Source organism: Micromonospora sp. C81, from assembly GCF_018070425.1.
Classification (GTDB): domain Bacteria; phylum Actinomycetota; class Actinomycetes; order Mycobacteriales; family Micromonosporaceae; genus Micromonospora; species Micromonospora zamorensis.
Window position 1 is genome coordinate 1 of sequence record NZ_JAGPXS010000004.1, and the last position, 114297, is coordinate 114297.

100 protein-coding genes, 4 tRNA genes and 2 pseudogenes (1 of these 106 only partly in view) are annotated in these 114297 nt (G+C 71.3%); 60 read left to right on the top strand and 46 right to left on the bottom strand.

Annotated features, from left to right (window positions below; genetic code table 11):
• Nucleotides 1-131: pseudogene (locus KBX46_RS32440) on the top strand (dTDP-glucose 4,6-dehydratase); the annotation flags it as partial.
• Nucleotides 132-206: 75 nt separating this feature from the next.
• Here KBX46_RS32440 and KBX46_RS08775 read toward each other — a convergent pair.
• Both KBX46_RS08775 and KBX46_RS08780 read right to left on the bottom strand, forming a co-directional pair.
• Nucleotides 207-1583 carry a sugar transferase gene (locus KBX46_RS08775; RefSeq protein WP_247667224.1) on the bottom strand — a complete coding sequence of 459 codons (1377 nt, stop codon included), beginning with the start codon at nt 1581-1583 and terminating at the stop codon, nt 207-209.
• A gap of 272 nt (nt 1584-1855) precedes the next feature.
• Entirely contained in the window at nt 1856-2767 is a 912-nt protein-coding gene (locus KBX46_RS08780; RefSeq protein WP_374223645.1) for an LCP family protein, read from the bottom strand.
• A gap of 275 nt (nt 2768-3042) precedes the next feature.
• On the opposite strand from KBX46_RS08780, the gene KBX46_RS08785 reads away from it, so the two are divergent.
• The 3 genes from KBX46_RS08785 to KBX46_RS08795 all read left to right on the top strand — a co-directional run bounded on the left by KBX46_RS08785 (nt 3043) and on the right by KBX46_RS08795 (nt 5801).
• Entirely contained in the window at nt 3043-3876 is an 834-nt protein-coding gene (locus tag KBX46_RS08785) for a class I SAM-dependent methyltransferase (RefSeq protein ID WP_210792054.1), read from the top strand.
• A 4-nt stretch (nt 3877-3880) separates the two neighbouring features.
• Complete coding sequence (locus tag KBX46_RS08790) at nt 3881-4699, top strand: MOSC domain-containing protein (protein ID WP_210792055.1); 819 nt, start codon at nt 3881-3883, stop codon at nt 4697-4699.
• A 112-nt stretch (nt 4700-4811) separates the two neighbouring features.
• Complete coding sequence (locus KBX46_RS08795; RefSeq protein WP_210792056.1) at nt 4812-5801, top strand: expansin EXLX1 family cellulose-binding protein; 990 nt, start codon at nt 4812-4814, stop codon at nt 5799-5801.
• A gap of 4 nt (nt 5802-5805) precedes the next feature.
• On the opposite strand, the gene KBX46_RS08800 is transcribed toward KBX46_RS08795, so the two are convergent.
• From KBX46_RS08800 to bcp, 4 genes are all read right to left on the bottom strand, one after another.
• The gene (locus KBX46_RS08800) at nt 5806-6333 is read right to left on the bottom strand and encodes a GNAT family N-acetyltransferase (RefSeq protein ID WP_210792057.1); all 528 of its coding nucleotides are present in this window, start codon (nt 6331-6333) and stop codon (nt 5806-5808) included.
• Between the two features lie 92 nt (nt 6334-6425).
• Nucleotides 6426-6508 (bottom strand) — tRNA-Leu (locus KBX46_RS08805).
• Nucleotides 6494-7420, bottom strand: a complete 927-nt coding sequence (locus KBX46_RS08810; protein WP_210792058.1) for an HNH endonuclease — start codon at nt 7418-7420, stop codon at nt 6494-6496. The genes KBX46_RS08805 and KBX46_RS08810 overlap by 15 nt, the downstream gene beginning before the upstream one ends.
• Before the next feature lie 30 nt (nt 7421-7450).
• Nucleotides 7451-7927, bottom strand: a complete 477-nt coding sequence (gene bcp / locus KBX46_RS08815) for a thioredoxin-dependent thiol peroxidase (RefSeq protein WP_088946464.1) — start codon at nt 7925-7927, stop codon at nt 7451-7453.
• A gap of 326 nt (nt 7928-8253) precedes the next feature.
• On the opposite strand from bcp, the gene KBX46_RS08820 reads away from it, so the two are divergent.
• From KBX46_RS08820 to KBX46_RS08835, 4 genes are read left to right on the top strand one after another with little or no spacing between them, the layout of a single operon-like run.
• Nucleotides 8254-8979, top strand: coding sequence for an energy-coupling factor ABC transporter permease (locus KBX46_RS08820; protein WP_099850968.1), 726 nt, complete (start codon nt 8254-8256; stop codon nt 8977-8979).
• Nucleotides 8976-9431: a PDGLE domain-containing protein gene (locus KBX46_RS08825; protein WP_247667226.1), complete on the top strand. Its 456-nt coding sequence runs from the start codon at nt 8976-8978 to the stop codon at nt 9429-9431. The genes KBX46_RS08820 and KBX46_RS08825 overlap by 4 nt, the downstream gene beginning before the upstream one ends.
• Nucleotides 9432-9446: 15 nt before the next feature.
• Nucleotides 9447-10217, top strand: coding sequence for a cobalt ECF transporter T component CbiQ (gene cbiQ, locus KBX46_RS08830; RefSeq protein ID WP_210792059.1), 771 nt, complete (start codon nt 9447-9449; stop codon nt 10215-10217).
• Entirely contained in the window at nt 10214-10972 is a 759-nt protein-coding gene (locus KBX46_RS08835) for an energy-coupling factor ABC transporter ATP-binding protein (RefSeq protein ID WP_099850971.1), read from the top strand. Before cbiQ ends, KBX46_RS08835 begins: the two co-directional genes overlap by 4 nt.
• On the opposite strand, the gene KBX46_RS08840 is transcribed toward KBX46_RS08835, so the two are convergent.
• Genes KBX46_RS08840 through KBX46_RS08855 form a run of 4 tightly spaced genes read right to left on the bottom strand, consistent with a single transcriptional unit; the run spans nt 10956 to nt 13921 of the window.
• On the bottom strand, nt 10956-12068 hold the full coding sequence (locus tag KBX46_RS08840) for a hypothetical protein (protein WP_210792060.1): 1113 nt from the start codon (nt 12066-12068) through the stop codon (nt 10956-10958). The two genes, KBX46_RS08835 and KBX46_RS08840, sit on opposite strands and share 17 nt — an antisense overlap.
• Nucleotides 12065-12781: a thioredoxin domain-containing protein gene (locus KBX46_RS08845; RefSeq protein WP_210792061.1), complete on the bottom strand. Its 717-nt coding sequence runs from the start codon at nt 12779-12781 to the stop codon at nt 12065-12067. Before KBX46_RS08845 ends, KBX46_RS08840 begins: the two co-directional genes overlap by 4 nt.
• A complete protein-coding gene (locus KBX46_RS08850; protein WP_210792062.1) occupies nt 12774-13298 on the bottom strand; it encodes a MauE/DoxX family redox-associated membrane protein in 525 nt (174 codons plus the stop codon). The genes KBX46_RS08845 and KBX46_RS08850 overlap by 8 nt, the downstream gene beginning before the upstream one ends.
• Nucleotides 13299-13330: 32 nt before the next feature.
• Nucleotides 13331-13921, bottom strand: a complete 591-nt coding sequence (locus KBX46_RS08855) for a sigma-70 family RNA polymerase sigma factor (protein WP_210792063.1) — start codon at nt 13919-13921, stop codon at nt 13331-13333.
• A gap of 202 nt (nt 13922-14123) precedes the next feature.
• On the opposite strand from KBX46_RS08855, the gene KBX46_RS08860 reads away from it, so the two are divergent.
• The 3 genes from KBX46_RS08860 (at nt 14124) to KBX46_RS33270 (ending at nt 17709) form a co-directional block, all read left to right on the top strand.
• Nucleotides 14124-15788 carry a copper resistance CopC/CopD family protein gene (locus tag KBX46_RS08860; RefSeq protein ID WP_088946471.1) on the top strand — a complete coding sequence of 555 codons (1665 nt, stop codon included), beginning with the start codon at nt 14124-14126 and terminating at the stop codon, nt 15786-15788.
• A 17-nt stretch (nt 15789-15805) separates the two neighbouring features.
• Nucleotides 15806-16549, top strand: coding sequence for a YcnI family protein (locus KBX46_RS08865; RefSeq protein WP_210792064.1), 744 nt, complete (start codon nt 15806-15808; stop codon nt 16547-16549).
• Between the two features lie 149 nt (nt 16550-16698).
• Entirely contained in the window at nt 16699-17709 is a 1011-nt protein-coding gene (locus KBX46_RS33270; RefSeq protein ID WP_210792368.1) for a hypothetical protein, read from the top strand.
• Between the two features lie 161 nt (nt 17710-17870).
• Here the strand turns inward: KBX46_RS33270 and KBX46_RS08875 are convergent, their stop codons facing one another.
• Nucleotides 17871-19160 (bottom strand): glycosyltransferase 87 family protein, encoded by a 1290-nt coding sequence (locus KBX46_RS08875; RefSeq protein WP_210792065.1) that lies wholly within the window; start codon nt 19158-19160, stop codon nt 17871-17873.
• Nucleotides 19161-19232: 72 nt separating this feature from the next.
• Between KBX46_RS08875 and orn the strand changes: the two genes are divergently transcribed.
• Both orn and KBX46_RS08885 read left to right on the top strand, forming a co-directional pair.
• Nucleotides 19233-19823, top strand: coding sequence for an oligoribonuclease (gene orn, locus KBX46_RS08880; RefSeq protein WP_088946475.1), 591 nt, complete (start codon nt 19233-19235; stop codon nt 19821-19823).
• A gap of 112 nt (nt 19824-19935) precedes the next feature.
• Nucleotides 19936-20008, top strand: a tRNA-His gene (locus KBX46_RS08885).
• Between the two features lie 118 nt (nt 20009-20126).
• On the opposite strand, the gene KBX46_RS08890 is transcribed toward KBX46_RS08885, so the two are convergent.
• Together KBX46_RS08890 and KBX46_RS08895 are read right to left on the bottom strand one after the other, a co-directional pair.
• Complete coding sequence (locus tag KBX46_RS08890) at nt 20127-21416, bottom strand: Ig-like domain-containing protein (protein ID WP_210792066.1); 1290 nt, start codon at nt 21414-21416, stop codon at nt 20127-20129.
• Nucleotides 21417-21666: 250 nt separating this feature from the next.
• Complete coding sequence (locus KBX46_RS08895) at nt 21667-22938, bottom strand: Ig-like domain-containing protein (RefSeq protein ID WP_210792067.1); 1272 nt, start codon at nt 22936-22938, stop codon at nt 21667-21669.
• Nucleotides 22939-23126: 188 nt separating this feature from the next.
• Between KBX46_RS08895 and KBX46_RS08900 the strand changes: the two genes are divergently transcribed.
• Nucleotides 23127-23202: transfer RNA gene (locus KBX46_RS08900), tRNA-Lys, on the top strand.
• Between the two features lie 84 nt (nt 23203-23286).
• Here KBX46_RS08900 and KBX46_RS08905 read toward each other — a convergent pair.
• A complete protein-coding gene (locus tag KBX46_RS08905; RefSeq protein WP_210792068.1) occupies nt 23287-24135 on the bottom strand; it encodes a LysR family transcriptional regulator in 849 nt (282 codons plus the stop codon).
• 103 nt (nt 24136-24238) lie between these two features.
• On the opposite strand from KBX46_RS08905, the gene KBX46_RS08910 reads away from it, so the two are divergent.
• Nucleotides 24239-24970, top strand: a complete 732-nt coding sequence (locus KBX46_RS08910; RefSeq protein WP_210792069.1) for an SDR family oxidoreductase — start codon at nt 24239-24241, stop codon at nt 24968-24970.
• A 90-nt stretch (nt 24971-25060) separates the two neighbouring features.
• On the opposite strand, the gene KBX46_RS08915 is transcribed toward KBX46_RS08910, so the two are convergent.
• A complete protein-coding gene (locus KBX46_RS08915) occupies nt 25061-26659 on the bottom strand; it encodes a sigma-70 family RNA polymerase sigma factor (RefSeq protein WP_210792070.1) in 1599 nt (532 codons plus the stop codon).
• Between the two features lie 209 nt (nt 26660-26868).
• On the opposite strand from KBX46_RS08915, the gene KBX46_RS08920 reads away from it, so the two are divergent.
• Together KBX46_RS08920 and KBX46_RS08925 are read left to right on the top strand one after the other, a co-directional pair.
• Complete coding sequence (locus KBX46_RS08920) at nt 26869-27177, top strand: hypothetical protein (RefSeq protein ID WP_210792071.1); 309 nt, start codon at nt 26869-26871, stop codon at nt 27175-27177.
• The gene (locus KBX46_RS08925) at nt 27177-29840 is read left to right on the top strand and encodes a DUF4132 domain-containing protein (RefSeq protein WP_210792072.1); all 2664 of its coding nucleotides are present in this window, start codon (nt 27177-27179) and stop codon (nt 29838-29840) included. The genes KBX46_RS08920 and KBX46_RS08925 overlap by 1 nt, the downstream gene beginning before the upstream one ends.
• Before the next feature lie 3 nt (nt 29841-29843).
• On the opposite strand, the gene KBX46_RS08930 is transcribed toward KBX46_RS08925, so the two are convergent.
• Nucleotides 29844-31505 carry a Na+/H+ antiporter gene (locus tag KBX46_RS08930; RefSeq protein WP_210792370.1) on the bottom strand — a complete coding sequence of 554 codons (1662 nt, stop codon included), beginning with the start codon at nt 31503-31505 and terminating at the stop codon, nt 29844-29846.
• A 250-nt stretch (nt 31506-31755) separates the two neighbouring features.
• Here KBX46_RS08930 and KBX46_RS08935 point away from each other — a divergent pair, with 250 nt between their 5' ends.
• The 6 genes and pseudogenes from KBX46_RS08935 to KBX46_RS08960 all read left to right on the top strand — a co-directional run bounded on the left by KBX46_RS08935 (nt 31756) and on the right by KBX46_RS08960 (nt 38058).
• Nucleotides 31756-34836, top strand: coding sequence for a VWD domain-containing protein (locus tag KBX46_RS08935; RefSeq protein ID WP_210792073.1), 3081 nt, complete (start codon nt 31756-31758; stop codon nt 34834-34836).
• 65 nt (nt 34837-34901) lie between these two features.
• A tRNA-Lys gene (locus KBX46_RS08940) sits at nt 34902-34977 on the top strand.
• Between the two features lie 203 nt (nt 34978-35180).
• Nucleotides 35181-35843, top strand: coding sequence for a pentapeptide repeat-containing protein (locus KBX46_RS08945; RefSeq protein ID WP_210792074.1), 663 nt, complete (start codon nt 35181-35183; stop codon nt 35841-35843).
• Nucleotides 35844-35858: 15 nt separating this feature from the next.
• Nucleotides 35859-35984: pseudogene (locus tag KBX46_RS08950) on the top strand (kinase); the annotation flags it as partial.
• A gap of 120 nt (nt 35985-36104) precedes the next feature.
• Entirely contained in the window at nt 36105-37475 is a 1371-nt protein-coding gene (locus KBX46_RS08955; protein ID WP_210792075.1) for a serine hydrolase, read from the top strand.
• A 13-nt stretch (nt 37476-37488) separates the two neighbouring features.
• On the top strand, nt 37489-38058 hold the full coding sequence (locus KBX46_RS08960) for a kinase (RefSeq protein ID WP_210792076.1): 570 nt from the start codon (nt 37489-37491) through the stop codon (nt 38056-38058).
• 72 nt (nt 38059-38130) lie between these two features.
• Here the strand turns inward: KBX46_RS08960 and KBX46_RS08965 are convergent, their stop codons facing one another.
• Nucleotides 38131-41199 (bottom strand): efflux RND transporter permease subunit, encoded by a 3069-nt coding sequence (locus KBX46_RS08965; protein ID WP_210792077.1) that lies wholly within the window; start codon nt 41197-41199, stop codon nt 38131-38133.
• Nucleotides 41200-41554: 355 nt separating this feature from the next.
• On the opposite strand from KBX46_RS08965, the gene KBX46_RS08970 reads away from it, so the two are divergent.
• The 4 genes from KBX46_RS08970 to KBX46_RS08985 all read left to right on the top strand — a co-directional run bounded on the left by KBX46_RS08970 (nt 41555) and on the right by KBX46_RS08985 (nt 49314).
• A complete protein-coding gene (locus KBX46_RS08970) occupies nt 41555-44539 on the top strand; it encodes a glycoside hydrolase family 3 protein (protein ID WP_210792078.1) in 2985 nt (994 codons plus the stop codon).
• A gap of 363 nt (nt 44540-44902) precedes the next feature.
• Complete coding sequence (locus KBX46_RS08975) at nt 44903-47605, top strand: RICIN domain-containing protein (RefSeq protein ID WP_210792079.1); 2703 nt, start codon at nt 44903-44905, stop codon at nt 47603-47605.
• A gap of 130 nt (nt 47606-47735) precedes the next feature.
• Nucleotides 47736-48032, top strand: coding sequence for a DUF6582 domain-containing protein (locus KBX46_RS08980; RefSeq protein WP_088946488.1), 297 nt, complete (start codon nt 47736-47738; stop codon nt 48030-48032).
• A gap of 64 nt (nt 48033-48096) precedes the next feature.
• The gene (locus KBX46_RS08985; RefSeq protein ID WP_210792080.1) at nt 48097-49314 is read left to right on the top strand and encodes an aromatic acid exporter family protein; all 1218 of its coding nucleotides are present in this window, start codon (nt 48097-48099) and stop codon (nt 49312-49314) included.
• Nucleotides 49315-49365: 51 nt separating this feature from the next.
• Here the strand turns inward: KBX46_RS08985 and KBX46_RS08990 are convergent, their stop codons facing one another.
• Nucleotides 49366-49791, bottom strand: coding sequence for a VOC family protein (locus tag KBX46_RS08990; RefSeq protein WP_088946490.1), 426 nt, complete (start codon nt 49789-49791; stop codon nt 49366-49368).
• Between the two features lie 157 nt (nt 49792-49948).
• Here KBX46_RS08990 and KBX46_RS08995 point away from each other — a divergent pair, with 157 nt between their 5' ends.
• Nucleotides 49949-51784 carry a glycoside hydrolase family 15 protein gene (locus KBX46_RS08995; protein ID WP_210792081.1) on the top strand — a complete coding sequence of 612 codons (1836 nt, stop codon included), beginning with the start codon at nt 49949-49951 and terminating at the stop codon, nt 51782-51784.
• Between the two features lie 9 nt (nt 51785-51793).
• Here the strand turns inward: KBX46_RS08995 and KBX46_RS09000 are convergent, their stop codons facing one another.
• A complete protein-coding gene (locus KBX46_RS09000) occupies nt 51794-52609 on the bottom strand; it encodes a DUF72 domain-containing protein (RefSeq protein WP_210792372.1) in 816 nt (271 codons plus the stop codon).
• Between the two features lie 117 nt (nt 52610-52726).
• Between KBX46_RS09000 and KBX46_RS09005 the strand changes: the two genes are divergently transcribed.
• The 3 genes from KBX46_RS09005 to KBX46_RS09015 all read left to right on the top strand — a co-directional run bounded on the left by KBX46_RS09005 (nt 52727) and on the right by KBX46_RS09015 (nt 55421).
• Complete coding sequence (locus tag KBX46_RS09005; RefSeq protein WP_210792082.1) at nt 52727-53758, top strand: glycosyltransferase; 1032 nt, start codon at nt 52727-52729, stop codon at nt 53756-53758.
• Nucleotides 53759-53808: 50 nt separating this feature from the next.
• Complete coding sequence (locus KBX46_RS09010; RefSeq protein WP_210792083.1) at nt 53809-54558, top strand: Clp protease N-terminal domain-containing protein; 750 nt, start codon at nt 53809-53811, stop codon at nt 54556-54558.
• Between the two features lie 401 nt (nt 54559-54959).
• Entirely contained in the window at nt 54960-55421 is a 462-nt protein-coding gene (locus KBX46_RS09015; protein WP_210792084.1) for a hypothetical protein, read from the top strand.
• Between the two features lie 10 nt (nt 55422-55431).
• Here KBX46_RS09015 and KBX46_RS09020 read toward each other — a convergent pair whose 3' ends face one another.
• Complete coding sequence (locus tag KBX46_RS09020) at nt 55432-55950, bottom strand: hypothetical protein (RefSeq protein ID WP_088946497.1); 519 nt, start codon at nt 55948-55950, stop codon at nt 55432-55434.
• 133 nt (nt 55951-56083) lie between these two features.
• Entirely contained in the window at nt 56084-56278 is a 195-nt protein-coding gene (locus KBX46_RS09025) for a DNA repair protein (RefSeq protein ID WP_210792085.1), read from the bottom strand.
• A gap of 171 nt (nt 56279-56449) precedes the next feature.
• On the opposite strand from KBX46_RS09025, the gene KBX46_RS09030 reads away from it, so the two are divergent.
• Nucleotides 56450-57112, top strand: coding sequence for a GNAT family N-acetyltransferase (locus tag KBX46_RS09030; RefSeq protein WP_099857085.1), 663 nt, complete (start codon nt 56450-56452; stop codon nt 57110-57112).
• 220 nt (nt 57113-57332) lie between these two features.
• Here the strand turns inward: KBX46_RS09030 and KBX46_RS09035 are convergent, their stop codons facing one another.
• The 4 genes from KBX46_RS09035 to KBX46_RS09050 form a co-directional block, all read right to left on the bottom strand.
• Nucleotides 57333-58031 carry a TetR family transcriptional regulator gene (locus KBX46_RS09035; protein WP_210792086.1) on the bottom strand — a complete coding sequence of 233 codons (699 nt, stop codon included), beginning with the start codon at nt 58029-58031 and terminating at the stop codon, nt 57333-57335.
• Complete coding sequence (locus KBX46_RS09040) at nt 57994-58488, bottom strand: thiol-disulfide oxidoreductase DCC family protein (RefSeq protein WP_210792087.1); 495 nt, start codon at nt 58486-58488, stop codon at nt 57994-57996. The genes KBX46_RS09035 and KBX46_RS09040 overlap by 38 nt, the downstream gene beginning before the upstream one ends.
• Nucleotides 58485-59084 carry a hypothetical protein gene (locus KBX46_RS09045; protein ID WP_247667227.1) on the bottom strand — a complete coding sequence of 200 codons (600 nt, stop codon included), beginning with the start codon at nt 59082-59084 and terminating at the stop codon, nt 58485-58487. Before KBX46_RS09045 ends, KBX46_RS09040 begins: the two co-directional genes overlap by 4 nt.
• Before the next feature lie 134 nt (nt 59085-59218).
• Nucleotides 59219-60673, bottom strand: coding sequence for a glycoside hydrolase family 3 N-terminal domain-containing protein (locus tag KBX46_RS09050; RefSeq protein ID WP_210792088.1), 1455 nt, complete (start codon nt 60671-60673; stop codon nt 59219-59221).
• A 168-nt stretch (nt 60674-60841) separates the two neighbouring features.
• On the opposite strand from KBX46_RS09050, the gene KBX46_RS09055 reads away from it, so the two are divergent.
• Nucleotides 60842-62017, top strand: a complete 1176-nt coding sequence (locus tag KBX46_RS09055; protein ID WP_210792089.1) for an ROK family transcriptional regulator — start codon at nt 60842-60844, stop codon at nt 62015-62017.
• 121 nt (nt 62018-62138) lie between these two features.
• Here KBX46_RS09055 and KBX46_RS09060 read toward each other — a convergent pair whose 3' ends face one another.
• Nucleotides 62139-63152 carry an ABC transporter permease subunit gene (locus KBX46_RS09060; RefSeq protein ID WP_210792090.1) on the bottom strand — a complete coding sequence of 338 codons (1014 nt, stop codon included), beginning with the start codon at nt 63150-63152 and terminating at the stop codon, nt 62139-62141.
• On the bottom strand, nt 63149-64150 hold the full coding sequence (locus tag KBX46_RS09065) for an ABC transporter ATP-binding protein (protein ID WP_210792091.1): 1002 nt from the start codon (nt 64148-64150) through the stop codon (nt 63149-63151). The genes KBX46_RS09060 and KBX46_RS09065 overlap by 4 nt, the downstream gene beginning before the upstream one ends.
• A gap of 119 nt (nt 64151-64269) precedes the next feature.
• Here KBX46_RS09065 and KBX46_RS09070 point away from each other — a divergent pair, with 119 nt between their 5' ends.
• Both KBX46_RS09070 and KBX46_RS09075 read left to right on the top strand, forming a co-directional pair.
• Nucleotides 64270-65121: an ABC transporter ATP-binding protein gene (locus KBX46_RS09070; RefSeq protein ID WP_210792092.1), complete on the top strand. Its 852-nt coding sequence runs from the start codon at nt 64270-64272 to the stop codon at nt 65119-65121.
• Nucleotides 65122-65145: 24 nt separating this feature from the next.
• Nucleotides 65146-66042, top strand: coding sequence for a ribokinase (locus tag KBX46_RS09075; protein WP_210792093.1), 897 nt, complete (start codon nt 65146-65148; stop codon nt 66040-66042).
• 10 nt (nt 66043-66052) lie between these two features.
• Here KBX46_RS09075 and ftrA read toward each other — a convergent pair whose 3' ends face one another.
• Nucleotides 66053-67078, bottom strand: a complete 1026-nt coding sequence (gene ftrA, locus KBX46_RS09080; RefSeq protein ID WP_088951503.1) for a transcriptional regulator FtrA — start codon at nt 67076-67078, stop codon at nt 66053-66055.
• 76 nt (nt 67079-67154) lie between these two features.
• Here ftrA and KBX46_RS09085 point away from each other — a divergent pair, with 76 nt between their 5' ends.
• A complete protein-coding gene (locus KBX46_RS09085) occupies nt 67155-67613 on the top strand; it encodes a rhodanese-like domain-containing protein (protein ID WP_210792094.1) in 459 nt (152 codons plus the stop codon).
• Nucleotides 67614-67638: 25 nt separating this feature from the next.
• Here the strand turns inward: KBX46_RS09085 and KBX46_RS09090 are convergent, their stop codons facing one another.
• Nucleotides 67639-68367, bottom strand: a complete 729-nt coding sequence (locus KBX46_RS09090; protein WP_210792095.1) for a hypothetical protein — start codon at nt 68365-68367, stop codon at nt 67639-67641.
• A gap of 90 nt (nt 68368-68457) precedes the next feature.
• On the opposite strand from KBX46_RS09090, the gene KBX46_RS09095 reads away from it, so the two are divergent.
• A complete protein-coding gene (locus tag KBX46_RS09095; protein WP_210792096.1) occupies nt 68458-70056 on the top strand; it encodes a dienelactone hydrolase family protein in 1599 nt (532 codons plus the stop codon).
• A 32-nt stretch (nt 70057-70088) separates the two neighbouring features.
• Here the strand turns inward: KBX46_RS09095 and KBX46_RS09100 are convergent, their stop codons facing one another.
• Both KBX46_RS09100 and KBX46_RS09105 read right to left on the bottom strand, forming a co-directional pair.
• Nucleotides 70089-70457, bottom strand: coding sequence for a hypothetical protein (locus tag KBX46_RS09100; RefSeq protein ID WP_210792097.1), 369 nt, complete (start codon nt 70455-70457; stop codon nt 70089-70091).
• Nucleotides 70457-70936: a DUF6232 family protein gene (locus KBX46_RS09105; protein WP_210792098.1), complete on the bottom strand. Its 480-nt coding sequence runs from the start codon at nt 70934-70936 to the stop codon at nt 70457-70459. The genes KBX46_RS09100 and KBX46_RS09105 overlap by 1 nt, the downstream gene beginning before the upstream one ends.
• A gap of 74 nt (nt 70937-71010) precedes the next feature.
• On the opposite strand from KBX46_RS09105, the gene KBX46_RS09110 reads away from it, so the two are divergent.
• A complete protein-coding gene (locus tag KBX46_RS09110; RefSeq protein WP_210792099.1) occupies nt 71011-71412 on the top strand; it encodes a nuclear transport factor 2 family protein in 402 nt (133 codons plus the stop codon).
• 11 nt (nt 71413-71423) lie between these two features.
• Here KBX46_RS09110 and KBX46_RS09115 read toward each other — a convergent pair whose 3' ends face one another.
• Entirely contained in the window at nt 71424-71903 is a 480-nt protein-coding gene (locus KBX46_RS09115) for a DUF6232 family protein (RefSeq protein WP_088946511.1), read from the bottom strand.
• A 98-nt stretch (nt 71904-72001) separates the two neighbouring features.
• Between KBX46_RS09115 and KBX46_RS09120 the strand changes: the two genes are divergently transcribed.
• Both KBX46_RS09120 and KBX46_RS09125 read left to right on the top strand, forming a co-directional pair.
• Nucleotides 72002-72775, top strand: coding sequence for an enoyl-CoA hydratase/isomerase family protein (locus tag KBX46_RS09120; protein WP_088946512.1), 774 nt, complete (start codon nt 72002-72004; stop codon nt 72773-72775).
• A gap of 117 nt (nt 72776-72892) precedes the next feature.
• Nucleotides 72893-74515, top strand: coding sequence for an acetolactate synthase (locus KBX46_RS09125; protein ID WP_210792100.1), 1623 nt, complete (start codon nt 72893-72895; stop codon nt 74513-74515).
• A 48-nt stretch (nt 74516-74563) separates the two neighbouring features.
• Here the strand turns inward: KBX46_RS09125 and KBX46_RS09130 are convergent, their stop codons facing one another.
• The 3 genes from KBX46_RS09130 to KBX46_RS09140 are packed head-to-tail and all read right to left on the bottom strand — an operon-like array spanning nt 74564 to nt 75702.
• Complete coding sequence (locus tag KBX46_RS09130) at nt 74564-74980, bottom strand: PLD nuclease N-terminal domain-containing protein (RefSeq protein WP_210792101.1); 417 nt, start codon at nt 74978-74980, stop codon at nt 74564-74566.
• A 27-nt stretch (nt 74981-75007) separates the two neighbouring features.
• Nucleotides 75008-75313 (bottom strand): DUF202 domain-containing protein, encoded by a 306-nt coding sequence (locus KBX46_RS09135; protein ID WP_210792102.1) that lies wholly within the window; start codon nt 75311-75313, stop codon nt 75008-75010.
• A complete protein-coding gene (locus tag KBX46_RS09140; RefSeq protein WP_210792103.1) occupies nt 75310-75702 on the bottom strand; it encodes a YidH family protein in 393 nt (130 codons plus the stop codon). The genes KBX46_RS09135 and KBX46_RS09140 overlap by 4 nt, the downstream gene beginning before the upstream one ends.
• Before the next feature lie 41 nt (nt 75703-75743).
• On the opposite strand from KBX46_RS09140, the gene KBX46_RS09145 reads away from it, so the two are divergent.
• The 4 genes from KBX46_RS09145 (at nt 75744) to KBX46_RS09160 (ending at nt 78893) form a co-directional block, all read left to right on the top strand.
• On the top strand, nt 75744-76541 hold the full coding sequence (locus tag KBX46_RS09145) for a GNAT family N-acetyltransferase (RefSeq protein WP_210792104.1): 798 nt from the start codon (nt 75744-75746) through the stop codon (nt 76539-76541).
• Between the two features lie 2 nt (nt 76542-76543).
• Nucleotides 76544-76951, top strand: coding sequence for a hypothetical protein (locus KBX46_RS09150; protein WP_210792105.1), 408 nt, complete (start codon nt 76544-76546; stop codon nt 76949-76951).
• A gap of 187 nt (nt 76952-77138) precedes the next feature.
• Nucleotides 77139-77918 (top strand): electron transfer flavoprotein subunit beta/FixA family protein, encoded by a 780-nt coding sequence (locus tag KBX46_RS09155; RefSeq protein ID WP_088946518.1) that lies wholly within the window; start codon nt 77139-77141, stop codon nt 77916-77918.
• 15 nt (nt 77919-77933) lie between these two features.
• Nucleotides 77934-78893 (top strand): electron transfer flavoprotein subunit alpha/FixB family protein, encoded by a 960-nt coding sequence (locus KBX46_RS09160; protein ID WP_088946519.1) that lies wholly within the window; start codon nt 77934-77936, stop codon nt 78891-78893.
• A 96-nt stretch (nt 78894-78989) separates the two neighbouring features.
• Here KBX46_RS09160 and KBX46_RS09165 read toward each other — a convergent pair whose 3' ends face one another.
• Together KBX46_RS09165 and KBX46_RS09170 are read right to left on the bottom strand one after the other, a co-directional pair.
• Entirely contained in the window at nt 78990-79871 is an 882-nt protein-coding gene (locus KBX46_RS09165; RefSeq protein ID WP_210792106.1) for an anti-sigma factor, read from the bottom strand.
• The gene (locus tag KBX46_RS09170; protein ID WP_210792107.1) at nt 79825-80427 is read right to left on the bottom strand and encodes an RNA polymerase sigma factor; all 603 of its coding nucleotides are present in this window, start codon (nt 80425-80427) and stop codon (nt 79825-79827) included. The genes KBX46_RS09165 and KBX46_RS09170 overlap by 47 nt, the downstream gene beginning before the upstream one ends.
• A 230-nt stretch (nt 80428-80657) precedes the next feature.
• On the opposite strand from KBX46_RS09170, the gene KBX46_RS09175 reads away from it, so the two are divergent.
• The 7 genes from KBX46_RS09175 to KBX46_RS09205 all read left to right on the top strand — a co-directional run bounded on the left by KBX46_RS09175 (nt 80658) and on the right by KBX46_RS09205 (nt 87042).
• Nucleotides 80658-81488, top strand: a complete 831-nt coding sequence (locus KBX46_RS09175) for a DUF4397 domain-containing protein (RefSeq protein WP_088946522.1) — start codon at nt 80658-80660, stop codon at nt 81486-81488.
• Nucleotides 81485-82138, top strand: a complete 654-nt coding sequence (locus KBX46_RS09180; RefSeq protein ID WP_088946523.1) for a class F sortase — start codon at nt 81485-81487, stop codon at nt 82136-82138. The genes KBX46_RS09175 and KBX46_RS09180 overlap by 4 nt, the downstream gene beginning before the upstream one ends.
• Before the next feature lie 101 nt (nt 82139-82239).
• Complete coding sequence (locus KBX46_RS09185) at nt 82240-83415, top strand: cysteine desulfurase family protein (protein ID WP_210792108.1); 1176 nt, start codon at nt 82240-82242, stop codon at nt 83413-83415.
• Between the two features lie 68 nt (nt 83416-83483).
• Nucleotides 83484-84557, top strand: a complete 1074-nt coding sequence (gene mnmA / locus KBX46_RS09190) for a tRNA 2-thiouridine(34) synthase MnmA (RefSeq protein ID WP_210792109.1) — start codon at nt 83484-83486, stop codon at nt 84555-84557.
• Nucleotides 84558-84594: 37 nt separating this feature from the next.
• The gene (locus KBX46_RS09195) at nt 84595-85599 is read left to right on the top strand and encodes a methionine synthase (protein WP_210792110.1); all 1005 of its coding nucleotides are present in this window, start codon (nt 84595-84597) and stop codon (nt 85597-85599) included.
• 36 nt (nt 85600-85635) lie between these two features.
• Nucleotides 85636-86001, top strand: a complete 366-nt coding sequence (locus KBX46_RS09200) for a VOC family protein (RefSeq protein ID WP_210792111.1) — start codon at nt 85636-85638, stop codon at nt 85999-86001.
• A gap of 30 nt (nt 86002-86031) precedes the next feature.
• Nucleotides 86032-87042: an ADP-ribosylglycohydrolase family protein gene (locus KBX46_RS09205; RefSeq protein WP_210792112.1), complete on the top strand. Its 1011-nt coding sequence runs from the start codon at nt 86032-86034 to the stop codon at nt 87040-87042.
• Nucleotides 87043-87195: 153 nt separating this feature from the next.
• On the opposite strand, the gene KBX46_RS09210 is transcribed toward KBX46_RS09205, so the two are convergent.
• Nucleotides 87196-87759, bottom strand: coding sequence for a type II toxin-antitoxin system PemK/MazF family toxin (locus KBX46_RS09210; protein ID WP_231927239.1), 564 nt, complete (start codon nt 87757-87759; stop codon nt 87196-87198).
• A gap of 148 nt (nt 87760-87907) precedes the next feature.
• Between KBX46_RS09210 and ligA the strand changes: the two genes are divergently transcribed.
• The 4 genes from ligA to gatA all read left to right on the top strand — a co-directional run bounded on the left by ligA (nt 87908) and on the right by gatA (nt 94799).
• Entirely contained in the window at nt 87908-90043 is a 2136-nt protein-coding gene (gene ligA, locus KBX46_RS09215; protein WP_210792113.1) for an NAD-dependent DNA ligase LigA, read from the top strand.
• A 158-nt stretch (nt 90044-90201) separates the two neighbouring features.
• Nucleotides 90202-92784 carry a bifunctional diguanylate cyclase/phosphodiesterase gene (locus KBX46_RS09220; RefSeq protein ID WP_210792114.1) on the top strand — a complete coding sequence of 861 codons (2583 nt, stop codon included), beginning with the start codon at nt 90202-90204 and terminating at the stop codon, nt 92782-92784.
• 157 nt (nt 92785-92941) lie between these two features.
• Nucleotides 92942-93247 carry an Asp-tRNA(Asn)/Glu-tRNA(Gln) amidotransferase subunit GatC gene (gene gatC, locus KBX46_RS09225; protein WP_099851058.1) on the top strand — a complete coding sequence of 102 codons (306 nt, stop codon included), beginning with the start codon at nt 92942-92944 and terminating at the stop codon, nt 93245-93247.
• 76 nt (nt 93248-93323) lie between these two features.
• Nucleotides 93324-94799: an Asp-tRNA(Asn)/Glu-tRNA(Gln) amidotransferase subunit GatA gene (gene gatA / locus KBX46_RS09230; protein WP_088946530.1), complete on the top strand. Its 1476-nt coding sequence runs from the start codon at nt 93324-93326 to the stop codon at nt 94797-94799.
• Between the two features lie 39 nt (nt 94800-94838).
• On the opposite strand, the gene KBX46_RS09235 is transcribed toward gatA, so the two are convergent.
• Nucleotides 94839-95444 carry a hypothetical protein gene (locus tag KBX46_RS09235; RefSeq protein WP_210792115.1) on the bottom strand — a complete coding sequence of 202 codons (606 nt, stop codon included), beginning with the start codon at nt 95442-95444 and terminating at the stop codon, nt 94839-94841.
• Between the two features lie 121 nt (nt 95445-95565).
• On the opposite strand from KBX46_RS09235, the gene gatB reads away from it, so the two are divergent.
• The gene (gene gatB / locus KBX46_RS09240) at nt 95566-97065 is read left to right on the top strand and encodes an Asp-tRNA(Asn)/Glu-tRNA(Gln) amidotransferase subunit GatB (RefSeq protein ID WP_099851064.1); all 1500 of its coding nucleotides are present in this window, start codon (nt 95566-95568) and stop codon (nt 97063-97065) included.
• An 85-nt stretch (nt 97066-97150) separates the two neighbouring features.
• Nucleotides 97151-99508 carry a pyruvate dehydrogenase gene (locus KBX46_RS09245; protein ID WP_210792116.1) on the top strand — a complete coding sequence of 786 codons (2358 nt, stop codon included), beginning with the start codon at nt 97151-97153 and terminating at the stop codon, nt 99506-99508.
• 312 nt (nt 99509-99820) lie between these two features.
• On the opposite strand, the gene KBX46_RS09250 is transcribed toward KBX46_RS09245, so the two are convergent.
• The 3 genes from KBX46_RS09250 to KBX46_RS09260 all read right to left on the bottom strand — a co-directional run bounded on the left by KBX46_RS09250 (nt 99821) and on the right by KBX46_RS09260 (nt 104530).
• A complete protein-coding gene (locus KBX46_RS09250; protein WP_210792117.1) occupies nt 99821-101386 on the bottom strand; it encodes a metallophosphoesterase in 1566 nt (521 codons plus the stop codon).
• Between the two features lie 61 nt (nt 101387-101447).
• A complete protein-coding gene (locus tag KBX46_RS09255) occupies nt 101448-102620 on the bottom strand; it encodes a sorbosone dehydrogenase family protein (RefSeq protein WP_210792118.1) in 1173 nt (390 codons plus the stop codon).
• Nucleotides 102621-102712: 92 nt separating this feature from the next.
• The gene (locus KBX46_RS09260; RefSeq protein ID WP_210792119.1) at nt 102713-104530 is read right to left on the bottom strand and encodes a GAF domain-containing SpoIIE family protein phosphatase; all 1818 of its coding nucleotides are present in this window, start codon (nt 104528-104530) and stop codon (nt 102713-102715) included.
• 186 nt (nt 104531-104716) lie between these two features.
• Between KBX46_RS09260 and KBX46_RS09265 the strand changes: the two genes are divergently transcribed.
• Complete coding sequence (locus KBX46_RS09265; RefSeq protein WP_210792120.1) at nt 104717-105643, top strand: 2-hydroxyacid dehydrogenase; 927 nt, start codon at nt 104717-104719, stop codon at nt 105641-105643.
• Here the strand turns inward: KBX46_RS09265 and KBX46_RS09270 are convergent.
• Nucleotides 105637-106029 carry a PH domain-containing protein gene (locus KBX46_RS09270; RefSeq protein ID WP_210792121.1) on the bottom strand — a complete coding sequence of 131 codons (393 nt, stop codon included), beginning with the start codon at nt 106027-106029 and terminating at the stop codon, nt 105637-105639. The two genes, KBX46_RS09265 and KBX46_RS09270, sit on opposite strands and share 7 nt — an antisense overlap.
• A 218-nt stretch (nt 106030-106247) precedes the next feature.
• On the opposite strand from KBX46_RS09270, the gene KBX46_RS09275 reads away from it, so the two are divergent.
• Nucleotides 106248-108638: a GGDEF domain-containing phosphodiesterase gene (locus KBX46_RS09275; RefSeq protein ID WP_308159434.1), complete on the top strand. Its 2391-nt coding sequence runs from the start codon at nt 106248-106250 to the stop codon at nt 108636-108638.
• A 20-nt stretch (nt 108639-108658) separates the two neighbouring features.
• Here KBX46_RS09275 and KBX46_RS09280 read toward each other — a convergent pair whose 3' ends face one another.
• Nucleotides 108659-109678, bottom strand: coding sequence for a LacI family DNA-binding transcriptional regulator (locus KBX46_RS09280; protein WP_099851075.1), 1020 nt, complete (start codon nt 109676-109678; stop codon nt 108659-108661).
• A gap of 119 nt (nt 109679-109797) precedes the next feature.
• On the opposite strand from KBX46_RS09280, the gene KBX46_RS09285 reads away from it, so the two are divergent.
• Complete coding sequence (locus KBX46_RS09285; protein ID WP_210792123.1) at nt 109798-112251, top strand: glycoside hydrolase family 2 protein; 2454 nt, start codon at nt 109798-109800, stop codon at nt 112249-112251.
• A 146-nt stretch (nt 112252-112397) separates the two neighbouring features.
• On the opposite strand, the gene KBX46_RS09290 is transcribed toward KBX46_RS09285, so the two are convergent.
• Nucleotides 112398-113240, bottom strand: coding sequence for a hypothetical protein (locus KBX46_RS09290; protein ID WP_210792124.1), 843 nt, complete (start codon nt 113238-113240; stop codon nt 112398-112400).
• 164 nt (nt 113241-113404) lie between these two features.
• Nucleotides 113405-114297: the 3' end of a dihydroxy-acid dehydratase gene (ilvD, locus tag KBX46_RS09295; protein ID WP_210792125.1), read on the bottom strand. 955 nt of this gene lie beyond the right edge of the window; 893 of the gene's 1848 nt are visible here — the last part of the coding sequence; its start codon lies off the right edge, out of view; its stop codon occupies nt 113405-113407.

Here is a 114297-nt window from a genome sequence, read left to right on the forward strand (position 1 = left end):
TCACCAAGATCAGCGAAGAACTCGGCTACACCCCCAGCATCACCCTCGACCACGGCCTCGCCGACACCGTCGCCTGGTACCGCGACAACCGCACCTGGTGGGAACCCCTCAAGACCACACCCACCGCGTGATCTGACAGCGCCGCGGGTGGTGGCGCCGACGGTTCTGGAAACGTCGGTGCCATCACCCGCGGTTTTCGCGTCCGGTCAGCGGCCTCCGCCGCGGAAGACCTCCGAGACCGTACGGAGCACGACCTTGACGTCCAACCACAGCGACCAGTTCTCGATGTAGTAGTTGTCGAACCGCGCCCGGTCGGAGATCGGGGTGTCGCCCCGCAGGCCACTGACCTGAGCGAGCCCGGTGAGCCCGACGGGGACGCGGTGGCGTGCCGCATAGTTCGGGTACTCGGCCGAGAACTTCTCGACGAAGTACGGCCGCTCCGGCCGTGGCCCGACCACGCTCATGTCGCCGCGCAGGATGTTCCACAGCTGAGGCAGCTCGTCCAGCGACGTCCGGCGCATGAACCGGCCAATCGGGCCGACCCGGTTGTCGTGCGCGATGGACCAGTTGGTCTGGGACTCCTGCTCGTTCACGGGACGCATCGACCGGAACTTGATGACCTTGAACGGCTTGCCGTACCGGCCGATCCGCTCCTGGTAGAAGAAGATGCCCCGGCCACCATCGATGAACGTGGCGATGGTGCAGAGCAGCAGCACCGGGCTCAGCAGGAGGAGAGCGATCCCCGCAAACAGCATGTCGGACGCCCGCTTGATGGCCCACCGCGGGCCGCTCAGCGAGATGTCGCCGATCTTGACGATCGGGAACGCGCCGATGTGGTCGGGGTAGCCGCTCTGGGAGCGGGATCCCCACAGCCGGGGCACGGCCCACAGATCGCAGCGCGAGCTGCGCGGCTGGAGCAGAGTTTCCATGAGGGCCGACTCGTGGCAGTCCGGGTCGGCGATGATCAGGACCTCGCACTCCGACAGCCGGACGAGGTGTTCGAGGTCCGTCAGTGTCCCACTCAGGGTAAGCACGCCGTTGTCCTGCCGTGACGGAGCGTCAACGCAGCCCACGAAGCGCAGTCCGTACTGCGGATAACGGCGCAGCAGCCGTGCGAGTTCGATACCGATCGGGCCGCCCCCGACGATGATCGCGTTGTGCTCCGCCCACCGACGCTTGCGGGACAGGACGGTGAACGCCCTGCTGGCCGCGCGCCCGAGGATCACGAACAACGCGGACAGCGCGACGCCCCGCATGAAACCGCCGACGTACGCCACCGAGGCGTGCCGCTCGGCCGCGATGATGGCCACGACCGAGCCAGCGGCCAGCAGCCGCCCACAGAGACTCGGCAGTTCGTCGAGGATGCTCACGTGCCGGCGCGGCCGGTAGAGGCCGCCGGCAGCGAAGAGGGTCAGCGTCAGGACGGCATTGGCGATGGTCCCGCGCCAGTAGCTCTGGCTCAGCAGCAGCGGCGCGAGCAACGCCACCAGGTCGACGGGCGCGACCATCATCCACGCTCGCAGCCATCGGGTCCGCGACGACGTGCGGGACCTGGCGTACGGCAGGACGGCGGTGGTGCTCAACCCGGCTATTTCAGGCGGAGCCTCCGCCTGTGGCTCCGGCTCTCTCGACTGCGGGACAGGTGGGGCGCCGCCACCGTAGAGGCGGCCCCCGTCGCCCGGCACGTCGAGTCGTCCGCCGTACGGCGGTTTGGGCGGATGGCTGGTCGCAGACTGGCCTGACACTTGTGGACCTCCCCGTGAAAGCCCTCGGTCACGTGTCCCGACCAGAAGGGCGACCGAACTCTACGATCGGCCGAGGTGCGCCACCATGGCCGGCAAGTCAGTTCCTGCTCCTACTTTGCGGCGGACAGGATCTCCGGAACGTTGTCGTTGCGGACCGCTCCGAAGACCTTCGCGGCCTTCTCCTTGTCGACCAGAACCACGCTTTCGGTGCCCATCATCCCGGTGCCCTTGGTGGGGCAGGTGAGGAACGTCAGGTTGCCACTGCGCAGATCGCGCATCTGGGAGGCGAGGTCAAGCAGGTTCATGGCCTTGTCCACGGCAACCGCGTCCGCCGTCGCCTTGACAAAGGAGTTCAGCTTGGCCGGGTTGGCGAGCGTTCCGCCGGATGCAGCCTTGTCCAGAATCGCCTTGATGACCTGCTGCTGGTGCCGGATCCGCGCGAAGTCGCCGTCGGCGAAGGCGTGCCGCTCGCGTGCGTAGTCAAGCGCGGCCGCTCCGTCCATCTTCTGCTGACCAGCCTTGAACGTCCGGCTACCGTTCAGCGCGTACAGGGTGGTGAAACCCTTCTCCACGTCCACGTTGATGCCGCCCAGTGCGTCGACGATTTCCTTGAAGCCTCCGAAGTCGACGATCGCCACGTGGTCGACGCGCACTCCGGTGAACTTCTCCACCGTCTGCACCATCAACGGAACACCACCCCACGCGAACGATGCGTTGATCTTCGCGTCCTTGCCGCCCCGACCCGTTGACGACTTCGGCACGCTGACCCAGCTGTCCCGGGGGATCGAGATGAGTTGGGCGCTGGAGCGGTCCTTCGGGAGGTGAGCCAGGATGATCGTGTCGGTGCGGGAGCCGGCCTCGCTCTCCGGGTCGCGCGAGTCACTGCCGAGAATCATGATGTTCATGGCGCCCTTGGCGTTCTCACCCACCTGCGGACGCTCGGCCTCCGGCACACCGTCGAAGGCGTCGACCCGCTCGATGCCAGAGTTGATCGAACGGAAGTAGAGGCCTCCGGCGATCATCCCGCCGCCGCCGAGCAGTGCCAGGATCACGAAGGTGATCAAAGCGACCTTCTGCCACCGCGGGCGCTTGGTGCGCGCCTGCTTGGTCGGCTCCGATGGTTGCTGCGCCGCGATGAGCTGGGTCTCGGGCTCCGCGTACTCTTGGCGATACTGCATGCCGCGATGCTACTGATTGCGGGTTACGCGCACGTGCCCCCGTCTGGGCCGTATGGTTTCACATCCTGACCAAAAGACTTTCCGCCCAGACGTTCGCCCGAACCTGGTATGAAGCAGCGGTGGACGCCACGCAGCTGCGCCGAGCCATCGCCCGTACCCCACTCGCCCCCGTCGCCGCGTTTCCCAAGCGGCTCGCCCGGGTCGCCCGCCACGACGCCAAGGTGCTGCGCATCTCGGCTCGTTGGCTGGTCGCCTCCCGGGAACACCACAACTACACGTACGAGCTGACCAAGCTCAGCCGTCACCACCTGGCCTGGTTCGTCAGCGTGGTCTGCGACATCCCGGTCAAGCAGGTCCGTGGCTACGTTGCCGAAATCGAGTCCGACGACGTGCTGCGGCACCACATCGAGCGGGCCACCGCCACCGCAGCCCGACGCGGTCTCGCCGACAAACACGTCCACTACGCCCGACGCGTGGGGTGGTACGCGATCGTCCGCGCCACCCACCCCGCGCACGTGGTGGAGACCGGCGTCGACAAGGGGTTGGGCACCTGCGTCCTGGCGTCCGCCCTCCTCCGCAACGCGCAGGAGGGCCACCCGGGTCGGGTCACGTCACTGGACATCAACCCCGAGGCCGGCTACCTGGCCGCCAGCGAGCCCTGGTCGGAAGTCGTCGACCTGGTGATCGGCGACTCGATCGCCTCGATCGGCGCACTGGACCGCCCGGTCGACCTTTTCCTGCACGACAGCGACCACAGTCGCGCCCACGAGAAACGCGAGTTCGACGCCGTCGAGCCGAAGCTCGCCCCCGGCGCCATCCTGCTCACCGACAACGTCACCAGCACCAATGTGCTCGCCGAGCACGCCGAGCGCACCGGACGGCGGTTCCTCGCCTACCGGGAGAGCCCCGCCAACCACTGGTACCCGGGAGACGGCATCGGCGTGGCATGGTGACCGGGTGCGGCTGACCTCGATTCACACGTACCCCGTCAAGGGTTGCCACCGGCTCGACCACGACGGCGCGTTCGTGCAGCCGTGGGGCCTGGCCGGCGACCGACGCTGGATGGTCGTGGACGCCGACGGCGTCGGCGTCACCCAACGCGAGACCACCCGGCTGGTCGGCCTGCGCGCCACAGTGCGCCCCGGGGGTCTGGTGCTGAGCGCCGACGGGCAGTCCGACCTCGACGTGCCCGAACCGGCCGACGGTGCACCGGTCGCGGTGCGCACCTTCCGCAGCCGCAAGCTCCCGGTCCCGGCGCTGCCGGCCGGCCCGGCGGCCGACGACTGGCTCGGCGCGTTGCTCGGCCGACCGGTCCGGCTGGTCTGGCTGGGTCAGCCGACCCGCCACCTGGCCGCCGGGGACCGTGAACACGACACCGGTGACCAGGTCAGCTTCGCCGACGCCTACCCGCTGCTGCTGGCCAACACCGCCTCCCTCGACGCCCTCAACGGCTGGCTCGCCGAGGCGGGGGAGGAACCGGTGCCGATGACCCGGTTCCGGCCCAACCTGGTGGTCGACGGGGCGCCGTCCTGGGCCGAGGATGACTGGGCCGGCCGGTCGCTTCACATCGGCGACCTGCGGTTTCGCGCCGCCGGGCCGTGCGACCGGTGCGTGGTGACCACCACGGACCAGGAAACCGGGGTACGCACGAAGGAACCCCTGCGCACACTCGGGCGACACCGCAACGTCCAGCAGAAGCTCCTCTTCGGACTGCACCTGGTGCCGATCGACAGTGGACCCCTGACCGTGGGAGCCCCGGTCGTCCTCGCGACCTGACGGGCGGGCCCGACCCACGACCGGAACGCGGCGATCACCGTCCGTCGATGCTGTCTTAGCTTTGGCTTAGCCGGCTTGTCCGCTCGCGCCCGAGTCCGGCAGCATCGCCGTCGTGACGGACGAGAGCGCTGTCGACATCACCATCGACCTGGACCATGCTCCCGAGGAGCGGCCCGCGACGTCGTCCCGCCCGGTGCCCTGGCTGGTGGCGACCGGCGTCACCGTTCTCGCGGCGGCACTCGGCCTCACCCTGACCCTGCGGTCCGGCTCCGCCCCGGCCTGCGCCGCCGCCCGGCCGCTCGCCGCCGCGCCACCCACCGGCAACGCCACACACAGCGGCAAGGCCACCTTCTACGACTCGAAGGGTGCCGGCGGCAACTGCTCGAACCCCGCCGCCCCGGCCAACCGGCTCTACGTGGCGCTCGGCCCGAGCGAATACTCCGCGGCTGCCGCCTGCGGCGGATTCCTCGACGTGACCGGCCCGAAGGGCACCGTTCGAGTGCTGATCATGGACCAGTGCCCGGAGTGCGCGCCTGGGCACCTCGATCTGTCCCGCGAGGCGTTCGCCCGGATCGCCGACCCGGTCCAGGGCCTCGTCCCCGTCACCTACCGCGCCGTGGTCAACCCGCCGCTGCCCGGACCGCTCACCTTCCGGATGAAGGAGGGCGCGTCGCAGTGGTGGTTCGCCGTCCGGGTCGGGAATCACGGCAACCCGCTGCGGTCCGTCGAAGTCCGGCAGGGCGACAGTGGTGTGTGGCAGTCGGCCGCCCGGCAGGACTACAACTACTGGCTGATCGACTCCGGTGCCGGGCCCGGCCCGTTCAGCATCCGCGTCAGCGACGTCTACGGAAACCGGGCCACCGTCGGCGGCGTCCGCCTGGCACCCGGTCAGGTGCAGAACAGCGTGGTCCGGATGTACGGGCGCGGGGCCGTGGCGGCCACCCCGCGCGCCTCCACATCGGTCCGTCCGCCCGGCAGTCGACCCGCTGTCACGCCGACCCCGGCCCGCCGTCCGGTCGAGGTGGCGAAGGCGAGCGCACCAACCACCGGTGCGCCGACCACCCAGCCGGCCGGAGCGAACGCCCGTTGGTGCGCGGGCTGACCGCTCAGTCGACCGGCGTCAGGTCGAGCCACATCAGGATCTCGTCGCGGTCGTCACCGGGCGCCACCCGCAACGCGCGCGGCAGCCGGCCGATCTCCCGATAACCGAGACGGGCGTAGAACCTGTCCAACCCCAACCCGTCGCGCACAGTGACGTGCAACGCCTCGTGGCCGAACTCCCGCCCCAACCGGGCCGCCTCGACCATCAGCGCGGCGCCGTAGCCGGCGCCCTGAGTGTCCGGGTGGACCATCACCCGCTTCAACACACACCAGTGCGCCTTGAGCGAAAAACGGTTGTCACTGAAGATCAGTGCCGCCACCAGCCGGTCGCCGGAGTAGCCGACCAGCAGCCGGTCCGGACCGTCGGCGATACCGGCGAAGGTCGGGTCGGCGAGGACGTGAACGTCAGCGGCGGTGACCGGCGGCACGAAACCGACGGCGCCGCCGGCGTTGCTGACGTCCGCCCAGAGATCGACGATCTCGGCGCGCAGCTGCGGGGTCAGGTCGGGGTCGAGGACGAAATGCAGACTCACGCCCGCCATCCTGACCCGCTGACCAGGCCCGCGACCCACGACAGTGACGCGCCCGACAATCGCGCTCTGGTGCGGGGGTGTGTGTCGACCTGTGCGGGAGAGGGGATTCGAACCCCCACATCCTTCCGGATACAGGTTCCTAAGACCTGCGCGGCTGCCGTTACGCCACTCCCGCCAACGCCCTGAGTCTAGAGCGTCTGGCGTCGACGGTGTTGAGCCCGGCCTCCCTGAGGATGGTCGAGACCGTGCCATGACTCACCCTGCATGCTCGGCCCGGCAGATTGCGGAGGATCCCCGACAGCCGCTTCGGTCCAACATCCGGATGCGCCAGCGCCTGTTCTATCACCACGTCGCGATGAGCCCTCGAACGCCACCTGCGGTCCGGACGTGGCCTCAACACTCCGTCCTGCTCGAGCTTCCGCCGAACCTTGTGCAGATAGGCCGGCGACCAGTCCAACTGCCGTGCCGCCTCCAAGGCCGTCACCTGCTGCGCGTCGACCTGACCGAACAGGTTGACGAGATCCTCCCGCGTTGCTGGTCGGCGACCGGATCCGGCAGTCTCGTGCGAGCGCTCCTGATCACCGGGCGCCGGGTGCACGGGAACGGTGGGGATACCAGCCCGGTTCCGTCGGCCGGCGTAGGTGGGGGTCTGACTGTGGCAGTTGGGACAGAGGAGCCGCAGGTTCGGTGGCCGGTTGTCGAGGAAGTCTCCGTTGATGTGGTCGACGTGCAGGATGAGTGGAGCGCCTCGCCACACCGGCCCTATCCCGCACCCCTCGCACTCCTGCGGCACGCCGAGTGTGCCCAGCGCCCACTTCAATCGCACGCCGGGCGTCCGACGGGAACCCTCGGGCAGCACGACCAGAAGCTCTGCTGAAGTGGTGCGCCGTTCACCTCGGCGACCCTTGCTGTGTGCCTGACCGGTGAAGTGCGACGTGTCGATGCCGAATCTCTTGAGCTGCCGACTGATGTGCGCGTGCGAGCCACCACTGACGCGAACGCCGAGCAACCGCATCACCTCGGTGATGTTGCGCGCGGCGGCGGCAGCGGCGGCCAACGCTTCGGGCGTGTATTTGTATCGAACCACTGATGGAACGTAGCGGCCCGGTACGACAGATCAGTCCAGGCCGAGGTCGCGGCGGAGCTTGGCGACGTGGCCGGTGGCCTTGACGTTGTAGAGCGCCCGCTCGATCTTGCCGTCGGCGTCGATCACGAACGTCGAGCGGATCACGCCGGTGACGGTCTTGCCGTAGAGCTGCTTCTCGCCGTACGCGCCGTAGGCGGTCAGCACCGCCTTGTCCGGGTCGGACACCAGCGGGAAGGTGATCGCGTCGCGCTCGCGGAACTTCGCCAGCTTTTCCGGCTTGTCCGGGGAGATGCCGACGACCTCGTAGCCGGCGGCCTGGAGCGAGGCGAGCGAGTCGCGGAAGTCGCAGGCCTGCTTGGTGCAGCCGGGGGTCATCGCCGACGGGTAGGCGTACAGGACGACCTTGCGGCCTCGCAGGTCGGCGAGGGAGAGCTGGTCGCCGGTGTCGGTGGCGAGGGTGAACTCGGGGGCAGGGTCACCGGCGGAGAGACGGTCGGGCGCGGTCATGGCCCGACGATACCGCTGGGTTGGCCGGTGCCGTCGTCGGCGAGCCGCGCGGGTCCGCGCCGGCGGGTGAAGATCGACTCGTGGTTCTGGAAACCGGGGCATCCCCGACCCGCGGACACCCCGACATCAAGAAAGGCGAGTCGATCACCCAGCGGGCACCCCGACGTTCACGGAAGCCGAGCCGATCAGCCGAAGTGCCGACGCCACACCTGACCTGGAAGGTGATCAAGCTCATCCGTTGTTGCAAGACTCTGGCAACAACGAGGTTTGGGAAATAGGCTGACCCACGCCGGCCCGGTCGGGCCCGCGGACGCGTGGGAGGTCGCGTGGAAACACTGGCGATGCACATCTCGAACGGGATCATCGACGGTCCGGTTGCAGCCATCTTCGCTGCGCTGGCCCTTGCCGCGCTCACCGTCTGCGTCCTGCGCGGTCGGCGCGACCTGGACGACCGGCTGGCCCCGATGGCGGGCCTGGTGGCGGCGTTCATCTTCGCCGTCCAGATGCTCAACTTCCCGATCTTCACGGCCGGCGTGAGCGGCCACCTGCTCGGTGGCGCGCTCGCCGCCATGCTGGTCGGTCCGTGGGTCGGCGCGCTCTGCGTGGCCGTGGTGCTGGTGGTGCAGGCACTGATCTTCGGTGACGGCGGCGTGGCGATGCTCGGCCTCAACATCACGAACATGGCGCTGCTCGGCACCGCTGCGGCGTACGTGCTGATCGCGGTGCTGCTGCGGGTGCTGCCCCGTACGCGGGCCGGTCTGGCCGTGACGGCGTTCGTCGCCGCCACGCTCAGCGTGGTGGTCGCGTCGCAGGGCTTCGTCCTGCAGTACTGGCTGGGCGGCACCACCGACCTGGGTAACAACCTGACCGGCCTGGCCGGCACGATGGCGGGCGTCCACCTGCTGATCGGCATCGGCGAGGGCCTGATCACCGCGACCACAGTGCTCACCGTCGCGAAGGTGCGCCCCGACCTGGTGTACGCGCTGCGCTCCCTGCGCACGCCCGCCGCCCCTGCCGCCCCCGCTGTCCCGGTCACCGGAGGTGCCCGATGAAGAACCGTTCCTGGGCCTTCCTGGCCGGTGGCCTGCTGGTCGCCCTGCTGCTCGCCGGTGTGGTGAGCAACTACGCCTCGTCCCACCCGGACGGGCTGGACTCGTCCCTGCTCAAGGGTTGCACCGTCGACGCCGACGACAACATCGTCGGCGGCAGTTGCCCCGCCCAGCAGGCCCGTGACCACGAGCTGGCCGACAGCCCGCTGGCCGACTACGGCGTGCGTGGCGTGCGGAACAGCTTCGTCTCCACCGGCCTCTCCGGGGTGCTCGGGGTGCTGGTGACCTTCGCGATCGGAGCTGGCGGCTTCTGGCTGCTGCGCCGCCGGGGCACAACCCCGACCGACGGCACGACGCCCACCGACGGCACCACGCCGACCGACGGCACCAACCCGACCGACGGTGACCCCGCGACGTCCGACGACGTCCGGCGCCGCGCCGACGCGGCCAGCTGAGCAGGGTACGCGCAGATGGGTGCCGGTCACGGGCACGTGCTGTACCGCGAGTCGGACTCGCCGGTGCACCGGCTCCCGCCCGAGGTGAAGATCGTGGCGATGGTGGTCTTCACCATCGCCGTGGTGGCCACCCCGCGTACGGCGTTCTGGGCCTTCGGCGCGTACGCCCTGTTGGTGGCGGTGGTGGCGGCGCTGGCCCGGGTGGGGCCGCGGTGGTTGCTGAGCCGGGCGCTGATCGAGCTGCCGTTCGTGCTGTTCGCGGTGGCGCTGCCGTTCCTCGGCAGCGGCGACCGGGTCGAGGTGCTGGGCCTGCGGCTGTCCGAGGACGGCCTGCACGGCGCGTGGAACATCGTGGCCAAGGGCACCCTGGGAGTCCTCGCCTCGCTGTTGCTCGCCGCGACCACCACGACCCGGGCCCTGATCGTGGGGCTGGACCGGCTGCACTGCCCGCAGGTGTTCACCCAGATCGCCACGTTCATGCTGCGCTACCTCGACGTGCTGATCGGCGAGGCGCGGCGGATGCGGGTGGCCCGGATCTCCAGGGGTGACGACCCGCGTTTCCTGTGGCAGTTGCGCGGTTTCGCCGCCGGGATCGGGGCGCTGTTCCTGCGCGCCTTCGAGCGGGGTGAGCGGGTCTATCTGGCGATGCTGTCGCGGGGTTACACCGGGCGGATGCCCGCCGTGTGGCAGAGCGAGGGCGCGGCGACCACCGGCCAGTGGCTGGTCGCGGCCACCGTGCCGGTGTTGGCGGCCTCCATCGCCGCCACCGCCGTCGTGCTGTCATGATCGGTGTCGTGCAGACCGCTGTCTCGCTGGACGTTCGTGGCGTTCGCTACGCGTACCCGGATGGGCATGTCGCCCTGCACGGGGTGGACCTGAGCGTGCCGCGCGGCGATCGGGTGGCGTTGCTCGGGCCCAACGGGGCCGGCAAGACGACGCTGGTGCTGCATCTCAACGGCATCCTCACCCCGACCGAGGGCAGCGTGAGCGTCGGCGGGCTGACCGTGACGCCGGATCGGGCCACCCTGGGCGAGGTGCGTCGCCGGGTGGGCATCGTCTTCCAGGACCCGGACGACCAGTTGTTCCTGCCCACGGTGGCGGAGGACGTGGCGTTCGGGCCGGCGAACCTGGGCCTGCGCGGGGCGGAGCTGGCCGCGCGGGTGGACGAGGCTCTCGCGGCGGTGGGGATGAGTGAGCACCGGGAGCGGGCCCCGCAGCATCTGTCGTTCGGGCAGCGCCGCCGGGTGGCGGTGGCCACCGTGCTCGCCATGCACCCGGAGATCCTGGTGCTCGACGAGCCGTCGTCGAATCTGGACCCGGCGGCCCGCCGTGAGCTGGCCGAGATCCTGCGCGACCTGCCGGTGACCCTGCTGATGGTCACGCACGACCTGCCGTACGCGGCGGAGTTGTGCGAACGCTCGGTGATCCTGGACGGTGGCCGGATCGTCGCCGACGCCCCCACCGGAGACCTGCTGCGTGACGAGGCCCTGCTGGCCCGCCACCGCCTGGAACTTCCCTACGGTTTCACCCCGCGGCCGTAGCTCCGCGTTCGGCGTCGTCGGCCCGGGGTGCTGCGGTGGCGGCCCGGGAGGCGGCGTGCAGGCGGAGGACTCCTGCGGCCGTCGCGCCGGCACCGGTGATCAGCACCACCGCCACCATGACGCGGGCGACCTCGGGCGACCAGGGCACCGGGGCGATGGACCGGGCGAACACGGCGGCGTTCGCCGCGCCGCCGAAGAGCGCCAGGCAGGCCCCGGCCAGCGCCACAGCGAAGTCGGCGGCCGGGCGGCGGGCCAGCGCGTACCAACCGGCGGCGACCGCGCCGAGGCCGGTGAGCAGCGACCAGATCTGCCCGGACAGCAGCCCGACCAGCACTCCGCCGACACCCTGCGCGCCCGCGTCCAGTTCCCGCCCCACCGGGTACACGACGGTCAGTGCGCCGCCGACGACCAGCAACGCGCCGACGGCGGACAGCGCGCGGGCGCCGGCCGGCGCGGCGGCGGCGACCAGGCCGAGCGCGCCCACCGCGAGCAGGCCCACGATGGTCACCGTCCACCAGGTGTACGCGTCCGGCGGCGGCACCCAGTCGAGCGTGCCGCCGATGACCACCGGGTCGGCACCGTCGCGCAGTGGGACCGTCCAGTCGCGGACCCGGTGCTCCCGGTCCGGTGCGGCGCGTACCGCCTCCGGTGGTGCCGACTCCCGCCACAGTGCGCGCTGGTCGTGCCAGCGCACCGTCGGCCCGTCGTCGATCCGCCGCCAGGACGGCGGGGCGGCCGGGTCGGCCTCGGCCGGGAGCGCGGTGTCCCCGGTGATGGTGCGGTTCAGGTACGTGGCGGGGGAGCGGCTGTTCTCGAAGATCCCGTCCGGGCCGACCCGCAGGTACGGCTCGCCGGAGTAGCCGATCACCTCGACGGCGCGGCCGGTGCGGTTGGTCAGCTCCAGTCGGGCGCCCGCCTCGACGACGCGTACCTCCAGCCCTGGCCGTGCCGGTGCGACCCCGGTGGTCCGGGTGCGGTAGTCGGTGCCGTCGGGTGCGTCCGCGCCGTGCGCGGCGGCGGGCGCCGCGGTGAGCAGGGTGGCCGCGCAGGCCGCGGTGGCGACCAGGCCGGCCCGGGTCAGCAGGGTACGGATCACTTGCCGGCCGCCGCCACGGCTGCGGTGAGAGCGTCCGGGGTGGGGTTGTCGACCGACTTGCCGTTGACCTTGACGGTCGGCGTGCCGGTGACGTTGCTCCGGCTGGCGTCGTCGGTGACGTGTTCGGTCCACGCCCGGTAGGTCTTGTCCTTCACGCAGGTGCCGAAGGAGCCCCGGTCGAGGCCCACGCCGACACCGATGTCGATCAGCTGGTCGTCGGTGAGCCCGGCGCTGCCCTCCGGCGGCTGCTGGGCGAACAGTGCCTTGGCGTACTCGTGGTACTTGCCGCCCGCCGCGGCGCAGCCGGAGGCGGCCGACGACCGGGTCGAGTATTCGGTGGTGGAGAATCGGTTCAGGTACGCGACGGGGTGGTAGACCACCTTCGCCTTGTTCTCGGCCACCAACTGTTCGAGCGTCGCCCCGCTGGTCTGCTCGAACTGTTTGCAGGCCGGGCAGAGGAAGTCCTCGTAGACGTCGACGGTGACCGGCCCGCCGCCGGTGACGATGCCGGTGCCGGCCGCGTTGGCGCCGGGCGGGGTGGTGAACTCGTCGGAGCGCTGGCTGGACCAGGCGGCCCAGCCGATGACACCGGCGATGACCAGGACGACGACGGCCCCGGCCGAGACCCAGATCGTGCGTCTGCGCCGCCGCTCTCGGGCGAGTTGCTCGCGGACCACCCGGGCGGCGTCCCGCTGCCCCTTGCGACTACTCATCCTCGTCCTCCACAACGGGCTCGCCGGACAACCATCCGTCCACCGAGACGGGCGTACGTGGCCAGATCAGCAGAAATCCGGCCAGTACCAAGAATCCCAGGTCCCGAAGGATCTCCGGGAGGTAACTGGGGGCCTGTCCCTCGGCCAACTGCCCGCCGCTGCCGAAGCAGCCGCAGTCGATGGCCAACCCCCGCGCCCAGGCCGAGGCGATCCCCGCGATGAAGACCACCAGGAGTGCGGCTGACACCCCGGCGACGAGCCGGGTGGCAAGCCCGAGCAGCAACAGCACGCCCAGCGCCAGCTCGACGAAGGGCAGGGCCGCGCCGATCACGCTCGCCACGTCGTACGGCATCACCTGGTACGCGTTGACGGCACGCCCGGAGGCGGCGAGGTCGCCGACCTTCGACGCGCCGGCCACGAGCCAGACGGCGGCGAGGCCGAGCCGGGCCGCCGTGCCGAGCCAGGGCCGGACGACAGGCCAACGGCCAGCCCCGGAGGAAGGTGCAGTCACGCTCATTTGTCGTCCCGTCTCCGCCGGAAGTTCCGCGCTCAGCCGGTCAGCGCGTCGCCGGCCGCCTCGACCAGGTCGTCGCGGGCCCGGGCGACCCGGGAACGGATGGTGCCCACCGGCACCCCTTCAACTGCGGCGGCCTCTGCGTACGACAGGCCGAGCAACTGGGTGAGCACGAAGGCGGCACGCCGCTCGGCGCTGAGCCGGCGGACCAGGTCGGCGGCCCCGAGCTGGCCGGCCGGGTCCGGGTAGGGGCGGTCGGTGAACGCGTTCGCCGCCAGGCGCTCGTCCAGCCGCCGGCGGCGGATCACCGTGCGCAGGTGGTCGGCGCAGGCCCGCCGGGCGATGCCGAGCAACCAGGTGCGGGCGCTGGAGCGACCCTCGAACGCGGGCAGCGCCCGAAACGCGCGCAGGTACGTCTCCTGGGTCAGGTCGTCGGCGCTGTCCGGGTCGACCAGGGCGGCGGCGAACCGCCAGACCTCGACCTGGGTCAGCCGGACGAACGCCGCCTGGGCGCTTGGGTCACCGTCGCGGGCGATCAGCGCCCACTCGGTGGCCGGGTCCCGGGCGACGTCGCCGGCCGGCTCTGCCGGACCGGCGGCACCGGTGTCACGCGGGACGGGGATCACGACAAACCAGGTTACGCGGCGCCCGTCGCAGCGTCAGGGTCCTTCGGCCCTTGGATGTTCTGCACCACGTCGGGAACTTTTTCTCAACGCGAGCCGACTACCTGCTCATGACACGCGATCCCTCCCGCGCGGCACTGGCGGCTGAGCAGAGTTGAGCCCTTCGCCCGACTCGGGTCGCCGAGATCCACACCGGTCGGCGACCATGGCTGGCATGACTGTCGCCCCCCGCCGCTGGTTCGCCCGGCTGGCCGCAGCCGCCGGCCTGCTGGTCACCGTCGTCGCCCTGTTGATCGCGCCGGCCACCTCCGCGAGCGCCCACGCGGTGCTGGAGAGCAGCAGCCCGGCCGCCTCCTCCATCGTGCCGAGCGGGCCGTCCGAGGTGGTGCTGACGTTCAGCGAGTCGGTCCGCAAGGTTCCCGGCAAGATCCGGGTCATCGCGCCCGACGGGGCCCGGGCCGACCGGGGTGAGCCGTCCTTCGCCGGCGGTGTCGTGACCATTCCCGTGGATCCGGCCGGGGGCCGAGGCACCTACCTGGTCAGCTTCCGGGTGATCTCCGCCGACAGCCACCCGGTCTCCGGGGCGTTCACCTACTCGGTCGGCGCACCCTCGACGCCACCCGTCGACTCCGGCTCGGACAGCCGCGCCAACCCGGTGGTGGGTACGGCGGTGAAGGTGGCCCGCTTCCTCGGCTACGCCGGCCTGGTGCTGCTGGTCGGGCCGGCGCTGGTGCTCGCCGCGCTCTGGCCCCGACGGCTCTCCCGCCGGGGGCCAACCCGGCTGGCGTGGACCGGCCTGGGTCTGGTGGCCGTTGCCACCCTCGCCGACCTGTGGTTGCAGGTGCCCTACACCGCCGGCGGTGGCCTCTTCGACGTCACCGGCGAGGGTTTCGGCAGCGTGTTCGGCAGCGCCTTCGGCGCCGCCCACCTGGTCCGGCTCGGTCTGCTGGCGGCGTCCGTCTTCCTGCTCCGGCCGCTGCTGGCCCGACCGACCGGCCGCGCCGACGCGATCATCCTGGCCGTGCTCGGCGGCGCCACCCTGCTGACCTGGCCCCTGGCCGGGCACCCGGCCGCCTCCCCGGCGCCGGCGGTCTCCGTGGTGGTCGACGCGGTGCACCTGGGCAGCATGGCCGTCTGGCTGGGCGGTCTGCTCATGCTCGCCGGCTTCCTGCTGCGCCAGGCCGACGAGCGGGAGTTGAGCGCGATCCTGCCGATCTGGTCGCGCTGGGCGGCGCTCGCCGTGTCGGCGCTGCTGCTGGCCGGCACCGTCCAGGCGCTGATCGAGGTGGCCACCCCGCAGGCGCTGTTCGACACCACCTACGGGCGGCTGCTGCTCGCCAAGATCGGGCTGTTCGCGCTGGTGATCGCCGTGGCCGCGTACTCCCGGCAGTTGGTCCGCCGCCGTGTCGCCGCGCAGCGACCGGCGCCGGTACGCCGGGCGGTCTGGGTGGAGTTGGCCGTCACCGTGGTGGTGCTGGGCCTGTCCGCCACGCTCGTGCAGACCACGCCCGCCCGCACCGCCGTCGCCGGGCCGTCCAGCACCGAGGCCGGCCTGTTCAGCACCAGGCTGTCCAGCCCGCTCTACGAGATGCAGATCGAGGTGAGCCCCGCCCAGCGGGGCAACAACTCGGTGCACCTGTACGCGTACGGCAAGGACAACCTGCCGCTGCCGGTCGTGGAGTGGAAGGCGACTGCCGCGCTGCCCTCGGCCGGGATCGAGCCGATCGACGTCCCGCTGCTGCCGTTGACGGACAACCACGCCTATGGCGACATCAGCCTGCCGGCAGCCGGCGACTGGCAACTGAAGATCACCGCCCGAACGACCGACATCGACCAGGCCACGGTGACCGCCACCGTGCCGATCCGTTAGAGAGGTCCGCGAAACCCATGACCCGAATCCGGCGTACCGCAACCGCCGCTGCCGCACTGGCGTTCACCGCCGCCGCCACCGCTGTGCTCGGCTTCGCCGGACCGGCGTCCGCCCACGTGACGGTGAACCCGAAGGAGGCGACCCAGGGTGGCTACGCCCGGGTGGCGTTCCGGGTGCCGAACGAGAGTGACACCGCCTCCACCACGAAGCTGGAGGTGGTCCTCCCGGAGAACGCCCCGGTCGGCTCGGTGTCGACCATGCCGGTCCCCGGTTGGACGGTCGCGACGGAGAAGCGCAAGGTCGACCCGCCGATCGAGGTGCACGGCAGCCAGCTCACCGAGGCGGTTTCCAAGATCACCTGGACGGCCACCGGTGACGCGGGGGTGAAGCCGGGCCAGTTCCAGGAGTTCCCCGTCTCGATGGGTCCGCTGCCGAAGGTCGACTCGATGGTCTTCAAGACCCTCCAGACCTACTCCGACGGCAACATCTCGCGCTGGATCGACGAGCAGGCACCGGGCGGCGAGGAGCCCGAGAGCCCGGCTCCGGTGCTCACCCTGACCGCCGCCGCCGCGCCGGGTGGTTCGGCCGCACCGGCCTCCGCTACGGCCGTCGCGGCACCCGACGATGACGACGACGACGAGGACGGCAACGGCCTCGCGGTCGGCCTCGGTGTGGCCGGTCTCGTCGCTGGTCTGGCCGGCCTGGTGCTGGGCGGGTTGGCGTTCACGCGGACCCGTCGGGAGCCGGTCGCCAAGTCCTGACCCCCGTCACACCGCTGGCCCGCCGGACCATCCGGCGGGCCAGTGCGCTTTCTGGAGTCGGCACCGCCCGTGCCGTGGATATCCGCTGATCAGACGGTCTGCGTCGGTAAGGTCGGCCGGGTACTTGGCTACGGAGGGGGACGGTGCGGATGCGGTTCGTGCGGATGATCGCCGGAGTGCTGCTGTTGGTTGTGGGAATTCCGGCGTTGTTCGCCGGAGGCGCGCTGTGGCTGGTGACCCGCCACGCCGACCCCGACGGGGCCTTCGCCGCCCGCTTCGAAACGGTCCGCACGCCCGGTCACGCGGTCGTGGTCACCGACCTCGACCGGTTGCTGCGGCAGGAGGCGCCGTTCGCGCGTACCGCGCAGACCCGGCTGCGACTGGACGCCCGCACCGCGGACGGCCCGGCCTTCGTCGGGCTGGCGCCCACCGCTGAGGTACGCCGCTGGTTGGAGTCGGCACCGCACGCCTCGGTCCGCCGGGTGGCGCTGGCCCAGGGCCCGCTGCCGGTCCGTCTGGACGCGGCCGGTCCGGCGGTGGGCACCCCGACCCCAGCTGAGGCGGTCACGCCGCTGGGGCGGCCCTTCTGGGTACGCGAGGGGATCGGCTCGCTGGAGTGGAGTGTCGGGGACCTGGCCGGTGAGCCGATGAGCCTCGTGGTGATGCGCCCCGACGGCGGGGCGGATCTGGCGCTGGACCTGCGCGCCGAGTTGCGGGCCGGGTGGACCGGGCCGGCCACCTGGGGTCTGCTGGCCGTGGGCGTCCTGCTGGTGGTGTGTGCGGTCCTGCTCCTGCTGCGGCCGCTGCGCCCGCGTGAAGTGATCTTCGTGGTCGAGCCGGATCAGGTGCCGGTGCTCGCCGGCCGGCTCGGTGTCACCTCGCTGAGTGGCCTGGGCTCCCGAGAGCCGGGCTCGACCCCGCCGTTTCCGGCCGTCCGGCAGCTCACCCCGGTCGGTTCGGGTGCGGGAGAGCGGCTCCGCTCGGCGATCGGCACCGAACCGTCCCGGCCGGTCACCCTCGCCGACCTGGACGAACCGGCCCGGTTGCCGCGCCCACCGGAGGTGACGCTGAGTCTCGCGTGGCCACCGGCCGGTACGGAGGCCACGGACCAGCCGGTGGAGGTCCCGCCGGTGGATGCCCCGCCGGTGGCCGGTCGGTGATTACGCGGCCGGTGGCGTCCGCTGGTGGTGGCCTGGCCGGCGGGGGACGAAACGGCGAGTGGCCCTCCGCGCTGCCGACGCGGAGGGCCACCCTCACCGGGGGATCGGTGCTACCTGAGCGACGCTTGAGGTAGATGAGGTCAGATTAGCGCTGATGGCGGCTACTGGGGAGATCTGTCCATTTGGCGCGATTTTTCCTCACGGTGGTCTGAGTCTTCCTGAGCGCGCCGCGCGGGCACCGGTAGGACCACCAGCAGCAGCACGCTGATCAGCACGTAGGCGTTCTGCACGACGAAGTCCGCCGGGTTCTGGGTGCGGACCGGTTCCACGCCCCAGGCCTGGAACGTCACCACGCCATAGACGATCACCGCGGTGATGCCCAGCGCGAGCCCGGCAAACCACCGACGCCGGCGTGCCTCGTCCGGCCGGTCGGCACTCAACGCCGCGTCCGCGAGCAGCACCACCGCCGGAACGAACCAGTAGATGTGGTGGGTCCAGGTGATCGGGCTGACCAGCGAGCCGACCAGCCCGGTCAGCGTCAGGCCCGTCAACGCGTCACCGGCCCGAGCAGCGCGGGCGGCCCGCCACAGCCCGTAGACGGCGACCACGGCGACCAACAGCAGCCAGAGCAGCTGGTCCGGCTTCGCTGGCGCGGTGAACCGGCTGAGCAGGCCGAACAGCGACTGGTTGCCGACGTAGTCGGTGCGCCCCACCCGATCGGTGGCCCACAGTTCGTGCGTCCAGAACCGCCACGAGTCGCTCGGGGCGATCGCCGCCGCGAGCAGGGTCGCCGCCGCCGCGGTCGCGCTGGCCACCGCCGCGGCCCGCCACCGCCGGGTGGCCAACAGGTAGACGATGAAGATGCCGGGAAAGAGCTTGAGTGCCGTCGCCAGCCCCACGCCCACCCCGGCCCAGCGTCGCGCCTGCGGCACCGCGTACAGCAGGTCGGCCAAGATGAGTACGACCAGCAGCATGTTGATCTGACCGAAGGTGATCGTCTCGCGGGTGCTCTCCACAGCCAGCACCAGCAGCACGGCGACGACCAGGGTGAACGTTCGCGGCAGGTGGTGCCGGTCGATGAGCGGCATCACCACCCACCGGGTGGTCAGCACCACGGCCGCCATCGTGAGCACCGTGAAGATCGTCACGGTGGCGCCGAGTCGCAGCAGACCGAACGGCCACAGCAGCAGCGCGCTGAACGGCGGGTACGTGAAGTACAGCTCGCCCTGCACCCGGTCGGGTTGGACGTAGTCGTAGAGCGGGTGGCCGACGCGCCACCAGTCCATGGCCGACATGTAAATCTTGAGGTCGAAGAAGTTGTGCACGAGGCCGCGCAGGTAGAGCGCCGGCAGCACGGCGACAAGAGCCACCACCGCGACCAGGCGACGGACCGTACGGCCGCCGGGATCGTCGTCCGTGACGGCGGGCGGTGCGACGGGTTCTGCTGGCACCCCGAAACCCTAGCGGTCCGGTCGGCCGAGAGCGCGCAGCCGCGGGTCGTGGGCTGCGCGTAGGCTGTCCCGGTGGCTGATCTCCTTGTCTGGATCGACTGTGAAATGACCGGGTTGGACCTTGGCAGGGACAAACTGATCGAGGTTGCGGCACTGGTCACCGATCCCGACCTCAATGTGCTGGGTGACGGTGTCGACGTGGTGATCCACGCCGATGAGGCGGCATTGGAAGCGATGCCGGAGATCGTCCAGACGATGCACGCCAAGTCCGGCCTCACCGAGGAGGTCCGCCGCTCGGCGGTCACCCTCGCCGAGGCGGAGGACCTGGTCCTGGACTACGTCCGCACCTTCGTCAAGGATCCGCGTACGGCGCCGTTGTGCGGCAACTCGATCGCCACCGACCGGGGCTTCATCGCCCGGGACATGCCCCGACTCGACGCGCATCTGCACTACCGGCTGATCGACGTGTCGTCGATCAAGGAACTCTGCCGTCGCTGGTACCCCCGGGTGTACTTCGGCCAGCCGCAGAAGGGCCTCGCGCACCGGGCGCTGGCCGACATCCGGGAGAGCATCCGGGAGTTGGAGTACTACCGGCGTACGGTCTTCGTGCCGCTGCCCGGCCCGGACGTCGAGACCGCCAAGGCGATCGCCGCCGAACTCTGACCCGCGGCAGCTCGTACGGGGACCGGGGAACCCGCTGGACGAGGCACGCCGCGATGTGGCTATTATTGGTCCGCACCCCGCCCGGGGCTATCGACCGGGCGACGGCGGCGTGGTGGCTGTAGCTCAGTTGGCAGAGCACCGGGTTGTGGTCCCGGTTGTCGTGGGTTCAATTCCCATCAGTCACCCAGTTGGTTGTGCTGCTCAGGCCCCCTCCTCGGAGGGGGCCTGAGTCGTTCCAGGGGCCCGATAGGGGCATCCACGACGAAGCCCTCTCCGCGTGGGAGAGGGCTTCCGTCGTTCGGGTCAGGCGGTCGGCGTGGGGGACGGGGTGACCGCGCCGTCCGGCGTCGGCGTGGTGTCCGGGTCCGCGGGAGGCTCGTACGGCAGGGCGCTGCCCTTGACGTACTCGTCCCAGCTCATGTTCCAGTCGGTCCAGCCGTTGCCGTTCTGCAGCTTGCGCTCGGTGCCCTTGACCGTGATCGGGTCACCGATCTGGGTGTTCTTGAACAGCCAGTCGCCGTTGGCCATCGACACGTTCACGCAACCGTGCGAGACGTTCACGCTGCCCTGCTGGCCCTCGGACCAGGGCGCCGCGTGGATGAACTCCCCACCCCAGGTGAGGCGCTGCGCGAAGTCAATCTTGGTGCGGTAGCCCTCTTCCGGGCCCAGCTCCTCGAACGTGTCGAAGACCGTCTTGCGCAGCTTCTCGATCACGACCATGGTGCCGCTGGACGACGGGGTGCTCTTCTTGCCCAGGCTGACCGGGATGGTCTTGATCACGGAGCCGTTGCGGGTCACCGTCATCCGCTTGGTCTTGTTGTCCACCGTCATGACCGTCGCAGCGCCGATCTTGACGTCCACGCTGAGGTCGGCGCGGCCGTACCAGCCCTCACCCATCGGCAGACCGCCGGCCTGCACCCGGTAGGAGATCTTGCTGTCGGCCTTCCAGAACTCCTTCGGCCGGTAGCGGACCTCGGTGGGGCTGACCCAGTGCCAGATGCCCTCCTGCGCCGGGGTCGACGTCACCGTCATGCGGCGCTGCACGTCGTCGCGGTAGTCCTCCGGGATGTTCCGGCCGAACTTCACGATCAGCGGCATGCCGACCCCGACCACCTGGTTGTCGCCGAGGAAGCTCGTCACCCGTACCTGGTTGTTCGGCTTGGCCATCGTGGTGAAGGTGCTGGTCGCGGTGGCCGGACGGTCGTCGTCGCCGGTGGCGGTGACGGTCGCCGTGTAGGCCGTGCCGTACTCCAGTGCGCCGGCCGGCAGCCACGTCCTGCCATCTGCCGCGAGGGTGCCCTCGACGGCCTTGCCGGCCGCGTCCTTCAGCTCGACAGCGGTCTTCACGGCGTCCTTGGTGGTGAAGGTGATGCCGGTGGACGCTGGCACGTCCTTGGCATCGGCCGCCGGTTCGCTGATGGTCGCCGCCGCCTTCGGTGCCGGCGCCTCGTCGCCGCCCTGCCAGGAGGACGGCTTGCCGCCGTCGCCGTCGGTGCAGGCGGAGGTGAAGGCCAGCGCCACGGCGAGGAGCCCTGCCGCGAACACGCGGCGTCGCCCACCGCGCCTGATCAGCTGGTCCTGGCTAGCTCGCATGATTCCCTCACAGTCGTGGTCGCTGCCCCATCGTCTCCTACTGACGCGCCAGAGCCGGCCCCGGTTGCCGAGGGTGAACCGAAACACGCCGACGATGATGCCGGATTTTTGCTACTATCCGGCGTTTCGTGAGCCTGGCTCGTCTCCGTACCGGGACTGAGGGGTCGCCGCGGCGTCGTCGCAGCGCGGGAATGCAAGGGTACGCGCCGGCCCGGCCATCGGCAGGGCCGGCGCATCGATGCCGGGCGGCTCAGAGCGCCGGGCCGGCCCCACCCTTGGGTACGGGTAGTGCGCTGCCCTTGATGAACGCCGACCAGCTCAGGCTCCACGCCGTCCAGCCGTTGCCGGCGGCGATCTTGCGCTCGGTGCCCTTCACCGTGATCGGGTCACCGATTCGCGTCTTCTCGAACAACCACCGGGCGTTCACCATCGACACGTTCACGCAGCCGTGCGAGACGTTCTGACGCCCCTGCACGTGCTCCGACCAGGGTGCGGCGTGGATGTACTCGCCACCCCACGTGAGCCGCTGGGCGAACTGGATGTCGGTGACGTAGCGGTTGGCCGGGTCCGGGTCGTCGCGGGTGTCGAAGGTCGTGGCTTCCTTCTTCTCCATCACGACCATCGTGCCGCTGGACGACGGCGTGCTCTTCTTGCCCAGGCTCACCGGGATGGTGCGCACCAGCGCGCCGTTCTCGTACACCAGCATCTTCTTGTTGGCGTTGTCGACCTTCATCTGGAACGACCGGCCGATCTTCGCGGTCGCCTTACGGTCCATGTCGCCGTACTTGCCGTTGCTCAGCGGCATCCCGGCCAGGGCGATCCGCACGCTGATGGTCGTGCCGGGCTTCCAGTACTCCGGGGCCCGGTAGTAGGCCTGCGTGCCGTTGTCGACCCAGTGCCATGCCCCCGGCTGCGGCGGGTCGGTGCGGACGAACATCCGCTTCTGCACCGCCGCCCGGTCCTTCTTCGGGATGCCCGGGTGGAACTCGGTGACCACCGGCATGGCCACCCCGTAGCTCTTGTCGTCGAAGAGATACAGGCCGGACCCGATGGTCGACTTCGGCTTGGCCATCGTGGTGAAGCTGCTGGTGCCCTGGCTGCTCGTGCCGTCGGACCCGTTCGCCGTCACAGTGGCGGTGTAGCGGGTGCCGAACTTCAGCGGGGCGGACGGCACCCAGGCCGAACCGTCGGTGCGCAGCTTGCCCTCCACCGAGCCCCCACCGTCCGCCGTCAGCGTGACCGCGGACACCTTTCCGCCGTTCGGGAGCTTCGCGCTGATCTCCGTGCTCACCGGCCGGCCCTTCGTGCCGTCCGCCGGGCTCAGCGTGAGCGTCGGTCCGCTCGGCGCGCTCGGGGTTGCCGGTGCCGAGGGCGCGGACGAGCCAGCTTCGGCACCCGCGCCCGCCGGCGACGTCCCGCCAACGAATTCCGGCTTCTTCTCGTCGCCGCACCCGGTCAGTGCCAGCGACGCCACCAGAGCCAGAGCGCCCACCACCGCCCCGGCTCGCGTGAACCGTGTCATCCCCACCTCTGTTCTCGCGTACCTGGCGGACATCGTGCCGCATCGACGCCGCAACCCACGCCCCTGCCTTGAGCCGGCTGGCCGGTTTGGGGCTTTTTGCCGGCAAAGCTCGACCGAAGGGGGGAGCCCGGTAACCGGATTGGAGCCGGGGTTTCGGGGGTGCTAATGTTCTCTCCGTTGCCGAACGAGCGCCGCTAGCTCAACTGGCAGAGCAGCGGACTCTTAATCCGCGGGTTCGGGGTTCGAGTCCCTGGCGGCGCACCAACGATGAAGGCCTTGACCTGGCAGATCCCTGCCGGTCAGGGCCTTTTTCGCGTACGCCGGTGCGACGAGGCGCGATATCGGCGGCTAGAGGCGGAGTGCGGCCCTGACAAGATCGGCGACAGCTCGGGAACGGCTGTGCGGGGGCCAGGCGATGACCGTGGTGACTTCCGGCGCGTCCACGATCGGCACGGCGACGAGATCGTCGTTCAGCTGGGATCGGGCGGACTCGGGCACGACCAGCAAGGTCCGGCCAAGGGCGGTGAGCTGGAAAAGTTGGGAGTGGCTCTGGGCCTCAGGACCGGGGCCGTCGGGATAGGTGCCGTCCTGCGCCGGCCAGCGGGGTAGAGGCAGGTCCGGCAGCTCGGTCACCTCGCTCAGCTGCACACTCTCGCGAGTGGTGAGGGGATGGCCGGCCGGGAGGATGGCGACCTGGCCCTCGGTGAGCAGTTCCTCGGTGTCGAGCCCCGTCAGGTCGTCGAACGGGTGGTGAAGGATCGCGACGTCGGCACGGCCGGTCCGCAACAGTCGTTCCTGTTCGCCGGGGCCACACAGCACCACGTCGACGTCGACCGATCCGGGTTCGGTGGAGTAGGCGTGCAGCAGCTTCGCGAGCAACTCGCTGGACGCTCCAGCCTTGGTCGCCAGGACGACGCTGGCGTGACCGGTGACGGAGAGAGCTGCGCGTCGGGCGCGATGTTCGGCAGCTTCCACAGCGTCCAGCGCTGCTCGTCCCTCGTGCAGCAGGACCGCACCGGCTTCGGTCAGGGTCACCGAGCGGCTGTCACGCTTCAGCAGGGCAGCACCCAGACGGCGTTCGAGCTGACTGATCGCCCGTGACAATGGCGGCTGGGCCATGCCCAGGCGTTGCGCCGCCCGACCGAAGTGCAGTTCCTCGGCCACGGCGACGAAGTACCGCAGCTCTCGTGTCTCCACGTGTCCAGCCTAGCCCGCAACGGAGGCGGCGATACCTTCCGGGTATCGCCCATGACTCAGGTGGTCTTGGACGACTCGCGGGCCGTGACCCACAGTCGAAGACATGAGTGACAAGAAGATTGCCCTGGTCACCGGGGCCAACAAGGGCATCGGGTACGAGATTGCGGCAGGCCTGGGTGCGCTGGGCTGGAGCGTGGGTGTCGGCGCGCGCGACCAGGCCCGGCGGGACACGGCGGTGGCACGACTGCGGGACGCTGGCGTCGACGCCTTCGGTGTCCCGTTGGATGTCACCGACGACCGCAGTGTCGCCGCCGCAGCCGATCTGATCGCCGCACACGCCGGACGCCTCGATGCCCTGGTCAACAACGCCGCGATCACCGGTGGCGGACAGCAGCAGCCGAGCAGCGTCGATCTGGCCGTCCTCCGCACTGTGGTGGAGACCAACGTCATCGGCGTCATCCGGGTGACGAACGCGATGCTGCCGTTGCTCGGCCGCTCGGCCTCACCGCGCATCGTGAACATGTCCAGCGGCGTCGGTTCTCTGACCCGGCAGTCTGGCCCCGACGGTGACACCACCACAGGTCCGATCGCTGTAGCCTACGCGCCCTCGAAGTCGTTCCTGAACGCGGTGACCCTTCAGTACGCCCGGGAACTGGCGGACACGAAGATCCTCATCAACTGCGCCTGCCCGGGCTTCGTCGCCACCGACCTCAACGGCTTCCGTGGCGTGCGTACTCCCCAGGAGGGCGCGGCGACCGCCATCCGCCTGGCCACACTGCCCGACGGAGGCCCCACCGGCGGCTTTTTCGAGGACGCCGGTGTGGTGCCCTGGTGACGGCTCGCGGCTCTCACGTCCGGCCCGACGCCGCTCGGCGTCGGGCCGGACGCGCAGTCGACGCTGCGCCACTCTCACCTGCGGAGAGCTTCAGTAATCGATGTTGATGGCAGCGATCTGACGGGTGCCGTTGAAGACGATGGCGGGGCCGGCGAAACGGGAGCTGGCGTAGGTCAGCGCCTGCTTGTGCCCGGGACTGTTGAACCAGGCGTTGATCATCTGCTCGGGGGATGAGTTGCCCGAGGACGCCCACAGAACCTCATGGCCGCAGTGCTCGAAGGCGCCCGTATCCAGGTTCTGCTTCACGCAGGTTTCCGCGGCGCGTTGCTCCGTCGTGCGCAGCTCGACAGCGGGCAGCCCGAGCGCGCGGCGCCGCTCGTTGAGCAGCACCAGCAGACGTTGTTCCGCGGCGGACACGCCGGTGGACGTGCTGGCAGGCTTGGTCGGCGACCTGGTCGGAGTCGGCGGCCTGGTCGGTGACTTGGTTGGCGCCGGCGACCTGGTGGGGGCGGAGGCCGGGCGCGAGGTGGTCGGGGACGCGTCGAGCGCCGTCGGGGAAGGCGAAGCGAGTGCCGACCCGGGGGTCTCGGAGGCGGATGCGGTGATCGCGGTCGAGGGTTGGGCGGCTGTCACGCTCGCCGGTTGCTGGCTCGGCCCGGCCTTGTAACCGGCGACGACGATCCCCGCCCCTCCGACCAGGGCGACGGCCGCGAACGCGCCGACCAGGGTCTTGGGCAGGGACAGGACCGCGACGCGGGCCTGCTGCGGCAACCCGACGATCTTCGCGCGTGCGCCCGCCGACGCGACGCCTTGTGACGGGCCCGCCGAGGCGACGCCGTGTGACGCGCCCGCCGACGAGATGCCCTGCTGCGCGCCGGTCATGCCGTGCACCTGATGTGTGACGCGGGAGGCGAGGTCGGGCGGGAACGGCGTGAGCGCCATGCCGGCCAGCAGCCGCTCGGCCGGTACCAGATCGAACGTGGCATCCGGGCAGTGCGCGCAGGTCCGAATGTGCCGCGCCAGCCGCTTGCGCCACACCGGCGCCGGTCTGCCGTCCCAATCGGACGCCATGTCGAGCAGGCCGCCGCAGCCGGGTCGCGTGGTGAGGGCTCGCACCACCAGCCGAGCGGTGTCCAACTGCGCCTTCATGCGGGCCACGCGGACGGTCACGTGATGTGGGTCCAGTTGCAGGGCCTCGGCCAGGTCGGCGCGGGAGAGGTGACCGGCCTCGGCCAGCCACCACAGGGACAGCAGGTGGCGGTGGTCGTCGTCCAGCCAGCGCGTGGCAAGGGCGACCTCGCGGCGCTGATCGGACAGGCGAAGCTGGGTGAGGGTCAGGTCCTCGAAGTCGGAACCCGGGTCGATCAGGTTGTCGATGTCCTCCGGCGGTGCCGGTGTGGTGTGCCGGAACTGTTGGTGGGCACGGACCTCGTTCATGGTGACGGCCACCAGCCACGACCGGAAGACACCCGGGTCGCGTACGCCCGCCAGCCCTCGCACGACGCTCAACATCGTGTTCTGCACCACGTCGTCCACATCCGCCGACCGGTTCAGTGCCCGACCCACGATGTTGTACACCAGTGGCAGATAGTGCGAGACCAGCTCGTCCATCGCCGCCTGGTCCCCGCGGCGTGCCGCGTCCACCACCGCCGACAGGTCAGTCCTGTTCGGGTACGCGTGATCGGTCACGCTCACAACCTCGCCTTCACGAAAAATCGCCGTACACCGTGGGAGATTGGTTGGCACCCGTCCAGGTCACACAAACTGGCGTCGTCACCGTCGAAACGCCCTGACGGTACGGGGCTCCGGCGGTCGGCCAACGACAGGCGTTCCAGGTCGCGGCGCTGATCGCTTCCGCGTCACCCAGCATGTCCGGGGTCCACGCTACGGTCTCCGCCATGCCGATGATCACAATCGCCGATGAAGCGACCGGTGGGCCGAGCGTTGCCGAGTGGACAATGGAAATCTTCGACGAGACAGTCCGTCTCGACGAGCTGATCCGCCGGCGAGTGGTCCTGGAAGTCGCCGAGTCCGGCGCCGGCGTCGATCCGGAGGAACGGACCCTGGCGACGCTTGAGGCGTTCGGCCGCAACGGTTTCGTGGTGCTGGTCGACGACCGTCAGGTCACCAGCCTGGACGACAAGGTCCACCTGCACGCGGGCTCCCGCGTCACGTTCCTCAAGCTCGTCCCGCTGGTGGGCGGCTGATGGACACGTTCGATCCGGAGCTGGCACTGCGCGACGTGGTGGACACCGTCAGGGGATGGTGTGAGCGGAGCGAGAACACCCTCAACGCACATGGTCGGCGGGACTTCGTCGATCAGGTGGCCGTGGTGTGCGGCTGGGCGCCGGCCAGCACGAGCCGGACGCTGCTCGCCGCGCTCAACGATCCAAACGGCCCGTACGATCTTGCTTCGCCGCAGATCGAGTTGTTGCCGGAGGCCACGCGCCAAGCGGAGCTGCTCAGCTCCGCCATCGCGGCCCTGGACGGCGCCGAGGAGGATCACGAGCGTCGTGTCGCCGCGGCGATGACGGTGATCGGAAGCCTGCCACGCCACCACAACATCACCAGCGAATCCTCATGGGGGGCCGCCTGCCGCGAGGTGTGGGAGCGGGTTGAGCAGATCCTGGCCGCGCAACCGGTGCAGGTCCGGCAGAGGGTGTTCGACGCGTTGGTCGTGCCCGGGCAGGACAGGGATGGGCTGACCACGTTCATCCGTGTTCTGCTCTCGGGCGGTGGGCTGAACGGCGCCGTGTGGCTGGACCGGCTGGGCGGTCAGGCGTGGCTGGGATTCGGCCGGTGGAGCACGTCGCTGGTGAGCTTCACCAGGGAGTCGCTACAGGCCGAGCACCTCGCCGGGCGTTCCCATCCGGCGGCGCTGGCGACGTGGCGTCGGACGCGGATCGAGCGCGCATACTCCCTCATGGGCGAGGACGACCTGGCGATGTGGCCCCTCGTCAACGTCGGTGAGCAGTGGGCTGACCGGGCCGTCGCGGACATCGAGGCGATGCCGGAGGGGCGCCGATCCGGGTGGCAGGCGTTGCTTGCCCACTGCCTGCTCGGCGCGGACAAGGCGCGGCCGACGGCCGCCTGGCAGAAGAGCGCCCGGGTTCTGCTCGACGCGGTCGGCGTCGACGAGTTCACCAAGCGGCTCGACGACTGGCTTCCGCTGGTGGGTCTGCCGCGCAGTCTGCCGCTGCGCATGACCACGTGCTGCCCCGGTCACGTCGACGATTACCCGCCCCGGTTGGTCGACCGGCACAACGTCGGAGTGCTGTGGGGTCTGCTCTGGGCGCGAGCGATGTGCCCGCCGTCGGAGGAGACCCTGCGCAGTCTCGGCCACATCGCGGAACGGGCCGCCCGCAAGGTTCCCGGGCACGGTCCGTCGAGCCCGAAGCTGGCGAACGTCGCGGTCGCGGTGCTCGTCGACACCGATCACCCCGCCGCCCTCGCGCAGCTGGCCCGGCTGGCGTCGCGGCTGACCTACAAGAGCACGCTCCGCATCGTCGAGAAGGGCCTGACCAAGCACGCCGAGGCGCTCGGCATCGGCCGTGAGGACGTCGAGGAGATGGCGCTGCCCGGCTTCGGGCTGCCACTCGCGGACAAGCTGGGTGACAGCTCGTACGAGGTCGAGGTGCGCGGCGTCGACGCCACAGTGGTGTGGCGCAACTCCGACGGCAAGGTGGTCAAGACTCCTCCGGCTCAGGTGCGCAAGGACCACGGCGAGGAGTTGAAGGAGCTGAAGGCGACAGTCGCGGACATCGGCGCGACGCTGATCGGGACCCGCGACCGCCTTGAAGGGCTGCTGCGGCGCGACCGCGCGTGGACCGTCGAGCAGTGGCGGGAACGGTTCCTGGACCACCCGCTGGCCCGGACCCTGGCCCGACGGCTGATCTGGACCGTCGACGGCGTCGCCTGCTGCTGGGGCTCCGACGCCCTGCGGACCGTGGACGACACGGTGTTCGAGCCCGCTGGCGACGCCACGGTGCGGCTGTGGCACCCGGTTGACGATCCGACCACGGTCCTGGCCTGGCGGGACTTCCTGGCCCGGCACACGATCACCCAGCCGTTCAAGCAGGCACACCGCGAGCAGTACCTGCTGACCGACGCGGAGCGGGCCACCGGCACGTACTCCAACCGCTTCGCCGCGCACATCGTGCGCCAGCACCGTCTCATCGCGCTGCTGTCCCGGCGCGGCTGGTCGCACGTTCGACACCGCAACGACGGCGCCAGCTACCAGGACCCCTGGCTTGCTCTTCCGGACTGGGAGATGCGCGCCGTGCTGCACATCGCCGGGATCGAGGATCAGGGCGACGACCTGATGTTCGACACGATGGGGACCGACCAACTGGTGTTCCTCCGGGGGGAACGCACGCCGGTGCCGCTGGAGGAGGTTCCGGCGGTCGTGCTGAGCGAGGTGATGCGCGACGTCGACCTGTTCGTTGCCGCGTCCGGGGTGGGCAACGACCCGAACTGGTACGACGGTGGTCCCCAGGGCCGGTACCGCGACTACTGGTCGCAGAACAGCTTCGGCGGCCTCAGCCCGACCGCCCAGACGCGCCGGGAGGTGCTGGCCGAGCTGGTTCCCCGGCTGGCGATCGCCAACCGGTGCACGTTCACCGACCGGTTCCTCGAAGTGCGGGGTGATCTGCACACCTACCGCATCCACTGCGGCTCGGGCAACATCCTGATCGCCCCGGAGGACCGGTATCTGTGCATCATCCCCGACTCGGCGAAGGCGAAGCAGCCGGAGATGTACCTGCCCTTCGAGGGCGACAGCCGGCTCGGCGAGATCATCAGCAAGGCGTTGCTGCTGGCCGCCGACAAGAAGATCAAGGACCCGGTGATCCTGCGTCAGTTGTCGCGGTGACGGTCAGCTGGAGGTCCGCTTCGGGAGCAGCAGCTCCTCGTGGTCGAGTTCACGTTCCAGGACGCGGAGCTCCTCATCCGGCAGCCGGCCGGAGTCGCGCCAGCGCACGAGTTCCTCGCGCTGCGCGTCGATGGTTGTCCGCCGGACACGAAGCGCCGTCTCGTACTCCGGTGAGGTGGGCATCTCGGAGCCGCTCTGCTCCAGAAGGTCCAGCCGCCCGCGGTAGCGCGCCAGTCGGGCCAGCAGCTGCGTACGGATGGTGTTGACGGCCACCGCGCTGTCCGGCTCCGCGGCGGCAACCTCGTCGAGGCGGGCCAGGGCGGCCTCGACCGCCGCCGAGCGGGCCTCGTTGCGTACGCGGGCCTGGTCTGTTTCGTTGGCGCGCAGGCCCAGCATCCGCACGAGCGGTGCGAACGTCATGCCCTGCCCGACGAGTGTCACCAGGACTACCACGAAGGTGCAGAACAGCAGGAGGTCACGGTCGGGAAAGGGTGCGCCGCTGTTGGTGGTCAGCGGCAGGGTGAAGATCGCGGCCAGGCTGATCACGCCACGGGTGCCGGACCAGCTCAGTGCCACCACTTCGCGGGAGGTGAGTCGGCGGGCGTTGCGGTCAGCGCGCTCGATCTGCCGGGCAGTCCCGGGTTCGTCCGGGTCGTCCTGCTCGGAAATACCGCCCAGCCGGGTGTGCAACGACCGGGGGAGGGACTGGGTCATCACCAGCCACGCGGGGCGCAGCAGGAGCACCACGCCGACCGACACCGCGACGGCGATGACGATGGTCGACGTGTCGTACTGACGCAGGCCCTTGACGACTTCGGGAAGCTGCTGGCCGATCAGCAGGAAGACGAAGCCTTCGAGGAGGAAGTCGACCAGCCGCCACACCGCGCTGGTCTGCAGCCGGGCGGCGCCAGAGGTGAGCTGGGGTGTCTTGTGGCCGACGATCAGCCCGGCGATCACCACGGCGAGCACCCCGGAGACGTGCAGTTCCTCGCCCAACAGGTAGGCCACGAACGGTGTCGCGAGCGAGATGGCGTTCGACAACAGTGGGTCCGCGGTGAACGGTCGGGCCAGACGTACCAGCCAGGCGACGGCCGCCCCCACGGCGACCCCGCCGACCGCCGCCAGCACGAACTGGCCAACGGCGGACGGGAACGAGAACTCGCCACCCACGGCGGCGGCCACCGCGACGCTGAGCATCGTCAGCGCGGTGGCGTCGTTGAGCAGCCCCTCGCCCTGAATGATCGTGACCATTTTCGGCGGCAGGTTGACCCGGCGGCCCACCGCCAGGGCGGCCACCGGGTCGGGCGGCGCGATGGCGGCGCCGACCGCGATCCCGGCAGCGAGCGTCGCCCCGGCGACGAACAGGTGGAACCCGATGCCGACCAGCACCCCGGTGAGGAGCACCAGCACCACGGACAGGCTGACCACGATGCGGAGGTTCCGGCGGATGTCCAACAGCGAGGAGTCCAGTGCGGCGCTGTAGAGCAACGGCGGCAGCACGATCATGAGCACAAGGTCGGGATCGAGGCCGACGTTGGGACCGGGGAGCAGCGCGTACGCGATGCCGATGAGCGGCAGAAGCGCCGCGGCCGGCAGACCGGTGCGGGCCGCCACCCACCGCACGACGACGATGACCGCGACAGCGGCGAGCACGAACAACAACATCGAATGGGTGCTCACCTGGTTGCTTCCCCCTGGAGCGGCGCGAGGTTCCTCGGATCCACTGCGGCTCGCGGCCGAGCCGGCCGTTCGGCACCGTTTTGGTGCCAGGCAGCGCAGCATGCAGCGGTAACGAGCGTACCCGCTTGATCAACCGGGCCTGGCGGACTGCTGGACACGGCCACCGCGCCCCGGCTGGGACCGGTCCCCGACAGAGCGTGCGGAGACCGGCCGTCGCGCCCCTACAGTCCGCACCATGAGGTGGACGGTGCGACTCGCGGCCACGTTTCCCGTACTGCTGACCGCCCTGACGGTCGGCGCGGTGAGCGCCGCCGCGGCGCCCGCCGACGGCGGCCTCGGCCTGGCCCTGCGGCCCGGCCAGGCCGACTACCGGGCCGGCGACCAGGTCCGCCTCGACCTCGCGGTCACGAACACCACCGACGCGGCGTGCGCGCTGCCGACCAGCGCCGTCGGCACGGTTCAGGTGACCGGGGTACGCCTCGACGGACGCGACCTGACGCCGACGCTGGCCCGCAGCTTCCACGACGACGGCATCGGTGCTGCCGCCACCGCCGGCCTCACCACCGTGGAGCCTGGTGCGACCACGACGGTGAGCCTGACCGGCGTACGCCTGCATGACGGTGACACGCCCGACGCGGTGGTGCTCCGCTCGGTGGCCGCCACCCCGGACGGCGGTGGCCTGGACACGCTCTGGCCGGTCGGCGCGCCCGGCCGGTACGAGGTGACGGCCGGCTACCTGCCACTGCCGGTGACCGGCGCGACCAGCCTCTGCGCGGGCGGGACCACACTGCGGACCACCACCTTCACCGTTGGCGACGGCGGTGGCGTGACCGGCCAGCGCTGGCTGTGGCTTGCCGGCGGAGGGCTGCTGCTGGCGCTGTTCGGTGTCGCGCTGGTGGTCCTGCTGCGGGCACGTCGCCGCCGGCCGACCGCCGCCGCGGTGGCCCTGCTGCTGGTGTCCGTCGGCGCGCTGGTCGTCGGCGGCTCCCGACCGGCCCGGGCCGACTACGCGGTGGACCCGACCGGTGGCGTGCCGGTCAGCGGCGTCGACTTCCAGGGCGCGGTCGACAACTGCCTGAAGGGGTTCGCCGCGCCCGGCGGGGACCCGTCCGGCGTGCTGCCGCGGCTGCGGGACAAGAAGTCCCCCCGGGTGCGGATCATTCCGACCCCCGGTGGCTCGGGCGCGTTCGAGACCCCGGACAGCCCCGACGGGAAGGGTTCCTCGACGGTCACCTGGAATCCGACCTCCGTCGACCCGTACGGCGACGGCGTGTCCCGGGACCCCTGCGCCGCGCTCTACCACGAGCTGAACCACGCCGACGACATCTCCCAGAGCAAGGTTCCGCAGGGCGACTGCGGCGGCACCGGCATCCGTACCGCCGAGGTGAAGGCGACTCTCGCGGAGAACCGTTATCGGACGGCGAAGGGCCTGCCGCCGCGCACCGAGTACGACGGGAAGCCGCTGCCAAAGAACCTCGACGAGTGCAAGAAACCGGCGAAGAAGACGCCCCCGCAGAAGGGTCCGGTGAAGCTCTGCGAGGAGGGCGCGAACTGCGGCGGCAGCAACGGCGACCCGCACCTGGTCACATTCGACCGGGTCGCCTACGACTTCCAGGCCGTGGGCGAGTTCACGCTGGTCACCGCCACCGGCAACGACCCGCTGGAGGTGCAGGTCCGGCAGGCGCCGATGGCCGGCACCCGGACCGCCTCGGTCAACTCGGCGGTCGCGTTCCGGACCGGCGCCCACCGGGTCGCGCTCACGCTCACCAACGGCGGCACCCGGGTCCACGTCGACGGCGCGCCACTGGCCGCGCCGCCGGAACGCACCGACCTGCCCGGCGGCGGCACCCTCACCCGCCGCCCCTCCGACACCGCACCCACCGACGGGTACGACGTGACCTGGCCGGACGGCTCGGCGGCTGCGGTGGACCAGATCGGCCACTACGGCTACCGGGTGCTGGTCAAGCTCGCCGACGGCCGGGCCGGGAAGGTACGCGGCCTGCTCGGCGACTTCGACGGCGACCCGACCGATGACATCGCCCCCTCCTCCGGGACCGCGCTCACCCAGCCGGTGCCGTTCGCGCAGCTCTACCCGACGTACGCGGACAGTTGGCGGATCACCCCGGACCGCTCGCTGCTGCACTACGACGACGGGCAGGACACCGGCACGTTCACCGACCGCGCCTTCCCCGAACGGGAGGTCACCGTCGGCGACCTCGACCCGGCCCGCCGCGCCACAGCCGAGCAGATCTGCCGGTGGGCCGGCGTCACCGCCCCCGCCCAGCTCGCCGAGTGCGTCTTCGACGTCGCGGTCAGCGGCCGCCCCGAGTTCGCGGTGGCTGGCGCCACCACCGAGCGGGTCGCCCCGCCCGCCGCCACGCCGATCACCGCCGTACCCGTGGCGACCGCCAGCCTGACCCCCGGCGGGGCGCCGCTGACATTCCCCGGCCGGGCCGGAGACGTCATCTTCGTCGACGCCACCGCGCCCGGGATCGGCAACCGCTGCTCGCCGTACACGCTCACCGACCCGACCGGCCGGGAGATCGCGAGCGGCTGCGCCATCAACGGCGTCGGCTACATCGACCGCGTCGACCTCACCGCCACCGGCAACTACGCCGTGCGGGTCACCGCCGCCCCCGGCGACACCGGACGAGCCGCCATCCTGGTGTACGCGGCTCGGGACGTCGACGGCACGCTGCAAGCGAACGGCCCGACGGTCATCGCGACACTGGAACAGCCCGGCGCGCGGGCCCGGTACCGGTTCACCGGGCGGCAGGGTGAGCGCGTCTTCGTCGAGGTGCCCACGAGCACACTGACCGACCAGTGCTCCCCACTGGAACTGCGCGACACCGACGGCCGGCTGCTGCACAGCGGCTGCGTGATCAACGGCGTCGGCGAGATCGACGGCACACTGCTGCCCGCCGACGGGACGTACACCGTGGTGGTCGACCCCAGCGGACGCGGCACCGGCGCGACCACACTGCGGCTCGTCAGCAGCCGCGACCGGGCGGCGACGATCACCGTCGGCGGGCCGCAGGTCGTCGCCACCGTCGACCAACCCGGCGCGGTCACCACCTACCGGTTCACCGCCAACGCCGGCACGTCGGTGAGGCTGACCGCGACCGCCTCCGACCTACCCGACCAGTGCGGCGTGCTGGAGCTGCGCGCCCCCGATGGCAGCCCCATCACCAGCGGCTGCGTGGTCAACGGGGCCGGCGACATCGCGCCGACAGTGCTGCCGGCCACCGGCACGTACTCCCTGGTGGTGGACCCGTCCGGTGTCGTGACCGGGCAGGTCACCCTGACGCTGCGGTAAGGCGGACCCCTGCTCGTTCGGGGCGGCGTCCGGGGCGTGCTACCGTCTCGTCCCGTTGCCGGCGAGCGCCGCTAGCTCAACTGGCAGAGCAGCGGACTCTTAATCCGCGGGTTCGGGGTTCGAGTCCCTGGCGGCGCACCAACGATCAAGGCTCTGACCTCGTGGTCCACACCGGTCGGGGCCTTTTTCGTGTACGTGGGTCGCTGGGTGGAACGTCCAACCAGTCCCGGCGCCCCGAGCCCAGTGGATGACCTCGCCCGAGCAGCAGCGCGGGGGATGGTGCGTCGACCTACGTGACGCGCGGGGTGGCGTGCCTACCCCGTGCCCATACAGGTTGAGGACACATGCGCACCACCACGATCGGCGACGTGAAGGTTCTGCTGCCGGACCTCGAACCGGACGACCTCGACACTACGACGGACCTGGCCGGCGGCCTCACCGAGGCCCTCGTCGAGGGCGCAGCGTGGCGCGGGGCCCAACTTGAGGACGCCAGTATCCGCAGTAGCCTGATCACCGGCGTGGACCTGAGCGAGAGCACCTGGGAAGCGGGCGGCCTCTACGGCTGTGAGATCACCCGCAGCGACTTCTCCGGCGCGACCCTGACCGGCATCACCATCGAACGCTGTGCCATCACCGGCTCCCGATTTACCGGCGCCAGACTCACCGACGTACGCCTCAAGGACGTCCTGTTCGACGGGTGCCGCTTCGACTACGCCACCTTCCATCGCGTCACCGCCGCCGGCTCGGTCGCGTTCACCGACTGCACTTTCACCAACGGCGCGTGGTCTTCCTGCCGGCTACCTCGCATCGCGCTGCGGTCGTGTGACCTCGCCGGACTGGAATTGGAGTCCTGCCACCTCGACGGCACCGACCTGCGTGGCAGCCGGCTCCAGGGCCTCAAGACGCCGCTGGACAACCTGCGCGGCGTCACCCTCGGCGAGGATCAACTTCCTGACCTCACCCAGCTGACCGTCGCCGCCCTCGGCTTCACAGTCCGCAATGACTGAAGCCGACGAGGCATCGTGTTCGCTGAACCCACCGGCAGCCCGGACACGATCCTCGTCTGCGTCCGGGGCAACTCCGGCTCGGTCAAGAGCAGCATCGCCCGCGAGCTACGACGCCGGCACGGCCGGGGCTGTGCCCTGGTCGGCCACAGCCCTGGCCGGACTCTGCACACCTAAACCGGTGGCGCACCGTGCTGCATGAGGGGGGACGGACCCGGCGGCGCGGCGTTGATCGGCCGGCACGGGTGGTCAAGAATCGATGCCGTGGAGGACGTGGATCTGTCGCAGGAATGGGCCCTGTTGCTGGGCGAACTTGACCGGCACGTGTCTTCCGGACGGCTCTCGCCGGACACGGCGACGTTGTCCGATCTGATGCGCACCTACCAGGTGCCGGGGGTCAGCATCGCCGTCGGGCACGTGAGCGGGCGGCTGTGGGCGACCGGGTACGGCGTCACGGGTGGTGAGGCGTCGACGCCGGTGACCGCAGGCACCGCGTTCGCGGCCTGTTCGATCAGTAAGCATGTCGCCGCGTTCGGGGCGTTGCTGCTGGTTCAGGACGGTGTGCTGGATCTGGATGCCGACATCAGCGAGTACCTCACCTCGTGGCAACTGCTCGACCGCGCGGGTCAGCGAACTCGGGTGACGGTACGACAACTGCTGGCGCACACCGCCGGTTTGTCCGACACCTGGTATCGCGGCTACCCCGCGGGTCGCGCCCCGTCGCTGTTGCAGGTCCTGGAGGGCGGCGGCTCCACGACCACCCCACCGGTGCGGTCGAGCCTTCTGCCGGGTAGCCGTTTCCGGTACTCGGGCAGCCACTACTCAGTGCTCCAGCAGTTGATGGCGGACGTGACGGGGACCCCGTTCGAGGACCTCATGCGATCGCTGGTCCTGGAACCGCTGGCCATGGCCGACAGCAGCTTCGACCAGCAGTTTCCGCACCAGCGACAGCATCCGGTGGCTCGTGGCCATCATGGGGGCGGCACCGGGGTGCCCGGCGGTTGGCGGGTGCAGCCGGAGACGGCGGCAGCTGGGTTGTGGAGCACGCCGACCGACCTGCTTCGGCTCGACCTGGAGATCGCTCGGGCGGCTTCGGGGGACTCGAAGCTGCTCAGCCGCGACCTGGCCACCGAGATGTGGTCACCGCAGATCCCCGGCGGCGTCTACGGGCTCGGCACCGAGCTCGCCGACCGGGCCGGTTGCCGACGGTTCGGGCACACCGGGCAGAACGTCGGCTATACCTGCTTCTCCTACGTCTGGCCCGACAGCGGCACCGCTGTCGCGGCGATGACCAATTCGGAGGATGGGTGGGAGTTGCTGGCGAGCATCCGTGCCGCTGCCGACCGTCGCTACGCCACCGATGTCAGCGCCGAACCACTTGGTGACGTGGCGGGCCGTTACGTCCTACGCGACGACTACCCGATCGACATCGCGGTCAGCGACGGCCACCTGACCTTCTCCGCCGCCGCCCAGGAGCCGGTCGTCCTGCTGGCGGAGCCGGGCGGTCGCTACCTGCACCCGGGACTCGATCTGGAAGTCCGGTTCGTGCAGACCGACGACCAGCGTCACATCCTGGAGCTGCGGCAGGAAGGAGTCACGCAGACCGCAAGCAATCTGACCGTACACAACGACTGACTGCGGGGGCGCCGTGGCCACTGAATCCGTCCCGACCGGCAGCCTGGGCACGATCCTGGTCTGCGTTCGAGGCAACTCCGGCTCGGGCAAGTCCAGCATCGCCAGGGAACTGCGGCGTCGGCACGGCCGGGGCTGTGCCCTGGTCGAGCAGGACTACATGCGTCGCATCGTGTTGCGTGAGCGGGACCGGCCCGGCGGTGCCGCTCCGGCGCTGATCGGGCAGACCGTGCGGTTCGCGCTCGATCACGGCTACCACGTGGTGTTGGAGGGCATCCTGCACGCCAGCCGCTACCGGAGCATGCTCACGGATCTGCGCGACGGTCACCGGGGGCGGTCGCTGTTCTGCTACCTCGACGTGTCCCTGCCCGAGACCCTGCGCCGGCACCTCACGCGTCCGCAGGTCGACGACTTCACCGCCGAGCAGATGAGCGGCTGGTACGCCGCGCACGACGTGCTGGGCTGGCCCGGGGAGCTTGTCCTCCCGGAGACCACCGGGCTGGAGGAAGCCGTCGAGGCCATTGCCGCAGCCTCGGGACTCACCCAGTCCGGGCGTGACGACGATGTGCTCCCCATCGTCCCGTAGCCCGGCACGAGAGGCCTCGCCCAGCGGCGGACGGCACGTTGCCGGCGCCCGGAGGCGCCGGCAACGCCTGTGTCAGTTGGCGTGGGTCAGGCGCGTGGTGATGCGCAGACCGGTGAGGGTGTCGTTCAGCCACGGCACCCGCTCGCGGTGCAGCCCGGCGGTCATCTGGTCCGCCCAGGTCTCGTACCGTTGCGTGAGCGCGTTGGCACGCGACCGCGCGCTGGTGATCAGGCAGTCGCCGAGGGGGTCACCGGGCAGGTTGGACGAGTCGACAGCGGGCTCGCAGGGCAGCTTGAGGCTGACCTGGTCGCGCAGCGGGCGGCTGGTGTCGGGCGAACACGGTGCGGGCCCGCAGAGCGCGTAGTTCCCGCCCGCCTTCGCGTAGGCGTTGCCGATCTTGGCGTCCGTCGGCATGTTCACCGGAATCTGGTACTGGCCGAACAGGTTCGCGGACAACACGTCGTCCGAGTCGAGGGCGTTGGGCAGACCCAACCGGGTGTACGCCTGGAGCAGCCGCGCGGACGTGTTCATCTTCTTCAGCGCGGTGGGCACCGGCCCGTTGACCTGGGTGCTCAGCTCGCGTACGCGGTCGTAGAGGGACTTCTGTCGGGCTTGCAGGAAACCGCGCAGGGTCGGCGTGAGCGAGGTGTCCAGGGCCGTGTTGTTGATGGCCGTGGCGGCGCTCGCGAAGGCGTAACGGCCGGACGGCCACTTCTGGGTCAGGGCCTGCTCGGGGGTGGTCTCGTTGTTGCAGCTGAAGAACTCGCAGTAGACGTGGTAGACCTGCTCGCCGGGCCAGGTGTAGTCGGCGGTCCGTGAGTTCTGCCAGGCCGTGGACGAGTTCAGCCGGAACCGGCTGTGGATCTGCAACCGCAGCTTGCCGTAGGAGCGGATCACGCCTCCGTTGTCCGTCGTCCGGGTGTGGACCCAGCTCGGGGTGTAGCAGTAGCCGACCTCGGGCAACTCCCGTACGCCCGCCGGCGGCTCGCCGAGGCGCGGCGTGTACGCGTACTGGAGGGTTTGCACCATGTTCGACATCAGGTCGTAGCGGACGTTGCTGGGTCGGTCGATCTGCCGGGAGCCGTCACACGCCGGCACCATCGCCTCGTCGGCCTTCGCCGGTGCCGGGGCGAGCGGCTTGTCCGTGTCCCAGAACAGGTCGTAGTTCTTGAGCACCTTGACCTGCACGCCATTGGCGTCGGGCTCCCAGCGGGCCTGGATCTCGTTGGTCCGGAAGGCGGCCAGCGCGGTCGACAGCTCGTTGGTGGCGGCGACGTACTCGTCGATCAGCCCCCTGATCAGGCCGTTGGCGTTGCCGTCGACCGGCCGACCGAAGCTGGCCGCGAGATCCGCGATGCGGGTGCCCTCCGCCTCGATCTGCGCCGCGCGGCTGGCGCTGACCTGGGCGGCGTACGTCGGATTCTGCAGCAACAACATGGAGTACGCCTGCGCGCCGAGGTTCCACACCGTCGGGTTGCCGACCGGCGTCGCCGGTTCGACCATCGACGGGTCACGCCCGCTGGCCACCCGAGCCAGGTAGTTGATCGACCGGGCCTCGCCGAAGCTGTTGAGGACGGTGGTCGGGTCGAGCGCTGGGTTGTCGGCGTCGGTCCTGGGCACCACGAAGGCGCTGCCGCTGGCCAACTGCGTGGCGGTCAGGTGGAACTCGTTCTCCGGGCCGACGAACTCGCCGTACGTCGGGATCGGTTGGCCGAAGTTCTCCAGGTAGCCGATGTACTGGTTGATGTCGGCGCGGGCGTCGTGCAGGGTGGCGTCGCCGATCGCGGCCAGGACGGTTGCGGCGATGTCCTCCAGGCGGAGGCCGAGCTGGGCGACCTGCTGCTGGACGAGGGTGATCTGGGCGGTGTTACCGGCGATCGCCGCGTTCAGTTTGTCGAACTGGGCCATCATGTTCGCGTACACCGTGTTGATCTGGGCCTCGACCCGCGCGAAGCTGGCGCGCATCTCGTCGCCGAGGGCCCGCACCTCGTCGCGCAGTGCTTTGACCTGGGCGAGGATCTGCGCATCCAGCGACGGTCCGCTGCTGCCGAAGAGCCCGACGATCGACATCACGGCACCGAAGATGTTGCCGGTCATCGCCAACGTCGCGGTGCTGAAGATCGAGCCCGCCAGGCCGCGGCCCGCGATCGCCGCCGCGTACTTGGAGATGGCGCTGATCGTGGTGAGGACCGCCTCCCCGATCACCTTGGACTTCTTGCCGGCGTCCGGGTCGGCGAACCCGATGATGGTCGACACCATGCCCACCCCGGCCTTGACGTCGGAGATGGTCTGCTGCCGCGCCTTGTCCCGGTCCTCGGCGGCCTTCTTGGCCGCCGCGGTGCACTCGGCGCTCGGCGGCCCCTCCGGCGGACACTTGCGGTTGTTCTCGCCGATCTCGAGACGGATCTCCAAGCTCAGCCCGAGCAGCTGCGCGTGCAGCGAGGCGAGCTGCTGCTTGGCCGCCGCGACGTACGCCACCGGGTCGTCCCGCAGCGCCAGGATCGCGTCGAGGTCCACGTGCGAAAGACCGGGATCCTGCGTGAGCTCCTCGTAGGTGCTGGTCACGTCCACCCCGACCGGCGCACCGAGCACTGTGTTCCAGGCGGTGGCGACCGGAGCACTGCCTGCCCCCGCCTGTCGGACCGCGGACCAGACGGCGGCGAGGGCGTCGTCACGGCCGCGCAGCCACTGGGCGGTACGCAGGGCGCCGGAGGCGAGTTCCTCGCGGGTGTCCCACGGTTCGACGGTCTTTCCGATCACGGCCCCGACCAGGCCGGTGATCTCCGGCGAGGTCCGTGTGTCGCCGCCGGGCGCGCCGAGCAGGATGTCGACGGACCTGAGCAGCAGGTCCTGCTCGGGCACCAACACGTCGTACGCGGTCAGCGAGCTGTCGAGCAGCTGCTTGCGCGCCGCGAGTTGGGTCTGTGCCTGCCCGGCCGTGGCGTTCGGGTGCAGCCGGTGCCACTGGACGAACTCGGCCGACAGCACGACGGCCTTGATCCGATCGGCACCCTGGAAGTGGATCTCGGCGACCTGGCCGAAGGCGCGATCGGTGAGCGCCGCCTGAGGGATGGGGACGGGGACGGGATCGGCCGACGCGGGTTCGCCGAACAGCACACCTGCCGCGGTGACTGCGATCATCGCCACCACAGCAGTCCCGCGCCTCGTACGCGTGGAACGTTTGATTGTCATTTCGCGAACGTATTGAGCAGCCGGAAAGGGCCCTGAAACCGCGCTGACGCGTGCGGGTCAGCCGTCGATCTCAGGCCACTCGTCGGCCAACCGACGTTGAACCTCCCGCCGGGCGACCTTGCCTCGCCAATAGGCGCGCATCTATGGTTGCGGGGATCACCACAATCCTGGCCGTGATGACGCGGCCACATCGTCGAAGCGCTTCGACGACCCGTCGTTCAGGCCCGTCAGCCGGGTGTCGAGCCTGGTCACGTCGGTCTTGGCGCCCCGCTGGGCGTCTGCCGAACGACACGAGGAGATCCACATGCGCAACCGGCGCCTTCGGCGCGGTTTCACCGTGCTCGCGCTCACCCTTCTGGCCCTACCGGCGGTTCCCGGCACCGCACTCGCCGAACCCACCTACCCGTTCCGGGATCCGCATCTGCCCGTGAGCGCCCGGGTCGACGACCTGCTCGGGCGGCTCACGCAGGACGAGAAGATCTCGATGCTGCACCAGTACCAGCCAGCCATCCCCCGGCTGGGAATCGGCCTGTTCAAGACCGGCACCGAGGCCCTGCACGGCGTCGCCTGGTCGACCGACATCGACAACAACGGCGCGGTCGTCAAGGCTCGCGGCACCGTCTTCCCGCAACCGGTGGGCATGGCGAGCACCTGGAATACCGACCTGATCCGGCAGGTCGGCTCCGCCGTCGGCGACGAGGCGCGCGGCTACCACGCGCAGAACCCCCGGGTCTGGGGTCTCAACCTCTGGGCACCGGTGGTCAACCTGCTGCGCGACCCCCGGTGGGGCCGCAACGAGGAGGGCTACTCCGAGGACCCGATGCTCACCGGTGCCATCTCCACCGCGTACGGCTCGGGGATGACCGGCGGGGACCCGGACCACCTGAAGAGCGCGCCGACCCTCAAGCACTACCTGGCCTACAACAACGAGGTCCGACGTGACGTGACCTCGTCGAACGTGCCCCCGAGGGTGCTCAACGAGTACGACCGCGCCGCCTTCAAACCGGCCATCGCCGCCGACGCGGCGACCGGCGTGATGGCGTCGTACAACCTGGTCAACGGTCGTCCGGCCACAGTGGATCCCGACCTGGCCACTGTCGTCCGCAGGTGGACCGACCAGCCCTTGCTCAACGTCACTGACGCCTGGGCGCCGAACAACCTCATCGGCTCCCAGGGCTACTACGCCACCCTCCCCGAGGGGAACGCCGCGATCGTCAAGGCCGGCCTGAACAGCTTCATCACCGACGACACCAACGCGCAGCCGACCGTCACCGCCCTCAAGCAGGCGCTGGCCACCGGTCTGCTCACCGAGGGGGACATCGACGCCCGGATCCGGGAGACCCTGAACGTGCGGTTCCGGCTGGGTGAGTTCGACCCGGGCGGGGGCCGGTTCGGGAGTATCACCCCGGACGTCATCAACAGCCCCGAACACCAACGACTCGCCCGCCAGGCCGCCGGTGAGGCCATGGTGCTGCTGAAGAACACGCGCCAGGCGCTTCCACTGGACCCCGCCCGGACCCGCAAGGTGGCAGTGCTCGGGCCGCTGGCCGACACCCTCTACTCCGACTGGTACGGCGGTGACCTGCCCTATCAGGTGACTGCGCTCGATGGCATCCGCGAGCGGCTGGGCGACTCCGCCAGTGTGAGCGGGCTCGACGGGGCGGACCGGATCGCCCTGAAGGACCCGGCGACCGGCCGGTACGTCACGGCCACCGGCACCACCGACGCCGACCCGGTCGCCGCCACCGGTGCCGGCGCCGAACTCGCCGCCCAGTTCGACGTGGTGGACTGGGGCCAGGACGTGGTGACCCTGCGCAACGCCGCCAACGGCCGCTACCTCGGCTACAACTGGGGGCCGTTCGTCACCCGCGACGAGCAGCCGAACGGCTGGTACGTCCAGCAGCAGTTCAAGCTGGAGCCGCAGGCCGACGGCGCGGTGGCGCTGCGCTACGTCGGCTACGAGACGAAGGAGAGCTGGTTCGGCCCCGACCGGTACGTGACGGTCGGCGACGACGGCGCCCTCAAGCTCGGCGCATCAACCGCGACGGAGGCGACCCACTTCAGTCGTGAGGTGGTCAGCAGCGGGATCGACCGTGCCGTCGCGGCGGCGAAGGCGGCCGACACCGCCGTGCTGGTGGTCGGCAGCAACCCGTTCATCAACGGCCGCGAGGCACACGACCGGACCTCCACGGCCCTGAGCGCCGGCCAGGAGGCGCTGGTCAAGGCCGTGACCAAGGCCAATCCGCGTACGGTCCTGGTGCTTCAGACCAGCTACCCGGTCACCTTGAATTGGGAGCAGGAGCACGTTCCGGCCATCGTCTGGACCACCCACGCGGGCGCCGAGACCGGGCACGCCGTCGCCGACGTCCTCTTCGGCGACCGCAACCCGTCCGGCCGGCTCACCCAGACCTGGTACCGCTCGGACTCACAACTGCCACCGGACCTGCTGGAGTACGACATCATCTCGTCCGGCCAGACCTACCTGTACAACCGCGCGAAGCCGCTCTACCCGTTCGGCCACGGGCTGTCGTACACCCGTTTCCGGTACGGCCAGCTGCGTACCGGTGCCCACTCGGTCGCGGCCGACGACACGATCGCGGTCAGCGTCGACGTGACCAACGCCGGCAACCGGGCCGGCTCCGAGGTGGTCCAGCTCTACACCCATCAGCGCACCTCGCGGGACAAGACCCCGATCCGCCAGCTCAAGGCGTTCCAGCGGGTGCAACTCACGCCCGGGCAGACCCGGACCGTGACGCTGCGACTGCCCGCCGCCGACCTGGCCCACTGGGACGTCACCCGCAGCCGGTGGGTGGTCGAGTCGTCCACCTACGACCTGATGGTCGGGGCGTCCGCGCAGGACATCCGGGCCCGGGCCGCGGTGCGGGTGCGCGGTGAGACGATCCCGGCCCGGGACCTGTCCCGGCCCACCCGGGCGGAGAACTTCGACCGGTATGCCGGGGTCCGGCTCGTCGACGAGACGAAGGTCCGGGGTGCGGCCGTCGGGGCCACCGCCGCCGGTCAGTGGATCTCCTTCGACGGTTCGGCGTTGCGTCCCGGCGCGCGGACCTTCACCGCGAGTGTCGCCAGGGCCGGTGCGGAAGCGGGCGCCGTCGAGGTCCGGTTGGGATCGCCCACCGGCCGACTGCTCGGCACGGCCACCGTGCCCAGCACCGGCGACGACTACCGGTACGTCAGCACCAGCACCGAGTTGGCCGGGGCCGCCGGCAAGCAGGACGTGTACCTGGTGTTCGACTCCGCGCTGCGCGTGGCGGACTTCTCCATCAGGTGACCGGCGACCGGGGGTCGGGTCGATCGTCGACCCGGCCCCCGGTCGGCTCTGACGTGCCCGCCCGCCGGCTGCGCGATGGCGGGCACGTCGTCACTGATTCGTCGGACGATGCGGCAGAAGCTGCGCTGGCCAGCACGCGCGCTCTGCCCGATCCGACCTCATTTGCGCATTGACCGCTTCCAATTGCCGGTTGCAATGGTCAGACGTGTGACCTACGCTTTGCGGGAAGATTTCGGAGCGATTGGCAAAAGAGTGCGGTCGGGCGACAGACGTCCCCGCCGGTCCTCAGTGGCGTCGCTGTTTCGTACTCGTCGCTCGATACGCAGGCAGGTCCATGTCGACGGCAATGGAAAGGAACAGCACGTGAAGTCAACCGCATCCACCGCTCGAACGTCCCTGCTGGCGGTCGCGGCGCTCGTCGCCGCGACGCTGCCGGCCGTGCTCACCCAACAAATGCCGGCCTCGGCCGCAGTCCAGGCGACCTACTATGTCGCCCCGGACGGAAATGACACCAATCCGGGGACCATCCAATCGCCGTTCAAGAGTCTGGAACGCGCACGGGACGTCGTCCGTACGGTGAATGCGAGCATGACCGGCGACATCAACGTGTATCTCCGCGGTGGCAGTTATCCGATCAGCAGCACTGTCGAATTCGGTGCCGGTGACTCCGGCACCAACGGATACCGGGTCATCTACGGCGCCTATCCCAACGAGAAGCCGGTTCTCGACGGGGGTGTTCAGGTGACCGGGTGGACCCAGCACAGCGGCAACATCTGGAAGGCCCCGCTCGACCGCTCCAACAAGCTGCGGGCGCTCTACGTCAACGACAAGCGCGCGTACATGGCGTCGAAGACGATCAGCTCGGCGGGCTGTTACGGGACGTACAACATCACGGCCAACCAGGCCGCGTGGGCCTGGGAGTCGGGGTCGCAGTGCGACGGCGCCAAATACAGCCTGAACGACTTCCCGGCCATCGCCCGCAACCAGGACGACATCGAGATCGAGACGGGCACGACCTGGACCACGGCCATCGTGGGCGTCCGCCAGGTGACCACGAGTTCCGACGGCGCGAACCGGGTCGCCCTCTTCCAGCAACCGGGCGCTGCCATCGCCCAGGGCGCGTTCAACGGCAACGCCCAGGTGGGCGGCACCCACAAGCTCATGAACGCCTACGAGTTCCTGGACGCGCCTGGTGAGTTCTACTTCGACAAGGGCACCCGGACGGTCTATTACTACAAGGCCAGTGCCGACAACATGTCGACCGCGACCGTCTACGCGCCGAACAATGTCACCAACCTGCTGCGGGTCGCCGGCACCTCGACCAGCAGCCACGCGCGCAACATCACGTTCTCCGGGCTGACGGTGCAACACTCCGACTGGAACCTGTTCAACGTCGCCGGCGCGTCCTTCAAGCAGGCGCAGCAGGGCAATCTCGGTGCCCAGGTGTACGCGAAGGGCAACTTCCACGTCTACCACTACCGGAACGTGGATGTGACGCCCGGCATCATCCAGATCCAGAACGCGGACGGGATCCTCCTGCAACGCAACCGGATCCAGCACACCGGCGCTGACGGGATCAACATGATCAACGACGTGCAGGGCACGCAGTTGATCGGCAACCACACGAACGACATCGCCGGGTCCGCCATCACCGTGGGCCATCCGCAGCACGTCTACATCGGAGACGGCACCTCGACCAACCGCGAGAAGTTCTCCGCACAGGTCGAGGGGCTGCCGAAGAACATCGACATCAAGAACAACTATCTGTACGACAGTGCCGTGCTGTTCAACGGGCACAGCCCCATCTCGGCGTATTTCGCCGACACCCTGACCATCCAGCGCAACCGGATCGAGAAGACCCCATGGTCCGGCATCACGCTCGGCTGGGGCTGGTGGAACTTCGACGGATCGTCGGGCTCGATCGTGCCGAACCGACCGACCACGACGGCGAGAAACAACACCATCAGCTACAACCACATCATCGACACGGTGCAGCGGCTGAGTGACACGGCGCCGATCTACACATTGGGCAGTCAGCCGGGAACCACCATCACCAACAACTATCTCCAGGGCGTCCCGTCGGGTCACAAGTATGGGCTGCACCCGGACGAGGGGTCGGCATTCATCACGTTCCGCGACAACGTGCTGAGTATCGACAAGAACGTCACCTGGATGATCAACTCAGACGACTTCGGGCGTAAGCACGATCTGAGCATCACGCAGATCTACGGCCCGATCAACAAGGTCTCGAACAAGAATCTGCCGAACAGCACGATCGGCGACATCCTCGTCTCCTCCGACTACGTCTGGCCGGCGGCGGCGTACGGCATCGCCGCGAGCTCCGGCCTTGAGGACGCGTACCGGGACATCATTCCGGCGAGCACCTTCTCCGCACCGAACTACGTGCTGCCGGCCAGCACGTTCGTCACCAGTGCCACGGCGTCGATCCCGATCCGGAGCATCGGCGACGCCACCAGGTCGGTGTGGTTGGCCCCGTACGGCACGACCACCTTCACCGCCGGCGCGACCATGACCAGGGCAGCCGGCACCGCCACGTCCATCGCCGTGCCGGCCACCCAGGGCGAGTACCGGCTCTACGTCGTCGACGCACAGGGCAACCGGTCGGCCGAGTCGACATCCATCGTCCGGCAGCAGCAGGGCGGGGGCAGCGGTACGGGCAACGGACAACTCGTGGGTGGCCAGTCCGGCCGCTGTGTCGAGGTGCCCAACGCCTCGACCACCAACGGCACCCAGACGCAACTCTGGGACTGCTCCACCGGCACCAACCAACGCTGGACCCACACCTCCAGCAAGCAGCTGACCGTGTACGGCAACAAGTGCCTGGACGCCTCCGGGGCCGGCACGGCCAACGGTACGGCGGTCATCATCTGGGACTGCCACGGCGGGCTCAACCAGCAGTGGAACGTCAACACCAACGGCACCGTGACGAACGCCCAGTCCGGGCTCTGCCTCGACGCCTTCGGCGCCGCCACCGCCAACGGCACGAAGCTCATCCTCTGGTCCTGCAACGGCGGCGCGAACCAGCAGTGGACGCTGCGTAGCTGACCGACCGGACCCCGGGGCCAGGCCGACACGGGCCTGGCCCCGGGCTACTTGAGCCTTCCTTGAAGTGCGACGACAGCCTCTCGCCGGTCAGCGGAGGTGCTGCCGGACAACGAGTGGGTAATGGTGGGCGATGACCTCAACCTGGAAACCCCACGAGAAGCACGGTGGCCTGTCGAGCAAGGACAAGCGCGAGCTGCCGGAGACCGTCTTCGCGTTCCCCAAGGAGCGCAAGGAACCCATGACCGACGCGGGTCACGTCCGTAACGCCATCGCACGGTTCGACCAGGTGCAGGGTGTCACCGACGCGGACCGGGACCTGGCCTTCCAGAACATCCTCGCCGCCGCCAAGCACTACGGCGTCGACGTCGCGGAAACCGACTGGCGCCAACTCGGTCGACTGCCGCACACGCCGAACCCCGCCCACTGAGGCAACCCCACGCGAGATGGCGCTACCACCGGATAGGTTCGCCTTCGACGGGTAAGCGGCGCGAATGCCCGCGAATCAGGAGCCGGCACCCCACTCCGACCCGGCATCGGGTGAGGCGTCCCAGACCGACCGGACGGTCGCCGGCCTGCGCGCGCGGCTACGACACGCGGTAAGTGCCCGCGTCTGGCGGTTCCGCCTCTTCGGGCTGCTAGCCGTGCAGGCCGGCGTCGCGGCGACGCTCGCCTGGTTCGTGGGAGCCCAGTTCCTGGACAACCCCTCCCCGGTCCTCGCGCCCACCACCGCGGTCGGCATCGTGGCCGCCTCGATGGGCACACGCCTGCGGCGCACCGTCGAGCTGCTGGTCGGGGTGGTCCTGGGCCTCGCTGTCGGCGACGCACTCATGTCGCTGTTCGGCATCGGGCCCTGGCAGACCGGTCTGGTCGTGGTGCTGGCGATCATCGTCGCCGTGCTGCTCAAGGGCGGCGGCTCCCTGCTCACCCAGGCCGGCGGCACCGCGGTGCTCATCGCCACCCTGGAACCGCCCGTGCGTGAGCTGTCCGTCCCCCGCTTCGTCGACTCTGCAGTCGGTGGGCTCATCGGTCTGGCGGTCGGCCTGCTGTTGGTGCCCATCCACCCGCAGCGGACGGTGCAGCGGCTGGCCGAACCGGTCCTCGACCCGACCATCGCCGCCCTGCACAACCTGGCCGCGGCGTTGCGTCGTCGGGACCTTGTCAGCGCCGAGCAGAGTCTGACCGGTCTGCGGATTCTCGGATCGCGGATGACCGCGCTGGACGAGGGGCTCGGGGCTGCCCAGGAAGTGGTGCGACTGGCGCCACTACGGTGGCACCAACGCAAGATTCTGGCCCAATACACCCGGTCCATCCACCATCTCGAACGCAGCCTGTACGGCTGTCGGGCCGTCGCGAGGAGACTCACCAAGGCGCTCCGGGACGATGAGCCGATACCGGATGAGTTCGCGGCGGCCATCGACCTGCTGGCCACGAGCGTGCAGACACTGAGACGCACCACCACCCCCGAGCGGGCGGACCCCCAGGAAGGGCGCCGGCAGATCATCACCGCTGTCGAGCTGGTCGAAAAGGCACAGGGAGAGGCCGCACCGGATCCCACCCGCCCGCACACCCACCGGTTGGGCTACTCCGGAATGATCGCCGCGGGTGAGTTCCGCACCGCCAGCCAGGACCTGCTCATCGCCAGCGGGTTGGACACCGAGGAGGCGGGAGCGCTGGTGCGGCGGACGTCGGGTCGGGACGAGTGGGACTGAGCGGGTGGCCCTGCGGCGGGCACCGCCGCCGCGTCGGGAAAGCCGACCGCGTCAGGTCGCCTTCAGCGACGCGAGGACGTCGAGGTAGTGCGGGTTCCTCATGACGCCCAGCACGTTGCCGAACGGGTCGACCACCGCTGCCGTGACGAACCCCTCGTCGCCGTGCGGAGTGATCGGTTGGTACTCCGTGGCCCCCAGCGCCAGGAGTCGCTCGACGGTGGCGTCGAGGTCGTCGACGCACCAGTGCATGACCGCGCCGCCGGGCCCCGTCGCGGCCCCGGGCGGCGCGTACCTGCGGTCGATGATGCCCAACTCGGCCTGGTAGTCGCCGATGCGGAACTCGGTGTAGGCCGGGCGCCCGTCGGGCCCCGGGCGCATGAAGTACGCCTCGACCCCGAGGAAGTTCGCGTACCAGGCGGTGGCCGCCTCCACGTCGTCGGCCCAGATGTTGAGTGTGGCGAATCCTCGCAGGCTCATCAGGTGTCCCTTCGTCGATGTCGTCGATAGGGACGCTATCGGCGATTGCGGAAGGTTTGCTTCCGCAATGATCAGCGGGTTCGGAGGAGTTCGCGTGTAGCCGGCAACTTCCCCGGGTAGTCGCCGCCGTTGCCATCACGAGCGGCGGGGGACCAACGTGGAAGCGACGTATCCGGCGATCGAGGCGCACGGTCTGATCGGTGACCTGCAGACCGCCGCGCTGATCAGCGCGGACGGCGCGGTCGACTGGTTCTGTGCGCCCCGTTTCGACTCACCGAGCGTCTTCGCTGCGCTGCTCGACCATGACAAGGGCGGCCACTTCCGGCTCACGCCCGACGGCATCGACTACACGAGCAAGCAGCTGTACCTACCCGGTACGCCGATCCTGATCACCCGCTTCCACAGCGCCGACGGCGTGGGGGAGTTGTTGGACTTCATGCCCGTCACCGGCGAACGCGCCACCGACCAGCACCGGTTGATCCGGCTGGTGCGGATGGTCCGGGGGAGCATGCGGTTTCGCTTCGACTGCCGTCCACGGTTCAACTACGGCCGTGACCCGTACGAGCTTGAGGTGCACCCCGAGGGCGACGTTTTCCGGAGCCCGACTCTGACCCTCACCCTCGCCGCGTTCAAGGACTCGGAACGGACATTCGACGCGAGTGGGATCCGGCGGGACGCGGACGGCGTGTCCGCGTCGTTCACCCTGCACGCGGGTGACATCGGCGGGGTCGTCCTGGAGACGGCCTGCCCGCACGCGCCCCGCGCGATGAGCACCGAGGAGGCGTGCGACCTGCTCGCCGAGACCCGCGACTACTGGCGGCGGTGGGTGGGCGGCTCCCGCTACAAGGGCCGCTGGAGGGAGGTGGTCGAGCGGTCGGCGATGACGCTCAAACTGATGACGTACGCGCCGACCGGCGCCCTGGTCGCCGCACCGACCGCCGGGTTGCCGGAGCAGATCGGCGGGCAGCGGAACTGGGACTACCGCTACACCTGGGTCCGGGACGCGTCCTTCTCCGTGCACGCGCTGCTGCGGCTGGGCTTCACCGACGAGGCCCAGAAGTATCTGCTCTGGCTGAACGAGCGCATCCGCGAGGCCCGGGACGGCGGCCTGCCCCTTCAGGTGATGTACCGGATCGACGGCTCACCGGACCTCAACGAGGAGGTGTTGGGTCACCTGGAGGGATACCGGGGCTCTTCTCCGGTGCGGATCGGAAACGGCGCGGCCGGCCAACTGCAACTCGACATCTACGGCGAGGCGCTCCTCTCGTTGGAACTCGCGGACCGGAGCGGGCTGATCCCGCCGTACGAGGGGTGGCAGAAGACGGCGGCTCTGGTGGACTGGCTCTGCGAGCACTGGGACCAGCCCGAGGACGGCATCTGGGAGACCCGGTCCGGCCGGCAGGACTTCACCTACGGGCGGGTGCTGTCCTGGGTCGCACTCGACCGTGCGATCCGCATCGCGCACCGCCGAGGGCGCCCAGGCGACACCGCCCGGTGGGCAACCGAACGGGACGCCATCTACCAGCAGGTCATGACCCGCGGGTTCAACCAGGAGCGTCGCGCGTTCGTGCAGCACTACGGGTCCGACATCCTGGACGCCTCGCTCCTGGCGATGCCCGGGCTGAACATCATCTCGCCGACCGACCCGATGTGGGAGTCGACGCTGCGGGCGATGGACGCCGAACTGGCCTCCGACAGCCTGGTCTACCGCTACGACCCGAAGGCATCCCCGGACGGCCTCGCCGGCACCGAGGGCACCTTCAACATGTGCACCTTCTGGTACGTGCAGGCGCTCGCCCAGGCCGGTCGGCTCGACGACGCCCGGTTGACCTTCGAGAAGATGCTCACCTACGCCAGCCCGCTGGGTCTCTACTCCGAGGAGATCGCCCCGACCGGTGAGCAGATCGGCAACTTCCCGCAGGCGTTCAGCCATCTCTCGCTGATCAGCACCGCTGCCCACCTCGACGACCTGCTCGACAAGGAGCAGTGCTGACCCGCCCGGTCAGAACAGCGTCAGCGGCTCGACCGGGATCGGCTCGGGCAGCGCGTCCAGCTCGGGTACGCGTGCCCGTACCTCGTTGTGGAACCGGCGGGCGAGCACGGGCGCATCGGCGTTGTCCGGGGTGTGGACGAACATCGTCGGTGAGCGACCCTCCCGTAGCCAGGCCACTGCGACGTCGACCCAGTGTCGCCACCCCTCGACGGTGCGCGTGGAGTCGTCACGGCCGAGGTAGCGGACGACCGGCCGGTCCGTCAGCGCCAGCGACCGCAGCGGCACCCGGGGCTTCTTTGTCCAGGCGTCCCGCTCCGCGTCGCTGGTCGGTGGGCTCGCGAAGAAGGCGGTCGTGTCGAAGGGGATCCATTCGGCGGACGCGGCGGTGAGGGTCGCCTCCAGCAGCCGGGTCGCGCGGTCGTCGGTGAAGAACGCGGGATGGCGCACCTCCACCGCGTACCGGTGTGATCGGGGGAGTTGGGCCAGGAAGCGGGTCAGCGTCGCAACGTCGGCGGGACCGAACGAGCCGGGCAACTGGATCCAGAGAGCGTGAGCACGCGGGCCGAGCGGCTCGATCGCGTCCAGGAAGGCGCGCAACGGCTCGCCGACGTCGGTGAGCCGACGTTCGTGCGTGATGACCTTCGGAAGCTTGAGGACGAACCGGAATTCGGGTTCGGTCTGCGCGGCCCACGACTCCACGGTGTCCCGGGCCGGGGTCGCGTAGAACGTCGTGTTGCCCTCAACGGCGTCGCACCAGCTGCCGTAGTGCCGCAGGCGCTCCGCGGAGGGCAGCCGGTGACCCGGCCACGACCGGTGGCTCCACATCGCGCACCCCACGTGCAGACGCATGACTGCCCTTTCCGCCAGTGAACCGCGCCCTGACCGCAGCCACCGTATACGCGCCACCGTGCGCGTCCCGAGCGACGGGTAGCGTCCGGCGCCATGCGTGTGCTGTTCGCCAGTCTTGCGTCCGTCGGTCACACCTATCCGCTGATCCCGCTGGCGATCGCCGCCCGGGACGCCGGTCACGAGGTGCACTTCGCCGCCGGCCCGGCGGTGCACGCGCCGCTGGCCGCGAACGGCCTGCGGCCGTTCCGCCCGGGCGACGCCTTCTACGAGTTGTACGCCGAGGATCTCGAACCGGAGCTGGCGCGGCTGAGGCCCGACCTGGTGGTGCACGAGTGGGGGCTGCCGGGGGCGGCCGTCGCCGCTCATCGGGCCGGCATCCCGGGCCTCTGGCACGGCTTCGGTCGGATGTTCCCCGACGGCATCGGCCTCGACCTTCCCACCCGCAACACCGAGGTCGTCGGCCGACCGCACCTCGACATCTGCCCGCCTTCGCTCCAGGACGCGAACTTCCTCGCCACCGAACGTCGGATCGAGCTGCGACCGGTCCCGTTCTCGACACCGACCCCGCTACCGGCGTGGGTGAGCCGTCGGACGTCCCGGCCGCTGATCTACCTGACCCTCGGTACGGCGTTCGGCACACCGGAGCTGCTCCGCACCGTCATCGCCGGCCTGGCGACGCTGGACGTGCAGGTGGTCGTCGCGGCGGGCCGGGTGCCTCCGGAGCAGCTTGGCGACCTGCCCGACCACGTCACCGTGCACCCCTGGGTGTCGCAGGCGGAGTTGCTGCCGCTCGTCGACGTGGTGGTGCACCACGGGGGCAGCGGCACCACCCTCGGTGCGCTCGCGGCTGGCGTACCGCAGGTGCTGTTGCCGCAGGGTGCCGACCAGTTCGCCAACGCCGACGCGCTCGACGCCGCCGGTGTCGCCGTGCGGCTGCTTCCTGAGGAGGTGAACGCGGACGCCGTCGCCGAGCGGACGCACCGTCTGCTGCCGCAGCACGGCAACGCCGAGCACCGCGACGCGGCCCGGGTGGTCGCCGAGGAGATCGCCCGCATGCCGTCGCCGGCGACGGTGGCCGAGCGACTACCGGAGTACGCCGGCTGGGAGCGTGAGCGCAGGAACTAGATCGTCAACTCAGGGTTGACGATGAGGCTTCGTCAACCTATGGTTGACGCATGACGGAACCTACCCAGATGAGCAGTCGGGTCAAGCTCGACGACCTGATCCAGGCGATCAAGACGGCACACACCGACGCGCTCGACCAGCTCACCGACGCGGTCATCGCCGCCGACCACCTCGGCGAGATCGCCGACCACCTGATCGGTCACTTCGTCGACCAGGCTCGGCGCTCGGGCGCCTCCTGGACCGACATCGGCCGCAGCATGGGAGTCAGCAAGCAGGCGGCCCAGAAGCGCTTCGTGTCGAAGGCGACCGACGGGTCGCCGCTCGACCCGAACGACGGCTTCGGCCGGTTCACCCCCCGGGCCCGCAACGTGGTGATCGCCTCGCAGGAGGAGGCCCGGGCCAGCGGAAACGCCGAGATCGGGCCCGAGCACCTGGTGCTGGGTCTGCTGGCGGAGCCGGATGGGCTGGCCGCCAGGGTGATGGCCGGTCGGGGCGCGACCCCCGAGGCGGTGCGGGAAACCGTCGGCGCGGCCCTGCCGCCGCGGGTCGACCAGGTCCCGGACCTCATCCCGTACGACGCGCGCGGCAAGAAGGCGTTGGAGCTGACCTTCCGGGAGGCGCTGCGCCTCGGGCACAACTACATCGGCACCGAGCACATCCTGCTCGCCCTGCTGGAGCAGGAGGACGGCACCGGTGTGCTCACCAACCTCGGCCTGACGAAGCCGTCGGTCGAGGCCGACCTCGCGACCGCCCTCGCCGTGGCGGTCAAGGCCGCCTCCACGGGTGGCGACGCACAGTAACGGCACCAGGACCACCGTTCCGCGCCGTCCCGCGAGCGTGAATGTCCTCGCTGGGGCGGCGCGGCGTTTCCCTTGCCTCAGGCGGCGTACGACGTAGTGCCGGCGTGGGATCGCTTGCCGACGGCGGGATCCGGGTTGTAAGTCCGGAAGGTTGTATATGCCGTCACGGGTCCGCGCATCGAGCGGCCCTCACCTAGCCTCGGGTGGCCATGCGCACATCAACGTATGGGCATTCGTGAACGGGGGACCGAATTGAGAAATTCCTCAGTCAGTTTGTGCGGCGTGCTGCGGCGGCTGCCGTCGTGCTGACCGTGGCGGGCCGAATGTTCGCCGCGCCAGCGCATGCCGACCCACCGACTCCGGCTGGGCGAGAACTGCTGACCAGAGCAAGGGTCCGGGCGGTGGGCGTCCTGATGACGCTCGCCGCCTTGGCGGGGCTGACCGCCTGCTCCCCAGCGGACAAGCCGGTGATTGCACTACGTGTGGTTGACGGGCAACCGGCTCTGGTCCTGGCGGAGTGTGCCGATTTCACTGCGGACCGGATAAGCGTCTTTACCATTGGCGTCACGCCAGCCGCGAGTTGGACCATCGACCGTGACAGCGGCAGCGAGGTGACGAGTTTGACCCTTCTCGAGACTCCGCCGGATTGGCACCCGGCTGAGCAGACGCTCGTAGCCTTCGATCCGAACATCGAATACTCGGTTGCCGCCTACGGGGATCCGCGCAACGCCGTTCCCGTCCGGTTCACGTTGGCCGAGGTGACCGGGCTCGGGCCGGAGAAGGTTCTGGTTGGTGGGTCGGCCGGCAAACGGAAGGCGGTCACCGAGACCGCCTTCCGTGATCGGGCGAAGAAGGCCTGCTGACGCCGTTGGGTCAGGAGACGTCGGGGAAGCCGTAGCGCAGGGCGTGCTCCGGGTCGGCAGGGTCGATCTGGCGCACGCCCGCGTCCGCGAGGCGCTTGTTGACCTCGTCGAGCTGCTCGCGAACCAGTCGAGCCTCATCCTCGGTGACCCGTCCCCGGTGCGGCTTGCCGGCGTGCTCCAGCGTGCCGTAGTCGATCTTCTCGGTGCTCTTGCGGGCCTTGGGCGGGCGGACCCGCTCAGCGGTCTTCAACAACTGCGCCATCGGCACGTCGGTGGCCATCGCGTCGAACTCACTGGCGGTCAACACCACCCGGCGGGGCTCGCCGCCGCCGTGCCGGTCGTGGATCTCCACCACCGCCACGTCCAGGGCGGCGTCGTCGAGGTTCTCCACCTCGGTCGGGGTGGCGTCCAACTGCACGGGCCCGGCGACCAGGTCCGGGTGCTCCAGCACGACGACGCGGACCACCTCGTCGTCCTGCTGTAGAACCGTGCCGCTGAAGTCGGAGACGTGGATCGTCTTCTTGCCCATGCGCGGAGCTTCTCCTGTCGTTGGCCGGATGGCGGACCACAAGAAATTACCCGACAGGTGTGCGAAAGCCCTCGCTGGACCTCCCCGGTGTGTCGCCGTCCGGTTGAACTCGTCAGCTGCCCTTCGACCGGTGTCAGTGGGTGTTCAGGCGGTGCCTGCCGGAGCTGCCGACGGACAGCTTGTTCAGCCTGGACCAGGAGAGGGTGCCGCGGCCGACCGCCCGGGGGTTCCGGTAGCGCGGCTGGGGCGGGACGCCGCCGACGCTCTCCGCTGCCTGCCAGAGTCGCTCGGGGTCCTGCTGGTACTGGTCGTTCGGCTGAATCGGCATGCGCCTACCGTCCCAAATAAAGGTGTCCAGGTATGGAAATACATATGACGGTCGATAGGTGAGGTTGGTTCCCCGGCACTCGGCCGGCTCCGGCCCTGACGGTTCGTCCGCCCGGCCCGGCCGCCCGGCGTACGGTGATCCACGACGGCCGGGGTGACGGGGGAGGTCTGCATGCTCGACCGGCGGCTCCAGCTGCACCTGGCCACCTGGCTCGGCCAGTGGCCGGCCGGGCCGGGGCTGCACGTGGTCGCCTCGCATCGGCGGGCCAGGCCGGCCTGGGACGGCCGACTGCGCCCCGCGCTCGCCGTGGACACCGGGCGGAGCGCAGTGCTCTCCGTGGCACCGGATCGGGTGGCGGCGATCCGCTCGCTGGTCCGGCGTACACCGGATCGGCTGCTCGCCGCGCTGCCGGAGGCCGTCGGGCTGCCCGACTGGTGCGTGCACGACGGCCCCTTCCGGTGGAGCGTGGCCCCCGCGCCGCTTCCCGACGTGGGGGAGTGGACCGAGCCGACGGCTCCCGGATTGCCGCCCTGGCTGCGGCTCTTCGACCGGCAGGTGCTGGTGGTCCGTGACCCGGACGGCAGCTACCTGGCCGGTGCCGGGATCAAACGGCATGACGCGTACGGGCACGAGTTGGCCATCGGCACCGCGCCTGCCGCCCGGGGTCGCGGCCTCGCCCGCCGGCTCGTGGCGCAGGCGGCGCGGCGGGTCCTCGACGAGGGGGCGGTGCCGACGTACCTGCACGAGCGGGACAATCAGGCCTCCGCCCGGGTCGCTGACGCGGCCGGTTTCCCGGACCGGGGCTGGCGCGCCTACGGGGTCTATCCGCGCTGAGCTCACAACGGGCGCGGACCGTGGACCCCGGGCCGGATCCACGGTCCGCAACCTCCCCCCAGGCCCCGGTTCCGGGTGTGCCGGTCGTGCTCTGCACGGGCCGGGACATGTCGATCACGCTACGTATCGATCAGGCGCTCGGCAAGGGGCGAGCTGTCGGTTCGGAGTGTCGAAAAGCAGACTTGACCTGCTTCTTCGCGGTCGAGCGGTGCCAGCCGGCTCAGTGACGGAGCGTGCGAATCAGCTCGATCACCTGTCGGGTCACCGGCCGCAGGACCCGGAGCCGGGACAGCGCCACGAGCCGGTCGACCAGTGGTACGGCTCCGTCGATCAGCTGGCGGGTCTTGGTCTGGCCCGGCGATCGGTCGTGCACCCAGTAGAGGATCACGCCCATGTACGCGAGCCAGAGCAGCTCGGGCAGCTGTGGGCGCAGCTCGGCGTCGACCTTGGCCGTCGAGCCCGTCAACACCTCGCCGAAGAGGTCGATGGCCGCCTCTCGGTGGCCGGAGGACTCCGCCGAGAAGGGGCTCAACGGGGAGGTGGGTTCCGCCGCCGTCTTGAAGAAGGTCGCCGCGAATTCGTGGGAGGGCGTCAACACGTCGATCCCCGCGTGCAGCACTCCGGCGAGCCGCGGACCGAACGCCTCCTCCCGGTCGAGCACGGGCTGCGCGGCGGCCCGGTGCTCGACCTGGGACTGGGCGTAGAACTCCTGGATCAGGTGGTCCTTGGAACCGAAGTAGTAGTAGGCGTTGCCGACCGCCACGCCGGCCTCCTGCGCGATCGCCCGCATGGTGGTCTGGGCGTAGCCGCGTTCGCGGAACAGCCGCATCGCGGTGTCCCGGATCAGCTGCCGGGTCTGCTCGCCTCGGGCGGTGGCAGGGTCACCCGCAGTGGTCGTCTGCGCAGGTTGCTCGGTCATCGGGGCCACCGTATCCCGCCGTTTCGTCGGTCGGCTCGGCCGACGGGTCGCGGATCCGTTCCCGGATCGCCGAGGCGGCGGCCACCGTCTGCCGGGCGAGGGGCAGCAGGGCCGGCCGGGCCAGCCGCTCGGCCATGGGCCGATGGTCGGCCAGTGCCCAGAGGCAGGCGAACCAGGCGCCGTCGCCCGCGTACACCTCGCCGGTGTCGGCGATCACGGTGAGGTCGCGCAGCGTCGCGTCGTGGTCCAGGCCGGGGAAGCGCCGCCGGGCCTCGGCGGACCCGGCCGGCACGAACTCCAGGGGTACGAGTTGGGCACGGGACGACAACCAGCGGCGGGCGGCCCGGCAGAGCGGGCAGGCCGCATCGAACAGGACGGTGAACCCCCGCACCCCACCGCCGACGTGAGCGGTGGGGTGCGGGAGCCGGCCGACGCCATCGGTCGGGGGCATGGTCATCGGGTCGGCGGGTTGCTCGTCGGTCCGGTGCCCGGCTGCGGTCCGGCCGGCCGCGGACCGGTTTGCTGGGGTCCTGCCGGGTACGCGCCGGTCGGGTGGGGTCCTGCCGGGTACGCGCCGGTCGGGTGGGGTCCTGCCGGATACGCGCCGACCAGCTGCGCCCCGGGTGGGATGGGCGGCATGGGGAGTCGACCGATCGGGGCCAGCGGGGGGTGGGTGGCGAGCTGGCGGAGTCGGTTCCGGCGGTAGCGGCCGAGTGCGAAGACGTTGAAGAAGTGCAGCGCGCCGAGCACCAGCAGCACCAAGCCGATCTTGAGAGACAACTCCTCCATGGCCTGGCTGGTCGATTCCACCGGGTCGGGGTGCTTCATCGCCACCGTGACGTAGCCGAGGTTGAGCAGATAGAAGCCGACCACCAGGAGACTGTTGACCGCTCGGGCGAGCCGTTCCTCGGCGAACACCTCCTCCAGGAAGACCTGCCCGTTGCGGGACAGTGCTCGAGCCACCCAGATGGTCAGGCCGACGCTGACCGCGAGGTAGATCACGTACATCCAGACCTTGATGTCCATGTGGACGCCCTTCTTGAACGTGTTCAACTACCAACGTCGTCAGCCTAGGGCAGATATTGAACATGTTCAAGAAGAGGCGACCAGTGACTGTGGACACTGAGGCGGACGCTGCGGCGCGCCGACCCGGCCGGGCCTGGAGCCCGGCCGGAAGACGCCATGGCCTAGCCGGTCAGACCGAGCGCCTCGGCCGCCGCCCGACCGTTGGCGTGGCTCGCGCCGTACGTGGTGACGAAGGCGCGTACGCCCTGCGGGCGCCACTGTGCCGGCCACCCCATCTCCACCACGGTCACCGGATGCTGGGCGGCCAGGCCGGCGATCAGCTCGGGACCGCCGGGCAGCCGGTGCAGGTGCCGCCCGACCAGCACGATGGGCCGGTCCCCGGCAAGCTCGCCCAGTCTCGACGGGTCGGTCTCGGTGGCGATCACCCGCAGCTCCTGCACCCCGCTCAGGTGTGGACCGAGACCCCACGGCACCCGACCCTCGGCGATCGTCGACTCGGTGTGCAGTTGCACCACCAGTGCTCGGTCCAGGCCGTTGAGCACGCCGTCCACCCGGACCGCGCGGCGCGCTGCCGCGTACCCCAGCTCGGTGTCGCTGGCGGCCGTCGACCCGACGGCGGCCCGGGTCCAGGCGGCGAGGTCGGCGGCCCGGCCGGCTGCCTCCTCGACCCGTGCGGTCGCCAACCGGCCGTCGGTGAGGGCGTCGACGATCTCGGCGGCGACCCGCTCGACGAGCTGGGCGTCGACCTTCGCGCCGATGCAGAGCAGGTCGGCGCCGGCGGCCAGGGCCCGGACCGCGGCCGGCCCGACGCCGCCGGCAGCCACCGCGGCGCCCTTCATCTCCAGGGCGTCGGTGATGACGGTGCCGGTGAAGCCGTACTCGGCGCGGAGCAGGTCGACCAGGACGGCCCGGCTGAAGGTGGCCGGGTCGGTGCCGGTCAGTGCGGGCACCCGGATGTGCGCGGTCATCACGGCGCGGGCCCCGGCGGCGACGACCGCCGCGAACGGCGGCAGGTCCCGCTGCCGCAGCAGGGCCAGCGGGGCGTCCACGGTGGGCAGCTCGTGGTGGGAGTCGGTGACGGTGGCGCCGTGCCCGGGGAAGTGCTTTGCGCAGGCGGCGACGCCGGCGGCCTGCAACCCGGTCACGGCGGCGGCCGAGTGGGCGGCTACCCGCACCGGGTCCGCCCCGAAGGACCGGGTGCCGATCACCGGGTTGTCGTCGGCGGTGTTGACGTCCACCGTCGGGGCGAGGTTGACGGTGATGCCGAGCGCGGCCAGCTCGGCGCCGATCGACTGGTAGACCCGTCGGGTGAGCGCCACGTCGCCGATCGCGCCGAGGGCGGCATTGCCTGGGTACGGGCTGCCGGTGGCGTGTGCCAGCCGGGTCACGTCGCCACCCTCCTCGTCGATGGCGATCAGCGCGTCCGGCCGGCCGGCCCGCAGCGCGGCGGTGCTCGCCGCCACCTGCGCGGGGTCGTGCACGTTGGTGCCGAACAGGGTGTGCCCGGCCAGCCCGTCGGCCAGCAGGTCGACCGCCCAGTCCGGCGGGACGGGCCCCGGATACGCGGCCAGCAGCGTGCCGAGCGCCAGCCGGCGCAGTCCTGGATCCAGCCCCACGTGATCTCCCCCTTCGGTGCCCGGCGGGTACGGAACGTCGTACCGGTGGGGGTGTTCGCCCTGCCGAGTCGGCCGAGCGCCCCACCTTCGGGTGGCCGTTACGCTACGGCTACCCGTTCGCAGGTCGGTTTACAGTTAGCAAAGTTTACTAAAACTAGAGGACGTGTCATGAGTGCGACCCGGCTACCCGGCACCCCCCGCCTGTTGCGGGCGCTCAACGACCGTGCCGCGCTGGAACTGCTCCTCGAACGCGGTCCGCTGACCCGGGCCCGGCTCGGCGAGCTGACCGGGCTGTCGAAGGTCACCGCCTCCCAGCTGGTCGAGCGGCTGGAGGAACGCGGCCTCGTCGCCCGGGTCGGCGAGCAGGCCGGCGGGCGGGGGCCGAACGCCCAGCTCTACGCCGTCCGTCCGAGCAGCGCGCACGTGGTCGGCGTCGACGTCGGACCGGATCGGGTGGTTGCCGCCTGCGCCGACATCACCGGCGCGGTCATCGGGCGGGTGGAGCAGTCGACCAGGGACACCGACGACCCGGTGGGCGTCGTGCACAACGCCGTGGTGCAGGCCGCCAGCAGCGCCCAGGCGCAGCTGAGCAGCGTACGGCGGATCGTGCTCGGCACGCCGGGCCTGGTCGATCCCGGCACCGGCGACATCACCTTCGCCTTCAACCTGCCGCGCTGGCACAGCGGCCTGCTCGCCGCGCTGCGCGACGACCTGGACACCCCGGTGGTCTTCGAGAACGACGTCAACCTGGCCGCGGTGGCCGAGGCGCAGTCCGGCGCCGCTCAGGGCCTGGCGGATTTCGTGCTGGTCTGGGTGGGAGCCGGTGTCGGCCTGGCGATCATGCTGGGCGGTCGGCTGCACCACGGCAGCAGCGGCGCGGCCGGTGAGATCGGCTACCTGCCGGTGCCCGGCGCGCCCATTCCGCGCGACGTCTCCCGTCGGGCCAAGCCGGCCTTCCAGCAGTTGGTCGGCGCGGACTCGGTGCGCGCTTTGGCCCGTGAGCACGGGTACCCGGACGCCGACGCCGCCGAGGCGGTCCGCGCGGCCGTCGCGGCCGGCGCCGACGGCGGCCCGATGCTCGACGAGTTGGCCCGCCGGCTCGCGCTCGGTGTGGCCAGCACCTGCGTGGTGCTCGACCCGCCGCTGGTCGTGCTTGCCGGCGAGGTGGGTCAGGCCGGCGGCGCCGCGCTCGCCGACCGGGTGCAGCACGAGGTCGCGGCGATCACCCTGGTGCAACCTCGGGTGGTGCCGACCGGGCTGACCGAGGAGCCGATCCTGCGCGGCGCGCTGCGCACCGCGCTGGACGCCGTGCGCGACGAGGTGTTCGGCTCCACCGTCGGCTGAGCCCGCTGCGGCGGTCACGTGAAGAAATATTTCACCGCCGGTCGGCCTGCTGCAAGCCCTTGCCGTCGACGCCCTGGTTTCACCGGGCCGCCCGTGCGTGGACGGACGGCCCGCTGCAAACTCAGATCAGGTCGCGTCGGCGGAACACGGCGAACGCCGCCGCGGTCACTCCGCCGGTGATGGCGAGCAGCACCAACAGCGACGGCAACCAGGTCAGCGTGTAGAACCCCTCGCAGGTGCCAACGCTGTTGCCCGTGCAGATCCGTGGGTCGTAGAAACGCGCCTCGCCGTTCAGCCACGCGCCGATGTAGCTGGAGAGCATGAACAGGTCCGACTGCGGGGCATCGATGATCTCCAGGACTAGCCGGGCGCCCAGCTCCCAGACCACCACGTACGCGGCGAGCGCGCCGAGAGCCGCCGAGGTGTGCCGACCCAGCGTGGCGATCGCGAAGCCCGCCGCGGTGGTCAGCAGCACCAGCACCAGACCACGCCCGTGCAGCGCACCGAGCTCGCGCCAGAACTCACCGCTCAACTGGCTGGGCAGCCCGGCGGTCTGCCCGATCACCCAGAACGTCGCGAGGTAGGCCACCGACGCCAACAGGGCCAGGACCAGCACCGTGCCGAGCAGGGTGCCCAACTTGGCCCCGAGCACCGTCAACCGGCGTGGCCGCCAGAGCAGCAGGTTCACCACACCGCCGGAGGTCAGGTCAGCACCGATGTAGGAGGCACCGACCAGGAACCCGAACAGCACCAGGAACGCGATGAGGAAGAAGACCAGCGGCCGCGCCTGCTGGGCGAAGCTGAACACCCCCGGCAGGAAGTCGGCGGCGATCGGCAGCCGGGACTGCCGGATCGGGTCGATCTCCGAGCAGTCGGCGGGGAGGTACAACCCGCTGTCCTCCGTCGGCAGCGAGCCGCCCTGGCGGGCCAGGCACTCCTGGTACGCGGTCTCCATGCTCTGCCGAGCCTCGGTGGCCTGCGCGCGCGCCGAGTTCAGCTCACTCGCACTCGGCTTGTGGGAACCCGCGAGGGTGGTCGCCGCCGTCACCGCGAACGCAAACGCCAGCAGGACGACCATGAGTTGCACGAAGCGACGGGCGGTCAGTCGCTCCAATTCGGCACGAACCAGGTTCACGCGTCCACTCCCCGATCGAGATCGATCACCGCATCGCCCTGACCGGCGTACGGCAGCGCCGAGTCGTCGACCTGGCGGGGCACCGACGGGTGCGCACCCGTCAGCTCAAGGAAGACGCTCTCCAGATCCGGCCGCAGCGGCGTCAGCTCGCCGACCCACAGCCCCTGCTCGCCGAGCACCCGGCTGATCACCGTCGGGTCGCTCGTTCCACTCACCACCAGTGCCTCACCGTCGACGACCGCCGCCAGCTGGGCCGCGTGCAGCAGCTCAGCCGCGCGCTCCGGGTCGGCCACCCGCACCAGGAACTCGTGCCGGTCGTAGCCCGCCAGCACCTCGTCCACCCGGCCGGTCGCCACCCGACGTCCCTGCGAAATGATCGTGACGTGGTCACAGATCAGCTGGATCTCACCCAGGATGTGGCTGGACACCAGCACTGTCACCCCGCTCGCCGCCAGTGACCGCATCAGGTCCCGCATCTCCCGGATGCCCGCCGGGTCCAACCCGTTCGCCGGCTCGTCCAGGATGAGCAACCGCGGGTCCTTCAGCAGCGCGGACGCCACCGCGAGACGCTGCTTCATGCCCAGCGAGTAGCCCTTCACCCGCTCGTCGCCCCGATCGCGCAGGCCCACCAGCTCCAGCGCCTCGTCCACCCGCGAGACCGGTACGCCGCCGGCGCGGGCCAACAACCGCAGGGTGCGGTACCCGGTGAAGTTGCCGAAGAACTGCGGGCTCTCCACGATGGCACCCACCTGGCCCGCCACCCGGGGCAGCAGCTCCGGCGACGGCTCGCCCAGCACGCTCATCCGGCCGCTGTCGGCGCGTACCAGCCCGAGCAGGGCACGCAGGGTGGTGGTCTTGCCGGAGCCGTTGGGGCCGAGGAAGCCGTGAACCTGGCCCGCCTCCACCAGCAGGTCGAACCCGTCCACCGCCACCCGCCGGCCGTTGCGCATGCTGTGGAAGGTCTTGCGCAGACCCTCGATCTCGATGACCGCGCTCATCCGCGCGGCTCCGTACCTCGACGGGGCATGGACCGTCCTCCGGACTTGGTGATCAACGACACGGCGCTTCACCCTATTGCCGAGGCGCCGCCCATGGGGGGCGCCCCGACGCTGCGTGGTTGGATGGAGCGGTGACTGACCTGATCCCCGGCGCTGCCGGCGCCGCGCCTGCCGCCGCTCCTGTGGACCCGGATCTGGTGGTCAGCCTCGACGGCGTCGGTGTACGCCGCTCTGGCACCGCCCTCCTCCAGGACCTGACCTGGCGGGTCGAGCTGGACGAGCGTTGGGTCGTGCTCGGCTCCAACGGCGCCGGCAAGACCACACTGCTCAACCTCGCCGCCGGCCGGCTGCACCCCACCACCGGTGTGGCGCACGTGCTCGGCGAGCGGATCGGCCGCACCGACGTCAACGAGCTGCGCACCCGCATCGGCCTGACCACCGCCGCGCTGGCCGAGCGACTGCCCGCCGACGAGCAGGTCAGCGACGTGGTGGTGACCGCCGCCTGGTCGGTGGTCGGCCGCTGGCGCGAAAGCTACGAGCGCGGCGACGTGGCGCGGGCGATGGCCCTGCTCAGCCAACTCGGCGTCGGTGGCCTCGCCGAACGCCGTTACGGCACCCTCTCCGAGGGTGAACGCAAGCGGGTGCAGATCGCCCGTGCCCTGATGCCCGACCCGGAGCTGCTGCTGCTCGACGAGCCGGCCGCCGGCCTCGACCTGGGCGGTCGGGAGGACCTGGTCGCCCGACTGGCCGAGCTGGCGTACGACCCGGACGCCCCGGCGATGGTGCTGGTCACCCACCACGTCGAGGAGATCCCGCCGGGGTTCACCCACGCGCTGCTGCTGCGCGAGGGTGGCGTGGTCGCCCAGGGCCTGCTCGCCGAGACGCTGACCGGCGACAACCTCTCCAAGACCTTCGGCCTGCCGCTGGTGGTCGAACGCCGGGGCGACCGCTACACCGCCCGGGCCGCCTGAGCGTCGGCCAGGGCGGAGACGACAGTGCCGCAGACCCGGGTTGCCGTGGTGGGCAGCGCCAACATGGACCTGGTCGCGATGGCACCCGCGCTGCCGCGACCGGGCGAGACCATGCTCGGCACCGACTTCGTGATGGTGCCCGGCGGTAAGGGCGCCAACCAGGCCGTCGCCGCGGTCAGGGCCGGAGCGTCCTGCGCCTTCCTCGGCGCGATCGGCTCGGACGCCTTCGGTGTCACCCTCCGGGCCCGCATCACCGCCGCCGGGGTGGACACCAGCCAGCTGCGCGTGGTCTACGGCACCTCCGGGGTTGCGCTGGTCATGGTCAACGCGCAGGGGGAGAACGCCATCATGGTGACCCCCGGCGCCAACGACGCGCTGGTCGGCCTCACCGAGGAGGAGCTGACCACGGTGAGCGCCGCAGACGTCCTGGTCGCCCAACTGGAGATCCCGGTGCAGACCGTGACGGCCGCGGCGGTGGCCGCCCGCGCCGCCGGCACCCGGGTCATCCTCAACGCCGCCCCGGCGCGGGACCTCCCACCCGAACTGCTCGCATCGGTGGACCTGCTGGTCGTCAACGAGGGCGAGGCGCAGGCACTTGCCGGCCGAGGTCGGGAGGAGCCCCGGGCGCTGCTCGACCTGGCCCCCCGGGCCGTGCTCACTCTCGGCGGCGAGGGCGCCTGGTACGTCGACCGCGACGGCGCCGAGGTGCACGTGCCGGCGGTACGCGTCGACGTGGTCGACTCCACCGCCGCCGGTGACGCGTTCACCGCCGCGCTGGCCGTCGGCTGGGGCGAGGGACGTGACCTCATCGACGCGGTGCGCTGGGCGTCGGCGGCCGGCGCTGCCTGCGTACGCAAGCTCGGTGCGTCGGTGGCGCTCCCGCAACGCGCCGAGATCGACGAGCTGTACGCGCCGGTCTGATCCACCCGCGTCACGCCGGCCGGCCCGCGCCGGTCCGGAAGGCCCTGCGGTACGCCGACGGTGAGGTCAGCATGAGCCGACCGAAGTGGTGTCGGTAGGTGACCGGAGTGTCGAAACCCACCGAGCGGGAGACCTGCTCGACCGGGGCGTCCGTCTCCTCCAGCAGGGTGAGGCTGGCGCGGACCCGCTGGTCGATCAGCCAGCGGATCGGGCTGGTCCCGGTGGCCCGGGCGAAGTGCCGCAGGTAGGTGCGGGGCGACATGTGCGCCTGCCCGGCGAGCTGCGCCACGCTCAGCGGCTCGGCGAGATGGGCGAGCGCCCAGTCGATGCTGCCGGCGATCCGGTCGTCGTCCGGGTCGGTGGGCACCGGCGCCTCGACGAACTGGGCCTGCCCGCCGTCGCGGTGCGGCGGGATCACCAGCCGCCGGGCGACCGCGTTGGCGATCGCCGCGCCGTGGTCGCGCCGGACCACGTGGACGCAGAGGTCCAGCCCGGCGGCGCTGCCGGCGCTGGTGAGCAGGTCGCCGTCGTCGAGGTAGAGCACGTCCGGGTCCACCTCGATGAGTGGGTAGCGCCGCGCCAGCAGCTCGGCGTACTGCCAGTGGGTGGTGGCCCGCCGGCCGTCGAGCAGCCCGGCGCCGGCCAGCGCGAACGCGCCCGAGCAGATCGACATGATGCGGGCCCCGCGTCGGTGCGCCCGGCGCAGCGCGGTCACCAGCTCGGGTGACGGGTCACCGGTCACGTCCGGCACGCCGGGCACGATCACCGTCCGCGCCTCCGCCAGCTCGGCCAGGCCGTACGGGGTGTGCAGGCTCGCCCCGCCGACCACCGGCACCGGCCCCGGCCGCTCGGCGCAGACCACCAGGTCGTACCAGTCGACGTCGAACTCGGGTCGGGGCAGCCCGAACACCTCGGTGACGATGCCGGTCTCGAACACCGACATTCCCGGGTACGCGAGCACTGCCACGCGGTGCGCGGCTGCCGGCCGTCGGGGCGTCGGCAGCAGGCGCGGGCCGGTGGTCGTGGTGGGCCGCATCGGCATGGCGGGATGTTAGCGCAGGACGTCGTCTCCGCCACTCGTTGCGGCCACGCGGACTGGCGAGGATCAGTGCATGACCTTCACCTTCGCCATTCCGCCGGCCGATCCGGCCACCGCCGTCGCCCACTTCCGCGCCCGCCTCAGCGTCGAGACCGACGTCAGCGACGTGCACGCCGACCTGTCTGCGCGTACGACAGCTCTGGTGGTCGTCGACTCCCGGGGCGTGGCCGCCTGGACACAGGGGCACCTGCCGGGCGCGGTGCACCTGCCCACCGCCGAGATCGCGACCCGCGCGGCGGAGCTGATCCCGTCCGGCTCGGCGGTGGTCACCTACTGCTGGGGGCCGGGCTGCAATGGCGCGACCCGCGCGGCGCTGGAGTTCGCCCTGCTCGGCTACCCGGTCAAGGAGATGCTCGGCGGGTTCGAGTACTGGGTACGCGAGGGGCTGCCGGTGGTGACGGAGACCGGGTTGACCCGGCGCCCGGTCGACGACCTGACCGCGCCGACCGCGACGATCACCTGCGACTGCTGATCCCCGCACGCACGCGGGGGAGGGCTCAGCCGACGGGCTCGTCGGCGAGCTTCTCGCCGCGTCGGCGCAGCATGCCCAGCCCGGGGATGCCGGCCACGGCGAGCTTGAGGTCGCGGGTCACGTCGAGCAGGTCGTGCAGGTCGGGCCCGACCCGGTCCAGGGTGGCCAGGATCGGCAGGATGTCGGCCGTCAGGTGTTGCTTGAGTTTGGGCAGCTCGTCGATCAGGTGGATCGCCGCGCTGATCTCCTCGTGGCTCAGCTCCTCGACGAACCTCGCCGCCATCGGCGCGGCCCGGCGCAGCGCCGGCTCGTACGCCGCCAGCAGCTCAGCCGCCGTGGCGGCGGCCTCCGTCGCGGTGCCCACGGTGACGGCGGCCCGGCCGGCCACGCCCTCGGCCTTTGCGACCACCGTGGCGGCGGTTCGGGCGACGCGGTCGGCGTCGGCGACCACCACGGCGGCGGCAGTGGCCACCTCGGTGGCGGTGTCGATGGCGGTGGTCGCGGCGGCGCTGATGACGGCCACCTCACGGACCGCCCCCTCGGCGTCGGTGAGCACCTGATCGGTCCGGTCCAGGGTCGTCTCGATGCGGTCGACCACGCCGTTGATCCGGGCCAGCAGCGCCTCCACCCCGTCCAGCACCGCGAACGCGCGGGCGGGCACGGCGGCGAACGAGGCGGCCGAGCCGAGTGCCTGGTCGAGAGCGGATCGGGTCAGGCCGACCACGGCGGTCGGGGTGGGGAGGGGAATCGCCATGGGATCAAGTGTGCGTCGGCCGCACCACAACCGCCCGACGGCCTCGGTCGGCGGGCGCTCGGGAGGAGCGCGCGGCGGTAGGGTGCCGGCATGTCGGCACCCTCGCCGCACCGACCGCCCCGCACCCGCACCGCTGTCCTGTTCGCCGTGTTGGCGGCGGTCGCCGCCGGGCTGGGCACGCTGGTGCTGGTCCGGGCGGACGCCGGCCTCACGGCCCGGCAGGTCACCGTCGGCGGGGTGCCGATGACCGAGGTACGCGCCGGTCCGCCGACGCCCGGCGTCCGGCGACCCGGTGTGGTGATCGCGCACGGCTTCGCCGGCTCGGCCCAGCTGATGCGTCCGATCGCCGACACCGTCGCCCGGCGCGGAGCGGTCGCGCTGCTGTTCGACTTCGCCGGACACGGTGCCAACCCGGCTCGGCTGCCCGGCGCGGGCTCGAACACGTCCGCCGCCACGCTCGACGCCGACCTGGACGCCGCCGTCGGCTACCTACGTTCCCGGCCGGACGTCGACGCGGACGGAATCGTCCTGGTGGGGCACTCGATGGGCGCCGGCGCCGTCACCCGGTACGCCACCGGCCATCCGGAGATCGCCCGGACCGTGGCGATCTCGCTGCCCGAGGCGGGCGAGCTGCCCCCGGGCCGGCCGACGGAGTTGCTGCTGATCGTGGGAGGCGCGGAGTTTCCCGCCTTCCGCAGGGCGGCCGACGACGCCGCCCGACGTGGCGCGTCAACGGGCCGGCGGTCAGCGGTCGTGGTGCCCGGCGTGGAGCACATCTCCGTGTTGTTCGCCGCGCGTACCCACCGGGAGATCGCCGACTGGCTGCCCGGCGGCGACGGCACCACCCGGCCGCGACCGATCGCCCGGCTCGCCGGGGCGGCGTTGCTGATGTTCGCCTTCGGCATCGGCGTGGTCCCGCTGACGGCCCTGCTCCTGCCGCGCCGGGCGACCGGCCGCCGACCGACCGACCCACCCTCCGGCCGGGAACCCGACGCCCCGGCGCAGACCGACAGCCCAGCGCTGTCGGGGGATCGGGTGCCGTTCGGTGGTCTGTTGCTGTTCGGGTTGACGGCGCTGGCGGCCGTCGTCGGCGCGGCCGTCGCCGCAGTGCTGCCGACGGCCCGTCTGCCGCTGGCGGTCGGCGGTCACGTCGCCGGCTTCCTGCTGGTCACCGGCGTTCTGCTGGTCGCGGCTCAGCGCTGGCTGCCGGGTTGGCTCGGCGTATCGCAACCACCGCCCGGCACGCCCGTGTCGGCGTCCCGGCGGGCAACGGCACGGACCGCCGTCGCGACGCTGGCGTTGACGGGGTACGCCGTCCTCGCCGTCGCCCTGCCGATCCACCTTGGCCTGACCTCGACGCTGCTGGTCGGCGCGCGCTGGTGGCTGCTCCCGCTGGTCGCGGGCGCCTGCCTGCTGTTCCTGCTGGGCGTCGAACTGGTCGCCGCCGGGCGGACGGGGCGACACCTGCTGGTCGTCGCGGTCACCGTGGTCGTGCTGACCGCATCGACGATGGTCGGTCTGGCGCCCGGCTTCGTCGTGCTGGTGGTGCCGTTGTTCGCGCTGCTGCTCGGCTGGCAGGCAGCCTGGGCGACAGTGCTGCGCCGGTACGCCGGCCCGCGCTGGCTGCCGGCGGTGTTGGGCGCCGCCCTGGTGGGATGGCCGATCGCCACCACCCTGCCGCTGAGCTGACCGGCCTGCACTTGAGCTGACCGGCCCGGGGCCTACCGGCCGCCGCGGGCGACGCGCAGGGCCCACCAGATCAGCGGCACCTGCATCGGCACCCGGCCGTACGCGATGGCCCGCTTCGTCGGGCGGCGGTGCCGCCAGTCCACCGCCATCTTCACGTTGGCGGGCAGCACGGCCACGAAGAGGGCGGCTGCGGCCCGACCGCCGGCCCGTCGGGTGGCTGGGTTGGCCACCGCCGCCGCCACCGCCAGCTCGGCGACCCCGCTGGCGTACGTCCAGAATCGGGCCGGGCCGGGCAGCGCGCCCGGCACGATCGGGTCGTAGAAACCGGGGCGCACCAGGTGGGTAACGCCGGCCACGGCGAGCAGCCCGGCCAGCGCGGCGGCCTCGCGGCGGTTGCGCATCAATGGTCCCCCTGCTGTTCGACGGCGCGCTGCACGGCCCGGTAGATCTGCCCGAACCGTAGCGCGTCCGGGGTGCGCAGCAGCAGATCCTCCCGACCGTGGTGCTGCACCCACAACTCGTGCACATGGCTGCCTCGCTCGTAGGAGCGGTCCAGCCAACCCAACGGGATTTCCAGGAACGGCAGCGACACCAGGGCCCCCACCGCGCAGGCCGCGAGGATGATCAGCGCCAGCTTCCAGTTGCCCCGGTCCTGTGCGGACCAGGCCAGTGACAGCACGCAGACCACGGCGATCAGCGGCGGCAGCGAGAGCAGCAGGACGAGGACACCGCGACCCAGCACCCGGCCGCGTACGGCGAGGGTCTTCTGCCCGCGCGCGTGCCACACGAACGTCACGTCGGACAGGGCGATCACGTGACCACCCGCCCGGATCGACTCGGAGGTCACCTGCACCGCGTCGTCCCGGTAATAGAGGGCCATCACTAAGCCTAACCACCGGCCGGCAACCGTCGCGGGCACACCTGGGCGGTCGGTGCCGGGTAGCTTGTCCAGACATGACGGAGCGGGAGCGCAATGTCGAGGCCGTCCGCCGCTACCTGCGGACGTTCGTCACGCGTGACCTCGTCGAGCTACGGGCGGTGGTCGCGGAGGACGTCCGGATCTACGGGTCCGGCAGGGCGGTGCGGGGCCGGCATTTCGTGGAACAGGCCGTGCTCTCGCCCGGGCTGACCGTGCTCGACCAGCAGATCGTCGACCTTTTCGCGGCCGAGGACCGGGTTGTCGTCTCCGTGGCGCAGACCTATCGGCGGGACGCCACCGGGGCCACGGCCGTGCAAAGCGCCTGCAAGATGTACCGGTTGGCGCAGGCCCGGATCGTCGAGTTCTGGGGCGAGCAGGACCTGTACGGCCTGCTGCGCGGTCTCGGCCTGGTGCCGGACGAGCCGATCCGGTTCTGAGCGTGGGGCCGCTAGCGGCGGGTGACGGGGCGCCCCGGTTGGCTGTGCTCGACCGCGCGCTGCACCGCCCGGTAGATCTGCCCGAAGCGCAGCGCGTCGCCGGTGCGCAGCAGCCGCACCGGCTGACCGCGCCAGCGGGCCCAGATCTCCAGTTGGCGGCTGCCCCGGGAGTATGAGCGGTCCAGGTGTTCGAAGAGGAAGTCGGCGACCGGCCCGACGGCCAACCCGACCAGCACCGACGCGCCGACGATCGCGATCGTCACTGTCGGTGAGCGGTGCAGCCAGACGGCCACGCCGATGCCGAGCACCGCCGCGACCAGCGGACCGGCGAGTGCGGCACCGATCGCGCCCCGTCCGACGAGCACGCGCCACGAGCGGGTGCCCCGGCGGTGCCAGATCATGGTGATGTCGGCGAGCGCGTAGGCGCGGCCGTCGACGCGGACGGTGGTGGAGGTGACCTGCACCGACCTGTCGTCGTAGTACGTCGTCATGGCTGGACTCCCGCCCACGGGGCTGACACCACACTACTTACCCAAACGAGCCGGGTCGTAAGGTTGGCACGCGACTTCGACGAGGAAGTGAGGGCAGCGTGGGCGAGTTCGTTCGGCTGGAGACCAAGGACGGCATCGGCACGATCCGGTTGGAGCGGCCGCCGATGAACGCGCTCAACACCCAGGTGCAGGAGGAGTTGCGCGCCGCCGCCGCGGCGGCCACCGCCGATCCTGAGGTCCGCGCCGTCATCGTGTACGGCGGGGAGAAGGTCTTCGCCGCCGGCGCGGACATCAAGCAGATGGCCGAGATGTCCTATGTCGACATGGCCGACCGTGCGGCGAATCTGTCCAGTGCGCTCGGTGCGATCGCCCGGATCCCCAAGCCGGTGGTCGCCGCGATCACCGGGTACGCCCTCGGTGGCGGCTGCGAGCTGGCGTTGGCCTGCGACTGGCGGGTCGTCGCCGAAGACGCCAAGCTCGGCCAGCCGGAGATCAAGCTGGGCATCATCCCCGGTGCCGGCGGCACGCAGCGGCTGGCCCGCCTGGTCGGCCCGGCCCGCGCCAAGGACCTGATCATGTCCGGCCGGATGGTGGACGCGCAGGAGGCGCTGCGGATCGGTCTGGCCGACCGGGTCGCCCCGGCCGCCGAGGTGTACGACACGGCCGTCGCGCTGATCACCCCGTACCTGACGGGTCCCGTGCAGGCGCTGCGCGCGGCGAAGCTGGCGGTCGACGGCGGCCTGGACATGGACCTGAACTCGGGTCTGGCCTGGGAGAGTCAGCTCTTCGCGGCGCTGTTCGCGACCGACGACCGGCGTGAGGGCATGGCGGCCTTCGTCGAGAAGCGCAAGCCGGACTTCACCGGCCGCTGACCGGGTGGGGCTGGCGGTTCGTGCCGCCAGCCCCGACCGCGAGCCGAGAATTGTTCACATTGTGCCTACCGGCCAGTAGCGTGTGGCTTCGGTCATGAGCGACGAGAAGGAGCGGCGATGACGGAGCGGATCGAGGGTCACGGCGGCGAGTTGGCGCTCGCGGCACTACGCGCGCACGGCGTACGGGAGATGTTCACACTCTCCGGCGGGCACGTCTTCCCGCTCTACGACGCCGCGCACAAGACCGACTTCCCGATCTACGACGTCAGGCACGAGCAGTCCGCGGTCTTCGCCGCCGAGGCGGTGGCCAAGCTGCAGCGCCGGCCCGGTCTCGCCGTGCTCACCGCCGGGCCCGGTGTCACCAACGGCATCTCCGGCATGACCAGCGCCTTCTTCAACGCCTCCCCGGTGCTGGTGCTCGGTGGCCGCGCGCCCGCGTTCCGCTGGGGCTCCGGCAGCCTCCAGGAGATGGACCACCTGCCGCTGGTCGCCCCGGTCACCAAGCACGCCGAGACGGTTTTCAGCACCGACGACATTCCGCGCGCGGTGGGTGCGGCGCTGCACGCCGCGCTCACCCCGCACCGCGGCCCGGCCTTCCTCGACTTTCCGCTGGAGACGGTCTTCTCGGTCGCGGAGGTCGAGATGCCCGCCGTGACGGGCGTCGACCCGGTCGTACCGGACCCGGAGGAGGTCGGCCGCGCCGCGATGCTCATCGCCGCGGCGCAGCGACCGGTCATCATCGCCGGCTCCGACGTGTACGCGGGCGACGCGGTCGCCGCACTGCGCGAGGCGGCCGAGGCACTGCAGGTGCCGGTCTTCACCAACGGCATGGGGCGGGGTTCGCTCCCGCCGGAGCACCCGCTCGCGTTCGCCAAGGCCCGCCGGGCCGCGCTCTCCGGCGCCGACGTGGTCGTGGTGGTGGGCACCCCGCTGGACTTCCGGCTCAGCTTCGGTGACTTCGGCGAGGCCAAGGTGGTGCACATCGTGGACGCGCCGAGCCAGCGGGCGACGCACGTGCAGCCGGCCGTCGCCCCCGCCGGCGACCTGCGTCTGATTCTCTCCGCTCTGGCCGACCACGCCGGCGACCGGACCGACCACTCCGACTGGATCGGCGACCTGCGGGTCGCCGAGGACGCGGCGAAGGCGCGGGACGCCGCGGAGATGGCCGCCGAGACCGACCCGATCCGCCCCGCCCGGATCTACGGCGAGCTGCGGCGCGTGCTGGCCCCCGACGCGATCACCATCGGCGACGGCGGTGACTTCGTGTCGTACGCCGGGCGTTACCTGGAGCCGGCCCAGCCCGGCACCTGGTTGGACCCGGGCCCGTACGGCTGCCTGGGCACCGGCATGGGCTACGCGATGGGTGCCCGGGTCAGTCACCCGGACCGGCAGATCTGTGTGCTGATGGGCGACGGCGCGGCCGGCTTCTCGCTGATGGATGTCGAGTCGCTGGTCCGTCAGAAGCTGCCTGTGGTGATCGTCGTCGGCAACAACGGCATCTGGGGGCTGGAGAAGCACCCGATGCGGGCCATGTACGGCTACGACGTGGCCGCCGACCTCCAGCCGGAGCTGCGGTACGACACGGTGGTCAGCGCGCTCGGCGGCGCGGGGGAGACGGTCGCCAAGGCGGCCGACCTGGGCCCGGCCCTGAAGCGGGCGTTCGACGCTGGAGTGCCGTACCTGGTGAACGTGCTCACCGACCCGACCGACGCGTACCCCCGGTCGTCGAACCTGGCCTGAGTCGCACCCGGCGCCGCCGTCGCCCCGCCAGGGGCGGCGGCGGCGCGCTCACACCTCGGGTCGGTCACCCTCGCGGGGCGGGTCACCGTCGCGTCGGCGCAGGTCGTCCTCGCGTCGGCGCAGGTCCTCCTCCCAGCGGCGGAAGAGCTCCTGGTCCTGCTGCTTGGCCCGGTCCTGCACGGAGCGCAGGAACTCCGGGTCGTCGTCCGGCGCGACCGGCCGGGGGCGCTGCCGCTCGGGGGACGAGCTGCCACCGGGCCAGCCCCTGCTGGCGCCGGAGCTGGGCTCCCGGCCGACGATGAACCAGGCGATCGAGCCGACGAGCGGGAAGAACAGGATGATCAGCACCCAGGCGATCCGGGGAAGGGCACGGATCTTGCCCTCCTCGGCGGAGAGACAACTGATCAGCGCGCAGACGGCGAGGACAATCTGCACCAGGAAGAGGAGTACGCCAAGCCGGGCCATGCACCCATGATGACTCACCGGATCGCGTCACCCTAGTCCGCGAAGAACCAGCAGCACTCCCAGTAGTGCGAGCCCTACGGTGCCGAGCGCGACCAGGGGCAGTGTCCGGCCGCCGGTGCGGGCCGAACCGGTGCCGGTGCCCCGGGGCCAGCAGAGCACCAGCAGAGCGCCCCACAGCAGGACGATGACGCCGGCGACCAGTGCCCCGGCCGGGCCTCCGGCCGACGCCAGCCGGACCGCCAGTGCGGTGACCACGGTCACCGTGAGCAGGGTGCGCCGCCAGGCCAGCCGGGTCCGCTCCGCTTGCAGCCCCGGGTCGCGGCCGGTGCTCACGGCCCGCCGATCGCCCGTGCCAGGACGGCGACCACCAGCAGCACCGCCCCGGCGCCGACGGCGAGGGCGAGGATGGCGGGAAACCGGGACGCGGGCAACTCCTCACCGAGCCGGATGGCCCGTTCGGTACGCGCCCAGTGGTCCACGGCGCGGATCGCGACCGCGCCGCCGAGCAGCAGCAGCGCCACCGCGATCACCTCCCGCAGGTGGCCCATCGGCAGGGGCGGCAGGAACTGCGCGGTGGCCAACCCGCCGCCGACCAGCGCCAGCCCGGTGCGCAGCCAGGCGAGGAACGTCCGTTCGTTGGCCAGGGAGAACCGGTAGTCCGGCGGTTCACCGACCGAGCGCAGCTCCGCCGGGTCGAACCATCGCCTGATCGCCTCCCACACGGAGCCGATTATCCGCTTCCCATTCCGCTTAGCCTGGGCCGGTGACTGATCTCGACATCCTGACGCTGCGTACCGCCTACGACAACCAGCTCCGCCCGGAGATCCCCGACCCGGTTCCGGCCGGGGTGACGGTGGAGCGGGACGGGCCGCTGGTCCGGATCACCGGGCTCGACGCCGGTGGGTTCATCACCTACCGCGATCTGGGCGGGTTGACCGGCAACGCGCTGGACGAGCTGATCGCCCGGCAGGTGCGGTTGTGCCGTGAGCGGGGCGAGTCGGCCGAGTGGAAGCTCAACGAGCACGACGAACCGGCGGACCTGGCGGACCGTCTGCGCGCCGCCGGCTTCGTCGCGGAGGACCGGGAGACCGTCGTGGTCGGGCCGGTCGCGCCGCTGGCCGCCGCGCTGCCGGTCATCCCCGAGGGGGTACGCCTGCGTGAGGTGACCTCCCGCGCCGACCTGGAGCGGATCGCCGCCATGGAGGAGGAGGTCTGGCAGGAGGACCGCTCGCACCTGGTCTGGGGGCTGGCGAAGGAGATCGACGCCGACCCGCACTCGATCACCGTGGTGGTGGCCGAGGCGGACGACACGGTGGTGAGCGCCGGCTGGGTGCGCTTCCCGGCGAACACCGGCTTCGCCACCCTCTGGGGTGGGTCCACCCTCCCGCAGTGGCGTCGCAAGGGCATCTACCGGGCGCTGGTCACCTATCGCGCGCGGCTGGCCGACCAGCGGGACCGGACGCTGATGCAGGTCGACTGTTCCGAGGACAGCCGGCCCATCCTGCAGCGGCTCGGCCTCGTCGCGGTCACCACCACCACCCCGTACGTCTACACTCCGTGATCATGGGGCAGCGGTTGACGGACGAGGAGCGGTTGACCATCAAGACCGGTGCCTTCGGCGCCGTCTTCCTGGTCTCCAACGCCGATCCCGGGGTGCTGGGGGTGATCCGGGAGAGCATCGCCGCGTCCGGCGCGCTCGCCGACGCCAGCGGGGCGGTCAAGGAGGCGCTGACCACCGGTCCGCTGCCGTGGCTTCCCCGGGACTCACAGTTGGAGATCGAGTCGGTGGTGCTGCCGGCGTTGCGGCAGGCGGTGCTGATCCTGCGCGACAAGTCACCGTCGGACGTCGAGGCGTACCGCTCGGTGGTGTTGACCGCTGCGGACCGGGTGGCCCGGGCGCACGACGGGATCGCAGCCTCCGAGGCTGCGGCCATCGACCAGATCCGGGTGGCGCTCTCCGAGCCGACCTGAACGACCGCGCGTCGGTGAGCTGTGTCACTCTCGGTGCCTCGGGAGCGCAACCTACTGGCAGGTAACATTGCGCCGTGGGCAACTGCACAGCAGCCCCCGGTTGACCTGGCGTCGACCGACGCGCGACGCTGCGCCCCAGACCGGGCGAGCAAATAGCAACACCACACAGGAGGGTCGTCGAAGCGCGATGAATATCGTCGTACTCGTCAAGCAGGTGCCTGATTCGGGCGCGGACCGCAACCTGCGCAGTGACGACAACACCGTCGACCGCGGTTCGGCGAACAACGTGATCAATGAGATGGACGAGTACGCCATCGAGGAGGCGCTGAAGATCAAGGAAGCGCACGGCGGCGAGGTCACCATCCTGACCATGGGTCCGGACCGGGCGACCGAGTCGATCCGCAAGGCGCTCTCCATGGGCCCGGACAAGGCCGTCCACGTGCTGGACGACGCCCTGCACGGCTCCTGTGCCATCGCCACCTCGAAGGTGCTCGCCGCGGCCCTTGGTCAGCTGAATGCGGACCTGGTCATCTGCGGCGCGGAGTCCACCGACGGTCGGGTCCAGGTCATGCCGCACATGATCGCCGAGCGGCTGGGCGTCGCGGCGCTCACCGGCGCCCGCAAGCTCACCGTCGACGGCGCGACGCTGACCGTCGAGCGGCAGACCGAGGAGGGCTACGAGGTCGTCACCGCCTCCACCCCGGCCGTGGTCTCCGTCTGGGACACGATCAACGAGCCGCGCTACCCCTCCTTCAAGGGCATCATGGCCGCGAAGAAGAAGCCGGTGCAGACGCTCTCGCTGGCCGAGCTCGGTGTCGCTCCCGCCGAGGTGGGCTTCGACGGCGCCACCAGTGCCGTCGTCGAGCACACCAAGCGCCCGCCGCGCTCCGGCGGCGCCAAGATCACCGATGAGGGCGAGGGCGGCGTCAAGCTGGTCGAGTTCCTCGCCACCGAGAAGTTCGTGTGAGAGGGGGGTTCTGACATGTCTGAGGTTCTCGTCGTCGTCGAAGCCACCAAGGAATTCGGCGTCAAGAAGGTCACCCTGGAAATGCTCACTCTCGCGCGTGAGCTGGGCACCCCGAGCGCGGTGGTGCTCGGTGGCGCCGGCGCCGCCGAGGCGCTGAGCGGCAAGCTGGGCGAGTACGGCGCGGAGAAGATCTACGCCGCCGAGGGTGACGAGATCGACGGCTACCTGGTGGCCCCCAAGGCCACCGTGCTGGCCGAACTGGTCAAGCGGGTGCAGCCGGCAGCCGTGCTGCTGGCCTCGGCCCAGGAGGGCAAGGAGATCGCCGCCCGCCTCGCCGTCAAGCTGGACAACGGCATCCTGACCGACGTGGTCGGCCTGGACGCCGACGGCACCGCGACCCAGGTCGCCTTCGCCGGCTCCACCATCGTCAAGGCCAAGGTCACCAAGGGCCTGCCGCTGGTCACCGTGCGACCCAACTCGGTCACCCCGAGCCCGGCCGCCGCCACCCCGGCGATCGAGCAGCTCACCGTGTCGGTCACCGACACCGACAAGCTGGCCAAGGTCGTCGAGCGGGTCGCCGAGCAGAAGGGCTCCCGCCCCGAGCTGACCGAGGCCGGCGTGGTCGTCTCCGGCGGTCGCGGTGTCGGCAACGCCGACAACTTCAAGCTGGTCGAGGAGCTGGCCGACCTGCTCGGCGGCGCCGTCGGCGCGTCCCGCGCGGCCGTCGACTCCGGCTTCTACCCACACCAGTTCCAGGTGGGCCAGACCGGCAAGACGGTCTCCCCGCAGCTCTACGTCGCGCTCGGCATCTCCGGTGCCATCCAGCACCGGGCCGGCATGCAGACCTCGAAGACCATCGTCGCGGTCAACAAGGACGGCGAGGCGCCGATCTTCGAGCTGGCCGACTTCGGTGTGGTCGGCGACCTGTTCAAGATCGTCCCGCAGGCCGCCGAGGAGATCCGCAAGCGCAAGTGACACGGCAATGAGACGGTGGCCGCCCCCGATGGGGGCGGCCACTTTCTCGTCGGTGGGAGCTGATCGGCGGGCCGGGGAGCTGAGCCGGCCCACCGATCAGCCCGTCAGGGTGCCCCTCAGCAGGCTGTCGCCGGAGTGGCGGGTGTTGTTGTCGTACTGCTCGGCGGAGACGTCGACCACCGAATAGCTCGTGATGTCGACATTCGGGGGCAGGGGCAGCAGCGCGTCCGAACCGCCACCCAGGGTGCCCACAGAGAACATCTCCATCGTCGCCGGATTGATGAGCCAGACCTCGTAGTACCCCGGGACGCGCGGGAGATTCGCCACATGCAGATGCAGTTGGCCGTCCCGCAGAACCCGGGCGTCGCCCTTGGCCGCCGGTGGCGTCGATCCGTACGCCGCCAGCGGCGCGCTCGCCACCACCACCTGCGTCGGAGCGGGTGTCGGGTCGTCCGGCCGCAGCACGGAGACCGTGCCCAGCACACCGACCGCCGCGGCGGCTGCCGCGGTCACCGCCGTGGCCGCCCAGCGTGACCAGCCAGAGCCCCGACGGGACCGGCGCGCCGAATCCAGCCGGGTGACCGTCGGCCGGGCCGTCGTGCCGGTGGCCTGCTCGCCCGTCGTGCCGGTGGATGGTGTGGCCGTCGTGCCGGTGGCCCGTCCGAACGGCGTGTCGTTGGTCTGCCCGGTCAGGGTGCCGACGCCCTGCCCAGGGACCTGCTGCCAACGGGTCTCGGCCTGGGCCTGCTGGGCCTCGGCCACTCTGACCTGGGCGGCGATGCCCTGCCAGATGTGCTCCGGCGGGTCGGGTAGGTCAGCCAGGCCCTGCGTCTCGGTGCCGAGCCCGGCCACCTGCTGAAAGGTCGCCACCTCCGCACGGCAGAGCGCGCAGGTGCCGAGGTGGGTGCTCTCGGCGTTGTCCGCCTCGCTCTCACCGAGTGCCAGAAAGACCAGCCGGTCGTGGTCCAGGTGCTGCACCGTCCACCTCCCATCTGCGTTTCAAGCTCGCCATGCCGCGCCGGATGTGGCTCTTCACGGTGCCCAACGGCACTCCGGTCACCGCGGCTATCTGCTGGTGTGTCAGGTCGTCGTAGAAGGCCAACTCCAGCATGCGTCGCTGGTCGTCCGGGAGACGGGCCAGCTCGTCGGCGATCACCAGCCGATCCACCACGCGATCCGGGTTCGGGCCGGTCGGCGCCGGCTCGGGCAGCTGGCGGACCGTCTCCACCACCCGGGTCTCCCGGGCGGAAGCGCGCATCCGGTCGATCACCTTTCGCCGGCCGATGCCGAGCAGCCAGCCGATCAGCGATCCCTTGGCCGGGTCGAAGGTGTCCCGACCCAGCCAGGCGGCGACGAACGTGGCCTGGGTCACGTCCTCCGCGTCGCTGCGGTTGGCCAGCATGGAGGTGGCCAGATGGAGCACGGCGCGACCGTACCGGTCGTACGCCTCGCGGAGGGCCACGTCGTCGCCCGCTCGAAAGCGGAGATCAAGGTCGTCCACCGGAGGGTCCGGTTCCTGTCGTATGGCCGTCATCGGGCGGCTCGCCTTCGATGGGGCATACCCGACTGTAGCTGCCACAGTCTCCGCCCCACTCTCCCGGTCGATGTCATCTCACCTGCTCTTCGTGTCCCAGGCCCGGTCCGGATGCAATCGAGGCCGGAAAAAGAAAAGTGCGGCCGAGCGCATCCACCCGTCGGAGAGCCGGCGTAACCCCTTCTGCAAGCAAGGCCTGACGAATCAGCAGTAATCAGCAGGAGGCAGACATGCAGCTTTCGTACTTCCGTCGGGTCGCCGCGGGCGGCGCGGTCGCCGCGCTGGCCTTCGCCGGCGTCGGCGCGCTCACCGCCACCCCCGCGTACGCCGCCACGGCGAAGGTCTCCGTCGTGCACGGCATCCCGGACACCCCGGTCGACGTCTACGTCAACGGCAAGAAGACGCTGGACAACTTCAAGCCCGGCGACGTCGCCGGCCCGCTGAACCTGGAGGAGGGCGACTACGACATCGCGCTCACCAAGCCCGGCGAGCCGATCGGCAGCGCGATCCTCAAGGTCGACAACGCGGCCGTTCCGGGCGGGGCGAACATCAGCATCGCGGCCCACCTCGACGCCGCCGGCCAGCCGAAGATCACGCCGTTCGTGAACGACGTCTCGAAGGTCGCCGCCGGCAAGGCCCGGCTCATCGTCCGGCACACCGCCGCCGCCCCCGAGGTGGACGTGCGGGCCGGTGGCACCCCGGTCTTCAAGGGGCTCACCAACCCGAACGAGGCCAAGGGCGACGTCGACGCGGGCAACGTGAAGGCGGACGTGGTGCTGGCCGGCACCGACACCGTGGCCATCGGCCCGGCGGACCTCAACCTCAAGGAAGGCACCGCGACGATCGTCTACGCGATCGGTTCTGCCGAGGGCAAGACGCTCGACGTGGTGGCGCAGACCATCACCGGTCTGCACTCCGCCCCCGGCGGCGTGCCGAGCGGTGACGGTGGTCAGGCCGGCACGGGCGTGAACACCTGGTGGTACGCGCTCACCGGTGCCGGCGTACTCCTGCTGCTCGGTGGTGGGGTGCGGATGGCGACCGCGCGGACCGGTCGCAAGTGACGGTGCGCAACCGCGGCGCGCTGGCGGCCCTGGCCGCCGGCGTTGCCGCGCTCACCGTCTCCACCCTGGTGGCGTGCGGCTCCCAACCGGCCGAGAACGTGGGCGCCGACGAGGCGAGCACGCTGGCCAGCACTCCGGCGACCGCCACCAGCGCTCCGTCGGTCCCGGTGACCGTCGGTGAGCTGCCGGCCGACGCGGCGATCGTCCCCCCGGTCCGGCTGGTGATCCCGGGGATCGACGTCACCGCCACCGTCAACGCGGTCGGCATCAACGAGCGGACCAACGAGTTCGAGGTGCCGCCGAGCGTCGACCAGATCGGCTGGTACCGCTACGGCCCCGGCCTGGAAACGGACGCCGGCTCGGTGGTCATCGCCGGTCACGTGGACAGCGCCAAGCAGGGCAAGGGCGCGTTCTTCCGGCTGCGGGAACTGGACCAGGGCGACACCCTGACCGCGACCGGCAGCGACGGTGAGGCCCGGCAGTACCGGGTCGTCGCCCGGGAGGAGTACGCCAAGACCAAGATCCCGTTGGACCGGTACTTCGCCCGGGACGGCAAGCCGCGGCTGACCCTGATCACCTGCGGTGGGCCGTTCGACGCCAAGGCCCGCAAGTACCGCGACAACATCGTCGTCACCGCGGTGCCCGCCTGACGAGGACCACGACGTGCCGGGGTGGGGATTCCCACCCCGGCCGTCGGCGGAGTCCCCTCCGGCATTCGGCGCCTGAGGTGTCGGCCGTAGGCTGAACGGTGATGGCTTACCTGGATCACGCGGCGACGACTCCGATGCTCGATGAGGCACTGGAGGCGTACGTCGCTACCGCCCGCGAGGTCGGCAACGCGTCCTCCCTGCACGCGGCGGGTCGCCGTGCCCGTCGCCGGGTCGAAGAGTCGCGCGAACGGGTGGCCGCTGTCCTCGGCGCCCGGCCGTCTGAGGTGATCTTCACCGGTGGTGGCACGGAGAGTGACAACCTCGCGGTCAAGGGCATCTTCTGGGCCCGCCGGGGGGCCGGCTCCGACCGCCGCCGGGTGGTCTCCAGCGCCGTCGAGCACCACGCGGTGCTGGACGCGGTCGACTGGCTGGCCCAGCACGAGGGCGCCGAAATCGGCTGGCTGCCCGTGGACGCCGCCGGTCGGCTCGACCCGGAGGATCTGCGCGCCGAGCTGGCCGCGCACGCCGACCGGGTGGCCGTCGTCACCGCGATGTGGGCGAACAACGAGGTGGGCACCGTTCAGCCCGTCGCCGAGCTGGCCGCCGTCGCCGCCGAGCACGGTGTGCCGTTCCACACCGACGCCATCCAGGCGGTCGGTCAGGTGCCCGTCGACTTCGCCGCCAGTGGCGTCGCCGCGCTGACCGTGACCGGGCACAAGCTGGGCGGCCCGACCGGGGTGGGTGCGCTGCTGCTCGCCCGGGACGTCGCGGCCACGCCGCTGCTGCACGGCGGCGGGCAGGAACGCGACGTACGCTCCGGCACCCTGGACACCGCCGGCATCGTCGCCTTCGCGGTCGCCGTCGAGTCGGCGGTGAAGGGCCAACAGGAGTACGCGGCCCGGGTGGCCGCGCTCCGGGACGACCTGATCGAACGGGTCCGTCGGGCGGTGCCCGAGGTGATCTACAACGGTGACCCGACCGACCGGCTGCCCGGCAACGCGCACTTCTCCTTCCCGGGCTCCGAGGGTGACGCCCTGCTGCTCCTGCTCGACGCGCAGGGGATCGCCTGCTCGACGGGGTCGGCCTGCTCGGCCGGGGTGGCCCAGCCGTCGCACGTGCTGCTGGCGATGGGTGCCGACGACGACCGCGCCCGCTCCTCGCTGCGCTTCACCCTGGGTCACACGAGCACCCAGGCCGAGATCGACGCCGTGGTGGCGGCCCTCCCGGCGGCGGTGGACCGAGCCCGCCGAGCTGCCGCCCTCCGCACCCCCCGCTGACCCGGCTCCGGGGGGTTTTCCGAGCTGGTGGATAGGGTTGTCGTGGGGACGGGGAAGGGAGTGGGCTGGTGAGGGTTCTGGCGGCTATGTCGGGCGGGGTTGACTCGGCCGTGGCGGCGGCGCGGGCGGTGGCGGCCGGGCACGACGTGACCGGCGTGCACCTGGCCCTGGCCCGCAACCCACAGACCTATCGGACCGGGGCGCGGGGCTGCTGCACCCTGGAGGATTCCCGGGACGCGCGGCGGGCCGCCGACGTGATCGGCATCCCCTTCTACGTGTGGGACATGGCCGACCGCTTCCACGAGGACGTGGTGGACGACTTCGTCGCCGAGTACGCCGCCGGTCGCACGCCGAACCCCTGCCTGCGTTGCAACGAGAAGATCAAGTTCACGGCGGTGCTGGACCGGGCGGTGGCCCTGGGCTTCGACGCGGTGGTCACAGGTCACCACGCCCGGCTCGGCCCGGACGGGCTGCTGCGGCGCAGCGTCGACATCGCCAAGGACCAGTCGTACGTGCTGGCCGTGCTCACCCGCGAGCAGCTGGACCGGTCGATCTTCCCGCTGGGCGACTCGACCAAGGCGCAGGTCCGCGCGGAGGCCGCCGAGCGTGGCCTGGCGGTGGCCGACAAGCCGGATTCGCACGACATCTGCTTCATCGCCGACGGTGACACCCGCGGCTTCCTGGCCGGCCGGCTCGGCGAGGCGCCCGGCGACGTGGTGGACGCGAACACCGGCGCGGTGGTCGGCAGTCACAGCGGCGCGTACGCGTACACGGTGGGGCAGCGGCGCGGCCTGCACCTGGACCGGCCCGCCCCGGACGGCCGACCGCGCTACGTGCTCTCCATCACCCCGAAGACCAACACGGTGACCGTCGGCCCCGCCGAGGCGCTGGAGGTGTCCGAGGTCCGCGCCATCCGTCCGGTCTGGACCGGCGGTGCACGCCCGGACGCCCCGGTGGAGTGCGAGGTGCAGCTACGCGCCCACGGCAGCGTCGTGCCGGCGACCGTCGCCCTCGACGGCGACACGATGCACGCCGAGCTGCGCCAGCCGGTACGCGGCGTCGCCGCCGGTCAGGCCGTTGTCGCGTACCGGGCGGACCCGGCCGGCGACGTGGTCCTCGGCTCCGCGACCATCACCGGCTGACCGCACGGCCTGGGTGTTCGCGGGATAGCCTTCGGCCGTGACAGATCAGGCGTGGCCCTGGCCGGCCGGCGCGGCAACCGGAATTGGTTCGCTGCCCGGCACCGACATCGGCGAGGCACAACGGGTGATCCTCGGTGAGCTTCCCGAGCTGCCCCACCTGCCCGAGTTGCCGGCCCGTGGTCCCGGCGCGGACATGATCGGCCGGTCCGCCGGGCTGCTCGTCGAGCTGCCCGTCGAGGTCTACGCCGGGCGGTGGCGGGTCGCCCCACGTTCGGGCCGCGACCTGCGCCGGGCCCGTGACCTGATGGAACGCGACCTGGACCAGCTCGCCGAGCAGGCCGAGGAGTACGCCGGGCCGATCAAGGTGCAGGCCGCCGGTCCGCTCACCCTGGCCGCCTCGCTGGAGCTGCCGATCGGTGGCCGTCTGCTGCGCGACCCCGGCGCGGTCCGCGATCTGACCGGCTCCCTCGCCGAAGGGCTGCGCGCGCACGTCGCGGCGGTGGCCCGACGGCTGCCCCAGGCATCGGTGCTGCTCCAGCTGGACGAACCGTCGCTGCCGACCGTGCTGGCCGGGCGGGTGCCGACCGAGAGTGGGCTTGGCGCGTACCGGGCGGTCGACCCGGTGGACGCTGCCGCTCTGCTGCGCACTGTCGTCGAGGCGGTCGGGGTGCCGACGCTGGTGCACTGCTGCGCCCCGGACGTGCCGCTGGAGCTGATCCGCTCCACCGGCGCCGTCGCGGTCGCCCTCGACCTCGACCTGGTCACCAAACTGGACCCGCTGGGCGAGGCGATCGACGCCGGCCTCGGGTTGCTGGCCGGGGCCGCACCGACCCGGCCGCCGTCGGCCGGTGGCACGCCGACCTCCGCGCAGATCGCCGATCGCGTACGCCAGGTCTGGGACCGCCTCGGCTTCCCTCGTCGGCAGCTGGCCGAGCAGGTGGTGATCACCCCGGCCTGCGGTCTCGCCGACGCCACCCCGGAGTACGCGCGCGCGGTGCTCGCGGCCTGTCGGGAGGCCGGTCGGCGGCTCGCCGAAGACTGAGGTTTCCTGTCGTACCCGGTGGGCAGGATGACGGTCATGATTGGACAGCTGCGTTCAGTGGTGATCGACTGCCCGGACCCGCGGGCGTTGGCGACGTTCTACTCCGAGCTGCTCGGCGTGCCTTTCGCCGAGGGTGACACGGACGACGACTGGGTGGTGCTGGGCGGGCCGCCCGGTCACCAGCCGCGTCTCGCCTTCCAGCAGGCACTCAACCTACGGCCGCCGGCCTGGCCGGACCCGGAGCGTCCTCAGCAGTTCCACCTGGATGTGACGGTGGACGACATCGAGAGTGCGGAGAAGGCCGCACTCGCGCTCGGTGCTCGGCGGTTGCCCGGTGAGGGCGAGGGCTTCCGGGTCTACGCCGATCCGGCCGGCCACCCGTTCTGCCTCTGCTGGGACTGAGCCTGACGGGGGTTGCGGCGGCCGGGCATCATGGCCGCCGTGATCCCTACCTCCCCGCTGCGCGCCTCCGGCTCACTCTTCGGCCTCGCCTACGGTGACGCGCTCGGCAAGCCGACCGAGTTCCTGACCGTCGCCGAGATCCAGCACCGTTATGGTCCGACCGGTCCACGGGAGCTGTCCGGCGAGCCGGCACTGGTCACCGACGACACCCAGATGGCCCTCGCGGTGGGTTGGGCGCTGCACGAGGCGCCCTCACTCACCCCGGAGGCGGTGGAGCCACTGCTGCGGCAGCGTTTCCTGGCCTGGGCGGTCAGCCCGGACAACAACCGCGCCCCGGGCATGACCTGCCTGCGCGCCTGCGCCGAGCTGACCCGGAGGGTGCGCTGGCAGGACGCCACCGTCATCGGGTCGAAGGGGTGCGGCGCCAACATGCGGGTCACCCCGGTCGGGCTGCTCGACGTCGACCTGGACACGCTCGCCGGCCTGGCCCAGCTACAGGCCGGGATGACGCACGGCCACCCGACCGGGCTGGCCGCCAGCGAGCTGACCGCGTACGCGGTCTTCGCGCTGCGCGCGGGCGCCACGCTGCCCGAGCTGCCCGCGCTGCTCACCGAGCGGGCACTCGCCCAACGCCTGGTCTACCGGGAGCGGTGGCTGGGTGACCTCTGGCAGCGCGCCGACTCGCGTTCCCCGCAGGAGTTCATCGCCCACGGTTGGGACGAGTGCCTGGCGGTGCTGGGCCGACTGACCAACGCCCTGGGCCAGCCGGACGACGGCGGTGACCCATGCCGGGCCACGGGGGAGGGCTGGGTCGCCGAGGAGGCCCTGGCCACCGCGTTGCTCTGCGCCGTACGGCACGCCGACGACCCGGTCGCGGCACTGGCCCGGGGCGCGACCACCGCCGGCGACTCCGACTCGATCGCCGCCCTGGCCGGCGCGTTCGTGGGCGCGGCCGCCGGGATGAGCGCCTGGCCGAGCGGGTGGGCCGACCGCATCGAGTACGCGGACCAACTCGCCACCCTCGCCGAAGCCTGGGACTGAACCGCCTCTGCTCCGCCCCTGCCCTTCGGGCATGATCCACTCGGGTTCCTGGAAGTCGGGGTGTCCCACGGTCTCGGACGCCGCGCTTTTCAGAAACCCGAGTCGATCACTCTCGTGGCCAGTGCGACCAGGCAGCGACGACGCAGCGGCTGGTCAGGGGGTGGGCAGGTGACGCAGGCTGCGGACCTTCTTCCACAGGTCGGCGTCGCAGCGCCCGGCGTGGTCCTCGAAGGCCGCCGAGTTGAGTCGGATCGGCTCGGTCAGGCTCAGGTAGCTGTCGTGCTCCGCGCCGGGGTCCCAGTCGCGGGTGGGGATCCGCACGTGGTCGTCCCGGTCGCTCTTGTCCTGGCTGGTGATCTTCAGGACGTCGGCGCCCCGGGAGTCGGCGCGCAGCACCAGACAGGGACGTACCTTCGATCCGGTGCCATCGGCGTACGGCACGTCGGCCCACCAGATGTCGCCCGGTGCCGGAGCACCGGCCGGCCGTCCGGTGTCGCGCGAGCGCGGCTTGGTGGCCGGTCGATCGGCGCCGCGTGGCCTCGGTGCCGTGGAACGTCGGCCGGGGCGGCCGCCCCGACCCGGCCGGGTGCCCGGACGGCGGTTGGCCACCCGGTGTCGCCAACTGTTCCACGCCCAGCCGGCGGCGACCGCCAGCAGGATCGCCACCGCCCAGAGCAGCGCCTCGGGCATTCGTACCTCCGCCTCTCGGCGACCCACCGGGTCGCACCGTCCGGCGATCCTCGCACGCCGCCGCCCGTGCCGCCCGCCAACCCGGCGCGGGTGGGCGACGGATTGTCCCACCGGCCCGATACGGTGCCGGAGTAGCGTGATCAGGGAGGTCGCAGGCGTGTCCGAAGGTGGCGGTGTGTCCGAGGATCAGATCGGTCAGCAGGTCAGCCCGGCTCAGGAGGCGGCGGCCGGGGCCGAGCCCACGCCGCAGGCCCGAGAGCGGCACGCCACGTTCAGCCAGGAGCTGACCGAGCATCAATACCGTTACTACGTGCTGGACGCGCCGATCATCACCGACGCCGAGTTCGACAAGCAGTTGCGCGAGCTGGAGGCACTTGAGGCGGAGTTCCCGGCACTGCGGACTCCGGACTCGCCGACCCAGCGGGTGGGCGGCACGTTCTCCACCGACTTCACCCCGGTCACCCACGCCGAGCGGATGCTCTCCCTCGACAACGCCTTCGCCGACGAGGAGTTGGCGGCGTGGGCCGAGCGGGTCGAGCGGGACGCTGGCGGCACGGTGCCCTACCTGTGCGAGCTGAAGGTCGACGGGCTGGCGATCAACCTGACCTACGAGAACGGCCGGCTGGTCCGCGCGGCCACCCGGGGTGACGGCCGCACCGGTGAGGATGTCACCGCCAACGTCCGCAGCATCCGGGACGTGCCCGGCCAGCTCACCCCGTCCGACGACTTCCCGGACGTGCCCGAGCTGGTGGAGGTTCGGGGGGAGATCTACTTCCCGGTCGCCGCGTTCGCCGACCTCAACGCGGGCCTGGTGGAGCAGGGCAAGGCGCCGTTCGCCAACCCGCGCAACGCGGCGGCGGGCAGCCTGCGGCAGAAGGACCCGCGGGTCACGGCCTCCCGGCCGCTGCGACTGGTGGTGCACGGCATCGGGGCCCGCCGTGGGTTCCAGCCCACGGCCCAGTCCGAGTCGTACGCGGCGCTCAGGTCGTGGGGGTTGCCGACCAGCGACCGGTGGCGGGTCGTCTCGGATCTGAGCGGCGTGGCCGAATACATCGCGTACTACGCCGAGCACCGGCACGACGTCGAGCACGAGATCGACGGCGTGGTGGTCAAGGTCGACCCGGTGTCCATCCAGGGCCGGCTCGGCTCGACCAGCCGCGCGCCGCGGTGGGCGATCGCCTTCAAATACCCGCCGGAGGAGGTCACCACCAAGCTGCTCGACATCGACGTCAACGTGGGGCGCACCGGGCGGGTCACCCCGTTCGCCGTCCTCGAGCCGGTGCGGGTGGCCGGCTCGACCGTCGCGCTCGCCACCCTGCACAACGCCCGTGAGGTGGAGCGCAAGGGGGTGTTGATCGGCGACACGGTGGTGCTGCGCAAGGCCGGCGACGTCATCCCCGAGGTCCTCGGCCCGGTGGTCGACCTGCGGCCCGCCGACGCCCGACCGTTCGTCATGCCCACCACCTGCCCGGCCTGCGGCACCCCGCTCGCGCCCTCCAAGGAGGGCGACGTCGACATCCGTTGCCCCAACACCCGTAGCTGCCCGGCCCAGCTGCGCGAGCGGGTGTTCCACCTCGCCGGTCGCGGGGCCTTCGACATCGAGGCGCTCGGCTACAAGGGAGCTGCGGCCCTGCTGGACGCGCAGGTCATCGCCGACGAGGGTGATCTGTTCCAGCTCGACGCCGAGCAGTTGTCCCGGTCCCCGTTCTTCGTCAACAAGGACGGCAGTCTGGGCAGCAACGCCGCCAAGCTGCTGGACAACCTGGCCGTCGCCCGCGAGCGTGACCTGTGGCGGGTGCTGGTGGCGCTCTCCATCCGCCATGTCGGCCCCACCGCCGCGCAGGCGCTCGCCCGGCACTTCCGCTCGATGGAGGCCATCGACGAGGCCAGCGAGGAGGAGCTGTCCTCTGTCGACGGGGTCGGGCCGACCATCGCGGCCAGCATCAGGGAGTGGTTCGCGGTGGACTGGCACCGCGAGGTCGTCCGCAAGTGGGCCGAGGCGGGCGTACGGATGGCCGAGGAGGCTGTCGACGAGGGGCCGCGCCCGTTGGAGGGCCTGACAGTGGTGGTGACCGGCACGCTTGCCGGCTACTCACGGGACCAGGCTGCCGAGGCCGTGCAGAGCCGGGGCGGCAAGCTCAGCGGGTCGGTCTCCAAGAAGACGAGCTTCGTGGTCGTCGGGGACAACCCCGGGTCCAAGGCTGACAAGGCGGCCAGCCTCAAGGTGCCGGTGCTGGACGAGGACGGGTTCCGGTTGCTGCTGGACGCGGGCCCGGACGCCGCGCGGGAGGTCGCCCAGCCGGGCGGGTGATCCCGGTCGCGGCCTGCGGCGGCGACTGACCGCGTATACCAACTTAATTACGACTACGACCGATTCGTGACTGTCATACCGGGAAACTGGGGGCCGAGGGCGTTTCATTGGGTCACGGCGTACCGCACCGGCACGCCGACTGTCGGTCGGGAGGTGTGGTGGAGGTCGCGGATCCACGCAACTCACTCCCGCCGGGACGGGCCACACCGTTCGCCATCTTCGTCGTCGGCATCCTGGTGGTCGCGGCGCTGACCGCCGCCGTGCCCCTCGCGTCCCTCCCGGACGAGGTGTCCCGGCTGCCGGTGGCGTTCTGGACGATGGCCGCTCTCGCCGTGGTCTGCGACGCCCGGCCGTTCGTCCCGCCGGGGCGCCGGCAGACCTCCGCGGTGTTCCCGTCCACCTGCTTCACCTTCGCGATCCTGCTCGGGTGGGGCCTCGGCCCCGCGGTGGTGGTGCAGGCGATGGGGGTGATCGTCTCGGGCTGGCGGATGCGGCACGCAGCCTGGCGGACGGCGTTCAACGTCGGCCAGTACGTGTGCGCCCTCGCCGCCGCGTACGGGGTGATCCAGCTCGGCTCGGGCACCATCTTCTCCGGCGGGCGGTTGCACTGGACCGACGTGGTCGCCGTCGGCGGTGCCACGTTGGCGTGGTTCGTCGTCAACTACGGGCTGGTCAGCTGGGCGGTGCGGCTGCGTTTCGGCGACCGGTGGTGGCCCACGCTGCGCCGGGGCCTCGGCTTCGAGTTGCTCTCCACCGGTTCACTGCTGCTGCTCGCCCCGGTGCTGGTTGCCGCCGCGCGGGTCAGCGCGGCGCTGATCCCGCTGGTGCTGGTGCCGCTCTTCGCGGTCTACCGGATGGCCCGGCTGACCGTCGAGCAGCAGCACCTCGCCGCCGCCGACCCGTTGACCGGTCTGCCCAACCGCAAGGCGCTGCTGGCCGAGGTGGCGGAGCAGGTGCACCTGCACGCCGAGCGGACGGCCCGCGGCGAACCCGACGGGCAGTTGGCGCTGCTGCTGATCGACCTGGACCGTTTCAAGAACGTCAACGACGCGCTCGGGCACGCCGTGGGCGACCGGCTGCTGGTCGAGGTCAGCGCCCGGCTCACCGACGTGCAGCCCCGACCACAGATGATCGCCCGGCTCGGCGGCGACGAGTTCGCCATCGTGATGACCGGCCTGACCGACGTCGGTCAGGCCAGGGAGTTGGCTGACCAGGTGGTCCAGGCGCTGGCCGAGCCGGTGCCACTCGACGGACTGCCGTTGGACGTGGGCGGCTCGATCGGGATCGCCCTCTTCCCCGAGCATGGCGAGGACTTCGCCACCCTGATGCGCCACGCCGACGTGGCGATGTACGACGCCAAGCACCGCAACGACACGGTGGCCGTCTACGCCCCCGAGTCCGACCACAATTCCGCCGAGCGCCTCGGCCTCCTCGCCGACCTGCGCCGGGTGTTGGAATCCAGCCCGTCGAGTGACCTGTTCGGCACCGACCCGGCGGACCAGGCGGACGGGGCTGTCGACGTACCCCTTGCGGCGACGGCGGAGGTGCGCGGCGGTGACGGCGCGGCGCTGCCCGTCGGGTCCCCGGCCGAGGCCGCACCCCACGCGGACCCGGCACCGGCGGTCGCCGCGGCACCGCCGACCACCAACCGGTGGTGGGGGCGCCGTCGGCGCAACGACGCCGAGCTGGTGCACGCCGACGAGTTGATCAACCGGATCGCGACCGGCGCCGACCCGATCCGGGGCCGTGGCTCCCGTTCCACGGTCACCGGCACCCGCTCGGGCCTGACCCGGGAGCGACGCGCGGGGGCCGGCAACGGCCGCCGGTCACCGAACGGGAGCACGGTCCCCGCGAGGGGCAACGGCGGCCTCGGGCGGCGGAGCGACATCGGGACAGGCGGCCCGGGCCACCCGGTCGAATCGACGGGGTGGGCGCACGCGGACGGCGAGACGGCAGAGGACGCCGGGGAAATCACCATGTACTACCAGCCGCAGATCGCCATCGCGACCGGCGAGGTGGTCGGTGTCGAGGCCCTGCTGCGGTGGCGGCATCCCCGGCGGGGCATGGTCGACCCGGAGGAACTCATCCGTGTCGCCGAGCAGAGCGCGGTGATGCGACTGCTCACCCGGCGGGTGGTCGACGACGTGGTGGAGCAACTCGCCAAGTGGTCGGCGGCCGGCATCGGCCTGCGCGCGGCGCTGAACGTGAGCGTGCGCGACCTGCACACCGGCGACGTCGCCGACCAGATCGCCGACCGGCTGGCCCGCTACGGGGTGCCTGCCGACCGGCTGCAGGTGGAAATCACCGAAGGTGCGTTGATGGCCGACCCGCGCCGGGTGCTGGCCACCATCTCCCAACTGCACCGGATCGGGGTGGCCATCTCGTTGGACGACTTCGGCACCGGCTACTCCTCGCTGCAACACCTGCGCCGGTTGCCGTTGTCCGAGGTGAAGGTGGACCGGTCGTTCGTGCTCGGCATGGCCGAGGACGCCGACGACGCGGCGATCGTCCGATCGATGATCGAGTTGGCGGGCGCGCTGGGCCTGCGGGTGGTCGCCGAGGGCGTCGAGGACGAGCGGACCTGGCGGATGCTGCACGCCGCCGGCTGCGACGCCGCCCAGGGCTGGTTCTACGCTCGGCCCATGCCAGCCGAGGAGCTGGTCACCTGGCTGGCCCGGTACCGGCCGGTGCGCCCGAGCGGGCCCCCGCAGTCGGACATCGGCCGCCGCCCCACCCGCTGACCCCTCCGCCGGCATGGCATTCCGGCTGCCGGAGGGGGAGTCGGGGACGCGGCACCGGAGCGGAACAATAGACTCGCTCCGGTCACCGCGCGTCACGCTCCACCCGTCGCGCGGCCGGCACACCGCCCGACCAGCAGGACATCAGAAGGGGGCACGGATGGCCGCCATCTCCCGCGAGGAGGTCGCGCACCTGGCGCGCCTGTCGCGGCTCGCCGTCACCGAGGAGGAGCTGGACATGTTCGCCGGCCAGCTCGACGTGATCCTCCAGGCGGTCGCTCAGGTCGGCGAGGTCGCCGCCGCGGACATTCCGCCGACCTCGCACTCGGTGCCGCTGACCAACATCTTCCGCGAGGATGTCGTCACGCCGTGCCTGACCCCGCAGGAGGCGCTGTCGGGCGCACCCGACGCCGAGGACCAGCGGTTCCGCGTACCGCGGATCCTGACCGAGGATGTGGCGTCATGAGCGAGCGCCAGCGAGTGAATCATGGTTGCAGCGCGGTGGTGCCTCATGGCGTCATGGAGCGAAGCGGAGTGACGGCATGAGCGATCTCACCAGAATGACCGCGACGGAGATCGCGTCCCTGGTCGCCGGGGGCGAGACCTCCGCCGTCGAGGTGACCCGGGCGCACCTCGACCGGATCGCGGCGGTCGACGACCGGGTGCACGCCTTCCTGCACGTCGACACCGACGGCGCGCTCGCCGCGGCCCGCTCGGTGGACGAGCGCCGGGCCGCCGGCGAGGAGCTGGGCCCCCTCGCGGGTGTGCCGGTCGCGGTCAAGGACGTGCTCGCCACGCGGGGCGTGCCGACCACCGTGGGCTCGAAGATCCTGGAGGGCTGGCGCCCGCCGTACGACGCGACGATCGTGCAGCGGCTGCGCGAGGCCGGCACGGTGATGCTCGGCAAGACCAACATGGACGAGTTCGCGATGGGCTCCTCCACCGAATACTCGGCGTACGGCCCGACGCACAACCCGTGGGACCTGAGCCGGATCCCGGGTGGCTCGGGCGGTGGCAGCGCTGCCGCGCTGGCCGCGTACGAGGCGCCGCTGGCGATCGGCTCGGACACCGGCGGCTCGATCCGCCAGCCCGGCGCGGTCACCGGCACCGTCGGTGCGAAGCCCACCTACGGCGGCACCTCCCGGTACGGGCTGGTGGCCTTCTCCTCGTCGCTGGACACTCCGGGCCCGTGTGCCCGTAACGTGCTCGACGCGGCCCTGCTGCACCAGGTGATCGGCGGGCACGACCCGCGTGACTCCACCTCGATCCCGCAGCCGGTGCCGGACGTGGTGGCGGCGGCGAAGCTCGGCGCGACCGGCGACCTGACCGGTGTGCGGCTCGGCATCGTCAGCGAGTTCGTCGGCGAGGGCGCCGAGCCGGGTGTGATGGCCGCGTTCCGCGAGTCGGTCGACGCTCTCGCGAAGCTGGGCGCGGAGATCGTCGAGGTGTCCTGCCCGACGTTCGCGTACGCGCTGCCGGCGTACTACCTGATCGCCCCGAGCGAGTGCTCCTCCAACCTGGCCCGGTTCGACGGCGTCCGGTTCGGCCTGCGGGTCGGCGACGACGGCAACCGGTCGCTGGAGGAGGTCATGTCGCTGACCCGCGAGGCCGGCTTCGGCCCGGAGGTCAAGCGCCGCATCATGATCGGCACGTACGCGCTGTCGTCGGGTTACTACGACGCGTACTACGGGCAGGCGCAGAAGGTCCGGACGCTCATCACCCGGGACTTCACCGCCGCGTTCGAGCGGGTCGATGCGCTGATCTCGCCGACGACCCCGTCGGTGGCGTTCCCGATGGGCGCACGGACCGCCGACCCGTACCAGATGTACCTGGCCGACCTGTACACGATCCCGACGAACCTGTACGGCGGGCCGGGCATCTCGGTGCCCTGCGGCATCTCCGAAGGGCTGCCCGTCGGCCTGCAGGTGATGGCCCCGACGATGGCCGACGACCGGATGTACCGGGTCGCCGCCGCGTTGGAGTCCGCAATCGGCACGTTCACGCCACCGGCGTTGTAAGCCCCGCAAGCGGTCGAGGCGGGTCGGGGACAGGCGGTTTCACGCCGGTCCGTGACCCGCCTCGGCCGTGTTGGTCGTCGGCCCGGCGAGGTAGCGGCGGGCCTCCCGCAGGCCACGCCAGCGATACCAGGCGGCACCTCCCCAGAGCAGGAGCAGCAGTGCGGCCAGCACGCGGCCGAGCGGGCGGACCGGGTCAACCAGGGGCGGCAGTTGACTGAGGAAGCCCACCGTGAACAGCACCAGCAGCCATCGTTGACTGACGCGGGACCGGGCCTCCTTGCGAGCCAGCGCGTCCAGACGAGGGTCGTCGGTGGACCCGTCGCGTAACGCCTGCACGATCCGCCGCCTGGTCGTCGGGTCGGTGCCGGCCGTCCGGGGCATGCGCCTGATCAGCCGCCGGCCGAAGACGAGGGCGACGACCGCGCCGACCAGCGGCGGGATCAGCATCAGCGCGAACGCCGCGAAGAGGTCGGGGCCCCCGGTCCCGCCGTCGACCATCGCGGCGGTGCCCATCGCGGCCGCGCCGACCACGACGGCCGCGGCGACGACGTACGTGCTGCGGCGGTGCTGCCCCCGCGGCACCTGCTCGTCTGCGAGGATCACCTGCCGGGTCAGCGCTCCTGGTCGTTCCCCCGTATTCGTCATGGTCGCTCCGTACCCCACCGTCGGCGACGACACGCGCGCCCGGCGAAACCCGCCCGAGGATTGATCGGGCAACCCCATTAGGCTGGACAGGTTCTGTCCCGGATCGCGCCTGGAGCGTCTCATGACCACGACACTGCCCGCGTACGACGAGGTCGTTGCACGCTACGAACCGGTGATCGGCCTGGAGACCCACGTCGAGCTGGGCACGAACACCAAGATGTTCTGTGGTTGCCCGACCGACTTCGGTGGCGAGCCGAACACCCGGGTCTGCCCGGTGTGCCTGGGCCTGCCCGGCTCCCTGCCGGTGGCCAACAAGGCGGCCATCGAGGCGATCATCCGGATCGGCCTGGCGCTGAACTGCTCGATTGCCGAGTGGTGCCGGTTCGCCCGGAAGAACTACTTCTACCCGGACATGCCGAAGAACTTCCAGATCAGCCAGTACGACGAGCCGATCTGCGTCGACGGCTACTTGGACGTCGAGGTGGGCGGCGAGACGGTGCGGATCGAGATCGAGCGGGTGCACCTCGAGGAGGACACCGGCAAGACGCTGCACGTCGGTGGTGCCACCGGCCGCATCCACGGCGCGACGGAGTCGCTGGTCGACTACAACCGGGCCGGCATCCCGCTGGTGGAGATCGTCACCAAGCCCATCCCGGGCACCGGCGCGCTCGCACCCGACGTGGCGAAGGCGTACGTCACCGAGCTGCGCGACGTGATCCGCACCCTCGGTGTCTCGGACGTGCGGATGGAGGAGGGTTCGCTGCGCTGTGACGTGAACACCTCGCTCAACCTGCCGGGGCAGGAGTGGGGCACCCGCACCGAGACGAAGAACGTCAACTCTCTGCGGTCGGTGGAGCGGGCGGTCCGCTCGGAGATGCTGCGGCAGGCGTCGGTGCTCGACGCGGGCGGCCGGATCACGCAGGAGACCCGGCACTTCCACGAGGACACCGGCGACACCACCCCGGGACGTTCGAAGGAGACGGCCACCGACTACCGGTACTTCCCGGAGCCGGATCTGGTGCCGATCGCCCCGGACCCGGCCTGGGTCGCCGAGCTGAAGGCCGCCCTGCCGGAGCTGCCCCGGGTGCACCGGCGTCGGCTCCAGCAGCAGTGGGGGCTCTCCGACCTGGACATGCAGTCGGTGCTGAACGCCGGCGCGGTCGAGCTGATCGAGGCCACAGTGGCCGCCGGCACCACCCCGGCGGCGGCCCGCAAGTGGTGGCTGGGCGAGCTGTCCCGCCGGGCCAACGAGAGCGGTGTGGAGCTGGCCGAGATCGGTGCCACTCCCGCCCAGGTCGCCGAGTTGCAGGGGCTGGTCGACGCCGGCAAGCTCAACGACAAGATGGCCCGCGCGGTGCTGGAGGGCGTGGTCGACGGTGAGGGCTCACCCGCCGAGATCATGGCCAGCCGGGGTCTGGAGGTCGTGTCGGACACCGGCGCGCTGACCGCCGCCGTGGACGAGGCGATCGCCGCGAACCCCGGCATCGCCGACAAGATCCGCAGCGGCAAGGTCGCCGCGGCCGGCGCGCTGGTCGGCGCGGTCATGAAGACCACTCGGGGTCAGGCCGACGCCGCCGCCGTCCGCACGTTGATCCTGGAGCGCCTCGGCGTCGAAGGCTGACCGGCACGTCACCCTCTGCCGCCCCGGGCGGCGCGATCCACACCCCTCGCGAGGGCGTCAACGGCGACGCCTGGATGGAGCCACCGTGACCCAGCACGACCTCGATGTCCTTGACGAGATCCAGCGGCGGGTGCTGTGGCTCGCCACCCGGATCGTGGACGCCGCCAACCATGACCGGGCCACCGGAGACGGTGTGAAGGTCGGCGGCCACCAGGCGTCCAGCGCCTCCCTGGTCACGGCGATGACCGCGCTGTGGTTCGCGCACCTGGACGCCGAGGACCGGGTTGCGGTGAAGCCGCACGCGTCCCCGGTGTTCCACGCCATCCAGTACCTGCTCGGCAACCTGGACCGCTCGTACCTGCCCCGGCTGCGGGCCCGGGGCGGCCTCCAGTCGTACCCGTCGCGGACCAAGGACCCCGACGAGGTGGACTTCTCCACCGGCTCGGTGGGTCTGGGCGCGGCCGCGCCGCTCTTCGCCGCCGCCACCCGTCGCTACGTCGACGCGCACTTCGGGGCCCGACCGCACTCCCGGTTCGTGGCGCTGATCGGCGACGCCGAGTTGGACGAGGGCAACATCTGGGAGGCGGTGGCCGACCCGGCGACCACCGGGCTGGGCAACGTGATGTGGCTTGTCGACTTCAACCGGCAGTCGCTGGACCGGGTGGTCCCCGGCATCCGGATCAACCAGTGGCGGGGTCAGTTCGAGGCGGCCGGCTGGCACGTCGTGGAGGTCAAGTACGGTCGCCGGCTCGCCGAGGCGTACGCCCGGCCGGGCGGCGAGGCGCTGCGCGACTGGATCGACGCGATGCCCAACGAGCAGTACCAGTCGCTGTTCGGGCTGACCGGTCCGGCGCTGCGCAAGCAGTTCCTGGACGGCGCGCCGGCCGGCATCGACGAGCTGATCGCCCACGTCAGCGACGAGGACCTCGGTCCCCTCGTCACCGACCTGGGCGGGCACGACCTGTCCGCGATGCTCGACGCGTACGCCCAGTGCGACGCGGTCACCGACCGGCCCAGCGTCGTCTTCGCGTACACCGTGAAGGGTTGGGGTCTGCCCATCGCCGGCAACCCGCGCAACCATTCCGCGCTGCTCAGCTCGGAGCAGGTCGACACGCTGCGGGCCGCGCAGGGGCTGACCTCCGAGACCGAGTGGGACCGCCTCGACCCGGCGTCACCGGCCGGCATCCGGGCAGGCGCCCGCCGGGAGGCGCTGTCCCGAGCGCCCCGCGAGCGCGCGCTGGGGGTCACCGTTCCGGAAAGCACGGGAGTACGCGCAACCAAGCCCATCTCCACCCAGGAGGTCTTCGGTCGGGTGCTGGTGGACCTGGCGCGGAACCGGGAGGTCGGCCGCTACCTGGTCACCACCGCCCCGGACGTGGCCACCTCCACCAACCTGGCCGGGTTCATCAACAAGACCGGGGTGTTCGCACCCACCGAGCAGCGCTCCTGGACCGAGGACCGGATGCTGCGCTGGACGGAGAGCCCCGCCGGGCAGCACATCGAGCTGGGCATCTCGGAGATGAACCTGTTCCTGCTGCTCGGCCAGCTCGGGCTCTCCTGGGACCTGTCCGGTCAACCGCTGCTGCCGGTGGGCACGGTCTACGACCCGTTCGTCCTGCGCGGCCTCGACGCGTTCCTGTACGGCACGTACTCCGGCTCCCGGTTCGTGGTGGCCGGCACCCCGTCGGGCATCACCCTGGCCCCGGAGGGCGGCGCCCACCAGTCCACCATCACCGCGTCGGTCGGCCTGGAGCTGCCCGGGGTGACCTTCCTGGAACCGGCGTACGCGGCCAGCCTCGACTGGCTGCTCTGCGACGCGCTCGGGCAGATCGCCGGCGGGTCGGCCCCGGCCGCGACCGCCGCGCCGACCGAGGACGGGGCGTACTACTTCCGGTTGAGCACCCGGCCGCTGGACCAGGCGCCGTTCGAGGCGGCCCGCGCCCGGCTCGGCGACGCGGTCCTGCGTCGGCAGGTGGTCGCCGGGGCGTACCGGCTGGTCGACGCGCACCAGGCGTATCCGCACCTGGTCGACGCCCCGGTGGTGCAACTGGCCGCCTCAGGCGCGGTACTGCCCGAGGTGTTGGCCGCTGCGGCGGAGCTGGCCGACGAGGGCGTCGCCGCGCACGTGGTGGACGTGACGAGCCTAGACCGGCTCTACCGGGCCTGGCAGCGCACCCTGCGCCAGGGCGTGCGGACGGCCACCGTGCCCAGCGTGCCGGGCGCGCTGCGGTCCGCGTTCGTCGATCGGGTGCCGGTGGTGACCGTGCACGACGCCGCGTCGCACGCGATGGCCTGGCTCGGTTCGGCGGTCGGCGCCCCGGCGGTGCCGCTCGGGGTGGACGAGTTCGGCCAGTCCGGCAGCGTCGCCGAGCTGTACGAGTTGCACGACCTGCTGCCCGGCAGCATCGTCAACGCCGCGTTGGCCGCCATCGCCCTACGCTGACCGCGGCGGAGAGCGGTATCACACTGAGTGATTCGCATAGGAAAGAACCCGTTCGCAACTCGCTGTAATCGTCTCTGTAGCTCACGCCACGCCCTTTCCTCCCTTTGCTCTGCTGCCGCCGATGCGCCACCCGGTCTGAACAGCGCGAACCAACCGTTGCTCCTTTGGCGTCATGGCGTGCGGGGCGGACCGACAGTGACTGGTGCAGATTGGGCGGCAGAGCAAAGGGGGGAAGCAGGGGTGGGGGAGGCTCGTCTCTCTTTACTCTCTGTCGAACTGAAGGGCGGCGGTCGGTCGCCCTTCCCCGCCGCGTCAGCGGGTCGGGCTGGTGGTGGGCGAGGGGGACGCCACGGTGGGGTTCTCCACCAGCCGTCGTTCCAGGTTGACCTGGGCCTGCCCGGTGCCTCCGACGGTGATGGTGTCGTACGCCTGGAGCATCTTCAGCTGGTCGAAGTAGAGCACGCTCATCGACAGCGGGGTCGGCTTCTCGCCCTCCAGGCCGCGCAGCCCGGCCCCGCCGGTCGAGCCTTCGACCATCAGCGTGGTGGGCTGCTGCCCGGGCACCTGCGGCAGTTTGGAGACCTGCCGCGCGTGGGTGTGCCCGGCCAGCACCAGCGGGCACGTGCCGGAGAGCGGCCCGGCCGACGCCGGATCGTGCACCAGCGCGATGTTCACCGGCCGGGGTGAGCGGCGCACCGTGGTCGCGAGCTGCTCGCCGACCCCGGTCACCTGGTCGGCGACCTGCTGGGTCAGGCCGCTGCCGGCGGGTGAGGTGTTCTTGTCCGGGGTGAAACGCGGGTCACCGACGCCGGCGATGGTCAGCCCGGCGACGGTAGTCGTCGTGTTGTTCAACACGATCGCGTTCGGCTGGCGGGCCACCGCGGCGGCGGTCTTGCCGGAGTCGTGGTTGCCCCGGATGAAGACGTACGGCTTCTTGAGCAGGCCGATCGACCCGACGAAGGACGCCTCAGGCTCGCTGCCCCAGTCGGTGATGTCGCCGGTGTCGATCACCACGTCGATGCCGAACTGCTCCACCACCGTGCGGATCAACTGCCAGCCGGTCGGGTTCAGGTGCATGTCGGAGACGTGCAGCACCCGCGTGGTGCCCGGGGTCGGCTCCAACAGCGGAAGCGCCGAGACGGTGGTGTAGAGCTGGCTGACATTGCCGACCAGACGTTGCAGCTGCTCGGCGTACTTGGTGTAGTCGTTGGCGATCCGGCGCGCGTCGCCGACGATGGCCGGTGCGTTGACCAGCAGCCCTTCGTAGCGTGGTTCCTCGATCGCCTGCGGACGCAGGGTGGCCGCCGCCGTGCCGAGGCTGCCGGCGGTGATCAGCAGTGCGAGCCCGCCCGCCCAGGCGGTCCGCCGGACGTTGCGGAAGATCAGCCCGGCCAGGATCAGGGTGACCAGCACCGACGTGCCGAGGGTCCGCAGGCCGAGCCGCATCACCCCGGAGCGGACGTCCTCGACGGCGCTCTGGCTGGCCCGGCTGATGCTGGCCGGGTCGTCGATCAGCGCCTCGGTGCGGCCCTGGTCGAGTGCGCCCAGGCGGACGGTGAGGTGGGTCGGCCCGTCGTGGCTGTCGAGCAGCAGCGCGCCCAGCGGTGGGATGTCGACGGTGGTGCCGCCGTCGCGGGCGGGGGAGATGCTGAGGTTGGCCCGGAACGGGCCGATGTCGGTGTCCACCCGACCGCCGGCCAGCACCCCGAGCACCGCCCCGCCCAGGGCCACGGCGAGGATGGCGACGACCAGCCCGATGCGGCGCAGCAGCTCGGCGGACCCGAGCCGCCGACTGTCCGGGCGCGGCCGGTCGCCGCCGGTCGCCGGGTCGTCCCGGTCGTCGGCGTCGTCGTGCTGCTCGTCGCGTTGCCCGTCCATGCTGAAAGTCTGACCTGCCCGTCGAAAGATCTTGGCAAACCTGACCGGATGGTGACGAACGTCAGCTGCGGCCGCCGTCGCCGCCCGCGAAGACAACCCGCAGGAGTCGGTCGTCGTCGCCGGCCGGGTCACCGCGCCCGTCGTGGTTGGAGGTGCCCACCCAGAGCGACCCGTCCGGTGCCGCGGCCACCGCACGCAGTCGACCGTACCGGTTGGTGAGCAGCTCACTGGGCTGGCCGAGCAGCGTCCCGGTGTCGGTCAGCTCCATCGCCCAGAGGCGCTTGCCGCGCAGACAGCCGGTGACCAGCAGCCGGTCCGTGGCGGCCAGACCGGAGCAGGAGGCGTCCGAGGTGGCCCACTGCGTGATCGGGTCGGTGAACCGCTTGTCGCCGGCGCGCCCCTCGACCTCCGGCCAGCCGTAGTTGCCGCCCTTGGTGATCTGGTTGATCTCGTCCCACGTGTTCTGGCCGAACTCGACGGCGTACATCCGCTTGGCGCCGTCCCAGGTGAACCCCTGGACGTTGCGGTGGCCCAGTGACCAGACGGGGGAGTTGGGGTATGGGTTGCCGGCGGAGGGCTTGCCGTCCGGAGTGATCCGGAGGATCTTGCCGCCGAGGCTCTTCACGTCCTGGGAGGAGGGGCGCTCACCCGCGTCGCCCGTGCTGACGTAGAGCTGCCCGTCCGGCCCGAAGCCCAACCCGCCGCCGTTGTGCACGTTGGCCTTGGGGATGCCGGTGAGGATCGGGGTGGGCTGACCGCCGAGTTGCAGCCGGGCGACCCGGTTGTCCTGGGCGGCGGTGTAGTAGACGAAGACCGTGCGGTCCTGGGCGAAGGCCGGGGAGACGGCGATGCCGAGGAGACCGCCCTCGCCGGCCGCAGCCACCTCGGGGATCGTCTGCACCGGGCGGACGCGCAGCCCGTCCGGCCCGGACTCGGGGCCGACCTGAAGGATCCGGCCGTTGTCGCGTTCGGTGACCAGCGCGCCGCCGTCCGGCAGGAAGGCGATGCCCCACGGCACCCGCAGACCCTTGGCGAGCACTGTCGCCACCGCCTGCTGGCCGGCGCCGCCGGCGCTCGCCGGCGCGGACGGGGTCGGCAGGTTGGGCGGCTCGCCGGCCGGGTCGGGTTCCGGTTCGCCGAAGCTGCAACCGGAGGCGAACAGCAGCGCCGCGCAGGACGCCGCGAGGGCCGCCCGGAGGCGACGGACGCGAGGGTACGGGGGACGGGCTCTCACCCGGCCCAGGGTAGCCCGCTCGACGGCCCGGCCGGGCCCGTCGCGATCCGACGGGTGCCGGTGAACCCTGCCGGTGGTCCCCGGTGGACCGCTCACCGTGCCCGTACGGCCAGCAGCGCGGTGTCGTCCTCGCGGTGGTCGATCGAGGCGAGCAGCAGGTCGCACAGCTTGTCGAGGGGCAGCGTGTCGGTGCCGGCCAGTCGGCCTGTCAGCTCGGCCAGCCCTTCGTCGATGGAGCGGTCCCGCCGCTCGATCAGCCCGTCGGTGTAGAGCAGCAGGGTGTCACCGGTGGCCAGGTTGGTCGACTGGCTGGTCCGCGTCGACGGCCGGGCCAGCCCGAGCAGCGGCTCCGGGGTCGCCTCCAGGGCCTCGACCGCCCCACCGGCGCGAACCACGAGGGCCGGTGGGTGCCCGGCGTTGGACCAGGTCACCTCGTGGACACCGCCGCGCTGCGGGCAGATCCGGACCAGTGTCGCGGTGGCGGCGATCGGCAGCCGCAGGCCACGGATCGCGCCGTCCAGGTTGCTCATCAGCGACCCGACCGTGTCCGGCCGGCCGAAGGCGTTGCCCCGCACCAGGTTGCGGAGCTGACCCATGGTCGCCGCCGCCTCGATGTCGTGCCCGGCCACGTCGCCGATCGCCGCGATCACGTCACCGTCGGGCTGGACGAAGGCGTCGTACCAGTCGCCGCCGACCTCCACCCGGTCGGCCGCCGGCTGGTAGCGGGCGGCGAGCTCCAGCTCGGTCACGATCGGCAGCTGGGGCAGCATGCTGTGTTGCAGCACCTCTGCGACGTGCCGCTGCTCGCCGTACATCGAGCTGTTGCCCACGGCCTGGCCGGCCCGGCGGCCGATGTCGACAGCGGTGAGCAGGTCGCGGTCGTCGAACTGCTGCCGTTGCGCGCCGTTGACGAGGGTGATCGCGCCCAGCACGGTGCCGCCGACGCCCTGCATCGGCACGCTCAGGTAGGAGGCGATGCCGAGACGGTCGGCGATCGTCGACATCTCCGGGTGTGTGGTGCCCCTCGTGACGTCGGCCAGGGACGCCACGCTGCCGAGCCGGGGCTGGCCGGTCCGCAGGACCGCCCGGACCATCGACTCGGGGCTCAGCCCGGTGCGCAGCAGCTCACCGAAGCGGTCGACGTCCGCCGCCCGGGCCGGGTCGCGGTGCACCGAGACCACCTCGCGGGGCAGGCCGGTCGGCCCGATCAGGGTGAGCAGGCACCAGTCGGCGAGCAGCGGCACCATCGCGGCGGCGAGCCGGCGCAACGCGGTGCCCACGTCCAGGGTGCCGGCCAGCGTCTCGCTCACCCCGGCCACCAGCTCCAACCGCTCGTGCGCCTGCACGATCCGCCGCCCGGCCTCCTGCGCGCTGTCGAGCGCGATCCGCAGTCGCAGCTCCGACGAGCAGGCGGCGGCCAGGTCGGCCAGTGTCCGCAGCTGCGCTGCCGTCCACGCTCGGGGCTTGTTGTCGATGGCACACAGCGAGCCGAGCACCCGACCGGAGAGGTCGGTCAAAGGCATCCCGGCGTACGCGACCACGCCGAGGTCGTCGATCGCCAGATTCTCCCGGACGCGGGGGTAGAGCCGGGCATCCGGCAGCACCATCGGCACCTGGATGTCCACGACGTGCTGACAGAACGAGTGGCTCAGCGGGGTCTGCCGACGCTCCGACCAGGGGTCCGGCAACCCGACCGCGCCGGGGAAGAACTGCCGGTCGGCGGAGACCAGGGAGACCAGCGCCACCGGCACGTCCAGCAGGTCGCTGACCAGCCGGGCGAACCGGTCGAACGCCTCGTCCGGGACGGCGTCGAGCCCGGTGTCAGCGAGCGCGCGCAGCCGCGCCGGTTCGCCGAGCGCCGCAGGCGGGACGATCGGAGGCCGGGCGGTGGCGGGGGAGCCGTCGGTCATCGAGCACCTGTCTGCCGGGGCGGAGGCCGACCGGCCCTCCGACCCTTCGTTATACCTCGTCCAGGGCGGAGTCGAACATCGGTGTGCTGAGTCTCGCCCGCCCCGACCCCACGCGCCATCCCCCGGGACGTCTGTTCGCCGCCGTGCCCGCGCCGGCCGTGGTCAGGGGGACTATCGTCGGCGGACGTGAAGGTATGGATCCCACACCAGGCCGGTCTGAACCTCATGGGCGAGCTGCCCCGGGACGTGACGGTGGAGGTGTTCGAGCACGCCGACCGGCTGCCCTCGGAGGCGACCGACGTCCGCGTCTGGGTGCCACCGTTCCTGGGCGGCTCGGACGCGACGGCGTTGCTGCGTGAGCTGCCCGACCTCGCCGTGGTGCAGTTGCTCTCCGCCGGGGCGGACGCCTGGGCCGGCCGGACACCGCCGGGGGTCACGCTCTGCGACGCGCGGGGTGTGCACGACCCGTCCACCGCCGAGTGGGTCGTCACGGCTGTCCTTGCCCAGCTGCGGGCGTTCCCGACGTTCATCCGGGCACAGGCCGAGCGGCGTTGGGCCAACGAGGGAAACCTCCCGACCGACGAGCTGACCGGCAAGCGGGTGCTGATCGTCGGGGCCGGCGCGATCGGCACCGCGGTGCGGGACCGGCTCGCCCCCTTCGAGGTGAGCTTCACGCTGGTGGCGAGGACCGCCCGACCGGAGCAGGGCGTGCACGGCGTCGAGGAACTGCCCCGGCTGCTGCCCGACGCCGACGTGGTGATCGTGATCGTGCCGCTCACCGACCAGACCCGTGGCCTGATCGACAAGGACTTCCTGGCCGCGATGCCGGACGGTGCGTTGCTCGTCAACGCCGCCCGGGGGCCGGTGGCCCACACCGAGGCGCTGGTCGCGGAGCTGGCCACCGGTCGGATCTCGGCAGCCCTGGACGTCACCGACCCGGAGCCGCTGCCCGCCGACTCGCCGCTCTGGACGATGCCGAACGTGCTGCTCACACCGCATGTGGCCGGGTCGGTGCGAGGTCTGCTGCCGCGTGCCTACCGACTGGTCGGTGACCAGGTGCGCCGGTTCGCCGCCGGGCAGCCGCTGATCAACACGGTGGTCGACGGCTACTGACCGGGCGCCTCGGCCGGGTTGTCGGGCAGCGTCTGGCCGGTGGCCGACACCAGCCGGGGCAGGTCCACGCCGCGTACCGCCGGCAGGGTCACCTGCTGGCCGTCGTCGAGCCGCGCGACCGCACGTCCGCGCTGGTCGGTGACCAGTTCGAGGACCTGGTCCCAGTCGATGCGGCGTTGCCCGGCCAACGCCCGTACGCGCAGCTCCCGGGCGTTGGCGTCGGTGCCGGCCCGCCAGGCCCAGAGCGCGACGGCGAGCGGCAGGAGCAGCACCGGCAGCAGGTAGGTCCGGGCGCTCGCCAGCGGCAGTGCACCGATGAAGGCGATGACCGCGGCGACCAGGATGGCTTGGTTGTACCGGAAGCGGACCGTGTCGGGCTTACTCACCCTCCGATGATCCCACCCCCGGCCGGTCCGGCTCGCGGCGGGCGGTGCCGGCGGGGTGCGGTACGCCGTACAGTGACACAGGTCATTGTCTCCTCCAGGTGACCGACACGTAACCAATCCGGCCGCCGATCGTTTTCGTTTGTTGAGCAGCGGACTCGCAACGTCCGATGCCCCGCACCGTCGTACCGCCCCCGTGCCCCCTCACGAAGGCGACCGCCGTGCTCCTCGCGTACCCGTTCCGTGTTCTCGTCCCTCGCCGGGCGGCACCGGAGGCCGCCACCTCCACCGCGGTGGCGCTGCTTCTTCTCGCCGGTGCCATCGGCCTGGTCCCGGCCTCGGTGGTGATCGCGCTGACCGCTGGTGCCGGCGCCACGCTCGCGGGGGTGCGACTCTCCCGGCTGGCCGGACGACGCCGCGCCGATCCGTCACCGCGTACGGCGGGTGTGCTCCTCGACGCGGCGGTGGTGACCGCTGGCCTCACCGCCGTCGTGCTGCCCCTGGCCGACGTCGGGTCGACCGTCGCCATGCTGATCGGTTCGTTGATCGTGGCCGCCCTCTCCGGGCTCGGTCTCCACCGCCTTCCCGGCCGGACGCGGGCGTCGGCCGGTGTCCTGCTGCGCCGGTCCGTCGAGTCGAGCGGCCCGGCCGTCGGCCTTGCCCTCGCCGGCTGGCTGCTGCTGCCCCGTGCCGACCTGCCGGGTTCGACCCGGCTGGTCGTCGCGCTGGCGCTCGGCGGACTGGGGATGGCCGCGCTCAACGCGTTCGCGGGGCCGAGGCGACGCTCGGGTGCGGAGGTCTGCCGGGGCGGTGTCCTGCTCACTCTGGGCGGGTTGGTGCTGCTGGCCACGCTGCCAACCGAGCCGGTCGGGCCGGCGGCCCTGCTGGCCGTACCCCCGTTGGTGTTCGGGATGCTGCTCGTCGCGGTCGGCGCGGCCGACGCGGCCGACGAGGGTGACTCCGAGCCGGCGGAGCCGGTCGCCGCGGCCTGGCCCCGAGCGGTGCTCCCGGCGGCGATGCTGCTGCTGGCGGCGGGTGTGCACCTGGCTGCCGGCCGTGCTCCCGACCGGACGAGCGTGGTGTTGGCCTTGGCGGCGGTGCCGTCCCTGGTGCTGCGTGACCTGCTGCGCGCGGGTGGCACCTCCACCACCGAACGGCGGGCCGCGCACCGCAGACGCGCGGGCGGCGCGGTCCGGCACCGCCATGCGGCGCCGGCACGCTGGCCGGGCAGGTCGGAGCCGCCAGCCGCACCGGCCCAGCACCACTCCGGCCGCGCCGTCGACCCGGCCACACCGAGCGATGTCGGCCCAGCCTGGGCAACCGACGACGGTGCCGCCTGGTCAGCGTTCAACCGACGGCCCGTCCCGGCGGGCGGCGGTGGTCCGGGTGACCGGGCGGCCCTGCTGGACGCCCTCGCCGCGATCGGCGACGTGCCGGCACCGACCGGCGCGCTGCTGTTGGTGGACCTGCACGGCACCGAGGGCGTCGGCCCGACGGCCCGGGAGGACATGCTGGCCGAGGCGGTGCACCGGGCCCGCGCGGTCATCGCCCCCGACGACCTGGTCACCGGGTGCACGGGTGCCGGCTTCGCCGTGGTCACCGCCGCCGGTCCGATGCTGGCGTACGCGCTGGGCACCCGGTTGTTGACCGCGCTCAGCCCGCCCTACCGGCTGGGCGGTGCGGTGCTGCGGGTGCAGACGAGCATCGGGTTGGCCGAGGTCAGCGGGGCCGGGCCGGCGGACGTGCTCCGTCAGGCCGAGCTGGCCCGACGGCGGGCCGTGCAGCTGGGCCGGGACCGGGTCGAGTGGTACGACGCGTTCCTGGAAGAGCAGCTGGTTCGCCGGCTCGACCTGGAACGCGAGCTGCCCGGTGCGGTGGCCCGCGGTGAGTTGGATCTGGTCTACCAGCCGGTGGTCGACCTGGCCGACGGGCAGCCGGTGGGCGCGGAGGCTCTGCTGCGCTGGCGGAGCCCGGTGCTCGGCACGGTGCTCCCGGCCGAGCTGCTGCCGGTCGCCGAGGACCTGGACCTGATCGGCGAGTTGGAGTGGTGGGTTCTGGACCGGGCCTGCCGGCAGTTGTCCGACTGGTCGGTGGGCGTACGGGAGCTGTGGATGGCGGTCAACATCACCACCCGGGAGCTGACCACCCCCGACTTCGTGCAGCGGGCCGCGGCCGTGCTGGCCGCGTACGGGGTGCCGCCGGAGCGGCTGGTGGTGGAGGTGAGTGAGCCGAGGGTCGCCGGTGACCTGTCGACGGTGGTGGCCCGGCTGGCCGGGCTGCGGTCGCTGGGTGTGCGCACCGCGTTGGACGACTTCCGGGCCGAGCACGCCTCGTTGGCGCAGCTTCGCCGCCTGCCGATCGACCTGCTCAAGGTGGGCCCGGAGTTGGTGGGCGCACGGCCGGACGGGCAGCCGCCGCTGATCGACGTGGTGGTCAACGTCGGAGAGCGGCTGGGTGTGGAGATCGTCGCGGAGGAGCTGGAGTCGTCGGCCCAGGTGGAGGGGGCGCGCCGGGGTGGCTGCCGGTACGGGCAGGGGTTCGCGCTGGCGCGCCCGGCGACAGCCGAGCGGGTTGAGGCGTACTTCGAGGAGTTCCCGTCAGCGTCCCGCTGAGCCCTGGTAACTGAACCGGTTCACCTCATCCGGGGTGGTGCGGTGCTGCCGCGCGGGGTGAGGTGCGGCGTCTCGTCCTGCACCCGGCCGGCGGGCTGTCCGGCGATGACCGCGAGCAGTTGGCGGGCGGCGTGCGCGCCGTACGCGGGGATGTCCCTGCCCAGCGCGGTCAACGACGGGTGCACCAGGCGGCACAGCGGCGAGTCGTCCCAGGCCACGATGGACAGATCACCGGGCACGGTGAGCCCCATCTCCTGGGCGACGGAGAGCCCGGCGATGGCCATCACGTCGTTGTCGTAGATGACCGCGGTGGGCCGTTGGGCGGAGCTGAGCAACCGGCGGGTGGCCCGACCTCCCTCCTCGCCCGTGTAGTCGGACCAGACAGTGGTCGCGTCGACCAGGTCGAGCCGCTGGCAGATCTCGGCGAAGGCCTCGGTGCGGATCTCGGTGTGCCGCAGGTCGGGCAGGCCGCCAACCCGGGCGATGCGTCGGTGCCCGAGGGCGACCAGGTATTCGACCGTCTCGGTCAGCGCTGCGGCGTCGTCGGACCAGAGACTGGACAGCTCACCGGTGCCGCCGGGCCCACCGATCACCACCGCCGGCAGTTGGAGCTGCTCCAGCGCGGAAATGCGCCGGTCGTCGGTGCGCAGGTCGCACACGAGCACCCCGTCCACCCGGCGTTCGGCCCACCACCGTCGGTAGACCGCGATCTCGGCGTCGTGGTCGGCCACCACCTGGAGGGTCAGCGCGTACGAGCGGGCGGAGAGCTCGGCCTCGACGCCACTGATCAACGCCATGAAGAACGGCTCGATGCCGAGTGTCCGGGCCGGTCGGCACAGGGCCAGGCCGACTGCCCCGGCGGTGGCGGCGGAGAGGGCGCGGGCGGCGCTGCTCGGGCTGAACCCGATCTCCGTGGCGATGGCCAGGATGCGCTGCCGGGTGGTCTCGGAGACGCCGGGCTGCCCGTTGAGCGCGTACGACACGGCGCCCTTGGACACGCCGGCGCGTCGGGCGACGTCGGCGATGGTCGGCCGCTTCACCGGCGTGCTCCTCTTCGCTGCGGGGCGTCAACCGGCCGTTGACAGTCACCATGGTGGACCGTACGGTTGCTAGCTTATCCGGTTCAGTAAACGTCTTTCGATGCGGAAGGTGCGGTGCAATGGTGAGCCGACAGGCACTCTACGACGGTTGGACCCTGCGGGCGGCACCCGGAGCGCAGGTGCCGGCCGGGATCGTCGGGCGGGCCGTGCCGGCGACAGTGCCGGGTTGCGTGCACACCGACCTGCTCGACGCCGGGCTGATCGAAGACCCGTACCTCGACGACAACGAGCTGGCGCTGGCCTGGATCGGGCGCACCGACTGGATCTACCGGACCACCTTCGTGCACCGGCCGGGCGACGACGAGCGTGTCGACCTGGTCTGCGCCGGCCTGGACACCGTCGCCACGCTCACCCTCAACGGTGTCGAGGTCGGCCGCACCGAGAACATGCACCGCGGTTACCGGTTCGACGTCCGGTCGCTGCTGCGCGACGGCGACAACGACCTGGTCGTGGCGTTCGACTCCGCGTACCGCTACGCCGAGGCGCAGCAGGAGCGGCTCGGCGACCGGCCCAACGCCTACCCGGAGCCGTTCCACTTCATCCGCAAGATGGCCTGCAACTTCGGCTGGGACTGGGGGCCCACCCTGGTCACCGCCGGCATCTGGCAGGAGATCGGCCTGCACGCCTGGTCGACCGCCCGGCTGGCCACCGTCCGCCCACTGGTCACCATGGACGGCCGCGACGGCCGGGTCGAGGTGCACGTCGAGATCGAGCGGGCCTCGGACGTCCCGCTGACCGTCCGCGCCGCCGTCGCCGGCTCCCGCACCGAGGTGATCGTCCCGGCCGGCCAGCGCACGGCCGTGCTCACCCTCACCGTCCGCGAGCCCACGCTCTGGTGGCCCCGGGGGTACGGCGAACAGGCACGCCACCCGATCGAGGTGACAGTGCACGGGCCGGACGACGACACCCTCGACGTCTGGTCGCACCGGGTCGGCTTTCGCAAGGTGCGACTGGACACCACGCCCGACGAACACGGCACCCCGTTCGCGCTGTCGGTCAACGACGTCCCCGTCTTCGTCCGGGGCGTCAACTGGATCCCGGACGACGTGTTCCCCACCCGGATCACCCGCGACCGACTGGCCGAGCGGTTCGACCAGGCCGTCGAGGCCAACATCAACCTGCTGCGCGTCTGGGGCGGGGGCCGCTACGAGTCGGCGGACTTCTACGACCTCGCCGACGAGCGGGGGCTGCTCGTCCAGCAGGACTTCCTCTTCGCCTGCGCGGCCTACCCGGAGGAGGAGCCCTTCGCCACCGAGGTTGCCGCCGAGGCGGCCGAGCAGGTGACGCGGCTGGCGCCGTACCCGTCGCTGGTGCTCTGGACCGGCAACAACGAGAACATCTGGGGCTGGCACGACTGGGACTGGCAGGAGCCGCTGGCGGGGCGCACCTGGGGGCGTGGCTACTACCTCGACGTGCTGCCCCGGATCGTCGGCGAGCTGGACCCGACCCGCCCGTACTGGCCGGGCAGCCCCTGGTCGGGCACCGAGGCGATCCACCCCAACGACCCGGCGCACGGCACCACGCACATCTGGGACGTGTGGAACACCGACGACTACACCAGATACCGGGAGTACGTCCCGCGCTTCGTCGCCGAGTTCGGCTACCAGGCACCGCCGGCGTACGCCACAGTGCGCCGGGCGCTGAGCGACGAGCCCCTGGCGCACGACTCACCGGGCATGGCGCACCACCAGAAGGCAGCAAACGGTGACGCCAAGCTCCAGCGGGGCCTGGACGCGCACCTGCCCGCCCCGGCGGACTTCGACGACTGGCACTACCTGACGCAGCTCAACCAGGCCCGCGCCATCCAGCTCGGGGTGGAGCACTTCCGCTCACACCGGGACGTCTGCGCGGGCACCATCGTCTGGCAGCTCAACGACTGCTGGCCGGTGACCTCCTGGTCGGCCGTCGACGGCGACGGCCGACGCAAACCCCTGTGGTATTCGCTGCGCCACGCGTACGCCGATCGGCTCCTCACCGTGCAGCCCCGCGCCGGCGGCCTGGCCCTGGTCGCGGTCAACGAGAGTGGCACACCCTGGCGGGCGTCGGCCTCGGTGATGCGGGTGACCCTCGCTGGCGAGCCCCGGGCGAAGACGACGATGCAGCTGGCCGTTCCCGCGTACTCGGCGGTGACGCTGGCGCTGCCGGCGGAGCTGGCCCGGCCGGAGGAGGCCAGGCGCGAGCTGCTCGTCGCCGAGGCGGGGGAGAACACGCGGCGGGCGTTGTGGTTCTTCGCCGAGGACCGTGAGGTGGAGTGGCCTGTGGCGGCCTGGGAGGCGACGGTCGAGCCGTTCGACGGTGGGCAGCGGGTCCGGGTCACGGCCCGCACGGTGCTGCGCGACCTGACGCTGTTCGCCGACCGGCTCGACCCGACGGCTTCCGTCGACGAGGCTCTGGTCACCCTGCTGCCGGGCGAGTCCACGACCTTCACCGTGCGGGCTTCTGATCCGCTGGACACTGCTGCGCTGACCGCTCGACCGGTGCTGCGCTGCGTCAACGACATTCAGCGAAGCTAGGCCACCGCGTCCGGGGGCCGACGCGGTCGACCTGCGCGACCTCAGCTGACCCGGAGCCGGCTGTCAGTCGGGCGCGACGAGTGGGCGGACACGGCACTGCCCGGCGGGCGCGTCTCCGCGCCCGCCGGGCAGTCTTCCGGTCCTGATCAGTTGCTGGCGGTCAAGCCCTGCAGGCCCTTGAGCATCTCAGCGAAGTCGAGGGTCTCCGCCGTCGGCGGCGTCTCGACCGTCACCGCCTTGCCGTAGTCGGTGTAGTCCATCACCAGGTCACCCAACGGGCCCATCTTCAGGGCCGCCCGGCGGGGCCGGTACTGCTCGTCAACCCACAGATCGGTGGTGATCTCCTTGACGCCCATTTTGGTCATCTGCTGCTCGACGCCTGCCCGCAGCTTCGCGTCGACCTGCTCAAGGTGGGTCGCCAGGGGGGTGTTGACCGTGTAGTGGACGGTGGCCGTCCCGTCCACCGTCTCCTGCCCGACCACCTTCGTGCCCTCGGTGGCGATCAGCGTCTTGACCTGCTTGGTCGGGTCGATGTCCTCGAACTGCTTGCCGAAGTTCATCCCGGCCTGCTTGCCAGCTTCGCTCAGGTCCATCTTCATCCAGCGCTTGCCGTCCATGCTGGAGCGGTCCTCGGCCGGAATCTCGACGTAGATGACCGCACCGACCATCCGGACGACAGTCGAGTCGCCCTTCGGGTCCGTCGTCGTCATCTCGGCCTTGACCGGGTCGCCGAGGTCCAGGACGCCGCGCATCTCGACCTTCTCGCCGCCCGCCGTGCCCGTCATCGACACGGCCACCGAATCGCTCTTGTTGGTGGCCTCGGCCGTCTTCTGCAGCGACCCCTTGAGGTCACTGGCCAGCAGCTCCAGAGCGCTGGGCTGCTTGGGCTCGTTGGACCCGCCGGACGTCGTGCCACACGCGGAGACAGCGAGCGCGGTGAGCGCCGAGACCGCCACCGCAACGGACTTCTTGCCAAACGACACGTACACGCCTCTTCCCCGCAGGAATCCGGGCTCTCCCCGAATTGATCGACGACACGCTAACCGACGCGTCCGACATCCGCGGACCGGTTCAGCCTCTCGACATCAGCGATGTTGGGGCATCCGGTGGGACACCCCAACATCGGCGATCCAGTGTCGATCCCGAGCGGTGGTTACTCCGGGACGCGGCGGTAGGCGCCGTCGCTGGCCGAGGTGGCCATCGAGGCGTACGCGCGCAGCGCCGCCGACACCGGGCGCTGCCGGTCGGTCGGGGTGTACGGCTTGTCGCGCTTCTCCTCGGCCACCCGTCGCGCCTCCAGCTCCTCGGGGGACACGTTCAGCTCGATCGACCGGTTCGGGATGTCGATGACGACCTCGTCGCCGTCGCGGACCAGGGCGATCAGCCCACCGGAGGCCGCCTCGGGGGAGACGTGCCCGATGGAGAGCCCGGAGGTGCCGCCGGAGAAGCGGCCGTCGGTGAGCAGCGCGCAGGACCGGCCCAGCCCACGTCCCTTGAGGAACGAGGTGGGGTAGAGCATCTCCTGCATGCCGGGGCCGCCCTTGGGTCCCTCGTACCGGATCACCACGACGTCACCCGCGACCACCTGCTTGGCGAGGATCGCGGTCACCGCGTCGTCCTGCGACTCGTAGACCTTCGCCGGGCCGCGGAAGGTCAGGCAGTCGTCCGGCACGCCGGCGGTCTTCACCACGCTGCCTTCCGGTGCCAGGTTGCCGTGCAGGATGGCCAGCCCGCCGTCGGCGGAGTAGGCGTGCTCGCGGTCCCGGATGCAGCCGCCGGCCGCGTCGGTGTCCAGCGACGACCACCGGTTGGTGGTGGAGAACGGCTCGACGGTACGCACGCCGCCGGGAGCCGCGTGGAACAGCTCGACGGCCGTCGGTGTCGGCGAGCCGCCGCGCACGTCCCAGTCGGTCAGCCACTGCGCCAGCGAGGGGGAGTGCACGGCCCACACGTCCCGGTTGAGCTGCCCGGCCCGGTCCAGTTCACCGAGGATCGCGGGGATGCCGCCGGCCCGGTGCACGTCCTCCATGTGGTAGTTCGGGGAGT

What these genes read in the sequence shown, in the direction of transcription:
- KBX46_RS09005 (WP_210792082.1), top strand. Translation starts at nt 52,727, where the DNA reads ATGCGTGTGCTGTTCGCCAGTCTTGCGTCCGTCGGTCACACCTATCCG.
- KBX46_RS09065 (WP_210792091.1), bottom strand. Translation starts at nt 64,150, where the DNA reads ATGAGCGCGGTCATCGAGATCGAGGGTCTGCGCAAGACCTTCCACAGC.
- KBX46_RS08925 (WP_210792072.1), top strand. Translation starts at nt 27,177, where the DNA reads ATGGACACGTTCGATCCGGAGCTGGCACTGCGCGACGTGGTGGACACC.
- KBX46_RS08860 (WP_088946471.1), top strand. Translation starts at nt 14,124, where the DNA reads ATGGCTGGCATGACTGTCGCCCCCCGCCGCTGGTTCGCCCGGCTGGCC.
- gatA (WP_088946530.1), top strand. Translation starts at nt 93,324, where the DNA reads ATGAGCGATCTCACCAGAATGACCGCGACGGAGATCGCGTCCCTGGTC.
- KBX46_RS09035 (WP_210792086.1), bottom strand. Translation starts at nt 58,031, where the DNA reads ATGACCGAGCAACCTGCGCAGACGACCACTGCGGGTGACCCTGCCACC.
- KBX46_RS08945 (WP_210792074.1), top strand. Translation starts at nt 35,181, where the DNA reads ATGCGCACCACCACGATCGGCGACGTGAAGGTTCTGCTGCCGGACCTC.
- KBX46_RS08835 (WP_099850971.1), top strand. Translation starts at nt 10,214, where the DNA reads ATGATCGGTGTCGTGCAGACCGCTGTCTCGCTGGACGTTCGTGGCGTT.
- KBX46_RS09260 (WP_210792119.1), bottom strand. Translation starts at nt 104,530, where the DNA reads ATGACCGACGGCTCCCCCGCCACCGCCCGGCCTCCGATCGTCCCGCCT.
- KBX46_RS09090 (WP_210792095.1), bottom strand. Translation starts at nt 68,367, where the DNA reads ATGGCGATTCCCCTCCCCACCCCGACCGCCGTGGTCGGCCTGACCCGA.
- KBX46_RS08935 (WP_210792073.1), top strand. Translation starts at nt 31,756, where the DNA reads ATGAGGTGGACGGTGCGACTCGCGGCCACGTTTCCCGTACTGCTGACC.
- KBX46_RS09185 (WP_210792108.1), top strand. Translation starts at nt 82,240, where the DNA reads ATGGCTTACCTGGATCACGCGGCGACGACTCCGATGCTCGATGAGGCA.
- KBX46_RS08920 (WP_210792071.1), top strand. Translation starts at nt 26,869, where the DNA reads ATGCCGATGATCACAATCGCCGATGAAGCGACCGGTGGGCCGAGCGTT.
- KBX46_RS09000 (WP_210792372.1), bottom strand. Translation starts at nt 52,609, where the DNA reads ATGTGGAGCCACCGGTCGTGGCCGGGTCACCGGCTGCCCTCCGCGGAG.
- KBX46_RS08825 (WP_247667226.1), top strand. Translation starts at nt 8,976, where the DNA reads ATGAAGAACCGTTCCTGGGCCTTCCTGGCCGGTGGCCTGCTGGTCGCC.
- KBX46_RS09175 (WP_088946522.1), top strand. Translation starts at nt 80,658, where the DNA reads ATGCAGCTTTCGTACTTCCGTCGGGTCGCCGCGGGCGGCGCGGTCGCC.
- KBX46_RS08980 (WP_088946488.1), top strand. Translation starts at nt 47,736, where the DNA reads ATGACCTCAACCTGGAAACCCCACGAGAAGCACGGTGGCCTGTCGAGC.
- KBX46_RS08890 (WP_210792066.1), bottom strand. Translation starts at nt 21,416, where the DNA reads ATGCGAGCTAGCCAGGACCAGCTGATCAGGCGCGGTGGGCGACGCCGC.
- KBX46_RS09160 (WP_088946519.1), top strand. Translation starts at nt 77,934, where the DNA reads ATGTCTGAGGTTCTCGTCGTCGTCGAAGCCACCAAGGAATTCGGCGTC.
- ftrA (WP_088951503.1), bottom strand. Translation starts at nt 67,078, where the DNA reads ATGCGGCCCACCACGACCACCGGCCCGCGCCTGCTGCCGACGCCCCGA.
- KBX46_RS08970 (WP_210792078.1), top strand. Translation starts at nt 41,555, where the DNA reads ATGCGCAACCGGCGCCTTCGGCGCGGTTTCACCGTGCTCGCGCTCACC.
- KBX46_RS09025 (WP_210792085.1), bottom strand. Translation starts at nt 56,278, where the DNA reads ATGCCGATTCAGCCGAACGACCAGTACCAGCAGGACCCCGAGCGACTC.
- KBX46_RS09155 (WP_088946518.1), top strand. Translation starts at nt 77,139, where the DNA reads ATGAATATCGTCGTACTCGTCAAGCAGGTGCCTGATTCGGGCGCGGAC.
- KBX46_RS09125 (WP_210792100.1), top strand. Translation starts at nt 72,893, where the DNA reads ATGACGGAGCGGATCGAGGGTCACGGCGGCGAGTTGGCGCTCGCGGCA.
- KBX46_RS09010 (WP_210792083.1), top strand. Translation starts at nt 53,809, where the DNA reads ATGACGGAACCTACCCAGATGAGCAGTCGGGTCAAGCTCGACGACCTG.
- KBX46_RS08990 (WP_088946490.1), bottom strand. Translation starts at nt 49,791, where the DNA reads ATGAGCCTGCGAGGATTCGCCACACTCAACATCTGGGCCGACGACGTG.
- KBX46_RS08845 (WP_210792061.1), bottom strand. Translation starts at nt 12,781, where the DNA reads ATGAGTAGTCGCAAGGGGCAGCGGGACGCCGCCCGGGTGGTCCGCGAG.
- KBX46_RS09105 (WP_210792098.1), bottom strand. Translation starts at nt 70,936, where the DNA reads ATGGCCCTCTATTACCGGGACGACGCGGTGCAGGTGACCTCCGAGTCG.
- KBX46_RS09170 (WP_210792107.1), bottom strand. Translation starts at nt 80,427, where the DNA reads ATGACGGCCATACGACAGGAACCGGACCCTCCGGTGGACGACCTTGAT.
- KBX46_RS08850 (WP_210792062.1), bottom strand. Translation starts at nt 13,298, where the DNA reads ATGAGCGTGACTGCACCTTCCTCCGGGGCTGGCCGTTGGCCTGTCGTC.
- KBX46_RS09085 (WP_210792094.1), top strand. Translation starts at nt 67,155, where the DNA reads ATGACCTTCACCTTCGCCATTCCGCCGGCCGATCCGGCCACCGCCGTC.
- KBX46_RS09095 (WP_210792096.1), top strand. Translation starts at nt 68,458, where the DNA reads ATGTCGGCACCCTCGCCGCACCGACCGCCCCGCACCCGCACCGCTGTC.
- bcp (WP_088946464.1), bottom strand. Translation starts at nt 7,927, where the DNA reads ATGACCGCGCCCGACCGTCTCTCCGCCGGTGACCCTGCCCCCGAGTTC.
- KBX46_RS08780 (WP_374223645.1), bottom strand. Translation starts at nt 2,767, where the DNA reads ATGATCGCCGGAGGCCTCTACTTCCGTTCGATCAACTCTGGCATCGAG.
- KBX46_RS09110 (WP_210792099.1), top strand. Translation starts at nt 71,011, where the DNA reads ATGACGGAGCGGGAGCGCAATGTCGAGGCCGTCCGCCGCTACCTGCGG.
- KBX46_RS08895 (WP_210792067.1), bottom strand. Translation starts at nt 22,938, where the DNA reads ATGACACGGTTCACGCGAGCCGGGGCGGTGGTGGGCGCTCTGGCTCTG.
- KBX46_RS08910 (WP_210792069.1), top strand. Translation starts at nt 24,239, where the DNA reads ATGAGTGACAAGAAGATTGCCCTGGTCACCGGGGCCAACAAGGGCATC.
- KBX46_RS08930 (WP_210792370.1), bottom strand. Translation starts at nt 31,505, where the DNA reads ATGTTGTTGTTCGTGCTCGCCGCTGTCGCGGTCATCGTCGTCGTGCGG.
- KBX46_RS33270 (WP_210792368.1), top strand. Translation starts at nt 16,699, where the DNA reads ATGCGGTTCGTGCGGATGATCGCCGGAGTGCTGCTGTTGGTTGTGGGA.
- KBX46_RS09200 (WP_210792111.1), top strand. Translation starts at nt 85,636, where the DNA reads ATGATTGGACAGCTGCGTTCAGTGGTGATCGACTGCCCGGACCCGCGG.
- KBX46_RS08965 (WP_210792077.1), bottom strand. Translation starts at nt 41,199, where the DNA reads ATGATCGCAGTCACCGCGGCAGGTGTGCTGTTCGGCGAACCCGCGTCG.
- KBX46_RS09250 (WP_210792117.1), bottom strand. Translation starts at nt 101,386, where the DNA reads ATGGACGGGCAACGCGACGAGCAGCACGACGACGCCGACGACCGGGAC.
- KBX46_RS09020 (WP_088946497.1), bottom strand. Translation starts at nt 55,950, where the DNA reads ATGGGCAAGAAGACGATCCACGTCTCCGACTTCAGCGGCACGGTTCTA.
- KBX46_RS09055 (WP_210792089.1), top strand. Translation starts at nt 60,842, where the DNA reads ATGAGTGCGACCCGGCTACCCGGCACCCCCCGCCTGTTGCGGGCGCTC.
- gatB (WP_099851064.1), top strand. Translation starts at nt 95,566, where the DNA reads ATGACCACGACACTGCCCGCGTACGACGAGGTCGTTGCACGCTACGAA.
- KBX46_RS09285 (WP_210792123.1), top strand. Translation starts at nt 109,798, where the DNA reads ATGGTGAGCCGACAGGCACTCTACGACGGTTGGACCCTGCGGGCGGCA.
- KBX46_RS09235 (WP_210792115.1), bottom strand. Translation starts at nt 95,444, where the DNA reads ATGACGAATACGGGGGAACGACCAGGAGCGCTGACCCGGCAGGTGATC.
- KBX46_RS09100 (WP_210792097.1), bottom strand. Translation starts at nt 70,457, where the DNA reads ATGCGCAACCGCCGCGAGGCCGCCGCGCTGGCCGGGCTGCTCGCCGTG.
- KBX46_RS09205 (WP_210792112.1), top strand. Translation starts at nt 86,032, where the DNA reads ATGGCCGCCGTGATCCCTACCTCCCCGCTGCGCGCCTCCGGCTCACTC.
- cbiQ (WP_210792059.1), top strand. Translation starts at nt 9,447, where the DNA reads ATGGGTGCCGGTCACGGGCACGTGCTGTACCGCGAGTCGGACTCGCCG.
- KBX46_RS09040 (WP_210792087.1), bottom strand. Translation starts at nt 58,488, where the DNA reads ATGACCATGCCCCCGACCGATGGCGTCGGCCGGCTCCCGCACCCCACC.
- KBX46_RS08865 (WP_210792064.1), top strand. Translation starts at nt 15,806, where the DNA reads ATGACCCGAATCCGGCGTACCGCAACCGCCGCTGCCGCACTGGCGTTC.
- gatC (WP_099851058.1), top strand. Translation starts at nt 92,942, where the DNA reads ATGGCCGCCATCTCCCGCGAGGAGGTCGCGCACCTGGCGCGCCTGTCG.
- KBX46_RS09115 (WP_088946511.1), bottom strand. Translation starts at nt 71,903, where the DNA reads ATGACGACGTACTACGACGACAGGTCGGTGCAGGTCACCTCCACCACC.
- KBX46_RS08985 (WP_210792080.1), top strand. Translation starts at nt 48,097, where the DNA reads ATGCCCGCGAATCAGGAGCCGGCACCCCACTCCGACCCGGCATCGGGT.
- KBX46_RS09150 (WP_210792105.1), top strand. Translation starts at nt 76,544, where the DNA reads ATGGGGCAGCGGTTGACGGACGAGGAGCGGTTGACCATCAAGACCGGT.
- KBX46_RS09130 (WP_210792101.1), bottom strand. Translation starts at nt 74,980, where the DNA reads ATGGCCCGGCTTGGCGTACTCCTCTTCCTGGTGCAGATTGTCCTCGCC.
- KBX46_RS09030 (WP_099857085.1), top strand. Translation starts at nt 56,450, where the DNA reads ATGCTCGACCGGCGGCTCCAGCTGCACCTGGCCACCTGGCTCGGCCAG.